At 74.3% G+C, this 113,155-nt stretch carries 100 protein-coding genes and 3 pseudogenes (2 of these 103 only partly in view); 47 read left to right on the top strand and 56 right to left on the bottom strand.

The annotated features are described in order from the left end of the window. Positions 1-385 carry the 5' portion of a nucleotidyltransferase family protein gene (locus tag ACPC54_RS02290; RefSeq protein ID WP_498960248.1) on the bottom strand. Its footprint begins 218 nt before the window's first position, so only the first 385 of its 603 coding nucleotides appear in the window; the start codon lies at positions 383-385; the stop codon falls past the left edge of the window. Positions 386-532: 147 nt separating this feature from the next. On the opposite strand from ACPC54_RS02290, the gene moaA reads away from it, so the two are divergent. From moaA to ACPC54_RS02305, 3 genes are all read left to right on the top strand, one after another. Continuing rightward, on the top strand, positions 533-1,528 hold the full coding sequence (moaA, locus tag ACPC54_RS02295; protein WP_498960250.1) for a GTP 3',8-cyclase MoaA: 996 nt from the start codon (positions 533-535) through the stop codon (positions 1,526-1,528). A 191-nt stretch (positions 1,529-1,719) separates the two neighbouring features. Continuing rightward, the gene (locus ACPC54_RS02300) at positions 1,720-2,427 is read left to right on the top strand and encodes an HNH endonuclease family protein (RefSeq protein ID WP_498960562.1); all 708 of its coding nucleotides are present in this window, start codon (positions 1,720-1,722) and stop codon (positions 2,425-2,427) included. A gap of 83 nt (positions 2,428-2,510) precedes the next feature. Beyond that, entirely contained in the window at positions 2,511-4,073 is a 1,563-nt protein-coding gene (locus tag ACPC54_RS02305) for an alpha/beta hydrolase (RefSeq protein WP_498960252.1), read from the top strand. 91 nt (positions 4,074-4,164) lie between these two features. Here the strand turns inward: ACPC54_RS02305 and ACPC54_RS02310 are convergent, their stop codons facing one another. Continuing rightward, a complete protein-coding gene (locus ACPC54_RS02310) occupies positions 4,165-6,579 on the bottom strand; it encodes a glycosyltransferase family 39 protein (protein ID WP_498960254.1) in 2,415 nt (804 codons plus the stop codon). A gap of 71 nt (positions 6,580-6,650) precedes the next feature. Then, positions 6,651-7,772 carry an alpha/beta hydrolase gene (locus ACPC54_RS02315; RefSeq protein WP_498960256.1) on the bottom strand — a complete coding sequence of 374 codons (1,122 nt, stop codon included), beginning with the start codon at positions 7,770-7,772 and terminating at the stop codon, positions 6,651-6,653. Positions 7,773-8,170: 398 nt separating this feature from the next. Here ACPC54_RS02315 and ACPC54_RS02320 point away from each other — a divergent pair. From ACPC54_RS02320 to ACPC54_RS02350, 7 genes and pseudogenes are all read left to right on the top strand, one after another. After that, positions 8,171-8,767, top strand: a pseudogene (locus tag ACPC54_RS02320) (S1 family peptidase); the annotation flags it as partial. A 132-nt stretch (positions 8,768-8,899) separates the two neighbouring features. Continuing rightward, positions 8,900-9,700, top strand: a pseudogene (locus ACPC54_RS02325) (Ig domain-containing protein); the annotation flags it as partial. A gap of 242 nt (positions 9,701-9,942) precedes the next feature. Further along, the gene (locus tag ACPC54_RS02330; RefSeq protein WP_498960258.1) at positions 9,943-10,410 is read left to right on the top strand and encodes a hypothetical protein; all 468 of its coding nucleotides are present in this window, start codon (positions 9,943-9,945) and stop codon (positions 10,408-10,410) included. A gap of 10 nt (positions 10,411-10,420) precedes the next feature. Beyond that, a complete protein-coding gene (locus ACPC54_RS02335; RefSeq protein ID WP_498960260.1) occupies positions 10,421-12,670 on the top strand; it encodes a hypothetical protein in 2,250 nt (749 codons plus the stop codon). Positions 12,671-12,704: 34 nt separating this feature from the next. Continuing rightward, positions 12,705-13,316 (top strand): hypothetical protein, encoded by a 612-nt coding sequence (locus ACPC54_RS02340; protein ID WP_498960262.1) that lies wholly within the window; start codon positions 12,705-12,707, stop codon positions 13,314-13,316. Between the two features lie 30 nt (positions 13,317-13,346). Beyond that, positions 13,347-14,003, top strand: a complete 657-nt coding sequence (locus ACPC54_RS02345) for an HAD family hydrolase (RefSeq protein WP_498960264.1) — start codon at positions 13,347-13,349, stop codon at positions 14,001-14,003. A 120-nt stretch (positions 14,004-14,123) separates the two neighbouring features. After that, on the top strand, positions 14,124-14,597 hold the full coding sequence (locus ACPC54_RS02350) for a flavodoxin family protein (RefSeq protein WP_498960266.1): 474 nt from the start codon (positions 14,124-14,126) through the stop codon (positions 14,595-14,597). A 39-nt stretch (positions 14,598-14,636) separates the two neighbouring features. Here ACPC54_RS02350 and ACPC54_RS02355 read toward each other — a convergent pair whose 3' ends face one another. Beyond that, a complete protein-coding gene (locus ACPC54_RS02355) occupies positions 14,637-15,476 on the bottom strand; it encodes a hypothetical protein (RefSeq protein ID WP_498960268.1) in 840 nt (279 codons plus the stop codon). A gap of 71 nt (positions 15,477-15,547) precedes the next feature. Between ACPC54_RS02355 and ACPC54_RS02360 the strand changes: the two genes are divergently transcribed. The 3 genes from ACPC54_RS02360 to ACPC54_RS02370 all read left to right on the top strand — a co-directional run bounded on the left by ACPC54_RS02360 (position 15,548) and on the right by ACPC54_RS02370 (position 17,179). Further along, positions 15,548-15,916, top strand: coding sequence for a cupin domain-containing protein (locus ACPC54_RS02360; RefSeq protein WP_498960270.1), 369 nt, complete (start codon positions 15,548-15,550; stop codon positions 15,914-15,916). Positions 15,917-15,918: 2 nt separating this feature from the next. Continuing rightward, complete coding sequence (gene atpF, locus ACPC54_RS02365; RefSeq protein WP_498960272.1) at positions 15,919-16,428, top strand: F0F1 ATP synthase subunit B; 510 nt, start codon at positions 15,919-15,921, stop codon at positions 16,426-16,428. A 178-nt stretch (positions 16,429-16,606) separates the two neighbouring features. After that, on the top strand, positions 16,607-17,179 hold the full coding sequence (locus tag ACPC54_RS02370) for an SMI1/KNR4 family protein (RefSeq protein ID WP_498960274.1): 573 nt from the start codon (positions 16,607-16,609) through the stop codon (positions 17,177-17,179). 11 nt (positions 17,180-17,190) lie between these two features. Here ACPC54_RS02370 and ACPC54_RS02375 read toward each other — a convergent pair whose 3' ends face one another. The 3 genes from ACPC54_RS02375 to ACPC54_RS02385 all read right to left on the bottom strand — a co-directional run bounded on the left by ACPC54_RS02375 (position 17,191) and on the right by ACPC54_RS02385 (position 21,341). Beyond that, the gene (locus ACPC54_RS02375) at positions 17,191-18,657 is read right to left on the bottom strand and encodes an MFS transporter (RefSeq protein WP_498960276.1); all 1,467 of its coding nucleotides are present in this window, start codon (positions 18,655-18,657) and stop codon (positions 17,191-17,193) included. Between the two features lie 86 nt (positions 18,658-18,743). Beyond that, positions 18,744-19,319 (bottom strand): TetR/AcrR family transcriptional regulator, encoded by a 576-nt coding sequence (locus ACPC54_RS02380; RefSeq protein ID WP_498960278.1) that lies wholly within the window; start codon positions 19,317-19,319, stop codon positions 18,744-18,746. A gap of 171 nt (positions 19,320-19,490) precedes the next feature. Continuing rightward, positions 19,491-21,341, bottom strand: a complete 1,851-nt coding sequence (locus tag ACPC54_RS02385) for a CocE/NonD family hydrolase (RefSeq protein WP_498960280.1) — start codon at positions 21,339-21,341, stop codon at positions 19,491-19,493. A 281-nt stretch (positions 21,342-21,622) separates the two neighbouring features. Between ACPC54_RS02385 and nicT the strand changes: the two genes are divergently transcribed. Continuing rightward, positions 21,623-22,726, top strand: coding sequence for a Nickel transporter NicT (nicT, locus tag ACPC54_RS02390; protein ID WP_498960282.1), 1,104 nt, complete (start codon positions 21,623-21,625; stop codon positions 22,724-22,726). A gap of 101 nt (positions 22,727-22,827) precedes the next feature. On the opposite strand, the gene ACPC54_RS02395 is transcribed toward nicT, so the two are convergent. Beyond that, a complete protein-coding gene (locus ACPC54_RS02395; protein ID WP_498960284.1) occupies positions 22,828-23,763 on the bottom strand; it encodes an SGNH/GDSL hydrolase family protein in 936 nt (311 codons plus the stop codon). Positions 23,764-24,089: 326 nt separating this feature from the next. On the opposite strand from ACPC54_RS02395, the gene ACPC54_RS02400 reads away from it, so the two are divergent. Further along, positions 24,090-25,745 carry an FAD-binding dehydrogenase gene (locus ACPC54_RS02400; protein WP_498960285.1) on the top strand — a complete coding sequence of 552 codons (1,656 nt, stop codon included), beginning with the start codon at positions 24,090-24,092 and terminating at the stop codon, positions 25,743-25,745. Positions 25,746-25,793: 48 nt separating this feature from the next. On the opposite strand, the gene ACPC54_RS02405 is transcribed toward ACPC54_RS02400, so the two are convergent. Then, the gene (locus ACPC54_RS02405) at positions 25,794-26,801 is read right to left on the bottom strand and encodes an AraC family transcriptional regulator (RefSeq protein ID WP_498960287.1); all 1,008 of its coding nucleotides are present in this window, start codon (positions 26,799-26,801) and stop codon (positions 25,794-25,796) included. Between the two features lie 242 nt (positions 26,802-27,043). Between ACPC54_RS02405 and ACPC54_RS02410 the strand changes: the two genes are divergently transcribed. From ACPC54_RS02410 to ACPC54_RS02420, 3 genes are all read left to right on the top strand, one after another. Then, complete coding sequence (locus ACPC54_RS02410; protein ID WP_498960289.1) at positions 27,044-27,454, top strand: (2Fe-2S) ferredoxin domain-containing protein; 411 nt, start codon at positions 27,044-27,046, stop codon at positions 27,452-27,454. Between the two features lie 115 nt (positions 27,455-27,569). Then, a complete protein-coding gene (locus tag ACPC54_RS02415; RefSeq protein ID WP_498960291.1) occupies positions 27,570-27,824 on the top strand; it encodes a hypothetical protein in 255 nt (84 codons plus the stop codon). 193 nt (positions 27,825-28,017) lie between these two features. Then, positions 28,018-29,685 (top strand): purple acid phosphatase family protein, encoded by a 1,668-nt coding sequence (locus ACPC54_RS02420; protein WP_498960292.1) that lies wholly within the window; start codon positions 28,018-28,020, stop codon positions 29,683-29,685. 64 nt (positions 29,686-29,749) lie between these two features. Here the strand turns inward: ACPC54_RS02420 and ACPC54_RS02425 are convergent, their stop codons facing one another. After that, entirely contained in the window at positions 29,750-30,082 is a 333-nt protein-coding gene (locus ACPC54_RS02425; protein WP_498960295.1) for a YnfA family protein, read from the bottom strand. Positions 30,083-30,101: 19 nt separating this feature from the next. Beyond that, complete coding sequence (locus ACPC54_RS02430; protein WP_498960297.1) at positions 30,102-31,316, bottom strand: pyridoxal phosphate-dependent aminotransferase; 1,215 nt, start codon at positions 31,314-31,316, stop codon at positions 30,102-30,104. A gap of 97 nt (positions 31,317-31,413) precedes the next feature. Between ACPC54_RS02430 and ACPC54_RS02435 the strand changes: the two are divergent. From ACPC54_RS02435 to ACPC54_RS02445, 3 genes and pseudogenes are all read left to right on the top strand, one after another. Next, positions 31,414-31,767 (top strand): annotated as a pseudogene (locus ACPC54_RS02435) (winged helix-turn-helix transcriptional regulator); the annotation flags it as partial. Between the two features lie 293 nt (positions 31,768-32,060). After that, complete coding sequence (locus ACPC54_RS02440) at positions 32,061-32,870, top strand: SGNH/GDSL hydrolase family protein (protein WP_498960299.1); 810 nt, start codon at positions 32,061-32,063, stop codon at positions 32,868-32,870. A 172-nt stretch (positions 32,871-33,042) separates the two neighbouring features. Continuing rightward, on the top strand, positions 33,043-34,275 hold the full coding sequence (locus ACPC54_RS02445; RefSeq protein ID WP_498960301.1) for an FG-GAP repeat domain-containing protein: 1,233 nt from the start codon (positions 33,043-33,045) through the stop codon (positions 34,273-34,275). Between the two features lie 115 nt (positions 34,276-34,390). On the opposite strand, the gene ACPC54_RS02450 is transcribed toward ACPC54_RS02445, so the two are convergent. Further along, a complete protein-coding gene (locus tag ACPC54_RS02450; protein WP_498960303.1) occupies positions 34,391-35,044 on the bottom strand; it encodes a GNAT family N-acetyltransferase in 654 nt (217 codons plus the stop codon). 130 nt (positions 35,045-35,174) lie between these two features. On the opposite strand from ACPC54_RS02450, the gene ACPC54_RS02455 reads away from it, so the two are divergent. Next, positions 35,175-36,071 (top strand): pentapeptide repeat-containing protein, encoded by an 897-nt coding sequence (locus ACPC54_RS02455; RefSeq protein ID WP_498960305.1) that lies wholly within the window; start codon positions 35,175-35,177, stop codon positions 36,069-36,071. A 92-nt stretch (positions 36,072-36,163) separates the two neighbouring features. Next, on the top strand, positions 36,164-36,964 hold the full coding sequence (locus ACPC54_RS02460; RefSeq protein WP_498960307.1) for a hypothetical protein: 801 nt from the start codon (positions 36,164-36,166) through the stop codon (positions 36,962-36,964). A gap of 15 nt (positions 36,965-36,979) precedes the next feature. Here the strand turns inward: ACPC54_RS02460 and ACPC54_RS02465 are convergent, their stop codons facing one another. Further along, positions 36,980-37,615: a hypothetical protein gene (locus ACPC54_RS02465; RefSeq protein ID WP_498960309.1), complete on the bottom strand. Its 636-nt coding sequence runs from the start codon at positions 37,613-37,615 to the stop codon at positions 36,980-36,982. Between the two features lie 69 nt (positions 37,616-37,684). Then, positions 37,685-38,422, bottom strand: coding sequence for a tyrosine-protein phosphatase (locus ACPC54_RS02470; protein ID WP_498960311.1), 738 nt, complete (start codon positions 38,420-38,422; stop codon positions 37,685-37,687). A gap of 115 nt (positions 38,423-38,537) precedes the next feature. On the opposite strand from ACPC54_RS02470, the gene ACPC54_RS02475 reads away from it, so the two are divergent. Further along, entirely contained in the window at positions 38,538-39,134 is a 597-nt protein-coding gene (locus ACPC54_RS02475; protein WP_498960313.1) for a hypothetical protein, read from the top strand. Here the strand turns inward: ACPC54_RS02475 and ACPC54_RS02480 are convergent. Both ACPC54_RS02480 and ACPC54_RS02485 read right to left on the bottom strand, forming a co-directional pair. Then, on the bottom strand, positions 39,095-39,751 hold the full coding sequence (locus ACPC54_RS02480; RefSeq protein WP_498960315.1) for a TetR family transcriptional regulator: 657 nt from the start codon (positions 39,749-39,751) through the stop codon (positions 39,095-39,097). The genes ACPC54_RS02475 and ACPC54_RS02480 overlap by 40 nt on opposite strands. Positions 39,752-39,987: 236 nt before the next feature. Beyond that, positions 39,988-40,887, bottom strand: coding sequence for an aminoglycoside phosphotransferase family protein (locus ACPC54_RS02485; protein ID WP_498960317.1), 900 nt, complete (start codon positions 40,885-40,887; stop codon positions 39,988-39,990). A gap of 436 nt (positions 40,888-41,323) precedes the next feature. Between ACPC54_RS02485 and ACPC54_RS02490 the strand changes: the two genes are divergently transcribed. Next, complete coding sequence (locus tag ACPC54_RS02490; protein ID WP_498960319.1) at positions 41,324-43,810, top strand: Tex family protein; 2,487 nt, start codon at positions 41,324-41,326, stop codon at positions 43,808-43,810. Positions 43,811-43,889: 79 nt separating this feature from the next. Here ACPC54_RS02490 and ACPC54_RS02495 read toward each other — a convergent pair whose 3' ends face one another. The 6 genes from ACPC54_RS02495 to ACPC54_RS02520 form a co-directional block, all read right to left on the bottom strand. Next, complete coding sequence (locus ACPC54_RS02495; RefSeq protein ID WP_498960321.1) at positions 43,890-44,309, bottom strand: SHOCT domain-containing protein; 420 nt, start codon at positions 44,307-44,309, stop codon at positions 43,890-43,892. A gap of 87 nt (positions 44,310-44,396) precedes the next feature. Next, positions 44,397-45,014 carry an NUDIX domain-containing protein gene (locus ACPC54_RS02500; protein WP_498960323.1) on the bottom strand — a complete coding sequence of 206 codons (618 nt, stop codon included), beginning with the start codon at positions 45,012-45,014 and terminating at the stop codon, positions 44,397-44,399. After that, positions 45,011-46,168, bottom strand: a complete 1,158-nt coding sequence (locus tag ACPC54_RS02505) for a type III polyketide synthase (RefSeq protein WP_498960325.1) — start codon at positions 46,166-46,168, stop codon at positions 45,011-45,013. Before ACPC54_RS02505 ends, ACPC54_RS02500 begins: the two co-directional genes overlap by 4 nt. A 103-nt stretch (positions 46,169-46,271) precedes the next feature. Further along, positions 46,272-47,480 carry a cytochrome P450 gene (locus tag ACPC54_RS02510; RefSeq protein WP_498960327.1) on the bottom strand — a complete coding sequence of 403 codons (1,209 nt, stop codon included), beginning with the start codon at positions 47,478-47,480 and terminating at the stop codon, positions 46,272-46,274. Between the two features lie 170 nt (positions 47,481-47,650). After that, positions 47,651-48,376 carry a response regulator transcription factor gene (locus ACPC54_RS02515; protein ID WP_498960329.1) on the bottom strand — a complete coding sequence of 242 codons (726 nt, stop codon included), beginning with the start codon at positions 48,374-48,376 and terminating at the stop codon, positions 47,651-47,653. Between the two features lie 17 nt (positions 48,377-48,393). Beyond that, the gene (locus ACPC54_RS02520; protein ID WP_498960331.1) at positions 48,394-49,263 is read right to left on the bottom strand and encodes a sensor histidine kinase; all 870 of its coding nucleotides are present in this window, start codon (positions 49,261-49,263) and stop codon (positions 48,394-48,396) included. 118 nt (positions 49,264-49,381) lie between these two features. On the opposite strand from ACPC54_RS02520, the gene ACPC54_RS02525 reads away from it, so the two are divergent. The 5 genes from ACPC54_RS02525 to ACPC54_RS02545 all read left to right on the top strand — a co-directional run bounded on the left by ACPC54_RS02525 (position 49,382) and on the right by ACPC54_RS02545 (position 56,119). Beyond that, positions 49,382-50,107 (top strand): ABC transporter ATP-binding protein, encoded by a 726-nt coding sequence (locus tag ACPC54_RS02525; protein ID WP_498960333.1) that lies wholly within the window; start codon positions 49,382-49,384, stop codon positions 50,105-50,107. Beyond that, on the top strand, positions 50,104-52,413 hold the full coding sequence (locus ACPC54_RS02530; protein ID WP_498960335.1) for an ABC transporter permease: 2,310 nt from the start codon (positions 50,104-50,106) through the stop codon (positions 52,411-52,413). Before ACPC54_RS02525 ends, ACPC54_RS02530 begins: the two co-directional genes overlap by 4 nt. Before the next feature lie 129 nt (positions 52,414-52,542). After that, a complete protein-coding gene (gene hemC, locus ACPC54_RS02535) occupies positions 52,543-53,478 on the top strand; it encodes a hydroxymethylbilane synthase (RefSeq protein ID WP_498960337.1) in 936 nt (311 codons plus the stop codon). Between the two features lie 168 nt (positions 53,479-53,646). Next, entirely contained in the window at positions 53,647-55,479 is a 1,833-nt protein-coding gene (locus tag ACPC54_RS02540; protein WP_498960339.1) for a serine/threonine-protein kinase, read from the top strand. Between the two features lie 94 nt (positions 55,480-55,573). Further along, positions 55,574-56,119, top strand: coding sequence for a hypothetical protein (locus tag ACPC54_RS02545; RefSeq protein WP_498960341.1), 546 nt, complete (start codon positions 55,574-55,576; stop codon positions 56,117-56,119). Between the two features lie 42 nt (positions 56,120-56,161). Here the strand turns inward: ACPC54_RS02545 and ACPC54_RS02550 are convergent, their stop codons facing one another. Next, entirely contained in the window at positions 56,162-56,743 is a 582-nt protein-coding gene (locus ACPC54_RS02550; RefSeq protein WP_498960343.1) for an ArsR family transcriptional regulator, read from the bottom strand. Between the two features lie 72 nt (positions 56,744-56,815). Between ACPC54_RS02550 and def the strand changes: the two genes are divergently transcribed. Together def and ACPC54_RS02560 are read left to right on the top strand one after the other, a co-directional pair. Continuing rightward, complete coding sequence (gene def / locus ACPC54_RS02555; RefSeq protein WP_498960345.1) at positions 56,816-57,457, top strand: peptide deformylase; 642 nt, start codon at positions 56,816-56,818, stop codon at positions 57,455-57,457. A gap of 121 nt (positions 57,458-57,578) precedes the next feature. Next, positions 57,579-58,121, top strand: coding sequence for a hypothetical protein (locus tag ACPC54_RS02560; RefSeq protein WP_498960347.1), 543 nt, complete (start codon positions 57,579-57,581; stop codon positions 58,119-58,121). A gap of 70 nt (positions 58,122-58,191) precedes the next feature. On the opposite strand, the gene ACPC54_RS02565 is transcribed toward ACPC54_RS02560, so the two are convergent. Beyond that, a complete protein-coding gene (locus ACPC54_RS02565; RefSeq protein WP_498960349.1) occupies positions 58,192-58,833 on the bottom strand; it encodes a TetR/AcrR family transcriptional regulator in 642 nt (213 codons plus the stop codon). 112 nt (positions 58,834-58,945) lie between these two features. Between ACPC54_RS02565 and ACPC54_RS02570 the strand changes: the two genes are divergently transcribed. After that, positions 58,946-59,689, top strand: coding sequence for an SDR family oxidoreductase (locus tag ACPC54_RS02570; RefSeq protein WP_498960351.1), 744 nt, complete (start codon positions 58,946-58,948; stop codon positions 59,687-59,689). A gap of 104 nt (positions 59,690-59,793) precedes the next feature. On the opposite strand, the gene ACPC54_RS02575 is transcribed toward ACPC54_RS02570, so the two are convergent. The 3 genes from ACPC54_RS02575 to ACPC54_RS02585 form a co-directional block, all read right to left on the bottom strand. Further along, entirely contained in the window at positions 59,794-61,209 is a 1,416-nt protein-coding gene (locus tag ACPC54_RS02575) for an SDR family NAD(P)-dependent oxidoreductase (protein ID WP_498960353.1), read from the bottom strand. A gap of 145 nt (positions 61,210-61,354) precedes the next feature. After that, positions 61,355-61,522: a hypothetical protein gene (locus tag ACPC54_RS02580; RefSeq protein ID WP_498960355.1), complete on the bottom strand. Its 168-nt coding sequence runs from the start codon at positions 61,520-61,522 to the stop codon at positions 61,355-61,357. 152 nt (positions 61,523-61,674) lie between these two features. Continuing rightward, positions 61,675-62,271, bottom strand: a complete 597-nt coding sequence (locus tag ACPC54_RS02585) for a choice-of-anchor C family protein (protein WP_498960357.1) — start codon at positions 62,269-62,271, stop codon at positions 61,675-61,677. Positions 62,272-62,722: 451 nt separating this feature from the next. Between ACPC54_RS02585 and ACPC54_RS02590 the strand changes: the two genes are divergently transcribed. Continuing rightward, entirely contained in the window at positions 62,723-63,676 is a 954-nt protein-coding gene (locus ACPC54_RS02590) for an aldo/keto reductase (RefSeq protein WP_498960359.1), read from the top strand. Between the two features lie 9 nt (positions 63,677-63,685). On the opposite strand, the gene ACPC54_RS02595 is transcribed toward ACPC54_RS02590, so the two are convergent. The 4 genes from ACPC54_RS02595 to ACPC54_RS02610 form a co-directional block, all read right to left on the bottom strand. Further along, a complete protein-coding gene (locus ACPC54_RS02595; protein ID WP_498960361.1) occupies positions 63,686-64,291 on the bottom strand; it encodes a GNAT family N-acetyltransferase in 606 nt (201 codons plus the stop codon). 94 nt (positions 64,292-64,385) lie between these two features. Further along, a complete protein-coding gene (locus ACPC54_RS02600) occupies positions 64,386-65,072 on the bottom strand; it encodes a nitroreductase family protein (protein WP_498960363.1) in 687 nt (228 codons plus the stop codon). A gap of 84 nt (positions 65,073-65,156) precedes the next feature. After that, positions 65,157-66,794 carry an ABC-F family ATP-binding cassette domain-containing protein gene (locus ACPC54_RS02605; RefSeq protein ID WP_498960365.1) on the bottom strand — a complete coding sequence of 546 codons (1,638 nt, stop codon included), beginning with the start codon at positions 66,792-66,794 and terminating at the stop codon, positions 65,157-65,159. Between the two features lie 114 nt (positions 66,795-66,908). Next, positions 66,909-68,093 carry a trypsin-like serine peptidase gene (locus ACPC54_RS02610; RefSeq protein WP_498960367.1) on the bottom strand — a complete coding sequence of 395 codons (1,185 nt, stop codon included), beginning with the start codon at positions 68,091-68,093 and terminating at the stop codon, positions 66,909-66,911. Between the two features lie 452 nt (positions 68,094-68,545). Here ACPC54_RS02610 and ACPC54_RS02615 point away from each other — a divergent pair, with 452 nt between their 5' ends. After that, complete coding sequence (locus tag ACPC54_RS02615) at positions 68,546-70,153, top strand: ABC-F family ATP-binding cassette domain-containing protein (RefSeq protein ID WP_498960369.1); 1,608 nt, start codon at positions 68,546-68,548, stop codon at positions 70,151-70,153. Positions 70,154-70,326: 173 nt separating this feature from the next. Here the strand turns inward: ACPC54_RS02615 and ACPC54_RS02620 are convergent, their stop codons facing one another. The 8 genes from ACPC54_RS02620 to ACPC54_RS02655 all read right to left on the bottom strand — a co-directional run bounded on the left by ACPC54_RS02620 (position 70,327) and on the right by ACPC54_RS02655 (position 78,539). After that, positions 70,327-70,974: a Pr6Pr family membrane protein gene (locus tag ACPC54_RS02620; RefSeq protein WP_498960371.1), complete on the bottom strand. Its 648-nt coding sequence runs from the start codon at positions 70,972-70,974 to the stop codon at positions 70,327-70,329. Between the two features lie 157 nt (positions 70,975-71,131). Continuing rightward, positions 71,132-71,845, bottom strand: coding sequence for a response regulator (locus ACPC54_RS02625; protein WP_498960564.1), 714 nt, complete (start codon positions 71,843-71,845; stop codon positions 71,132-71,134). Positions 71,846-71,877: 32 nt separating this feature from the next. Continuing rightward, positions 71,878-73,137, bottom strand: coding sequence for a sensor histidine kinase (locus ACPC54_RS02630; RefSeq protein WP_498960373.1), 1,260 nt, complete (start codon positions 73,135-73,137; stop codon positions 71,878-71,880). Further along, positions 73,134-74,147 (bottom strand): hypothetical protein, encoded by a 1,014-nt coding sequence (locus tag ACPC54_RS02635; RefSeq protein ID WP_498960375.1) that lies wholly within the window; start codon positions 74,145-74,147, stop codon positions 73,134-73,136. Before ACPC54_RS02635 ends, ACPC54_RS02630 begins: the two co-directional genes overlap by 4 nt. An 88-nt stretch (positions 74,148-74,235) precedes the next feature. Further along, on the bottom strand, positions 74,236-74,775 hold the full coding sequence (locus tag ACPC54_RS02640; protein WP_498960377.1) for a GNAT family N-acetyltransferase: 540 nt from the start codon (positions 74,773-74,775) through the stop codon (positions 74,236-74,238). Between the two features lie 77 nt (positions 74,776-74,852). Next, on the bottom strand, positions 74,853-75,914 hold the full coding sequence (locus ACPC54_RS02645; RefSeq protein WP_498960379.1) for a hypothetical protein: 1,062 nt from the start codon (positions 75,912-75,914) through the stop codon (positions 74,853-74,855). Between the two features lie 5 nt (positions 75,915-75,919). After that, entirely contained in the window at positions 75,920-78,040 is a 2,121-nt protein-coding gene (locus tag ACPC54_RS02650) for a hypothetical protein (RefSeq protein WP_498960381.1), read from the bottom strand. Between the two features lie 16 nt (positions 78,041-78,056). Next, positions 78,057-78,539, bottom strand: coding sequence for a hypothetical protein (locus ACPC54_RS02655; protein WP_498960383.1), 483 nt, complete (start codon positions 78,537-78,539; stop codon positions 78,057-78,059). 263 nt (positions 78,540-78,802) lie between these two features. On the opposite strand from ACPC54_RS02655, the gene ACPC54_RS02660 reads away from it, so the two are divergent. From ACPC54_RS02660 to ACPC54_RS02675, 4 genes are all read left to right on the top strand, one after another. Further along, entirely contained in the window at positions 78,803-79,993 is a 1,191-nt protein-coding gene (locus tag ACPC54_RS02660) for a CaiB/BaiF CoA transferase family protein (RefSeq protein ID WP_498960385.1), read from the top strand. A gap of 2 nt (positions 79,994-79,995) precedes the next feature. Continuing rightward, the gene (locus tag ACPC54_RS02665; RefSeq protein ID WP_498960387.1) at positions 79,996-81,138 is read left to right on the top strand and encodes an acyl-CoA dehydrogenase family protein; all 1,143 of its coding nucleotides are present in this window, start codon (positions 79,996-79,998) and stop codon (positions 81,136-81,138) included. A 140-nt stretch (positions 81,139-81,278) separates the two neighbouring features. Further along, on the top strand, positions 81,279-82,493 hold the full coding sequence (locus ACPC54_RS02670; RefSeq protein WP_498960389.1) for an acetyl-CoA C-acetyltransferase: 1,215 nt from the start codon (positions 81,279-81,281) through the stop codon (positions 82,491-82,493). A gap of 29 nt (positions 82,494-82,522) precedes the next feature. Beyond that, positions 82,523-84,703: a 3-hydroxyacyl-CoA dehydrogenase NAD-binding domain-containing protein gene (locus ACPC54_RS02675; RefSeq protein ID WP_498960391.1), complete on the top strand. Its 2,181-nt coding sequence runs from the start codon at positions 82,523-82,525 to the stop codon at positions 84,701-84,703. Positions 84,704-84,776: 73 nt separating this feature from the next. Here ACPC54_RS02675 and ACPC54_RS02680 read toward each other — a convergent pair whose 3' ends face one another. From ACPC54_RS02680 to ACPC54_RS02695, 4 genes are all read right to left on the bottom strand, one after another. Then, positions 84,777-85,580, bottom strand: coding sequence for a MerR family transcriptional regulator (locus tag ACPC54_RS02680; RefSeq protein ID WP_498960393.1), 804 nt, complete (start codon positions 85,578-85,580; stop codon positions 84,777-84,779). A 211-nt stretch (positions 85,581-85,791) separates the two neighbouring features. Next, positions 85,792-86,931, bottom strand: coding sequence for an isopenicillin N synthase family dioxygenase (locus tag ACPC54_RS02685; protein WP_498960395.1), 1,140 nt, complete (start codon positions 86,929-86,931; stop codon positions 85,792-85,794). Positions 86,932-87,287: 356 nt separating this feature from the next. Then, positions 87,288-87,935 carry a LuxR C-terminal-related transcriptional regulator gene (locus ACPC54_RS02690; protein ID WP_045705293.1) on the bottom strand — a complete coding sequence of 216 codons (648 nt, stop codon included), beginning with the start codon at positions 87,933-87,935 and terminating at the stop codon, positions 87,288-87,290. Beyond that, complete coding sequence (locus ACPC54_RS02695; RefSeq protein ID WP_498960397.1) at positions 87,887-89,350, bottom strand: sensor histidine kinase; 1,464 nt, start codon at positions 89,348-89,350, stop codon at positions 87,887-87,889. Before ACPC54_RS02695 ends, ACPC54_RS02690 begins: the two co-directional genes overlap by 49 nt. Positions 89,351-89,641: 291 nt before the next feature. Between ACPC54_RS02695 and ACPC54_RS02700 the strand changes: the two genes are divergently transcribed. Together ACPC54_RS02700 and ACPC54_RS02705 are read left to right on the top strand one after the other, a co-directional pair. Continuing rightward, positions 89,642-90,367, top strand: a complete 726-nt coding sequence (locus ACPC54_RS02700) for an ABC transporter ATP-binding protein (protein ID WP_498960399.1) — start codon at positions 89,642-89,644, stop codon at positions 90,365-90,367. Next, positions 90,364-92,754 (top strand): FtsX-like permease family protein, encoded by a 2,391-nt coding sequence (locus ACPC54_RS02705; RefSeq protein WP_498960401.1) that lies wholly within the window; start codon positions 90,364-90,366, stop codon positions 92,752-92,754. Before ACPC54_RS02700 ends, ACPC54_RS02705 begins: the two co-directional genes overlap by 4 nt. Before the next feature lie 166 nt (positions 92,755-92,920). Here the strand turns inward: ACPC54_RS02705 and ACPC54_RS02710 are convergent, their stop codons facing one another. Continuing rightward, positions 92,921-93,745 (bottom strand): MerR family transcriptional regulator, encoded by an 825-nt coding sequence (locus tag ACPC54_RS02710; RefSeq protein ID WP_498960403.1) that lies wholly within the window; start codon positions 93,743-93,745, stop codon positions 92,921-92,923. Positions 93,746-93,891: 146 nt separating this feature from the next. Further along, positions 93,892-94,920 (bottom strand): DUF2332 domain-containing protein, encoded by a 1,029-nt coding sequence (locus ACPC54_RS02715; protein ID WP_498960405.1) that lies wholly within the window; start codon positions 94,918-94,920, stop codon positions 93,892-93,894. Positions 94,921-95,203: 283 nt separating this feature from the next. Here ACPC54_RS02715 and ACPC54_RS02720 point away from each other — a divergent pair, with 283 nt between their 5' ends. Further along, complete coding sequence (locus tag ACPC54_RS02720; RefSeq protein WP_498960408.1) at positions 95,204-95,716, top strand: SgcJ/EcaC family oxidoreductase; 513 nt, start codon at positions 95,204-95,206, stop codon at positions 95,714-95,716. Here ACPC54_RS02720 and ACPC54_RS02725 read toward each other — a convergent pair. The 8 genes from ACPC54_RS02725 to ACPC54_RS02760 all read right to left on the bottom strand — a co-directional run bounded on the left by ACPC54_RS02725 (position 95,679) and on the right by ACPC54_RS02760 (position 102,421). Further along, entirely contained in the window at positions 95,679-97,280 is a 1,602-nt protein-coding gene (locus ACPC54_RS02725; protein WP_498960410.1) for a sensor histidine kinase, read from the bottom strand. The two genes, ACPC54_RS02720 and ACPC54_RS02725, sit on opposite strands and share 38 nt — an antisense overlap. Then, positions 97,277-97,972, bottom strand: coding sequence for a response regulator transcription factor (locus ACPC54_RS02730; RefSeq protein WP_498960412.1), 696 nt, complete (start codon positions 97,970-97,972; stop codon positions 97,277-97,279). Before ACPC54_RS02730 ends, ACPC54_RS02725 begins: the two co-directional genes overlap by 4 nt. 87 nt (positions 97,973-98,059) lie before the next feature. Then, positions 98,060-98,437 carry a hypothetical protein gene (locus ACPC54_RS02735; protein ID WP_498960414.1) on the bottom strand — a complete coding sequence of 126 codons (378 nt, stop codon included), beginning with the start codon at positions 98,435-98,437 and terminating at the stop codon, positions 98,060-98,062. 136 nt (positions 98,438-98,573) lie between these two features. After that, complete coding sequence (locus ACPC54_RS02740) at positions 98,574-99,725, bottom strand: SUKH-4 family immunity protein (protein WP_498960416.1); 1,152 nt, start codon at positions 99,723-99,725, stop codon at positions 98,574-98,576. An 86-nt stretch (positions 99,726-99,811) separates the two neighbouring features. Then, the gene (locus ACPC54_RS02745) at positions 99,812-100,645 is read right to left on the bottom strand and encodes a hypothetical protein (protein WP_498960418.1); all 834 of its coding nucleotides are present in this window, start codon (positions 100,643-100,645) and stop codon (positions 99,812-99,814) included. Between the two features lie 123 nt (positions 100,646-100,768). Continuing rightward, complete coding sequence (locus ACPC54_RS02750) at positions 100,769-101,275, bottom strand: hypothetical protein (RefSeq protein WP_498960420.1); 507 nt, start codon at positions 101,273-101,275, stop codon at positions 100,769-100,771. Further along, positions 101,272-101,877: a DinB family protein gene (locus tag ACPC54_RS02755; protein ID WP_498960422.1), complete on the bottom strand. Its 606-nt coding sequence runs from the start codon at positions 101,875-101,877 to the stop codon at positions 101,272-101,274. Before ACPC54_RS02755 ends, ACPC54_RS02750 begins: the two co-directional genes overlap by 4 nt. Positions 101,878-101,947: 70 nt before the next feature. Continuing rightward, entirely contained in the window at positions 101,948-102,421 is a 474-nt protein-coding gene (locus ACPC54_RS02760; RefSeq protein WP_498960423.1) for a MarR family winged helix-turn-helix transcriptional regulator, read from the bottom strand. 53 nt (positions 102,422-102,474) lie between these two features. Between ACPC54_RS02760 and ACPC54_RS02765 the strand changes: the two genes are divergently transcribed. From ACPC54_RS02765 to ACPC54_RS02780, 4 genes are all read left to right on the top strand, one after another. Further along, positions 102,475-103,347 carry an alpha/beta fold hydrolase gene (locus ACPC54_RS02765; RefSeq protein WP_498960425.1) on the top strand — a complete coding sequence of 291 codons (873 nt, stop codon included), beginning with the start codon at positions 102,475-102,477 and terminating at the stop codon, positions 103,345-103,347. Between the two features lie 228 nt (positions 103,348-103,575). Beyond that, positions 103,576-104,322, top strand: a complete 747-nt coding sequence (gene imuA', locus ACPC54_RS02770) for a DnaE2-dependent mutagenesis accessory factor ImuA' (RefSeq protein ID WP_498960427.1) — start codon at positions 103,576-103,578, stop codon at positions 104,320-104,322. Position 104,323: 1 nt separating this feature from the next. After that, positions 104,324-105,997 (top strand): DNA polymerase Y family protein, encoded by a 1,674-nt coding sequence (locus ACPC54_RS02775; RefSeq protein ID WP_498960429.1) that lies wholly within the window; start codon positions 104,324-104,326, stop codon positions 105,995-105,997. Positions 105,998-106,059: 62 nt separating this feature from the next. Beyond that, positions 106,060-109,299 carry an error-prone DNA polymerase gene (locus ACPC54_RS02780; protein WP_498960431.1) on the top strand — a complete coding sequence of 1,080 codons (3,240 nt, stop codon included), beginning with the start codon at positions 106,060-106,062 and terminating at the stop codon, positions 109,297-109,299. A 121-nt stretch (positions 109,300-109,420) separates the two neighbouring features. Here the strand turns inward: ACPC54_RS02780 and ACPC54_RS02785 are convergent, their stop codons facing one another. Continuing rightward, positions 109,421-110,236, bottom strand: coding sequence for a TIGR03084 family metal-binding protein (locus tag ACPC54_RS02785; protein WP_498960433.1), 816 nt, complete (start codon positions 110,234-110,236; stop codon positions 109,421-109,423). A gap of 147 nt (positions 110,237-110,383) precedes the next feature. Between ACPC54_RS02785 and ACPC54_RS02790 the strand changes: the two genes are divergently transcribed. Beyond that, positions 110,384-111,256: a helix-turn-helix transcriptional regulator gene (locus ACPC54_RS02790; protein WP_498960435.1), complete on the top strand. Its 873-nt coding sequence runs from the start codon at positions 110,384-110,386 to the stop codon at positions 111,254-111,256. 94 nt (positions 111,257-111,350) lie between these two features. Here the strand turns inward: ACPC54_RS02790 and ACPC54_RS02795 are convergent, their stop codons facing one another. Continuing rightward, on the bottom strand, positions 111,351-112,886 hold the full coding sequence (locus ACPC54_RS02795; protein WP_498960437.1) for an AMP-binding protein: 1,536 nt from the start codon (positions 112,884-112,886) through the stop codon (positions 111,351-111,353). Positions 112,887-112,981: 95 nt separating this feature from the next. Next, positions 112,982-113,155 carry the final stretch of a MerR family transcriptional regulator gene (locus ACPC54_RS02800; protein WP_498960439.1) on the bottom strand. Its footprint extends 192 nt past the window's final position, so 174 of the gene's 366 nt are visible here — the last part of the coding sequence; its start codon lies off the right edge, out of view; its stop codon occupies positions 112,982-112,984.

Here is a 113,155-nt window from a genome sequence, read left to right on the forward strand (position 1 = left end):
GGGCGCCCGCCCGGTGCGCGGCGAGCAGCCGGGCCACCGCCGCCGGGGTGACGCCCGGGGTGTCCACCAGCATCACCAGCACCGCGGGCGCCCGCGGCGCCAGCGCGGCCAGCCCGGCCCGCAGGGAGGAGCCCATGCCGCCCGCCCAGTCCGGGTTGGCCACCAGCCGGCACCCTGGCAGGTGGGCGGTGGCCCGGACCCGGTCGCCCTCGGCACCCAGCACCACCGTCACGTCCGGGCAGCCCCCGGCGCGGACCACCGCCACGGCGTGCTCGACCAGCGGGCGGCCCCGGTAGCGGATCAGCGCCTTGGGGCGCCCGCCCAGGCGGCGCCCGCCGCCGGCGGCGAGCACCAGGGCGGGGACGGCGGGTTCGGTGCGGCTCATGGGCCCAGCCTGCCCGCCCGGGTGGCCGTCGCGCAGCACCCGGGGGCCGGAGTTGGACGAACCCACAAGCCCGGGCCGCCGCCCGCGCCCGCTGCCCGGCGGTTCGGCCGCTGGCCCCGCCGGCCGTCCGGCCCCTGTACTGGGTCGATGAACACCGCACCGCGCCCGCCGGTCGACCGCTTCGGCCGGGTCCACACCGATCTGCGGGTCTCGCTGACCGACCGCTGCAACCTGCGCTGCACGTACTGCATGCCCGCGGAGGGTCTGGACTGGCTGCCGCGCGCGGGGCTGCTGACCGACGACGAGGTGCTGCGGCTGGTCCGGATCGGCGTCGAGCGGCTGGGGGTGCGGTCGGTGCGGCTGACGGGCGGGGAGCCGCTGCTGCGCCGCGGCCTGGTCGGGCTGGTCGGCCGACTGGCGGCGCTGGGCGTGGAGTTGTCGCTGACGACGAACGGCATCGGCCTGGCCCGGACGGCGGCCGAGCTGCGGGCGGCGGGGCTGCGGCGGGTGAACGTCAGCCTGGACACGCTGCGCCCGGAGCGGTTCGCGGCGCTGACCCGGCGCGACCGGCTGCCGGACGTGCTGGCCGGCCTGGCGGCCGCGCGGGCGGCGGGCCTGGGGCCGGTGAAGGTGAACGCGGTGCCGGTGCGCGGTGTGAACGCGGACGAGATCGCCGAGTTGGCGGCCTTCGCCGTCGGGCACGGGTACGTGCCGCGGTTCATCGAGTCGATGCCGCTGGACGCGCAGGGCGCCTGGGACCGCGCGTCGATGGTGACGGCGGCGGAGATCCTGGCCGCGCTGGGGGAGCGGTTCGAGCTGCTGCCGGTCGGCCGGCCCGGCAGCGCGCCGGCCGAGGAGTGGCGGATCGCGGGCACGGACGCCGTCGTCGGCGTGATCGCCTCGGTGACCCGCCCGTTCTGCGGCGGCTGCGACCGGGTGCGGCTGACGGCGGACGGGCAGTTGCGCAACTGCCTGTTCGCCACCGAGGAGTCGGACCTGCGGGCGCTGCTGCGCGCCGGCGCGGACGACGCGGCGGTCGCGGCGGCCTGGCGGGCCTCGGTGGCCGGCAAGGGGCCGGGGCACGCGGTCGGCTCGGCCGGCTTCGTCCGCCCGGACCGCCCGATGTCCGCGATCGGCGGGTAGCGGGGGCGTCGGGACGTGCGGGAACGGCCGGCCGGTGTGAGCTTCGACATGCTCCTTGGCCTGCGCGTGGCGCCGCCTTGACCTGCTCTTGGGGCGGCTGATCTGCTGGTTCACCGTCAACCCACCCCTGATTCCGGGAGTTCGCCGTGCCCGCCCGCCGTACCTGGCTCTCCGCCGCCACCGTGTTCCTCATATGCGCGCTCGCGCTGGTCGGTTGGCTGGTCGGCGGCCGCGACCACCCGAAGGGCGGCGCCCCCGCCGGGGGCCTGGGCACCAGCCCGCTGCAGAACCCGGACGGCACCAAGCCCGGGCTCGCCCCGCTCACCACCGCCGAGGAACGCAAGGCGGGCCGCGAACTCGTCGCCAAGGTCGCCACCGCCGCCGCCGGCCCCCGGGACGGCTACGACCGGGGCGAGTTCGGCCCCGCCTGGACGGACAGCGTCGAGGGCGTGCCGTTCGGCGGCAACAAGTGCGACACCCGCAACGACCTGCTCGCCCGGGACGGCACCGCCGTCGAGCGCAAGGACGGCTCGGACTGCGTGGTCACCGCGATGACCATCCGCGACCCGTACACCGGCCAGACCGTCCAGTGGACCAAGCAGCAGGCCGGCAGGATCCAGATCGACCACGTGATGCCGCTGTCCTACGACTGGCAGATGGGCGCCGCCGCCTGGGACAGGGCCAAGCGCGTCCAGATCGCCAACGACCCGCTCAACCTGATCCCCGCGGACGGCTCGCAGAACGCCTCCAAGGGCGATTCCGGGCCGGCCGCCTGGCTGCCCGCCGACCCGGCGGTCCACTGCTCGTACGCGGTGCGCTTCGCCCAGGTGTCGCTGAAGTACCGGCTGCCGGTCACTGAGGCCGACAAGAAGGCCATGCTGCAGCTCTGCACGGGCTGAGGCGCGCGCCGAAACCTTTCCGCACACCCCCGGCCCGGGGCCCCGGCGTGACCCGGGCCGGGGCCGGATGGTATCCGTGAGCAGTGGACTCGAAGATCCAGTGGCTCCCTCGTCGCCGCGCGCTGCCCGCCCTGGCCGCCGTGCTCGCCGTCGCACTGCCCGCCGGCTGCACCGGCGCGCCCGCGCCCGGCGGCCCGGCCACCCGCCCGCCGCTCTCCGAACGGGCCCCCGCCGGCACCGACCCGGCCCTGCGCGCGCTCTACGACCAGCGGATCGACTGGCAGCCCTGCGACGAGCAGAGCGGCGGTCAGCCCGTCCAGTGCGCCACCCTCAAGGTCCCGCTCGACTACGCCGCCCCCGGCGGCGCGACCGTCGACGTCGCCCTCGCCCGGGTGCCCGCCGCCGACCCCGACAAGCGCCTCGGCTCCCTGGTGCTCAACCCCGGCGGGCCCGGCAACTCCGGCACCGCGATGGTCCAGTGGGGCTGGAAGAACTACCAGGGCCCGCTGCACGACCACTACGACCTGGTCGGCTTCGACCCGCGCGGCGCCGGCCGCACCGCCGCCGTCCACTGCCTCGACGACCGCACCCGCGACGAGTACACCTCCACCGACGACCCCGGCTACGACCACGGCCGCGTGCTCGCCGACGCCTGCCGGGCCAAGTACGCCACCCTGCTCCCGCACCTCGGCACCCGCGACAGCGCCCGGGACATGGACGTGCTGCGCGGCGCCCTCGGCGAGACCAGGCTCGACTTCCTCGGCCTGTCCTACGGCACCTACCTCGGCGCCCTCTACGCCGAGGAGTTCCCCGGGCGCACCGGCCGGCTCGTCCTCGACGGCGCCGTCGAGCGCAGCACCGACCTGATGCACCTCAACGGCGAACAGGCCGTCGCCACCGAGGCCGAGTTCACCGCCTTCGCCGCCGACTGCGCCGCCACCGACGACACCTGCCCGCTCGGCACCGACCCGGCCGCCGCCCCGCGCCGGCTCGCCGACTTCCTCGACGGCCTGCGGGAGCACCCGCTGCACGGCGAGGACGGCCGCGCCCTCACCGCCGCCCTCGGCTGGGCCGGCGTCCTCAACGCCCTCTACGACGGCCGCCGTTCCTTCGACCGGCTGCGCGAGGCCGTCGAACCGGCCATCGCCCGCGGCGACGCGGACGGGCTGCTCCACCTCGCCGACGCCGGCAACGGCCGCGACCAGGACGGCCACTACGACACCCCCGCGGACGCCTACGCGGCCATCCACTGCGCCGACGCCCCGCTCGCGCCCACCGACGCCGACCTGCGCGCCGCGCTCGCCGACCTCGCCGCCCGGGCCCCGCTGACCAGCCGGCACGACACCCGGATCACCCTGCTCGACCCGGACTGCCGCGCCTGGCCGTTCCGTTCGCCCGAGAAGCCGCACACCGTGAAGGCGCCCGGCAGCGCCCCGATCCTGGTCGTCGGCTCCACCGGCGACCCGGTCACCCCCTACCTGTGGGCGCAGCGGATGGCCGCCGGGTTCGCGCACGGCGTGCTGCTCACCCGGGAGGGCGACGGGCACACCGCGTACGACAAGAGCGGGTGCGTGCGGGACGCCGTCGCCGCGTTCCTGGTGGACGGGAAGATGCCGGAGGCCGGGACGTACTGTCCGACCGACTGAGCGCCCGCCGGCCGGACGTCGGGGAAAGCACGGAGGGGGCGCGCCGCGGGATCGCGGTGCGCCCCCTCCGTTTTCGGGGGACGGAACGTGGTCAGGAAGTGGGGGCGGTCAGGTCGTAGAAGGTGGCGGTGCCGACCGTACGCTTGGTGAAGTGGCTGGTCACCCACGCCTCGATCTGGCCGCTCTCGTTCGACTGCGCCTCGTCGGTGCCCTCGCCCGCCCCGCCGAAGCCGCGGTGCGAGCCGCCGGCGACGAACCAGTGCACCTTGTTCTGCTGGACGTACTGCTGGAAGTCGGCCAGGCTCAGCGACGGGTCGGTGCCGTTGAAGCCGCCGAGGGCCATCACCGGCTTCCCGGTGGCGAGCTGGTAGCTGGCGGCGTTCTGCGAGCCGACCGTCGCGGCGGCCCAGGTGTAGTGGTCGGCGTCCTGCGCCAGCAGGTCGGCCGCCTCGGCGCTCACCTTGGTGCCGCCGAGCAGGCCGCCCATGCCGCCGGGACCGCCGGCGCCGCCCGGGCCGCCCGGGAAGCCGCCCTCGCCGGACGGCACGGGGTCGGTGCCCCGGGTGCCGGGGAGACCGGAGGCGCCGTTGCCGCCGTTGCCGCCGTTGCCGCCGTGCTCGTGGCGGCCGTTCGCCTTGCCGGAGCCGTTGGTGTTGCCGTTCCCGTTGCCGAAGCCGCTTCCGTTGCCGGCGTTGGAGCCGCCCGGGAACCCGCCCGGGAAGCCGCCGGGGAAGCCGCCGCCGTTCTGCCCGCGCGAGCCGGGCCCGCCCGGGAGGGCCCAGCCGCCCTTGGCGCCCTTGCGCCCGCCGCCCGGCCCGAACGCGCCCTTGACGGACGGTCCGGCGGTCACGATCGAGCCGTTGTGCGGCGTGTTCACGGTGTCCACCGCGTACGCGGCCGGCCCGCCGAACGCCGCCGCCAGGCCCAGCAGGCCCGCCACCGAGGCGATCCGGGCACCCGTCCGGCCGGAGGTCCGACCGGCCGCCTGCCCGCCGACCAGCGCCGCGGCCGACGCCAGCCCGCCGACCAGCACCGCCCAGCGCAGCCACGGCAGGAAGTCGGAGCTGCGCCCGAGCAGCACGAACGCCCAGACCGCCGTCACCGCGAGCACGCCCGCCAGCAGCAGCGCGTACGGCAGCCGGTGCCGCGCCCGCCACAGCCCGTCCACGCCCATGCCGACCAGCGCGGCCACGGCCGGGGCCAGCGCCACGGTGTAGTACTGGTGGAAGATCCCCGACATGAAGCTGAAGATCAGCGCGGTGGAGAGCAGCCAGCCGCCCCAGACCAGGAAGGCCGCGCGGGCGGTGTCCGGCCGGGCGTGCCGGCGGGTCGCCCAGAGGCCGACCACCAGCAGGATCAGCGCGGCCGGGAGCAGCCAGGCGATCTGACCGCCGATGTCGCTGCCGAACAGCCGGGTGAGGCCGGTCTGCCCCCAGCCGCGGCCGCCGCGCGCCAGGCCGGCCGGCAGGTCGAGCCCGGCGGGCAGGTGCGCCGCGCCGCCGCCGACGCTGCCGCGCTCGTTGCCGTCCACCCGGCCGAGGCCGTTGTAGCCGAAGGTGAGCGAGAGGAAGCTGTCGTCCTGCGAACCGCCGACGTACGGGCGGGCCGAGGCGGGCAGCAGCTCGACGACCGCCACCCACCAGCCGCCCGAGACGAGCAGGGCCGCGCCCGCGAGCAGCGTCTGGCGCACCCGCCGCCAGAAGCCGGTCGGGGCCACCACCAGGTAGACGGCGGCGAAGGCGGGCAGGATCAGGAAGGCCGCGAGGGTCTTGGTCAGGAAGGCGAAGCCGAACATCGCGCCGGTGAACAGCAGCCAGCGGGTGCTCGCCGTCTCGATCGCCCGCACCATCCCGTACGCGGACAGGGTGAGCAGCAGCACCAGCAGCGCGTCCGGGTTGTTGAAGCGGAACATCAGCGCCGCGACCGGGGTCAGCGCGAACGCGGCCCCGGCCAGCAGGCCGCCGAGCGGGGAGAAGCGGCGGCGCACCGTCGCGTACAGCACGCCCACGGTGGCGGCGCCCATCAGCGCCTGCGGGGCGAGGATCGACCACGAGGAGAGGCCGAACATCCGCACCGACAGGGCCATCGGCCACAGCGAGGCCGGCGGCTTGTCGACGGTGATGAAGTTCGCGGCGTCGGAGGAGCCGAAGAAGAAGGCCTTCCAGCTCTGGCTGCCGGCCTGCACGGCCGCCGAGTAGAAGGCGTTGGCCCAGCCGGAGGCGCTCAGGCCCCACAGGTAGAGCACGGCGGTGGCGGCCGTCAGCGCCAGCAGGGCCGGGCGCACCCAGCGCGGGTCGTCCGCGCGCCCGCGCCAGGCGCGGCCCGGCAGGGTGCGCAGCCGCTCGGACCAGGAGGCGATCCCCTTCGGCCCGGCGGGCGGCAGGGGCTGCTCGGGGAAGAGCGGGACCGGGCGGTCACCGTCCGGCTGCGGCACCTGCGGCGGCGGGTAGTTCGCGGCCTCGGGCCACGGTTCGCCGGCCGGAGGGGAGTAGCTGCTCGTGGTCATGCGCCATACGGTGCGTGGCGCGGCTGAGAGAAACGTGAGACGGGGCTGTGAGACGGCTGTGATCTAAGAGTTCATGCGGCGGCGGGCATGGTGAGGTGCTTGCCCAGCCACTCCAGGGCCGGGGGGATCTCCCGGGTCCAGGTGTGGAAGTTGTGGCCGGCGGTGTCCAGGGTGATGGTGGACATCTTGGTGGGGGCCTTGAAGGCGCCGACCATGGCCTGGGTCTCGTCGTAGTTGTTCTCGTCGTTCGCGGTGGTCAGCAGCAGCGAGACGGGTGCGGGCGGCTGGTTCTTCAGTCGCCACAGCAGGTCGTTCTCCTGCTTCAGCTTGGTGTCGCCGCCGAACAGGTCGCCGGTGGTCGGGTCGTGGGCGGCGCTGTAGTAGCCGGAGAGCGCGACCGCGGCCCGGTAGGAGTCGGGCTTGCGCAGCGCGAACTTGAGCGCGCAGTAGCCGCCGGTGGAGTTGCCGATCACGGCCCGGTTGGCGGGGTCGGTGCCGATCCGGTAGGTGGTGGCGAGGGCCTTGGGCAGGTCGCTGGTGAAGAAGGTCTCGACCTGCGGGCCGTTCGGCACGTCGACGCACTCGGTGTCGCGGTTGTCGACGAGGGTGGGGCGGGTCATCACCAGGATGGTCGGCGGCAGCTTCTTCTGCTCGATCGCGGCGAGCGTGGAGGCCGGGTACTGCATCAGCGAGATCAGCTTCTCGGGGGTGCCCGGGTAGCCGGTGAGCACCAGGGCCATCGGGAAGCGCTGCTTGGCGAAGCCCGGCTGGAAGTACTGCGGCGGGAGGTAGACGTACGCCTCGCTGGTCAGGCCGCTGCCGGCTCCTTTGACGTCGACCTTCTGGATCAGCCCGGAGCGCTCGGGCTCCGAGCCCTGCGCCGAGTAGAACTTCTGCTCGCCGGTGACGGCCACGCCGGAGGCGTTGGGCTGGTGGTCGACGACCGTGCCGAGCCCGCCGCTGGTGCCGAGCAGGTCGGTCCAGGAGCTGTAGAAGCCGAAGTAGCTGTTGGCGATCAGGCCCATCGCGACCAGTACCGACAGCTGGGTGGCGAGGAACGCGCCGATCCGGCCCAGCCAGGACTTCCACCCCTTGCCGCCGAAGCGCGGCCACAGCCACATGGTGGCGGCGAAGACGGCCACCGCGATGACCGAGGTGATGATCTGGAGGGGGAGGCCGGTGAGACTGAGCACGTGCCGATGGTAGTTGACCTCCTGGGAAGAACCTGGACGGCCCCTGGGCGGTGAGCGCTGGGTGATCGCCCGGTCACGCGATCCGGCTCCGGTGGCGCTGCCGCCCGCGCGGGGGTATGGGGGTGCGGGGTATGGGGGTGCGGGAGGCGTTGGGGGGCGGGGCCGTCCGATGGGCACGGGGGGCGACCGTGGGTGCCACCGGGCTCGCCCTTAACGGGCATACCGGGACGGGGGATTGTGGGATCGGGTCACAACAGCGCATCCATGGCGGCTGGTTCGGTCACAACTGTTGATTCCTTGTAGTGGGCATGGCACTTTCGTGCGGCGCGGGACTCGGCGACCAGCCGGGCGACCCGCGATCCCCCACAAGGAGAGCCATGCTGAAGAGACTTGTCGCGATGGCCGGTGCGGGCGTCGTCGTCGCGGGCGGCCTGACCTTCGCCGCCGCACCCGCGAACGCCGTCCAGGCGGCCGACCTGACCTCCACCATCGCCCTGGACAACTGCTCGGCCTCGCTGGTCCGTTACCCCACGTCGGTGGCCGGCGACCGGGCGCTCATGCTCACCAACGGGCACTGCCTGCCGTCCATGCCCTCGGCCGGGCAGGTCATCCAGAACGCGCCCGCCAGCCGCAGCGGCACCCTGCTCGACGGCGCCGGCAACAGCCTCGGCACCGTGCAGGCCGACAAGGTGCTCTACGCGACGATGACCGGCACCGACGTCACGCTGTACGAGCTCACCGACACCTACGGGTCGATCAGCTCCAAGTACGGCGCCACCGCGCTGACCCTCAGCGACACCCACCCGGTCGACGGCTCGTCGATGTACATCCCGTCCTCGTACTGGAAGCAGACCTGGAACTGCTCGGTCAACGGCTTCGTGCCCACGCTGCGCGAGGACCAGTGGACCTGGCATGACTCGCTCCGCTACAGCGCCGGCTGCAACACCACGCACGGCACCTCCGGCTCGCCGATCGTCGACTCCGCCAGCGGGCGGATCGTCGGCATCAACAACACCGGCAACGACAACGGCGAGATGTGCACCCTCGACAACCCGTGCGAGGTCGCGGCGGACGGCACCACCACCGCCACCAAGGGCCAGAGCTACGGTGAGGAGACGTACTGGTTCACCACCTGCCTGGGCGCGGGCAACGCCATCGACCTCAACGTCGCCGGCTGCCTGCTCACCAAGCCGGCCGGCAGCGGCGCCGTCTCGGTGACCAACCCCGGCAGCCAGTCGACCGCGGTCGGCGGCGCGGCCAGCCTGCAGATCAACGCGTCCGGCGGCACCGCGCCGCTGTCCTACTCGGCCTCCGGCCTGCCGGCCGGCCTGGCGATCAACGCCTCGACCGGCCTGATCTCCGGCACCGCCTCCACCGCGGGCAACTACAGCGTGACGGTCACGGTGAAGGACGCGGCCGGCAAGACCGGTACGGCTGCCTTCGCCTGGACGGTGACCGGTGGCGGCGGTGGCACCTGCACCCCGGCGCAGCTGCTGGGCAACGCGGGCTTCGAGACGGGCACGGCGGCGCCGTGGACCACGAGCTCCGGCGTGGTCGACAACAGCTCCTCGCAGGCGGCGCACAGCGGTTCGTGGAAGGCCTGGCTGAACGGCTACGGCAGCGCGCACACCGACACGCTGTCCCAGGCGGTGTCCATCCCGGCCGGCTGCAAGGCGACGCTGAGCTTCTGGCTGCACATCGACACCGCGGAGACCGGCACGACCGCGTACGACAAGCTGACCGTGTCGGTGAACGGCACCACGCTGAAGACCTACTCCAACGTGGACGCGGCCGCCGGCTACCAGCAGCGCACCTTCGACCTCTCGTCCTACGCGGGCCAGACGGTCACCCTGAAGTTCACCGGCGTCGAGGACTCCTCGCTGCAGACGAGCTTCGTGATCGACGACACCTCCATCCAGACCAGCTGACCCCGATCACTGACCGAGCAGGGCCCGGCGGCACCGCCCGCCGGGCCCTGCCGGCATTCCTGGCGCCCGCGGCTCCATGCTCAGGTTTCGCTCAACTCCCGTACGCCACACGGGTCGATGGTTAGGCTCCCAATTGACGTGGACCGGGCGGGGAATCCGTCCACGTCCTTCTGCCGTGCGCCGGTGCCGCTTTGATCCGGCCCACGGTCACGCGGAGCCAAACGATGTGGGGGCGGGGACGAGTGACTGACCTGGATTTCGAGCGGAAGGTGAATCCGTGGCTCTTCGACAGCTCCGGGAACCTGACGGAAGCGGCGAAGAAGCAGTTTCCTGACCTCGCCGCCGCCGCAACCGGCGCCCAGCCTCAGGGGTGGTCGCCGGAACCGGTGACCGGGGCGAGCGGGGGCGGCCCGACGATGAAGGTCAGCCCGGAGGCGCTGCGGCGGGCGGGGGCCAATGCGGACACCCTGCACACCAAGTTCGACAAGGCCTGTGGAGACGCGTGGAAGGACATCGTCGCAGACACGCAGGACATGGACAGGTCCGCTTGGAAGATCGTCCAGGCCGTCTGGGACGCCTCCGACATCTGGAGCGGCCAGTGCAAGGCCACCAGCGGGATGATCGCGGACGTGGCCGGGGCGTTGTCCCGCAACGCCGAACAGTACGCACGCGCCGAACAGGTGAACGCCCAGAACCTGACGAAGAACTGAGGCCTTCGACATGGTGACATTCAACGACCTGGCGCGAGAGAACTTCGGCGGCATCAGGAGCCTGGCCGAAGGCTTCGAGTCGCTGGTCCGCAATTGGGGGCTCTCCTCGGAGATCACCGGGGACGTCATCACGCCGCTGCAGGCGTCGGGCTGGCGGGGCGACGCGGCCGAACGGGCCTCCGTCACGATCGTCAAGGTCCGTAACGAGATCGACGCGGCCTTCGAGGAGGCGAGCGGGATCGCGAAGGCCCTGCGCAGTGCCCACACCGAACTCTCCGCCGCCCGGGCGGACCTGGACGCGGCGGTGAAGAAGGCCGCCGACCTGTCCATGACGGTGGACCACTCGACCGGCAGCATCAGTTGGCCGGCGCCGAAGACCTCCGTGGACAAGAGCGATCCGCAGCAGTACCACGCGACCTTCAAGAAATTGGCGCAGGAGGTGGCCGGCGACATCGCGAAGGCCCTGACGAGGGCGGCGACGGCCGACGCCGCGGCGGTGACGGCGCTCTCCGCCGTCACCGGGAAGGACAAGACCGCCTTCAAGCCCGCGCCGAACAACCCCGAGGAGCAGGCCAAGCAGGCGGCCGACATCCTGAAGCTGGCCGGGAACGTCACCGACGCCCAACTGGACCAGCTCAACAAGGCCCTGAAGGAGCACGCCAACGACCCGCGGTTCACCACGGCGTTCTACCAGAACCTCGGGCCGGACGGCTTCCTCAAGTACTACGGCCAGTTGGCCCTCGCCTCGGCCGACAAGGGCGGCAGGCGGCCGCAGGCCATCGAGGACCTCCAGAAGAACCTCGGCACGGCGCTGGCCACCGCCACCAACACCCGCAACTACCCCCGGCTGTCCGACGAGTGGGAGGCAGGTCTGCGTCGGGCCGGGTCCGCCAGGGCAGACATCTTTCCGCCCGGCAAGCGGGGCAGCATCAGCGCCCAGCCGTTCGGCTACCAGATCCTGACCAACATCCTGCGAACCGGGACGTACGACGCGCACTTCCTCAACCCGATCGCCGAACACGTCACCCAGCTCAGCCAGTTGAAGGGCTTCTGGACCTCGGCGCCGTGGATCGACGGGGACTTCGACCAGCTGAGGTTCCTGGGCCACCCGGGCGCTTCCCGAGCGGGCGGATTCAATCCGATGGCGGGGGTGCTGGAAGCGCTCGCGCACAATCCGCAGGCCGCGCTCCAGTACTTCCACGACCCTGCGACGGCCTACGACTTCGACGGGTCGGTCAAGGCCTTCAACCAGAAGAACGGCTATTTCGACGTGCTGGCCAAGGGGGGCGACGACTCGCCGCTCCAGGACGTCTGGAAGGGGCACTACTTCCCCGGTGGCCACGCGGAGTCGTCCGGGGCACTCGCCTTCGGCCACGCACTGGAGGCGGCTGCCACCGGAAGGGCCTTCGACGCGCCCCAGGACACCCCTCTGCCGCAGCACACGCCTGAGATGTCGAAGCTGATGAAGGAGGTGGTCGAGCGCTTCGGGAACACGGACGGTCCCGCGCTGCTTCGCAAGGACGGCGCCTTCGCGGACCTCGCACCCAGCCTCGGCCACCTGACCGCCGACTACATGGGTGATGTTCAGAAGGCGGTGACTCCGTACGACAAGCTGCTGACGACCTACGGAAGCCCGGCGGACCTCGACCGGGATCACACGGCGAAGCTGTTGGGGGCGTTGGGGCGCAACCCCGAGGCTTTCGGCGCCATCGCCCAGGCCCAACAGGCCTACACGACGGCGCACATCCAGGACATCATGCTGAACCGGGACGCCCACGGTGCCCAGTTCACCCAGGCCGTGAACAACGCCGCACATTCCGGTGGCGCGGTGGCCGGGATCATCACGGCGGCCCGGACCGACACCTTGGTGGGAGATTTGAAGGGGCAGGAGAAGGCCTACAACGACGCCATCGACCGGAACGCCATGTGGGGGAAGTCGGTCTGGAGCATGACCGGCGGCAAGCTGCTGGGGATGGTTCCCGGTGTCGGCCCGGGCCTGTCGCTGCCGGTGAACTACTTCATCGACCACGAGGCGTCGAGCTACCACATCAGCCTGAACGCCGCGGATCCGGCCATGAAGGCGGAGGACGCAGGCCTCGCCGGGGCAACCGAGGCCGTCAAGAAGGCGGTGGAGAATGCCGCACAGGGGACCGGAATCCCCCCGCTGCAGGTCGAGGACCTGTCCACGGGAGCCGCGAACCAGTCGTGGGACGGCATGACCGGCGGTGCGGGGCTCTTCACCAGGGCCATCAGTGTCTGAGGGCGGCCGGCGCTGGCGCCGGTGGCTCGCCGTCGTGGTCGCAGCAGTGGTCCTCGCCGGGGCCGGGTGGTGGTGGCGGTCGGCCCACGCACCGGCCGAACTCCCGGCCGGCGCCTGCTGGTCGGTGCTCACCCGGGCGGACCTCAAGCCCCTGGCGAAGGACGAGCACGGGACCTTCGCCGCGTCCTACTGGCTGGACGACGACGGGAAGCGGCTCCGCCCGAACCCGACCCAGTATGAGCAGGTCTGCGAGGTCCGGCGGACTCCGGCGGACTCCCTCGTGCGGATCGCGGTGCGGTCCCTGGACGAGCCCGCCGTGAAGCAGCTCTACGGCCCGGGCTGGGAGGCGACCTACAACCGGCTCGACTTCGGCGCGGACGTGCAAGGGTGGGTCGGGGGGAACAAGGTGAGCCTCGGGTTCCGGTGCGACAACCCGGAAGCCACACGCATGGACGCGCCGTACGTGGGGGTCGAGGTCAGCACGCGCTTCGCCGTTCCGATGCCGGAGCGGAGCCACCGGGCGATCCTCGACATCCTGCTGAAGGTCACCAAGGCCGTCGTGGCGGACTACCCGTGCTCGAACCAGGTGCGGTTGCCGGACAGCGTCCCCGGGACGGCGGCGAACTTCCCGACGCCGGGCCCCTGACCTCCCGAGGCCTCGTCCTATGCTCATCGGATGATCAAGCCGATAGAGCTGGTGATATTCGACTGCGACGGTGTCCTGGTGGACAGCGAGGTGATCGCCGTTCGGGTGGTGGGGCGGCTGGTGGCGGAGCTGGGCTGGCCGTTGACCGAGGCCGAGGTGATCGAGAAGTTCGTCGGGCGGTCGGAGGCGGCCAACCACGCGATGCTGGCCGAGCGGCTGGGGGAGGAGGCCGCGACGGTGTTCGACAAGCGGTTCCGCGAGCTGCACGCCGAGGCCGTGGACGCCGAGTTGACGCCGGTGGACGGGCTGCCGCAGGCGCTGGACGCGATCACGCTGCCGACCTGCGTGGCGTCCAGCGGCACGCACGAGAAGATGCGGCACACCCTGGGCCGCACCGGGCTCTACGGGCGGTTCGAGGGCCGGATCTTCAGCGCGACCGAGGTCGGGCGCGGCAAGCCCGCGCCCGACCTGTTCCTGCACGCCGCGCGGAGCATGGGCGTCGACCCGGCCGCCTGCGTCGTGGTCGAGGACAGCGGCCCCGGGGTCACGGCCGCCCGCGCCGCGGGGATGCGCGCGCTCGGCTACGCGGGCGGGGTCACGGCGGCGGAGCGGCTGGCCGGGCCGGGCACGGTGGTCTTCGACGACATGCGCGACCTGCCCGGGCTGATCGCCGCCTACCAGGGGTAGCGGCCGCCCTCCTCCGCGCCTCGACGCTCCCTGCGGCGTGACGGCCGTCACCTTCGAGTGGTGTCACAGCGGGCGCCGCTGCGCCGTCCCCTTGCGGACTTGAGAGAAGGGATCGTGAGGATGAAGGTCGTCATCGTGTGCACCTCCGTGTCGCACGGCAACACGCGCCGGGTCGCGGACGGCATGGCCCAGGTGCTGGACGCGCAGGTCGTTCCCCCCGAGCAGGCCGACCCGGCGGAGCTCGCCGCCGCGGACCTCGTGGGATTCGGCTCGGGCGTCTTCTACGGCAGGCTCCACCCTCGCCTGACCGGATTCGTCAAAGCGCTCCCCGGGAGGTCGGAGCGGGGGCGGGCCTTCGTGTTCGCCACCAGCGGGTTCCGGGAGATGTCGCCGGTGTCCTACACCCGCTCCCTGGTCCGGCTCCTCGAAGGCAAGGGCTACGGGGTGGAGGGGAGTTTCCTGTGCCGGGCGTTCGACACCTGGATGCCTTTCAGGCTGGTCGGCGGCATCGGCAAGCATCGGCCGAACGCCGGGGACCTGGCCGCCGCGCGGGCCTTCGCCGAGCGACTGCGGGACGGGCGAGGGCCGGCGTAGGCGGTGTCTCGGCGGCAGCCGCCGTGCCCTTGTCGGCCGTCACGGTTCACCGGCGGCCCCCTCCTCCTCTGCCGGCAGGCGCCACTCCCATACCCGCAGGTCCTCGGCCCAGGCGGGGAGGCCGCCGGGGCGGGCGGCCTGCGGGGTGCGCAACAGGCAGCGGTGGCGCAGCAGTTCGCGGCGCTCGGCGGGAGTCAGCAGGCGTTCCTCGGGGCCGAGGTTCGCCGGGTCGTCCGGGTGCAGGTCGGGCCGGCCGTCGATGGGGCCGTTCTCGGCGACGTTGAGCAGGTCGCCGTGCGGGGTGCGGTAGTCGAGCCGGAGGTCCGTTCGCCACTGGGAGTTGTTGCCCCAGCCCTGGGAGAGGTCGCGGGTGGGGCGGTGCGGTCGGCGGTGCGTCCAGTAGAGCACCGAGCGGTCGGCGACGCCGCGTTCGGCGTGTGCGGCCCCGGCCCGGACGCGGACGCCGGCACGGGTGAACAACAGCTCGCCGAGCATGAGGCCGGGCGAGCGGACGTCCAGCGGTTCGATCGGGGTGTCCGGGTCCTCGGCCTGCTCGACTTCGGTGATCTCGTGGCGGAAGGGGTCGAAGGCGGCGCCGGCGTCCGTGAAGGGCGTCATGCCGAGGGCGGTGAACAGGGCGAGATAGGGCGGGAGCCGGGGTTCCAGGAGGAGGAAGTCGGCGATCCGGCCGAGCGCGTACAGCTCCTCCAGCAGGCCCTGGCCGTTCTCGGTGCCCCACCAGCGGGTGCGGTGGACGCCGGCGGTCTGCAGGCGGGCACGGTAGTCGGCGGTGGCGGACGGGCGGAGCCAGGCGTCGACGACGTCCTGGTAGGGGCCGTCGGTGTCCAGCAGGGTCTCGTACAGGGTGCGGGCGTTCACCGGGCCGATCCTGGCAGGTTTTACCCTCCGGTCGACCAACGTCCGGCCCGGCGCGGGTAGCGTCGCGGGCCATGAGCCTGGTGAACGCGAACGCGAACGCGACGGTGGATGTGAACGAGCGCGCGGCCGGACTGCCCGGGGCCTGGCGGTCCGTGGTGCTGGGGGCGGTCGGGACGGCGGTGGTCAAGGTGCTGCGGATGGACGGGCGGGAGCTGCCGGAGGAGGTGCACGGGACGGCCGAGGTGCTGTACGTGACCGAGGGTGCCCTCGAACTGCGCCTGGGCGGGGTGGACTTGACGGTGTCTGTCGGCGAGCTGTGCCAGGTCCCCGCCGGGGTGCCGCACGCGGTGCGGGCGGGCAGCCGGGGGGCGTTGCTGATCGTGGAGGTGCCGGAGCAGGAACCCGCCTTGGGCGGTGACAGTGATTCAAATATCATCTGACCATGGGACCATTGCAGCCGGATGCCGCTGAACTCGTCGTCGGACTCGTCGTCTTCTTCCTGATCTTCGGATTCCTCGGGAAGCTCGTGCTTCCCCGGATCGAGAAGACCCTGGCCGAGCGCCATGACGCCACCGAGGGTGGCATCGAGCGGGCGGAGGCCGCGCGCGCCGAGGCGCGGCGCGTCTACGAGGAGTTCCAGTCGGAGCTCGCCGCCGCCCGCCACGAGGCGGCCGCCATCCGTCAGGCCGCCACCGAGGAGGGCGCGGCGCTGCTCGCGCAGCTGCGGGCCGAGGGCCTGGAGGTGCGAGACCGCCTGGTGGCGGAGGCCGCCGTCCAGCTGGAGGCGGACCGGGTCGTCGCCGAGGCCGAACTGCGCGAGGACGTGATCCGCGTCGCCGGTGAGCTGGCGGGCCGGATCATCGGCGAGCCGGTCGACGCCCTCCCGCGCACCCGTGGGATCGCCGACGAGTTCTTCGCCGAGCTCGACACGAAGGCCGCCGCGCGCGCCTGACCCCGCGGACTTCCCCACGACCCGGGCCCCGGGTGGGCGGTACCTCACCGCTCGCCCGGGGCCCGCGCAGTTCCGCGGCGCCGGTCCTGCGGCACCCTCCTGCGACGCCGGTCCGCAGGGCCGTCCTGCGGCGCCCTTTCGCGGCGCCGCTCGACACCGCCGTGCGAGGATGGCCGCCATGTGGGACGTGGAGCGGATCCGGGCCCGGCTGCGGGCGTTGGCGCAGGCCGATCCGGAGGTGCGGGACATCAGTGCCCGGCGCCACCGCTACCGGCTGGACCCGCCACTGCCGGAGCCCGAGGTGGCCGGGTTCGAGCGCCGTCACGGCCTCGAACTCCCGCCCTCCTACCGCTCGTTCCTCACCACCGTGGGCAGCGGCGGCGCCGGCCCGCTGTACGGCCTGTACCGCTTCGGCGGCGCGAACTGGGCCCGGCACCAGGCCGACCTGGGCCCGCACTGGCAGGCCGAGCTGGCCGTGCCGTTCCCGCACACCGAGCGCTTCCGTCCGGCGCCCGACGCCGAGGTGTGCGACCGGCACCTGCCGTTGGACGAGCCCGTGGACGTCTGCTGGTTCACCGGTTCCCTGGTGATCGCCGAGATCGGCTGCGGCTCGTTCGCCCGTCTGGTGGTGACGGGCGAGGCGGCCGGTCAGGTGTGGTCGGACCACCTGTGGACCGGCTCGGACCTCGTCCCGGGGCCGGACTTCCGCGACTGGTACCTGAGCTGGCTGGACGGCGCGGCCACGGTCTAGCCGAGGCCCGGTCAGTGCTCGCCGGCCGGAACCGGCGTCCGGGGCGCCGGAGCAGCGGTCGCCGGGGCAACGGTCGCCGGGGCAACAGTCGCCGAGGCGGCGGCCGCGGCCGCGGCGGTGACCCGGCCGAGCCGGACGGTCAGGCCGATCATGGCGAGGGCGGCGCCGAGCGCCAGCGAGGTGGCCGCGGCCGCCGCCGTGGCGTACCCGTGGCCGTCGAGGACGGCGAAGTAGGTGCCGCCGAGGGCGGCGACGCCGGTGACGGCGGCGAACTGCTGGGTGGTGGAGAGGGTGCCGGAGGCGGTCCCGGCGCGTTCGGGGGCGATGCCGGCCATCGGGGCGCCGATCAGGGAGGGCAGGACGAGGCCGTTGCCGACGCCCATCAGGGCGAGGGCGGTGAGCAGCCACGGGAGGGCGTGGTCGGCGCCGGTGGTCCGCAGGCCGAGGGCGGTGACGAGCAGGCTGAGCGCGGTGACCGCCCCGCCGGCGACCGGCACGCGCAGCCCGTACCGGGGGAGCAGCCGCTTGCCGGCCAGTGAGCCGGCCATGGCCAGGACGGCCATCGGGGTGAAGACCAGGCCGGAGCGGAGCGGGCTGTAGCCGAAGCCGGTCTGCAGGGTGAGGGCGAGGACGAAGACGAAGCCGGCGAAGTAGGCCATGAAGGCGGCGTTGACGGCGAGTCCGGTGCGGAAGACGGGCCCGCGCAGCAGCTCCGGGTCGAGCAGCGGCTGGCCGCCGCGGGCGGCGAGCCGGCGCTCCCAGCGCAGGGCGGCGAGGAAGGCGGGGACGGCGGCGGCGAGCATGGCCCAGGCCCAGAGCGGCCAGCCGGCTTCCCGGCCGAGGACGAGCGGGGCGAGGGCCAGGGCGAGCGAGCCGGAGACGGCGAGGGCGCCGATGCCGTCCAGGGCGGGGCGGCGGCCGGTGCGGGTGCGGGGCAGGACGGCGGCGGCGACGGCGAGGACGACGAGGCCGACCGGCAGGTTGACCAGGAAGACGGCGCGCCAGCCGAGGCCGAACAGGTCTCCGTCGAGCAGGACGCCGCCGAGCAGTTGGCCGCAGACGCCGCTGAGGCCGCCGGTGACGCCGAACCAGGCGAGGGCGCGCGGCCGGTCGGCCGCGGGGAGGGCGGTGGTGATGAGGGCGAGCACCTGGGGGACCATGGCGGCGGCGCTGAGGCCCTGGACGAGGCGGGCGAGCACCAGTTGGGTGGGGGACTGGGCGAGTCCGCACAGGACGGAGGCGCCGGTGAAGGCGGCCATGCCGGTCAGGAACATCCGCCGGTGGCCGAGGATGTCGCCGAGGCGGCCGCCGATGACGAGGCCGGTGGCGTAGCTGAACACGTAGCCGGCGACGACGAGTTCGAGTGCGGCCTGGCCGGCACCGAGGTCGCCGCGGATGGCGGGCAGGGCGACGTTGACGACGTTGCCGTCGAAGCCGTACATGAAGAAGGCCGCCAGGATGACGGGGAGCAGGGGCATGGGGTCTGGCCTCCATCGGACGTAGTTATTGGTCGAGCTGCCAAAAACGTGGGCAGCGAAGGCCCCCGCGGCGGGGGCGGGGGTGTTCAGGCGCGCAGGTCGTCGACGACGGCGTCGATGGTCGCGTGCAGGGACTCGGCCTCGAAGCCGGCCTTGGCCTGCAGCAGGAGGCCGTGGAAGGCGGCCATCGTCTGGCGGGCCAGTAGCCGGGGCGCGCGGTCCGCGCGGATCTCGCCGCGGAGCCGGCCGTCCTCGACGGCGGCCGTCAACGCGGCCTCCAGGGCGGTGAGCGCCTCCCGGGCGAGCTGCGCCAACTCCGGCTCGGCGCCGGCCAGTTCGGTGACGGTGTTGACCGCGAGGCAGCCGCGCAGGTCGGCCGCCGTACGGTCCACGCCGGCGCGCATCAGCTCGCGGATCCGCTCCAGCGGCGGCCGGTCGTCCCGCAGGGGGTTGCCGCCGGCCGCGCCCTGCTCCCGGTAGCGGCGCAGCGCCAGCTCGAACAGCTGCCGCTTGCCGCCGAAGGCGTTGTACAGGCTGCCGCGCAGCATGCCGGTGCTCGCGGCGAGGTCGTCGGTGGAGGTCGCCGTGTACCCCTTGGACCAGAAGGTGTTCATGGCCGCGTCGATCGCGGCGTCGGTGTCGAACTTCCTCGGGCGTGCCATGTGAGGAGCGTGCCAGTTCTTGTCTGATCTGTCAAAAACCAGCGCCGGAGGAAGGGCCGAGGGTGACCCGCCCCCGGCCGTCGTGGCCCTCCAGGCGGGTGGTGACGGCGGTGCCGAGCCCGGCCATCCTGAACCCGCCGGCCCCGGGAGGGGCCGGGGCCCCGGCCCCGCTCACCCCTCCCGGGGCACCCGGTGCTGCCACTCCCGGGTGAACACCACCGAGCCGGCCTCCAGCGCCCGCAGCTGCACGATGCTGAGGAAGTGCCCGGCGTCGCAGCGCAGTTGGGTGCGGGTCTGGACGGTCACGTCCCAGCCGATGTCGGGGCGCTCCAGCCGTACGGTGCGGTCGGTGCGGGCCTGGGCGCTGAGCGGGGCGCCGGTGAGGACGCGGTACGCGGTGACGGTGTGCTCGTCGCGGACCAGCCCGTCCGGGTGGGTGAGGGTGGCGTCGGTGGCCGGCGACAGCTCGGTGCGCCACTCGTGGCGGCCGATGTCGTGCACGGTGACGTGCTCGGGCCGCGCGGTGAGCGGTTCGGTGACCCGGACGTCGAGCGGATCGGGCAGGGCCGGCGCCTCGAAGCCGATCGGCGCGGCGCCCTCGTCGGCGGCCAGGTGGCGCACCGGCAGGCTCAGCGCCGAACGGGACGGGTCGAGCGCGTACCCGGAGTCGTCGGCGGGCGGCCACACCCACGGCCAGTAGACCGAGGAGAGGGCCAGCCGCAGCCGGTGCCCGGCCGGGACGGCGGCCGCGCAGGCGGCGAGTTCGACCTCGGCCTCCGGGCCGTCCGTGACCAGGACGCCCCGGGTGAGCAGCCGCGAGGTGCCGTCCGGGGCGACCGCGCAGAGCCGGGCGGTGATCTGGGCGGGCCCGCCGCCGTCCCGCAGCCGCAGCCGCAGGGCCGGCGCGCCGAGCAGGTCGACCGGCTCGGGCAGCGGCCGGGAGTCGAAGCAGACCGAGCGGCCGTCCTCCTCGCGCTGGTCCGGCGGCTGGTCGGCGGGGCGGCCGTGCGGGACGTAGGCGCCGGCGTTGAGGCCGGTGTGCTGCGGGGAGCGGACGGGCACCCAGCGGTCCTCGGCGGCCGTGCCGGCGGTGCGCAGCGGCCCGTCCAGGCCGTAGTGGACCTCCCGGACGTCGGGGGAGGGCCAGGTCTCCTCGCCGCGCCAGTGTTCGCCGAGCCGGCTGCGCAGGGCGGGTTCACGCAGGACGCCGGTGTCGGTGCCGCGCAGCCAGTGGTCCCACCAGCGCAGGGTCTCGGGCAGGGCGGCCTCGGGCAGTCCGTGCGGCCACGGGCCGAGCAGGGCGCGGGCGCTGGGGGAGCCGGCGAGCAGGCGCAGCACGAAGGAGCAGGACGGGTCGCCCCAGCCGGCGACGGCGAGGACGGGTGCGGACACCGGGACGGTGGTGTCGCCCTCGGCGAGCCAGGTGTCGACCGGCGGTTCGAGGGACTCCAGGCGGGCCAGCCACTGGGTGCGCCAGGCGTCGCCGACGTGCCGGGGGTCGGGCGGGAGCGCGGCGTCGGCGATCAGGGCGGTGAGCCGGGTGTGCAGGTCGGCGGCCAGCACGGCGCCGCCGAGCCGGTGGCCGCCCTCGGGGCAGGCGGTGACGACCGCGGCCACGGTGTCGGGGGTGAGGGCGGCCAGCCGCAGCGCGGTGGCGCCGGCGGCGCCGACGCCGAGCAGGCCGAGGCGGCCGCCGCACCACGGGCGGCGGGCGAGCCAGTCCACGGCGGCGGCGCCGTCCGCGAGTTCCTGTTCGCCGCCGGGCTCGCCCGGGCGGCCGCCGGAGTTGCCGTGGCCGCGGGTGTCGATCCGGACGGCGGCGTAGCCGTGGCCGGCGTACCAGGGGTGGCGGCGGGAGTCCTCGGCCGCGGTGCGGTCGGTGAGGCGTGCCCCGGAGTACTCCAGGACGGCGGGGACGGGCTCGTCGGTGACCGGGCGCCACACCCGGGCGGCGAGGACGGTGCCGTCGGGCAGCGGGACGCGGACGTCCTCGCGGGTGGTGTGGAAGGGGTAGGACGGCATGTGGCCGCTCCCATCGGGTCCCGGGCCGGTGAGTGCCGGGCGGCCCACGGCGCGCACGGGTGGCGTGCCGGGGGGCGCGTCGGCATCTCGACCCTAGGGGAGGAATCGTCCGATTTCCTGACGAGTCACCCCGGGTGGGGTGATGGCTTGACCCGGTCAGGGATCTGACCGGGTCAGCGGGGCGCCGCGGGAGACCGATCCGTACTTGCATACGACTTGCAACTGCGCTGCTCAAGGCGGAAAGATGGCCGGGCTCCGACCACCCTGCCGAGAGGAACCCGATGACGACCGCCCCCCGTTGGCGCGACCGGCTCACCCGGGAGGAGTGGATGCGCCTGGCCGGGATGGGCGGCTTCATCCTCGCGCTGCACGTCGTCGGCTGGTTCACCCTGCTCGCGCTGGTCGAGCCCGAGCACTACGACGTCGGCGGCCAGGTCTTCGGCGCGGGGATGGGCATGACCGCCTACACCCTCGGCATGCGGCACGCCTTCGACGCCGACCACATCGCCGCGATCGACAACACCACCCGCAAGCTGATGGGCCAGGGCAAGCGGCCGCTGTCGGTCGGCTTCTGGTTCTCGCTCGGGCACTCCTCGATCGTCTTCGGCCTCTGCGCGCTGCTCGCCTTCGGCATCCGCTCGCTCGCCGACGAGGTCGAGGCGGACGACTCGACCCTGCACACCTGGACCGGCCTGATCGGCACCACCGTCTCCGGCACCTTCCTGCTGCTGCTCGGCCTGATCAACCTGGGTGCCTTCAACGGCATCCTCAAGGTGTTCCGCCGGATGCGCCACGGCGAGTTCGACGAGGCCGAGCTGGAGCGGCAGTTGGAGAAGCGCGGGCTGATGAACCGGATCCTGGGCCGGGTCACCCGGGCGGTCACCAAGCCCTGGCACATGTACCCGGTCGGCCTGCTGTTCGGCCTCGGCTTCGACACCGCCACCGAGGTGTCCCTGCTGGTGCTGGCCGGCGGCGCGGCGGCCTTCTCGCTGCCCTGGTACGCGCTGCTGACGCTGCCGGTCCTGTTCGCGGCCGGGATGAGCCTGCTGGACACCATCGACGGCTCGTTCATGAACTTCGCCTACGAGTGGGCGTTCTCCCGGCCGGTCCGCAAGATCTACTACAACCTGACCGTCACCGGCCTGTCGGTGCTGGTGGCGCTCGTCATCGGGCTGATCGAGCTGATCGGCCTGCTCGGCGAGAAGCTGGACATCACCAGCGGCCCGATCGCCTGGATCGGCGCCCTGGACCTCAACTTCGTCGGCTACGCGATCGTCGCCCTGTTCGTGCTCACCTGGGCCGGCGCGATCGCGTTCTGGAAGTTCGGCCGGGTCGAGGAGAAGTGGTCGGCGGGCCTGGCCGTCGAGCCGGTGCGCTCCGAGTAGCGCCGCCCGGCGTCGTGCGCGCGCGGGCCGAGGGGTCGGTGGCCGGGGTCCGGTCACCGGCCCCTCGGGGCTTCCCGCGCCGGGCGGTCAGCACAGGGCGGTCAGCGCAGGGCGGCGAGCACCGCGTCGGCCATCACCTTCTCGCCGGTGGCGTTCGGGTGGAACGGCACGGCGGGGGAGCCGGGCAGCGCGCCCTCGACCCAGCGGTCGTCCGAGCAGGCGTCGTGCCCGGCGGTCGGGGTCTGGGTGTCCACGTAGACGGCGCCGTTGGCCGCCGCCGTGTCGGCGAGCATCGAGTTGAGCGCCTCCAGCGTGCGGTGCAGGTACGGGACGTCGCGGGGGGCGAGCGGCTGGCGCAGCACGCACGAGGAACCGTCCGCCGGGAGCACCGAGGGGTAGCCCACCAGCAGCACCTTGGCCTTCGGCGCCTTGGCGTGGATGCGCCGCAGCGCGTCGGCGACCTGCGGGCGGGCGGCCTCGATCCGGTCGGCGAGCTTGTCCTCGCCGTACTGCCAGGACCAACTGCTCCAGTCCCAGTGGCCGTTGCTGTAGACGTCCTGGCAGGGCGTGCCGAGCGGATTGACGACGGCGCCGGCGACGCAGGTGGCGATCACGTCGCCGACGCCGAGGTCGCTGGTGCCCAGGTTGTTGCCGCCGATGCCGAGGGTGACCAGGTCGGTGTCGGCGGTGACGGCGTTCAGCTGCGGGTCGTTGACCTTGAGGAAGGCGTCGTACTGCGGCTGCGTCATCGCGCTGACCTTGGCGGCGGCGCAGGTGACGTCGGTGTACGCGTTCGCGCCGAGCGCCGCGGCGACCAGGTGGCCGTAGTTGTGGTCGGAGCGCAGGCACAGGCCGGCCGACTGGCCGGGCACGCCGGCGCCGGCGGCGTAGGAGTCGCCGAGCGCCACGTAGTGCTTGGGGGCGGGCGTGGCGGCCTGCGCGCTGGTGGAGGTGAGCGCGAGGGCGGCGCCGAGGGCGATCGCGGCGAGCACGGTGGAATTGCGGAGTCGCCGGAGTTTCTGGGCAGGGCGGAGCACGGTTCCTCCTGGGGGAGAGAAACGACGGGTGGGGGTCGTGCAGTGCCGGGCCTCAGCTACTCGCAGGTAAGTTACTGCCAGGTTTCGTGGACGTCCATGCTTTCGCCGGGAATTCCGGAAATTCCATCAGATGACACCCGGTAACATTTCGAATTCCGCTCCACCGCGTATCGGAGGTATTTCCGAAACACCGTGGAGCGGAATTCGCGCGACTGCTTGTTACCGGTCGGTTGACCGGACGTCACCGCAGGCCCCAGTATCGGGCGCACAGCGACGGCGCCCGGCCCCCGGCGCGCCGCCCCGCCAGTTGCGACGGAGGACTGCGCATGGCCCTGGACGCCGACGTCATCGTCATCGGAGCGGGACTCGCCGGCCTCGCCGCCACCGCCGAACTCGCCGACGCCGGACGGAAGGTGATCCTGCTCGACCAGGAGCCCGCGGCCTCCTTCGGCGGCCAGGCGCACTGGTCCTTCGGCGGTCTCTTCCTGGTCGACTCGCCCGAGCAGCGCCGGATGCGCGTGCGCGACTCGCACGCCCTCGCCTGGCAGGACTGGCTCGGCACCGCCGGCTTCGACCGGCCCGAGGACGCCTGGCCGCGCCGCTGGGCCGAGGCCTACGTCGACTTCGCGGCCGGCGAGAAGCGCGCCTGGCTGCACGCCCAGGGCGTGCGGTTCTTCCCCGTCGTCGGCTGGGCCGAGCGCGGCGGACTCCTCGCGGACGGGCCCGGCAACTCCGTGCCGCGCTTCCACATCACCTGGGGCACCGGGCCCGGGCTGCTCGAACCCTTCGTCCGCCGGGTCCGCGCCGCCGCCGCGCGCGGGCTCGTCGACCTGCGCTTCCGGCACCGGGTCACCGGCCTCGCCGCCACCGCGGGCGCCGTCGACACCGTCACCGGCGAGGTGCTGGTGCCGAGCCCCGCCGCCCGCGGCGAGGCCAGCTCGCGCGAGACCGCCGGCGCCTTCGAACTGCGCGCCCAGGCCGTGATCGTCACCTCCGGCGGCATCGGCGGCAACCACGACCTGGTCCGCAAGGCCTGGCCCGCCCGGCTCGGCACCCCGCCCGCCAAGCTGCTCTCCGGCGTGCCCGCGCACGTCGACGGCCTGATGCTGGAGGTCGCCGGGCGGGCGGGCGCCAGTCTGATCAACGGCGACCGGATGTGGCACTACACCGAGGGCATCGAGAACTGGGACCCGATCTGGGCCCGGCACGGCATCCGCATCCTGCCCGGGCCGTCCTCGCTCTGGCTGGACGCCCGCGGCAAGCGGCTGCCCGTCCCGCTCTTCCCCGGTTTCGACACCCTCGGCACCCTCGAACACATCATGGCCACCGGGCACGAACACACCTGGTTCGTGCTCAACCAGCGCATCATCGAGAAGGAGTTCACCCTCTCCGGCTCCGAGCAGAACCCCGACCTGACCGGGAAGTCCCTGCGCGGCGTGCTCGGCCGCGCGCTGCCCGGCGCCCCCGGCCCCGTCGAGGGCCACCTGCGGCACGGGCCCGACTTCGTCGTCGCGGGCAACCTCGCCGACCTCGCCCGCGGCATGAACGCCAAGACCCGCGAGCGGCTGATCGACCCGGACGAACTGCGCCGCACCGTCGAGGACCGCGACCGGCAGGTCGCCAACCCCTTCGCCAAGGACCTCCAGATCACCGCCATCCACGGCGCCCGCCGCTACCTCGGCGACAAGCTGATCCGCACCGCCGCCCCGCACCGCGTCCTCGACCCGGACGCCGCCCCGCTGATCGCCGTCCGGCTCAACATCCTCACCCGCAAGTCGCTCGGCGGCCTGGAGACCGACCTCTCCTCCCGGGTGCTGCGCCCGGACGGCGAGCCGCTGCCCGGCGTCTACGCGGCCGGCGAGGCGGCCGGGTTCGGCGGCGGGGGCGTGCACGGCTACCGCTCGCTCGAGGGGACGTTCCTCGGCGGCTGCCTGTTCTCCGGCCGCACGGCGGGCCGGGCGGCGGCCCGCGCGGTCGGGTAGCGGCGGGCGCGGGCCGGGGCGCGGGCGCGGGTCGCGGGCCGGCGCGGGTCAGCCCCGGGGGCGCAGCGTCTCGGACGGCGGGTGCCCGTACGCCCGCCGGTACTCGGCGCTGAACCGGCCCAGGTGGGCGAAGCCCCAGCGCAGGGCGACGTCGGTGACCGTCCCGGTGGCCCGGCCGTCCGCGATGGCCAGCAGGTCGTGGTGGGCGCGGTCCAGCCGGACGCGCCGCAGGTGGGCCAGCGGCGTGGTGCCGAGGTGGTGCCGGAACCCCTCCCGCAGGCCGCGCAGGCCGACCCGGGCGGCCCGCGCGATGTCGGCGACCGAGACGGCCTCGCCCGCGTGCTCCTCGCAGTAGTCCGTCGCCCGCCGCAGGGCGCTCGGCAGCACGGCGCGGCCGTGCTCCGCCACCGGGCGGCTCCACGAGTGCGGCTGCGCGTCGAGCAGCCCGTCGATCAGCAGCTGCTCGAAGTGCCGCACCGCCAGCTCGGACCGGCGGGCCAGCGGCGAGACGGTGAACTCCCGGAACTGGCGCACCAGTCCGAGCCAGGAACGGACGACCGGATCGTCGTCGTCGAGCGGGTGGCGGAAGCGCACCGGCTCCCGGAGGGTGTCGTCCAGCCGCGCCGCGACGGCCTGGTCGACGTGCCGGCGGGAGATGGCGAGCGAGCCGTTGTACGTCCCGTGGTCCCACTCCATCAGGACGCGGTCGCCCGGCCCGGCGATGGACAGCGGGGACGGCAGCGCGGTGCCGTTCGCGACCACCCGGCCGTTCCCGGCGTACGGGAAGATGGCCTTGTAGAAGTCCGGCAGCTCCTCGGTGCGCATCCGCACGGGCACGCCGAAGGTGTGGTCGTAGAAGGCGACCCGGCCCTGGTGGAAGACCCGGAACCGGCTGGTGGAGCGCTGCTCGCCGACGACCGTCAGCCGGTGCGGAGTGAGGTGGCGGCCCATCACCTCGCGCAGTTCCTCGATGTCGTCGCCCTCGTACAGGCAGACCGGGCCGTCCTCGCCCGGGAGCGGTTCGCTGACCGGGCACCTGGCCTCAGCGGTGGCCACGGGCGCCCGCTCCCCCCGGCCCGGGCGCGGCGCCGAGCACCCCCGCCACCGCCACGCGCGTGGCCCGCGCTCGTCGTCGCGGCACGTCCGCCCCCGTCCCCTCGCCCCCGATGATCATGCGCAGCCTAGTGCGGCGGCCCCCGTCGCGGGAGGTGGGCGGCGGTCCCGGCGGTGGGCGGTCGGGCGGCGGCGGGTACAGTGCCGGGTGCCGGACGCACACTGACGAGGGGACCCGGGAACCGATGAGCCGCCGAGACCGCCGGACGGGTGCCGGTTCCGCCGCCGCGTCCCCGGTGACCGTCACCGTCTGCCGGGGCTGCTGCTGCGGCACCGAGGCGAAGCACCCCGGCGTGGACCACGCGGGCCAGTACGAGCGGCTGCGCACGGCGGTCGGGTCGGCCGGCCGGGTCCGCGCGGTGAAGTGCCTGGACGTCTGCACCCAGTCCAACGTGGTGGTGGTCGGCCCGTCCGGCGAGGGCCGGGCGGCGGGCGGGCGCCCGGTCTGGCTCGGCTTCGTGCTGATGGACGAGATGATCGACGACATCGCCGCCTGGGTGCACGCGGGCGGCCCCGGCCTCGCCGATCCGCCCGGCCTGCTCGACCTCCAGCTGATCTCGGTCTCCCGCCGGGTCCGCGAGTCCCTGGCGGACTGACCGGGGCGCCGCGCGACGTGACGACCGGTCAGATTGGCGTCGCCGGGCGGGCATGGGAGCGGCGCCACTACCATGGCCGGTGGCGGCGAAGGGTTCCGGGGCAGGGAGGACGAGGATGACGCTGGTCTGCCGCATCTGCGCGGGCACCGGCCGGACCGCCGGCCTCAGCTGCCGGACCTGTCAGGGCACCGGCACCACCGAGATGGGCGGCGGGGGCGGCAACTGCTTCCTCTGCGACGGCACCGGCGTGTACGTGCGCTACCGGGTGGACGCGGCCGGCGCCAAGCACGCCTACCGGGACGAGGTCTGCCGCACCTGCGACGGCACCGGGAACCGCTCCGCCGCGCACTGGGACGAACCCACGGGCTGAGCCCTCCGGTGCCGAGCCCCCGACGCCGCGTCAGGGGGCGGATCGTGCGCAGGCCATGATCCGTCGTCGCGCCGGTACGAACATGCTCTTTGCCGATTCATGGTCGAACGTTGGTGTTCGAGTGGGGGACACGCTGACACCCGTTCACCGAAAGGCCGTGTGTGGTCAACGCGCCGCTGACAGAGTCCCGCGCATGGATATCCCCAACATGGGCGTGCCGGCGCGGCTCGCCGACCGCATGAGCATGGCCGAGCAGCACGAGTACCTGCGGGCCCGCTTCTCCCGCCGCCGGATGCTGCGCGCCGGCGCCGTGACCGTGGGCGCCATCGCCGTCGGCGGTGCACTGGGCAGCGCCCCGGCGTTCGCCGCCCCGGCGAGCCCGCAGCTGCTGACCGGCGGCACGGCGGACGGCATCGACGGCTCGCTGGTCGCGCCGATCGGCCGCCACCTCCAGTTCGGCCCCGAGCCGGACACCCAGTTCCGCGTCTCCTGGCAGGTCCCGGCGCCGGTCAAGAAGCCGTTCCTGCGCTTCGGCAAGCACCCGTGGGACCTGAGCCACAAGGTCGAGGCCGAGGTCCGCGCGCTGCACACCCCGGCGCTGACCCCGACCGGCCAGCCGGTGGACCAGTACTACCTGCACGTGGCGCTGGAGGACCTGCACCCCGACACCACGTACTACTACGGCGTCGGCCACCAGGGCTTCGACCCGGCCTCGCAGCAGCAGATCTCCACCCTGCACACCTTCCGCACCGCGCCCGCCCGCGACCACCGCTGGGGCAAGGTGTACGAGCCGTTCACCTTCACCGCCTTCGGCGACCAGGGCGTCAGCGCCCACGCGGCCGGCAACGACCACATCATCAAGGCCCAGAAGCCGGCCTTCCACCTGCACGCCGGCGACATCTGCTACGCCGACCCGGCCGGCTCCGGCACCGACCCGGACAAGTCCGTCTTCAACGCGAAGACCTGGGACGACTTCCTGGTCCAGACCGAGACGGTCGCCGCCGAGATCCCGTGGATGGTCGCCTACGGCAACCACGACATCGAGGCCTGGTACTCGCCCAACGGCTACGGCGGCGAGAACACCCGCTTCTTCCTGCCGGACAACGGCCCGGACCCGCGCACCGTCCCCGGCGTCTACAGCTTCCGCTACAAGAACGTCGGCGTCATCTCGCTCGACGCCAACGACGTCTCCTACGAGATCCCGGCCAACCTGGGTCTCTCGGCGGGCAGGCAGACCGCGTGGCTGGACCGCACCCTCAAGGACCTGCGCGGCGACGAGACCATCGACTTCATCGTGGTCTTCTTCCACCACTGCGCCTTCTCGACCACGGTGGCGCACGCCTCCGAGGGCGGTGTCCGCGAGGCGTGGGTGCCGCTGTTCGAGAAGTACCGCGTGGACCTGGTCATCAACGGCCACAACCACATCTACGAGCGCACCGACGCCATCCTCGGCAACAAGGTCTCGAAGCAGGTGCCCAGCGGCGCCACCATCGAGCCCGAGAAGGACGGCGTGGTCTACGTGACCGCGGGCGCGGCCGGCCGCAGCCTTTACAAGTTCGACGTGCCCGACACCTACGAGGGCCACGAGAACCACCAGGACGAGGTCAAGACCTACTACTGGAGCAAGGGCCGGGTGAAGACCCCCGAGACCATCCAGTGGTCGCGGGTGCGCTACACCGGCTACTCGTTCATCAAGGTCGACGTGACCCCGGCGCGGCTGGGCCAGAAGTCCGTCATGAAGGTCACCGCGCTGACCGAGGACGGCAAGCAGATCGACAACTACTCGATCCAGCGCAAGGTCGGCGAGGGCTGGGACTCCGGCCGCGACGACGACGGCGAGGGCGGCGGCTGGGGCTGGTAGTCCCCGCCGGGCCTGACGTGCCCCGGCGTCGAGGAACTCTCCTCGGCGCCGGGGCCGTTCCGTTCTAGCGCCTGGGCCCGTACATGATCACGGCGACCCCGGCCAGGCAGACCAGCGCCCCCAGCACGTCGTACCGGGTCGGCCGGAAGCCGTCCACCGCCATGCCCCACAGCAGCGAGCCGGCCACGAACACCCCGCCGTACGCGGCCAGCACCCGGCCGAACTCCGCGTTCGGCTGCAGCGCCGCGACGAAGCCGTACGCGCCGAGCGCCACCACGCCCAACCCGGCCAGCCACCAGGGCCGTTGCTCGCGCACGCTCTGCCAGACCAGCCAGCAGCCGCCGATCTCGGCGAGTGCGGCGAGCGCGAACAGGGCGATGGAGCGCAGAACGGTCATGGTGGCCGAGCGTACGGGCTCAGACCTGCCGGTACGTGGCCAGGAAGCGCCCGATCCGGTTGATCGCCGTCTCCAGGTCGTCGGCCCGGGGGAGGGTGACGAAGCGGAAGTGGTCCGGGCGGGGCCAGTTGAAGCCGGTGCCCTGGACGACGTGGATCTTCTCGCGCAGCAGCAGGTCCAGCACGAAGCGCTCGTCGTCGACGATCCGGTGCACCGCCGGGTCGAGCCGGGCGAAGGCGTACAGCGCGCCCTTCGGCTTGACGCAGCTGACGCCGGGGATCTCGTTCAGCGCCTTGACCGCGATGTCGCGCTGCTCGGTCAGCCGGCCGCCGGGCAGCACCAGGTCGTTGATGGACTGGTGGCCGCCGAGCGCGGCCTGGACGGCGTACTGGGCGGGCACGTTGGGGCACAGCCGCATGCCGGAGAGCATGGTCAGGCCCTCCAGGTAGTCGGCGGCGTGCTGCTTGGGGCCGGAGACGACCAGCCAGCCGCTGCGGAAGCCGGCCACCCGGTAGGCCTTGGAGAGGCCGTTGAAGGTGAGGGTGAGCACGTCGTCGGCGAGTGCGCCCAGGCAGTGGTGCACGGTGTCGTCGTAGAGGATCTTGTCGTAGATCTCGTCGGCCAGCACCATCAGCCGGTGGCGGCGGGCCAGGTCGAGGATGCCCTCCAGCAGTTCCTTCGGGTAGACCGCGCCGGTGGGGTTGTTGGGGTTGATGACGACGATGGCCTTGGTGCGGGCGGTGATCTTGGCGGCGATGTCGTCGAGGTCCGGGTACCAGTCGGCCTCCTCGTCGCACAGGTAGTGCACGGCCGTGCCGCCGGCCAGCCGGACGGACGCCGTCCACAGCGGGTAGTCCGGGGCCGGGACGAGCACCTCGTCGCCGTCGTCGACCAGCGCGGTGACGGCCATCTGGATCAGCTCGGAGACGCCGTTGCCGAGGTAGACGTCGTTGACGGTGACGCCCCGGACGCCGCGCTGCTGGTAGTACTGCACCACCGCGCGGCGGGCCGGCAGGATGCCGCGCGAGTCGCTGTAGCCGTGCGCCGCGGGCAGGTTGCGGATGATGTCCTGGATGATCTCCTCCGGCGCGTCGAAGCCGAACGGCGCCGGGTTGCCGGTGTTCAGCCGCAGCACGCTGTGCCCGGCCTCCTCCAGGGCGTTGGCCTGGTCGACCACCGGGCCGCGGATTTCGTAGCACACGCCGTTCAGCTTGCTGGACTGCCGAAACTCCATCTGCGGCCTCCCGACCGTCACCACCGCTCCGCTGCTTCTGCTTTGTTCTACCAAGTCGGCACTTGGAAAGTCCAACTTCTTGGCTATGCTGATCCACATGTCACGCCGAAGCTACGACCAGTACTGCGCCGTCGCCCGCGCCCTGGACGCGGTGGGGGAACGCTGGAGCCTCCTGATCGTCCGTGAACTCCTCGGCGGCCCGCGCCGCTACACCGACCTGCACGCCGACCTGCCCGGCGTCTCCACCGACATCCTCGCCGCCCGGCTCAAGCAGCTGGAGGGGGAAGGGCTCGCCGTCCGGCGCAAGCTGGAGCGGCCGGCCAGCGCCACGGTGTACGAGCTGACCGCGCGCGGGGCCGAACTGCGGCCGGTGATCGAGGCGTTGGGCGCGTGGGGGCTGGACGCCCTGGGCGAGCAGCGGCCCACCGACGCGGTGCGCGAGCACTGGTACACGGCCCGGAGCGCGGCGGACGAGACCGTCGGCAAGGTGGCCGACGAGGTGGTCGGCGGGGCCGTCGTCGTGGGGTGACGGCGCCGCCCGGCGGGCCTGGCCGGGGCGGCGGCAAGGCCCCCGTCGCCGGCCGCCGCCCCGTGTCCTCAGGATGGCGCGGGCCGATAAACGAACAGTCGACGCGCAATGAGCGGAACGAGCGGAGCGCACGGCCGGGCCCCCGGCGGTTCCGCCCGCAGGCGCGCACGTACGATCGTCGGACCGCAGAACCGTCCCAGGAGAGCGGAGGCCCCGTGCCCACCACCCAGCGCCGCTACGCGAGCTACGTCGCCGTCGGCGACTCGTTCACCGAAGGCATGTGCGACGACCTGCTGCCGGACGGCAGCTACCGCGGCTGGGCCGACCGGGTCGCCGCCGCGCTGTCCGAGGAGCGCGAAGGGGAGGGCGAGGGCGAGGGCGAGAGCCACGGCCTCCGGTACGCCAACCTCGCCGTCCGGGGCAAGCTCATCGGCCAGATCCACGACGAGCAGCTGCCCGTCGCGACCGCCATGGGCGCCGACCTCGTCACCCTCGCCGGCGGCCTCAACGACGTGCTCCGCCCCGGCTGCGACATCGACCGCGTCGAGCGGCTGCTCGGCCGCTGCGCCGCCGAACTGCGCGCCACCGGCGCCACCGTCGTCCTGTTCACCAGCACCGACCCCACCCGGCGGATGGCCGGCAGCGCCCGGATCCTGCCCGCCATCCTGCGGATGAAGGCCTTCGTGCAGGAACTCGGGCAGCAGGACGGCTTCGCCGTCGTCGACCTCTTCTCCGCGCCCTGCTTCGACGACCGCCGGCTCTGGGCCGAGGACCGCCTGCACCTGTCGCCCGAAGGCCACCGCCGGGTCGCCGCCGGCGTCCTGGAAGCCCTCGGCCGCCCCGCCGACTTCGACTGGCGCGCCCCGCTGCCCCCCGCCGCACCGGCCGGCCGCGCCGAACGGCTGCGCTCCGACGCCCGCTGGCTGCGCAGCCACCTCGGCCCCTGGATCGGCCGCCGCCTCACCGGGCGCTCCTCCGGCGACGGGCGGCCGCCGAAGCGGGCCGAGCTGCTGCCGTACCGCTGAACCGCCCGCGCCCGAGCTGCCTGAACCGCCCGCGCCCGAGCGCCCCGCGTTCGCGCGCCCGCCGCCCGAACCGGCGACCCCGGGGTGTCGCTGCGGCCACCTCCCCGCCCGCCGGGCGAGCATCGGCCCCGAGAGGGGCGCCGGGTGGTGCCCGGACGGGAGTGATGGGGCCATGCGCGCACTGAGGTCGGCTCAAGCCGCCCTGACGGCCTGCCTGTTGACGCTCGGCGCGGCGACGGCCCTGCCGGCCGGCGCGTCGGCGGCCGGGTCGATCGGGGCGGGCACGCCGACGACCGGGGCGGGCACGCCGACGACCGGGGCGTTCGCCCCGAAGGCGGACTACCCGGTGGGGCACAACCCGCGCGCGATCGCGACGGGCGACTTCACCGGCAGCGGCCGCACCGACCTCGCGGTGGCCGACGCCGCGGACGGCACCGTGTCGATCCTGCTGAACAACGGCGACGGCACCTTCGCCCCGCGGCGCTGCTACCCCGCCGGGCCCGGCCCCAGCGCCATCGCCGTGGGCGACCTCCGGGGAACCGGCGTGCCGGACCTGGTGGTCGCCGACCAGGACGGCGACGGCGTCGCGGTGCTGCTCGGCAACGGCGACGGCACCTTCCAGCCGCCCCACCACCTCGCCACCGGCCCGCACCCGGACGCCGTCGCCCTCGGCGACTTCCGCGGCACCGGGACGCTCGACCTGGCCGTCGCCAACCTGGGCGAGTCCGGCGACGGCAGCGTCTCGCTGCTGCTCGGCAACGGCGACGGCACCTTCCAGCCGGCGGACAACCACCCGACCGGCGCCGATTCCAACCCCGCCTCGATCGCCCTCGCCGACCTCCGCGGCAGCGGCCACCTCGACCTGGCCGTCGCCCTCGACGGCGTCGGCGAGGTCGCGGTCTTCCCGGGAGGCGGCGACGGCACCCTCGGCGCCCCGACCGCCCACCGGGTCGGCGGCGTCCCGGTCTCGCTGGCCGTCGCCGACCTGCGCCGGGACGGCCGACTCGACCTCGTGCTCGCCGACTCGGAGAACTCCGCCGAGGTCCTGCTCGGCGACGGCGACGGCACCTTCCAGCCGGTGCGCGCCTACCCGGCGGGCAGCGGGCCGGTCTCGGTCGTGGTGGGCGACTTCACCGGCAGCGGTACGGCCGACCTGGCGCTGGCCACCGGCGGGAACGCGGTGGCGCTGCTGCGCGGCAACGGCGACGGTACCTTCCGGGCGCCGGAGTCCTATCCCACCGGGTCCGGCCACTGGTCGACCCCGGACGGCGTCACGGCCGGCCGGTTCACCGCCGGCGGGGCGCTCGACCTGGCGGTCACCAACGCCCAGGACGACACCGTCTCGGTGCTCCTGAACGCCGCCGACTGCCCGTGGCCGTGGCCGCTCCCGAGGCCCCTGCCGTAGCGGGCCGGAGGACCTCGATCCGGTCCGGGGTCACCCGGTGGGACTGGTCGCCGACCTCCCCGAGCGCGGTCGTCCCGCCCGGGCCGTCGGGCGCTGTCACCGCGGAGCCGCCCGGCTACTCGGTCGGCGGGTCGAGCACCAGGCTCGCCATCGGGGCGTGGGTGGTCCAGCCGAGCGCCCGGTAGAGCGCCCGGCCGTCCGGGGTGGCGACCAGGACGCCGGTGCGGGCCCCCGCCTGGTACGCGGCGGACTGCAGCGTCCGCATCACCACGGCGCCCAGGCCCCGGCGGCGGTGCTCGGGGGCGGTGACGATCTGGTCGGGGACGGCCACCGGGCCGGCCAGACCCGCCTGGCCGTGCGCGGCCAGGTGCCCGTCCCCGGTGCGCACCAGGGCGCGCAGCACGCCGCCTCGGCTCCACGTGGTGAGGGTGTGGCCGGGCGGGAGTTCCACGGGCCCGGCCGGCGCCAGTGGGGCGGACATCAGGAAGCCCGGCACGTCCATCCGCCACTGCGGGCCCAGCCAGGGGCGGACGGTGTCGTCCTCGGCGAACAGCTTCAGCCAGGTGGTCGGGGCGGTGATGCTCCCGGCGAGTCCGCGCACCTGGTCCTCGGTCGGCGCGGGCAGCACGTGCCGGGCCAGCTCCCCGCGCGGGTTGGCGACGTCGATGCTCCAGCCCCAGGGCCGCTCCACCGGGTCGGCGGCGACCCGGGAGACGGTCCAGCCGCCGATCCACATCCGGACCAGCCCGGCGACGTCCGGCTGCTGCATCGTGGTGCCTCCGTGGTAATAGTCGATCGCGCGTTGGGGACATTACATGCCGGAGGGCGGGTGTGCCCAGTAGGATTTCCGGGTCCCATGGCGCCGCACCGGTGCCCAACCGGTGGAAGGACCCTGGAACGTGCGCGACACCGATCGGCCGCTGACCGTGCTGCAGTCCGACTGCGGCAGCTGCTTCGGGCTGTGCTGCGTCGCCCTGCCGTTCGCCGCCGGCACCGACTTCGCGATGAACAAGTCCGCCGGCACCCCCTGCCGCAACCTGCGGACCGACTTCACCTGCGGCATCCACGCGCGGCTGCGCGGCGAGGGCTTCCAGGGCTGCACCGTCTACGACTGCTTCGGCGCCGGGCAGCGGGTCTCCCAGGTCACCTTCGGCAGGACCAGCTGGCGGGACGAACCGGCCACCGCGGCACCGATGTTCGACGTGTTCCCGATCGTGCGCCAGCTCCACGAGCTGCTCTGGTACCTCACCGAGGCGCTCACCTTCGAACCCGCCGGCGCGCTCCACGCCGAACTGCGGGCCGCCCTGGACGAGACCGACCGGCTCGCCGGCGGCACGCCCGAACAGGTCCTCGCCGTCGACGTACCCGCGCACCGCCAGCGGGTCGCCGAGCTGCTGCTGCGCGCGAGCGAGCTCGTCCGCGCCGCCGTCCCCCGCCGCCGGGAGCACCGCGGCGCCGACCTCTTCGGCGCCCGCCTGCGCGGCGCGGACCTGCGCGGCGCCAACCTGCGCGGCGCCCTGCTCGTCGCCGCCGACCTCTCCGGCGCCGACCTGCGCCTCGCCGACCTCATCGGCGCCGACCTGCGCGACGCCGACCTCGCCGGTGCCGACCTCACCACGGCGCTCTTCCTCACCCAGGCCCAGCTCAACGCCGCCCGCGGGGACGCCACCACCCGCCTCCCCGCCTCCCTCACCCGCCCCGCCCACTGGCCCGCCACGGCCGCGGCCGCGTCCCTGCGCGCCGGGGCCAAGCCCCAGGGCAACGGCCGCCGCCCCGGCAGGCCCCGCCGCCGGTAGGGCGGGCCGAACGATCCCGCGCGGGAAGTCGGACCGGTCGACGTCCCGCGCGGCGGCGTCCGCTGTCGGCGGCGCGTGGAACACTGCGGCGCATGTCCCTCGCCGAACTGACCCTCGCCCGCTGGCGGTCCGTCGACCTGCCCGCCGCCCGCCGGTTCGCCCGACAGGCGGCCGAATCGGCCGGCGGCCGGGTGGTCGCGGTGGAGACCGTCGAGCACCTCGGCGCCCCGCTGCACCGTGCCCGCATCGAGCGCGACGGGCAGGAGTTCGCCCTGGTGCCCGGTGGCACGGTCACGCTCGGGTTCGACCCCGACCGGTGGCGGCCGGCGCCCGGGCAGGAGGCCGACTACCGGGAGAGCCTGGAGCAGGGCTTCGGCCACGGCCCCGACCTGCGCTCCCACCTCGCGGGCCTGCTCGGCCCGCGCCGGACCGTCACCCTGGGGGCGGTGCTGATGGCGGTCGAGGACGAGCCGCTGACCGAGCCGCCCGCCGGCACGCCCGCCCTGCTCGCCGCGCGCGGCCTGCGGATGCCGAGCCCCGACGAGTGGGAGCACGCCTGCGGGGCCGGCGCGGACACCCTGTTCCGCTGGGGCGACGAGTGCCCGCTCGACCGCGTCCCCTACGACCACCCCGCCGGTCCGCAGAGCGCGGCGAACGCGCTGGGCCTGCGCATCGCCTACGACACCTACCGCAGCGAGCTGAGCAGCGACCCGACCGCCGTCCACGGCGGCGACGGCGGTGAGTCCACCTGCGGCGGCTACGGCGCGCTGCTGGGCTGGCTGCCGCTGGCCACCGCGCACCGCGGCCACCCCGAGTACGCCGAGTTCGTGTACGGGGAGGAGGGCGAGGACGTGTACGAGGAGTTCTCCGTCCGGCCCGTCCTGGCGCTCTGACGCGGCGCGGGCGGTCTACTCCTCGAACCAGACGACCAGCCGGACGTTCCGCTCGCCGTGGACTCCGGCGAGGGTGCGCATGACGGTCCACACCGGCTCCCACGGGCCGTCCGCGGGGACGGCGTCGCGGCGCCGGGCGCGTTCGGCGCGGAAGACGGTGGTGCCGGCGTCCCACTCGGTGCCCTCGGCCCACAGGTCACCGATGCGGCCGGGGTCGACGCTCCTGGTGTCGATGCCGCTGGCCCGTGCGAAACCCCGGCTCCAGTCCTCCCGGTGCCTCGGCTCCAGGGTGCCGTCCGGCAGCCGGCGGTAGCGGGTGATGTGGGTGGCGCGGGGGATCGCCGGCTCGTCCCAGTCGATGGCGAGGAACTCGGTCCAGTCCAGCCAGCTGGCGCCGAACGCCGCCTCGCCCCAGGCGGCGTGGTCGGCCCGGACGCTCTCCGAGGCGTCCGGGGGCAGGCCGCGGTCGGCGGCGACGGGCTGCCAGCGGCCACCGTGGTCACGGACACCGAAGAGGCAGGGGAAGCCGCTGTAGTCCCTGGACACGCCGAGCATGGGCAGCTCGATGGCCGGGTACCAGGCGGTCTCCCCGATGCCGAGGCCGGGGCCCCAGGTGCGGCACTCCACGAATCCCTGGATGTTCGTTCCCATGGCCCGATTCTGGCGTAGCGCTCGGCGCGGGAAGTCGGGCCGGCCGACTTCCCGCGCCGAGCGGGCGCCTCAGTCCGTCAGGAGGCGGGTGCGGAGGGCGGTGATCTGGGGGCGGGTGATGCCGAGGGGGCCGGTGAGGTAGGCCTCGACGGAGCCATGGCGGGCGGCGAGGTCGGCGAGGGTGAGGCGGATGACCGTCTCGGGGGCGCGGCCGTAGCCGGGCCAGGTGAGGGTGAGCCCCGGGTGGGCGGCGTGCCAGTCGGCGACGAAGCGCTCGGTGGCGCGCTCGGTCAGGGCGAAGTCGGCGGCGATGTCGTCCTCGGAGACGCCGAGCAGGGTGAGCAGCAGGGCGGCGATCAGGCCGGTGCGGTCCTTGCCGGCCGCGCAGTGGAAGGCCACCGGTCCCTCGGCGAAGGTGATCACGTCGAGGGCCTGGCGGATCTCCTTGACGCCGTCCTCGGCGACCTCGGCGAAGCGGTCGGCGAGGAAGCGCCAGGGGTCGACGTCCGGGGAGATCTCGGCCTGGTCGTAGGGGCGGTGCTCGATGGAGAGGTTGTGGTAGTCGAGGCCGTCGAAGTCCGGTATCCGGCCCTTGGCGGCGATCTCCCAGGGGTAGCGGAGGTCGATCACGGTGCGGACGCCGAGCGCGTGTAGCCGGTCGAGGTCGGCGGGGGAGCCGGCGAGCTTGCCGAGCGAGTCGGTGCGGTAGAGCAGGCCCCAGCGGACGGACCGGCCCTCGGCGGCCGAATACCCGCCCAGGTCGCGGAAGTTGTGCAGCTTCTCGAAGGTGTGGTGACGAGTGGTCATGGGCGAACTGTAACGAGCGCCGGGGCGGTTTCCTGATCCGGGCAGATTCTTGACCGGTGAAAACTCTTGACCCGGTTCAGGGGGAATGTCCGTGCGGGAGGTTAGAGTCCGACCCATGGACGTGAAGGACGTGGACACCGCCCGCTGGGACCGCATCGCCGACCTCCTGCCGGAGCCCGCCGCGCGGGAGGTCAAGGACGCCTGGCAGATCGGCGAGCAGGAGGGCGGGCTCGCCGTGCTGGTCGAAGGCCTGCTCGCCCGCCAGGTGCCGATCAGTGCGGCGGACCGCGCGCAGATCTCGGTGCTCCTGGACGGCTGGGGCGTGCGCGACGCCCTCACGCCCGGCCTCGTGCGCTGCCTGGGCGACGGCGGCCCCGAACCGGTGCAGCTGCTCGACGGCGACGGGGACGGCGAGGAGGCCGAGGTGCTCACGGGCTGGAGCGAGCCCGAGCTCGCCGAGCTGGTGCTGGTGCCGTGGATCGGCTGCACCCGCTGCGGCCGGGTGCTGCTGCGCGCCCACCGCTGGGAGGACTGGGACGACCTCTCGTACCTCGCCGAGTACTACGTGATCGCCCCGGCGGGGGAGCGGAAGGCGCTGCGGATCTTCCCGTACGACGCGGACCAGGCGGCCTTCGACGAGCTGCTGCGGGACTGCCCGGCGGCCCAGGGGGTTCAGGAGGCCCAGGGCGCCGCGGAGGCGTCGGCGGCGTAGCCGCGGGCGAGCAGCTCGAAGGCGCGGGTGGCGTTGGTGACCGCCTCGAAGTGGAGCTCGTCGGCGGTCTGACCGTCGTCCCGGATGCGGCGCCAGTTGTGCTCGGCGAGGACCCGCTGGGTGGCGGTGAGCTGGGCGGCGAGCAGTGGCCCGGTGAGGGCGCGCGGCGGGGCGAGGTCGGGGGCTTCGAGCAGCGCCTCGGCGAGCGAGCGTTCGGCGCGGGCGAGGTACTCGGCGCCGCGGGCGGTCAGGCTCGGGGTGCTGCGGGCCAGGTCGCCGAAGGCGAGGACGGCGGGGTGGTCGTTGAGCCCGGTGATCGGGTCGTGCCGGGCGAGCCCGTCGAGGAAGTCCCGGTGCAGGGCGTCGAGCACGGACTCGCCGGCGGGGCGGTGCCGGACCACGTCCGCCGCCTGCTCCTGGTGGTCGGCGAAGCGGTGGACGACCAGGTCCTCCTTGGTCGGGAAGTAGCTGAACAGGGTCGGCTTCGACACCTCGGCCGCAGCCGCGACGTCGGCCACCGACACCTGGTCGAAGCCGTGCTCCAGGAAGAGCGCGATCGCGGCCTCGGAGATCGCCCGCCGCGTCCGCTCCTTCTTCCGTTCCCGCAGTCCACTCATGCGCCCACCTCGCTGCGCTCGGCGGTCGCTTCGCGAAACACGCACCTGTCGATGACTCGCTCGCTCCGCTCGCTCATGGGCCCACCTCGCTGCGCTCGGCCGTCGCTTCGCGAAACGCGCACCTGCTGATGACTCGCTCGCTCATGTGCCCAGGCTAGCAGCGGCCCTTGACCAGGGCAGGTTTCTGACCTGGTCACACGGGGTCGGCGGCCCCGGCCCCAGGGGCCGGTGACCGGCTACACGCTGCGGTCGGCGAGGACTTCGCGCAGCACCCGGCGGGCGGCGGAGGTGCGGGCCTGGTCGGTGTGCCGGTAGTAGGGGACGCTCACCGCCGCGATGGAGAAGGCCCAGGCGCGCCCGCGCGCCCAGGCGGCGTCGTCGGCGGCGAGCGCGGCGCGGAAGGCCGGCCGGGCGGCGGCGGGCAGCAGGTTCCAGGCGACGATCAGGTCGGCGGTCGGGTCGCCGACGCCCATCTGCGCGAAGTCGAGCACGGCGGCCAGCCGGCCGGTGGAGGACACCAGCAGGTTGCCCGGGGTGAGGTCGCCGTGCATCCAGACCGGCGGGCCGGCGTGCTCGGGGAGCCGAAGTGCCTTGTCCCACAGGGCCGTCGCGGCCGCCGTGTCGATGGCGCCGGCCAGTTGGGCGATGGCCGCGCGGGTGGCGCCGTCGCGGGAGGCGAGCGGGACGCTGCGCTGCCCGGTCGGGGCGCCGGCGGGGTCGACGGCGCGCAGCGCGTTGACGAAGCCGGCCAGGTCGCGAGCCAGCGCCTCGGGCGCGGCGGGGGCGGCGGCGGCCGGGGTGATCCCGTCGATCCAGTGCAGCACCGACCACTCCCACGGGTAGCCGGCGGCGGGCCGGCCGAGGGCGAGCGGGACGGGTACGGGCAGCGGCAGGTGCGGAGCCAGCCGGGGCAGCCACTGGTGCTCCCGGCGGACGTCCCCGGCGGCCCACTCCACCCGGGGCAGCCGGACGGCGAGTTCGGGCCCGAGCCGGAACATCGCGTTGTCCGCGTCCATGGAGCCCACCGGGGTGACCGGGAGGCCGACCCACTGCGGGAACTGGGCGGAGATCAACCGCCGCACCAGGGCCGCGTCGATGACCGGTTCGTCGGGGTGCATCCGGGCGGCAGCGCACATGCCCGGCAGCGTACAGCGCCGGTCGCCGGCGTTCAGCCGGAATGCGGAACTGCCCAGCCACATAAGGTGAAGAGATGGTGATAGGTCGACAGGCGGCGGGGGCACGCCGGACCGGATCAGACTGCTCTACGGCGACCGGACGAAGGTGATCGACCTCACCGCGGACGGCCGCCCCGGCGCGTCGCTCACGATCCCGTGACCCCGGGGCGTGCCCTGCGGAGCCCTGCCCTGCCCTGCGCGGCCCCGCCCTGCCCGATCCGACCGGAACCGGCACCACGGGCCCGGGCCCCCAACTGTGCTCCGCCCGGCCCTGATTGGCGCCGGAAGCGGCGTGCGCCACGCCCGGCCGCTCCGGGCGCGGCCGGGAGCCGTCACCGGCACCTGCCAGAATGCAGGGCGTACGGCGAAAGCACTTCAGGAGAAGGTGACCGGCTTCGTGACCACGCCAGTCGAACAGGCGGCCCGGCAGGCCCAGCAGGCGATCGAGCGGAAGATCGCGGAGGAACTGGCCGTCCGCGAGGGGCAGGTGAAGGCGGCCGTCGACCTGCTCGACGGCGGCGCGACCGTTCCCTTCGTGGCCCGCTACCGCAAGGAGGCGACCGGCTCGCTGGACGACGCCCAGCTGCGCACCCTGGAAGAGCGGCTGCGCTACCTGCGCGAGCTGGAGGACCGCCGGGCGGCGGTGCTGGAGTCCATCGAGGCCCAGGGCAAGCTGGACGACGCGGTGCGCGCGCAGGTGCTCGCCGCCGACTCCAAGGCCCGGCTGGAGGACATCTACCTGCCGTTCAAGCCCAAGCGGCGGACCAAGGCGCAGATCGCCCGCGAGGCCGGGCTGGAGCCGCTGGCCGACAGCCTGCTCGCCGACCCGACGCAGGACCCGGCCGCGCTCGCCGCCGCCCTCGTCGCGAACGGCAGCCTCGACGAGTCGGTGGCGGACGGCCCCGCCGCTCTGGAGGGCGCCCGGGCGATCCTGGTCGAGCGCTTCGGCGAGGACGCCGACCTGGTCGGTTCGCTGCGCGAGCGGATGTGGACCCGCGGTCGGATCGTCGCGAAGGTCCGCGACGGCAAGGAGGGCGACGGCGCCAAGTTCGCCGACTACTTCGACTTCGCCGAGCCCTACACCAAGCTCCCCTCGCACCGCATCCTGGCGATGCTGCGCGGCGAGAAGGAGGAGGTGCTGGACCTCGAACTCTCCCCCTACGACGGCGAGTCCGAGGGCGACCTGCCCGGCGGCAGCGACTACGAGCAGCGCATCGCGGCCCGGTTCGGCATCGCCGACCGCGGCCGCCCGGCCGACAAGTGGCTCGGCGACACGGTGCGTTGGGCCTGGCGCACCCGCATCCTGGTCCGGCTCGGCATCGACCTGCGCTCCCGGCTGCGCGCCGAGGCCGAGGACGAGGCGGTGCGGGTGTTCGCCGCCAACCTGCGCGACCTGCTGCTCGCCGCCCCGGCCGGCACCCGCGCCACCATGGGCCTGGACCCGGGCTTCCGCACCGGCGTGAAGGTCGCCGTGGTGGACGCCACCGGCAAGGTCGTCGCGTACGACACGATCTACCCGCACCAGCCGGCCAACAAGTGGGACGCCGCCCTGGCCAGCCTGGCCGCGCTGGCGAAGAAGCACGACGTCGACCTGGTCGCGATCGGCAACGGCACCGCCTCCCGGGAGACCGACAAGCTCGCCGAGGACCTGATCAAGCGCCACCCCGAGCTGAAACTCACCAAGGCGATGGTCAGCGAGGCCGGCGCCTCGGTGTACTCGGCCTCCGCGTTCGCCTCGCAGGAGCTGCCCGAGCTGGACGTGTCGATCCGCGGCGCGGTCTCGATCGCCCGCCGGCTGCAGGACCCGCTGGCCGAACTGGTCAAGATCGACCCCAAGTCGATCGGTGTCGGCCAGTACCAGCACGACCTCAGCGAGGTGAAGCTCTCCCGCTCGCTGGACGCCGTGGTCGAGGACTGCGTCAACGCGGTCGGCGTGGACGTCAACACCGCCTCGTCGCCGCTGCTCACCCGGGTCTCCGGCATCACCGGCACGCTCGCCGACAACATCGTCGCCCACCGCGACGCCAACGGCCCGTTCCGCACCCGCCGCCAGCTCAAGGACGTCGCGCGGCTCGGCCCCAAGGCCTTCGAGCAGTGCGCCGGCTTCCTGCGTATCCCCGGCGGCGACGACCCGCTGGACGCCTCCAGCGTGCACCCCGAGGCCTACCCGGTGGTGCGCCGCATCCTCGCCTCCACCGGCGGGGAGCTGCGCGAGCTGATCGGCAACAGCGAGCGGCTGCGCGCGCTGCGCCCGGCCGACTTCGCCGACGACACCTTCGGCGTCCCGACCGTCACGGACATCCTCGGCGAGCTGGACAAGCCGGGCCGCGACCCGCGCCCGGCCTTCCGCACCGCGACCTTCAAGGAGGGCGTCGACAAGATCGGCGACCTGGAGGTCGGCATGGTGCTGGAGGGCGTGGTCACCAACGTCGCGGCGTTCGGCGCCTTCGTCGACGTGGGCGTCCACCAGGACGGGCTGGTGCACGTCTCGGCGCTGTCGCGGACCTTCGTCAAGGACCCGCGCGAGGTGGTCAAGCCCGGCGACATCGTCAAGGTCCGGGTGCTGTCGGTGGACGTGCCGCGCAAGCGGATCGGGCTCACCCTGCGGCTGGACGACGAGGTCGGCCGCGAGCGCGGCGGCGACCGGGGCGAGCGCGGCGGCGACCGGCAGGCCCGCCCGCCGCGCCAGGGCGGCCGCGGCGGCCAGGGCGGGGGCCAGGACCGGCGCGACCGGGGCGAGCGCGGTGACCGGGGTGACCGGGGTGACCGGGGCGGTTCCGCCGGCGGCGGCTCGCTCGCCAACAGCGCCATGGCGGACGCGCTGCGCCGGGCCGGCCTGGCCGGCGGTGGCGGCGCGAACGACCGCCGCTCCGGGCGGCGCTGAGCCGCGACGCCGGAAGCGGCCGGGGCCGGTGGGTGCGACACGCTCCCGCCGGCCCCGGCCGCTCCCTCGCCCGCGACGGTCAGGCGAGCAGCTTGTCCTTGGCCCGCCGGTACTCCTCGTCGGAGATGAGGTCCTTGCTCTTGAGGTCCGCCAGCGCCGCGAGGTCGTCGACGTGACTGCGGGGGCCGGTGCCGTCCGGCGTCGCCGCCTCCCTGATGTAGGCCTTGACGGCCGCCTCGGTCTGCTGGGCCTGGGAGAGGTCCCGCTCGTGCATCGAGTCACCACGGGCGATCAGGTACGCCAGCACCCCGATCAGGGGCAGGAAGATCACCAGGACCAGCCAGCCGGCCTTGCCCCAGCCGCTCAGGTCGTGGCTGCGGAAGACATCCGTGATGATCTTGAACAGCAGGAAGATCCAGAGGATCCAGAGGAACAGCTCCAGCATCGTCCAGAAGACGTTCAGCAGCGGGTAGTCCGCGGCGAGGTGATAGGTGCCCATGGCTGAGAGATATCACCCCGAAACGGGCACCGCCCCGCGGTGATCGGCCGTCCGGATGGCTCCGGGGCCCGGCCGGGACACCGGCTGCTACCCGCGGCGGCCGGACCGCCGCCGCAGCTCCACGGCCAGCCCGATCAGCTCGGCCCACCACTCCTCGTGCCCGGTCAGCAGCAGCCGCTGTGCCTCCGCCGCCGGCACCGCGCGGACCTCCACCACCTGCTCGCCGTCCGCCGGGTTGGTCGGCGCCGAGTCCACCGCGACCTCCGCCCAGCCCCACAGCCAGGCCTTCTCCGGGTGCGGCTGCCACGGCCGGTACGGCACCGGGTCGTCCGTGCGGCAGCGGTGCGCGCCCAGCCAGCCCGGCTCGCCGAGCAGCCGGGCGCCGGCCTCCTCGCGCAGCTCGCGGGTCAGACAGGAGGCGATGCTCTCGTCCCGCTCCCGGGTACCGCCGGGCAGGAACCAGTGGTCGCGGTCGTCCCGGCAGAGCACCACGGCGTCGCCCTGGAAGCCGACCAGGTGGATGTTGGTCACCAGCTCGTCCGGCGGCAGCGCGGTCGAGAACTGGGCGTCGTAGCGCCCCCAGGCCCAGTACTGCGGCGCGTGCAACGCGGGGAACAGCACGGCGAGTTCGGCCGCTCTGGCGGAGCTGTCGGATGCGGTGTCGGCGTCGGTGTCGGAGTCCGTCCGGTGTGTGGTGTCGGTCATTCGGTGATCGTAGTGCCGGCCGGGAAACGGCGGGGGGCGGCCGGATGGACGAGAGTCACCTCTGAGGCGGAGATGGCACGCGGCCGGCGGCGGGCCGGATCGCTCGGCGCCGTGGTCCAACTGCCCAGCGAGATCTCGGCGGTGATGCCCGGTCCGAAGCCGGCGATCAGTCCGGGGGCGCCGTCCGGCAGGTCGTCCTCCGCGAACAGCCGGGCGAGCGCGTCGAAGACGACGGCGCTGGCGATGTTGCCGCGCTCGGTGAGGGTGGCCCGGCTGTGCCGGAAGGCGACTGGCTCCAGGGCGAGGAAGCGGCACAGGTCGTCCAGGATCCGCGGGCCGCCGGCGTGCACGATGTAGAAGCCCAGCCCGGAGACGTCCCAGCCGTGTTCGTCGGCCAGGCCGCGCAGCGCGGGGGCGAGCATCGCCATCGTGCCGGGGACCCGTTTGTCGAGCTGGAAGTGGAAGCCGGTGTCCCGCACGCCGTACGAGATCCAGCCCTCGGTGTCCGGCACCAGGTGCGAGCCGTTGCGCTCGACGTGCACGCCGTGCCCGCCGTGGCCGCGCATCACCGCGGCGGCGATGGCGTCCCCGAACAGGCCGTTGGAGAGCAGCGAGCCGACCTCCAGGTCGGTCGGCTGGTAGCAGAGCGAGCAGAACTCGCAGGCGACGATGAGGACGTTGGCGCCCGGGTAGGCGCGGCAGAAGTCGTGCGCCCGGTTGACGGCGGCGCCGCCGGCCGCGCAGCCCAGCTGGGCGATCGGCACCTGGCGGGTGTCGGAGCGGAAGCCCATGGTGTTGATCAGCCAGGCGGTCATCGAGGGCATCATGAAGCCGGTGCACGACACGTAGACGATCAGGTCGATCTCCCGGGCGGTCAACTCGGCGTTCCCGAGGGCGCGTTCGACCACCTCGGGGACGCGTAGCTTGGCCTCCCGCTCGTACACCTCGTTGCGGGCGGTGAAGCCCGGGTGGGTGAGGGTCCGCTCGATCGGCTGGACGAGGTGCCGGGTGCGGACCCCGGTGTTCTCGATCAGGCGCAGCGCGAGCGGGAGTTGGGGGTGGCCGGCGTGCAGGGTGCGGGCCAGGTCGAGGGTCTGGTCGAGGGTGATGACGTGCTCGGGCACGGCGATGGCGGGTCGGCACAGTGTGGCCATGGATGCGGATCTCCCCAGGGGGCCCGCCCGGCCGGGCCGGCCGGTGGCCGGCGGTGTGCCCGGGCGGGCGGGGTCTACGGATGGACGGCGTGGGGGAGGCGGGTCACCAGGCGACCGGCAGCGTGCGCGGGAAGCGCCAGATCGAGCCGGAGTCCCAGTCGAGCTCGGCCGGGTCGACGGCGAGGCGCAGCCCGGGGAAGCGCCGCAGCAGGGTGCCGATGGCGACCTGCAGCTCCATCAGGGCCAGGTGCGAGCCGAGGCAGCGGTGCTGGCCGTGACCGAAGGCCATGTTGACGGGCCCGCAGTCGCGGTCGAGGTCCAGCTCGTCGGGGCGCTCGTACACCGCCGGGTCCCGGTTGGCGGTCAGGTACGAGACGTGCACGGCCTCGCCGGCCCGGATCAGCACCCCGCCCAGCTCGACGTCCTCGGTGGCGACCCGGGCGATGCCGGGGCCCTGGCGGAACGGGATGAAGCGCAGCAGCTCCTCCAGCGCGCGCGGCAGCGTCTCGGGCCGGGCGCGGAGCTTCGCGAGCTGCTCGGGGTGGGTGAGCAGGGTGTAGGTGATGTTGCTCAGCTGGTAGGTGCTGGTGTCGTGGCCGGTGACCAGCAGGACCATCGCCATGACGGCCAGCTCGTCCGCGTCCAGCAGGTCCTCGCCGTCGCGGGCGGTGGCGAGCGCGCTGACCAGGTCCTCGCCGGGGTGTGCCCGGCGTTCGGCGGTGAGCCTGCCGAAGTAGGCGCGCAGGCCGGCCTTGGCCTCCTCCTGGCCCTCCCGGCTGCCCGGGCCCATCCGCATCATGGCGACGGCCCAGGTGCGCAGCCGGGCGCGGTCCTCGATGGGGATCTCCAGCAGCTCGCAGATGGTGGTGAGCGGGAGCCGGGCGGAGAGGAAGTGGGCGAGGTCGGCGGGGGAGCCGTGCTCGGCCATCTCGTCGAGGTAGCCGTCGACGATCTCCTGCGTCGTCGGCCGCAGCCGGTCGACCTGCCGGTTGGTGAAGCCCTGGGCGACCAGCCGGCGCAGCCGGTTGTGCTCGGGCGGGTCCATCAGGTTGATCGCCTCGGCCTGGGCGATCGTGGCGGGCGTCATCCGGGGCAGGTCGCGCCCGATGCCGGCGGCCCGGCTGAACCGGCGGTCGGTGGTGACCAGTTTGACGTCCTCGTAGCGGGTGGCCAGCCAGGCCTCGCCCTCGCCGTGCGGCAGCCGGACGCGGGCGATCGGGGCCTCGGTGAGCAGCCGCTTGAGGAGGGGGTCGAACTCCAGGCCGTCGGTGTGGTGGAAGGGGCAGTCCCACACGGGGGCGGTGGTGGTCACGGGCCGGTCCAATGGTCATCTCGTCGTGCCGGGGATGCCGCCGGGAAGGTTTCTCCGGTTCGGGCACGGACATGCCGATGGTGCCGTATCGCTCGGCGGAAAAGGGAATTCCGCCGGGAGTTACCCAGAAGGAGTGATCCGGCCGATGGTCATGCGAACTTACCGTGCTATCAATGTGATTGACGCGACGGCGATCCGCCGGGACCGCGCGGCGCGACCAGCCCGGTCTCGTACGCGAGGACGACGGCCTGCGCCCGGTCGCGCAGGTCGAGCTTGGCGAAGATCCGGGCCACGTGGGTCTTCACCGTCGACTCGCTGAGGGTGAGTTCGGCCGCCAGCTCCGCGTTGGACAGGCCGCGCCCGAGCAGCGCCAGCACCTCGGCCTCGCGCGGGGTGAGCGGGGCGAGGTCCCGGTGCAGCGGCGGACTCCCGGCGCCCGCCGCCGGATCGGCGGCGCCCGCGGCGAAGCGCTCGACCAGCCGCCGGGTGATCGAGGGCGCGAGCAGCGCGTCGCCGGTGTCGACCAGGCGGACGGCGGCGGCCAGGTGCGCCGAGGTGACGTCCTTCAGCAGGAAGCCGCTGGCCCCGGCGGCGAGCGCGGCGTAGACGTACTGGTCGAGGTCGAAGGTGGTCAGCATGATCACCCGGCACTCGGGGGCGCGGGCCAGGATGCGGCGGGCCGCCTCCAGGCCGTCCATGACGGGCATCCGGATGTCCAGCAGGGCGACGTCCGGCCGGTGCGCGAGCACCGCGGACACCGCCTCGGCGCCGTCCGCCGCCTCGGCGACCACGTCGATGCCGCGCGCGGTGAGGATCATCCGGAAACCGGTGCGGACCAGCTCCTGGTCGTCGGCGATCACCACCCGCGGGCGGCGTTCCTGCTCGGTCTGTTCCATGCTGCCTTCCCTTGCTGTCACGGCCGGTCCAACGGGATGCGGGCGCGGACCCGGTAGCCGCCGCCGAGCCGGCGCCGGGCGTCCAGGTCCCCGCCGTACACGGCGACGCGTTCGCGCAGGCCGAGCAGGCCCCGCCCGGCGCCGTCCGGCTTCGGCCGCTCGACACCGGGGCGGGCCGGCCCGCCGGAGAGCACGCTCGGGCCGCTGTTCAGCACCTCGACCCGCAGGTAGTGGTCGGCGTAGCGCACCGTCACCTCGGCCGTGACGCCGTCGCCGTGCTTGAGCGCGTTGGTCAGCGCCTCCTGCACGATCCGGTAGGCCGTCACGTCGATGCCGCCCGGCAGCGGCCGCGGCTCGCCGGAGATCCGCACCTCCACCGGCAGCCCGGCGAAGGCGAAGCGGTCGATCAGCGGGCTCAGCCGGCTCAGCGAGGGCTGCGGCGCGAAGCCGTCCCCGTCCGACTCCTCGGAGCCGTCCGCGGCCGGGGCGAGCAGGCCCAGCAGGTGCCGCAGCTCCGTCATCGCGTCCCGCCCGGCCGCCTCGACCGCGGCCATCGCCGCCGCCGCCTCCTGCGGCATCGTCGCCAGCACCTCGCGCGCGGCCCCCGCCTGGACCACCATCAGGCTCACGTTGTGGCTGACGATGTCGTGCAACTCGGCCGCGATGCGCGCCCGTTCGGCGTCCACCGCGGCACTGGCCGCGCTCTCCCGCTCGCGTTCCAGCAGCCAGCCGCGCTCGCCGACCGCCGCCCGGTGGCGCCGCCGGGTGCGCACCAGCGTCACCGCCAGCCAGAGCGCGACCGCGCTCGCCGCCCCCGCCACCACCGCCGCCGTCAAGGCGGCCCAGTCCACGTCCGTTCCCCACACGGCGACAGCTTCGCAGGTCACGGCATGATCCACATCATCCGTGGGTGCCGCCCGGATACATCCCGGGTACTACGGCCGCCCGGGGTTACACCCGGGGTGGGACGCCCCGCCGGGGCCACCGCGCCTACCGTCGTCGACCATGAGCAACGACCACGACGGGACCACCCGGCCGGACGGCGCGCAGGCCGTCGTCGAGCTGACCGGTGTGCACAAGGAGTTCGGCGACGCCAAGGCACTCGACGGCGTCGACCTGCGGATCCACGCGGGCGAGGCGGTCGCCGTGATGGGCCCCTCCGGCTGCGGCAAGTCCACCCTGCTGAACATGGTGGCCGGGCTGGACCGCCCCACCAGCGGCGGCGTCCGCGTCCAGGGGCAGGACCTCGGCGGCCTGAACGAGACCGGGCTGGCCCTGTTCCGGCGCCGCAACGTCGGCATGATCTTCCAGTTCTTCAACCTGATCGACGACCTGCCGGCCCTCGACAACGTCGCCCTCGCCGCGCAGCTCACCGGCACCAGCGCCCGCCAGGCCCGCCGCCGCGCGCTCGAACTGCTCGACGAACTCGGCGTCGCCCACCGCAAGGACGTCTACCCGGCCGCGCTCAGCGGCGGCGAACGCCAACGCGTCGCGGTGGCACGGGCGTTGATGAACCGGCCGGCCCTGCTGCTCGCCGACGAACCCACCGGCGCGCTGGACAGCCGCTCCGGCGAGCAGGTGATGGACCTGCTCATCGACCTCAACCAGATCGGGCAGACCCTGCTGATCGTCACCCACGACCCCAACCTGGCCACCCGGTGCGCCAGCCGGCTGGTCGAGATGGCGGACGGCAAGGTCGCGCGCGAGCGGGTGCTGGAGCCGCAGTCATGAACAGTGCGGTGTGGCGGGCCTCCCGGGCCGCGGTGAAGCGGCGCCGGCTGCAGACCTTCGTGATCGGGCTGGTGGTGTTCTGCTCCACCACCACCGTGCTGCTCGCCCTGGCGGTGATCAGCGCCGCCCGGGCGCCCTTCGACGCGGCCTTCGACGCCCAGCGCGGAGCCCACGTGGTCGCCGCCTTCGACCCGGCCAAGGCCTCGGCGGAGCAACTGGCCGCCACCGCCCACCGGCCGGGCGTCGAGGCGGCGGACGGGCCGTTCCCGCAGACCGTCGTCCGGATGCCGGTCGACTGGCTGGGCCGCCCGCCCGGCCCGCTCACCCTGGTCGGCCGCCCCGACCCGGCCGGCGCCCCGGTGGACCGGCCCGAACTGCTCGCCGGACGCTGGGCCACCGCGCCCGGCGAGGTGGTCGTCAACCAGCCGTTCAACGGCTACCCGGACAACGCCCTCGGCAAGCCGCTCCCCGGCCTGCCCGGGCTCACCGTCGTCGGCTTCGCCAGCACCATGAGCGAGTCCGCCGGCGGCTGGGTCACCCCCGACGAGGCCCAGGCCCTGCACCCCAGCGGCCTGCAGATGCTCTACCGCTTCACCGACGCCGACAGCGAGCAGCGGCTCACCGCCGCCCTCGACGCCGCCACCGAGGGCCTGCCCAAGGACGCGCTCACCAGCGGTCAGTCCTACCTGAAGCTCAAGCAGGCCTTCTCCTCCGGCGCCGACGCCTTCCTGCCGATCATGACCGTGTTCGGCGTGCTCGGCCTGATCGTCGCCGTGCTGATCGTCGGCAACGTGGTCAGCGGCGCGGTGGTCTCCGGCTACCGGCACATCGGCGTGCTCAAGTCGATCGGCTTCACGCCGCGCCAGGTCGTCGTGGTCTACCTGACGATGATCTCGGTGCCCGCCGTGATCGGCACCGTCCTCGGTACGGCGGGCGGTTGGGCGCTCGCCGGCCCGATCCTGAAGATGGCCTTCACCGGCATCCTGACCGGCACCGCCGTGATCGAGCCGGCCGGCTGGCTGCCCGCCGCCACCCTGCTCGCCGTGCCGCTGCTGGTCGCCTTCGCCGCGTTCGTCCCGGCCTCCCGCGCCCACCGGCTCTCCGCCACCGAGGCGATCTCCGCCGGGAGCGCGCCGCGCACCGGGCGCGGGCTGAAGGTCCAGCGCTGGCTCAGCGGCACCCGGCTGCCGCGCGCGGTCAGCCTCGGCCTCGGCCAGCCGTTCGCCCGCCCGGCCCGCAGCGCGCTCACCATGTCGGCGATCGTCCTCGGCGTGGTCACCGTGACCGTCACCACCGGGCTGACCAGCACCCTCCTCCGGGCCGTCGGCCCGGTCGACCACGACGGCGGCGGCACCTACGTCCACGTCCAGACCGCCCACTTCGTGGACAAGGGGCTCGTGTCGAAGCTGACCCCGGAGCAGACCGAGGCCCTGCTGCGGACCACCCCCGGCGCGGAGCGGATCACCACCCGGGGGCTCTCCGAGGCTACCCTCATCGGCTCCAACCAGCCCATCTACGTGAACTTCCTCGGCGGCGACGAGGCGGCCAGGAAGCTCCGCGTCGTGGACGGCCGCGCCGCCACCGGCCCCGGCGAGGTCCAGGTCGGGCCGGCCTTCCTCGACCAGCGCGGACTCAAGCTCGGCGACCGGATCACCGTCGACCTGGACGGCCGGCAGCAGACCGTCACCATCGTCGGCGAGGAACTCCAGGGCAACATCCGGGCGATCACCACCAGCGACGCCACCAGGGCCCTGTTCACCCAGGACCGGCACGTCGTCGAGTACTACGTCCGGCTCGCGGCGGGCGCCGACGCGGCCGCCTACACCAAGGCCGTCAACGACGCCGACCCGAGCCTCGCCCTCGACGTGGCCACGGTGACCATGACCGCGCCGGTCACCGCGGTCATCACCTTCAGCACCGTCTTCACCGTCCTGCTGTCGGTGGTCGCCGCACTCGGCGTCTTCAACACCGTGCTGCTCAACATCCGCGAACGCCGCCGCGACCTCGGCATGCTGAAGTCGATCGGGATGACGCCCCGACAGGTCGTCGCGATGACCGTCACCTCGGTCGCCTGGCTGGGCGCGCTCAGCGGGATCATCGGCATCCCGCTCGGGATCCTGGCGCACCGGGTCATGTGCAGGAACGTCCGGATCATGGACTTCCCGGAGTCGATGCTCGACGTCTGGGGTGCGCCGCTGCTCGCCGGGCTCGCCTGCGCGGGCGTCGCGATCGCCGTGCTCGGCGCGCTCGTCCCGGCCCGCTCGGCGTCCCGGCTGACGATCGCCGAGGTGCTGCACAACGAGTGAGCGCGGGCCGGTCGTCGGGGCCTCGCGCGGGGACGGACGGCCGGGTGGGAGACCACCCGGCCGTCCGGCGCGTTCAACTGGGTATGAGCCTGCGTCAGTCCGGCGCGTTCCGCGGCCTATCATCTCGCCATGACCACCGCTGAGCTGATTCGCATCGTCTCCCGCTCCTCGCCCATGGCGCTCGCCCAGGTCGACCGGGTCCGAGCCGAACTCGCCGCGCTGCACCCGGCCCTGCGCACCGAGGTGGTCCCGGTGACCACCTCGGGCGACCGGTGGACGGGGGACCTCGCCAAGCTCGGCGGCAAGGGCGCGTTCACCAAGGAGGTCGACGCGGCGCTGCTCGCCGGCGAGGCCGACGTCGCCGTGCACTGCCTCAAGGACGTGCCCGCCGACCGCCCGCTCCCGGCCGGCACCGTCTTCGCCGGCTACCTGCGCCGCGACGACATCCGCGACGCCCTCGTCCACCCCGGCGGGCTGACGCTGGACGAGCTGCCGGCCGGCACCCGGATCGGCACCTCGTCCGTCCGCCGGATCGCCCAACTCGCCGCCACCCACCCGCAGCTGGAGTGCGTGCCGATCCGCGGCAACGCCAACAGCCGGCTCGCCAAGCTGGCGGCGGGCGACGTGGACGCCCTGCTGCTCGCCGTCTCCGGCCTGGAGCGGATCGGCGAGCAGGGCCGGATCACCCAGGTCCTCGACGTCGAGGCGATGTGCCCGCCGATCGGCGCCGGCATCCTCGTCCTGCAGTGCCGCGAGGGCGACACCGCCACCATCGAGGCCGTCACCGGCCTCGGCCACCACGACACCTGGCGCGAGGCCGCGGCCGAGCGGATGTTCCTGCACGTGCTGCAGGGCCACTGCAACAGCCCGATCGCCGGCTACGCCAAGGCCGAGGCGGACGGCCGGCTCTCGCTGCGCGGCCGGGTGTTCACCCCGGACGGCAAGCGGGTGCTGGACGCCCACGAGTGGGCCGGGGTGCTCAGCCCGGAGGACCTCGGCACCTCGGTGGCCCTGGCGCTCAAGCGGCAGGGCGCGCAGGAGCTGATCTCCGGCATCCCGCACTGAGGCCCGGCGCCCCGGCCCGGCGGGCCCACGGCCCGGGGCGCTCTTTTCGGCTTCCCGGCCCGTTCCGTCGCTCCCGCTGCTGTAATGATTCGGCTTGCCCGCCACGTCGACTGACGTGGCATCGGAATCGACGACGGAACGGGCGCACCGGGGGGTGGAGTGGATCCGTTGAGGCCCACCGATCCGACGACGATCGGCGGCCGCTACCGGCTGCTGGCCCGGCTCGGCAGCGGCGGGATGGGCGTGGTGTTCCTCGGGCGCTCGCCCGGCGGGCGGCTGGTGGCGGTCAAGTGCGTGCACTGGGACCTCGCCACCGACCCGCTGTTCCGCCGGCGCTTCACCCGGGAGCTGGAGGCCGTCCGGCGGGTCGGCGGCTTCCACACCGCCCAGGTGGTCGACGCCGATCCGGACGGCGACCCGCCCTGGCTGGTCACCGCGTACATCCCGGGCCCGTCCCTGGAGCGGGCGGTGGCCACCCACGGCCCGCTGCCCGAGCCGGTGCTGCGGGTGCTCGGCGCCGGGCTCGCCGAGGCGCTGGAGGCGATCCACGCGGCGGGGCTGGTCCACCGCGACCTCAAGCCGTCCAACGTCCTGCTCGGCGACGACGGGCCGCGGGTCATCGACTTCGGCATCGCCCACGCCCTCGACGGCGTCTCGATCACCCGCACCCAGACCGTCATCGGCACCCCCGGCTACATGGCCCCCGAACAGATCGCCGGCGAGCCGGTCGGGCCCGCCTGCGACCTGTTCAGCCTCGGGCGGGTGCTCTGCCACGCCGCCGGGGCCGACCCGTACGGCGGCGGTGGCGACGGCGGCAACCCGCAGGTGCTGCTCTACCGGATCCTGCACACCGAACCGAACCTCGCCGGGGTGCCCGAGGCGCTGCGGCCGGTGGTCGCCGCCTGCCTGGCCCGCCGCCCGCAGGACCGGCCCACCCCCGCGCAGGTGGTCGCCCGGCTCGGGGTGCCCGCGTACGAGGGGCCGACCGGCTCGTGGCTGCCGGAGGCGCTGCGGACCGGGCCGCCGGTGCCGGAGGAGCCGCTGTCGGCGGCCCCGGCGGCGGAGCCCCCGCCGCTGTTGCCGGCGCCGGTGCCGTCGACGCCCGTTCCGACCACGCCCACGGTGGCGCGCCCGCTCGTCGAGGACGGGGCCCGGCGGTGGTCGCGTCACCTGTGGGTGCTGCTGCCGAGCCTGCTCGCGCTGGTCGCGGCGGTGGTGCTGGTGCCGGCGTACCTGCTGAACGACCGGGACTCGTCCGGGCTGGACAGCGGCTTCGTCGTCGGCAAGGACGACGGCCACCCGCCGGACTGCGTCACCGGCGGGGCGTCCGGCGGCAGCGGCGACGTGAGCACCACCCAGGCCCCGCCCCCGTCCGTCTCCTCCGACACCCCGCACCCGCCCGCGCTCGCCACCCCGGCCGACAGGTTCAACGTGACGGTGGGCAGCCCGCTGGTGCTCAGCTGGACCAGGACCGGCACGGTGACCAAGGTCTTCACCACCAAGCTCGGCGACACCCACTGGAAGGCCTCCGGCTGGCTGACCTCCGCCGACTGCACCTTCCGGCCCGTCGACACGGGCGTGTACGAGTGGGCGGTGGTCAGCGCGAACACCGCCACCGGCGGCGCGGTCTCCAGCGGCTGGAGCGCCGTCCGCTACCTGAACGTGGCGGCGCCGGGCGTCTCCGAGTACACCAACCCGGTCAGGGGCGCGCCGGACGCCCCGCTCCCGGTGGCGCCGGACGACCGCAAGGAGGTGCGGGCCGGGCAGCCGGTGGAGCTGAGCTGGGCCACCGCCGGGGCGTCGTCCAGCGTGAGCATCCTGGCGCCGGGCGGCCGGGACTGGGAGCGGCTGGCGTGGCAGCACGAGCGCTCGTACACCTTCACGCCGCCCGGCCCGGGCGTGTACCTCTGGGTCGTGTACGCGCAGGGGACGGGGGCGGACTGCTCGAAGGGCGGCTGCGTGAGCGCGTCGAGCGAGCAGCGGTACCTGGTCGTGCGGTAGCGCGGCGCCCGGCGGGGCAGGTGCTGGTCGGTGCTCGTCGGTGCCGGTGGCGCGCGGGGAGAACCGACCGGGTGTTCGGGGCGTCCGTTGAGGCGTGATCAGTGGAGTACTCGGCGGGATGCCGATGTTCTGGCCCGGGCTGTTGCTCTCGCTGGTGCCGGCGGCTCTGCTGAACCGGCCGGTGGGGCGGCTGCTGCGGGCGCACTGGGCGGTCGGCTTCCTGCTGCTGCTCGGGCTCGGCGGCGTGCTCACCGCCACCCTGCTGCCGGACGCGTTCCGGTGGTCGGAGAGCGCGGTGCGGCACTGCGCGGTGGCGGGTGCGCGGCCGCGCCGTCCGCACGAGCTGCTGACCGTGCCGCACCTCGGGTTCAAGCTGGCGGCCTACGCGTCGCTGGGCGTGGCCGCCGTGCTGGCGGGCAGCCGGCGGCGGGCCGCGGTGACGCTGCTGGGCGCGGCCGCGCTGCCGTTCGCCGTCGCGGCGGTGCGGTACGCGGTGCCCGCGATCGGGCGGCCGTGCGACGTGCAGGACGCGTGGGACGGCGTGCAGGGGGTCGTGCTGGGTGCCGTCCTCGGGCTGGTGGCCGGGCCGGTCCTGCGGGCGGTGGCGGCGCGGGCGCGGGTGCGGTCGCGCTCGGTGTGAGCGGGGCGGCGCCCGGCGGCCGTCCGGTCGACGCGCGGTGCCTCAGCGGGCGTCCGGGAGCAGCGGGAAGAGGCGGGTGACGGCGGCGACCGGGCGGGCGTCGGCGGGGCGGGCGGCCGGGTCGGCCTCGCGGTCGCGGTAGCGGGCGAGCAGCTGGCGGACGGCGTCGCCCACGGCGGCCAGTTCGGCGGGTGTCAGGTGGACGACGGCGCTGAACGCCTCGTCGTGCCGCCAGTCGGCGGGGGCTTCGGCGCGGTGGGCGAGCCAGCGCTGGTAGCTCTCGTCCTCCAGGCCGCGCGCCAGCTCGTCGAACGCGCCGGCGGGCTCGCGGGGTTCGGCCGGGCGCTGGGGGAGGCGCCAGGGGCGGGCCCGGCCGTCGACCGGCGGGGCCTCCTCGATCCGTCCGTGCCGGGCGAGTTGGCGCAGGTGGAAGGAGCAGAGGCCGGAGCTGTGGCCGAGGGCGGCGGCGGCCTCGGTGGAGGTGACGGTGCCGCGTTCGGCGAGCAGGGCCAGGAGTGCGGTGCGGACGGCGTGTTCGGGGAGCGCGCCGGAGGCTGCGGAGGCCGTGGAGGCCGCGGCGGGTTCGGCCGCTTCGGCGGCCTCGGAGATGAGGTCTTCGGTCACTTTGCAAAGTCTGCTACTTTGCAAAGTCGATGACAAGTCGTCATGCTGTGAACCCTCGCGAGGAGAGCGTCGATGACCGACCGCCCGTCCGTGCTCCGCGTCACCGAGATCGGTGAGCCGATCCTGCACGGCCCCTGCCGCCCGGCCGACGAAGGGGACTTCGGCAGCCCGGAGTTGGCCCGGCTGATCGACGGGATGTTCGCCACCATGTACGTCGCGGACGGCGCCGGGCTCGCCGCCAACCAGGTGGACGTCGACCTTCGGCTGTTCGTCTACGACTGCCCCGACGACGACGGCGTGCGCCACGCCGGCCACCTACTCAACCCGGTGATCGAGCCGCAGGCCCCCGGGCGGCGGCTGATCGAGGAGGTCGAGGGCTGCCTCTCCGTGCCCGGCGCGAACGCCGAACTCGCCCGCCCGGCGCGGGTGGTGGTGCGCGGCTTCGACCAGCACGGCACCCCGGTCACGGTCGAGGGCACCGGCTACTTCGCCCGCTGCCTCCAGCACGAGACCGACCACCTGGACGGACGGCTGTACGTGGACCGGCTCGGCCGGCGCGACCGCAAGGACGTCCTGCGGCAGGTCGAGGACCGGCGGGAGAAGGTGTTCGCCCGGCGCGCCGAGGCGGCCGAGAAGCTGAACTGGCCCGGCCCGGTGGCCGGTTGCGACCTCACCTGTCGCTGTCGCCGCCTGGACGCGCCGGCCCGCGCCTGACCGTCACCCCGGCGGGGGATGCGGTGGTCCGTCGGCCGGGCGCCGGGGTGGCCCGGGCGGGGGAGCGGGCCCCCTCGCGCGGGTGAGGCGGTGGGCCGGGTGGCTCGGCGAGGGTGGACCCATGCTGAAGAACATCCCGGTGGGTGACACCGAACGGCCCGTTCCCGTCTGGGCGTTGCGCCTGGCGAAGGCGCTCCCCTTCATCGTGCTGCCGCACTGCCTGTGGCGGCTGCCGTTCGCGTTCGACTTCCAGATGGGCCTGATCGACGACCGGGGCGGGCAGGCCTGGGTCTGGTGGGCGCCCTTCTACGTGTTCGGCCTGAGCCTGGTCACCGAGTCGGTGACGCTGCTGACCCTCGGGCTGGTCAGCGGCTGGGGCGAGGTGTTCCCGCGCTGGGTGCCGTTCCTGCGGGGCCGGCGCGTGCCGCCGCTGGTGGCGACCGTCCCGGCGGTGCTGGGCGGGCTGGTGATCGTCACCCTGTTCGACCTGATGTGGTTCATCCAGGGGGTGAACATGTTCGACGTCGAGCGGTACGGCAGCGTGTGGTGGATGGTCCTGGCCCGGATCTGCATCACCCCGGCCCTGCTCTGGGGGCCGATCACCCTCGCCCTCGCCGTCGCCTACCACCGCCGCCGTACCCGCCCGCTCGCCCTCGCCGCGTGAGCGCGTCCCCGCCCGGCGGCGCGCGGGGCTCGGCGCGGCCGGTCGCACCCGCCGGCCGGCCGACCGGCCGTCAGGCGTTGCCGGCCAGCAGGGTGGCGGCGAGGCGGTCGGCGGTGGCGGCCTCCAGGGGGGCGTGGCCGAGCAGGAAGCGGTACCAGAAGACGCCGTAGACCTGGTCCGCGATCAGGTCGAGGTCGGTGTCGGGGCCGAGTTCGCCGCGTTCGCGGCCGCGGGCGAGGAGTGCGCGCAGGGCGTCGCGGCGGGCGGCGGTGAAGCTGCGCATGAGGTCGGCGAGGTGGGGGTCGCGGGCGGCCTCGCGGGCGACGGCGCGCAGGGCGGAGGCGGTGGTGTCCCGCTGGGCGGCGTCGAAGGTGGTGGCGACGAAGGTGCGCAGGTCGGCGCGGAGGTCGCCGGTGTCGGGGCCGGTCACGTCCTGGTCGGCGCGGTCGGTGAGGGCGTCGAGCAGGACGGCGCCCTTGGACGGCCACCAGCGGTAGACGGTCTGCTTGCCGACGCCGGCGGTGCGGGCGATGGCGTCGATGGTGACGGGGGTGCCGTCCGCGGCGGCGAGCAGGCTCAGGGCGGCGTCCAGGATCGCGCGGTGGGCGGCCTCGTTGCGGCGCCGCCCGGTGTGCGGGCGCGCGGGCGGCTGGGGCTCGGGGTCGTCGCCCGCGGTCCCGGTGCTGTCGGCGCTCTCGGCGGTCTCGCTCATCGGGGTCCCTTTCGTTCCGTCCTCACTTGACAAGACTAGCAGTCTCGACAAACATCATTGCCGGAACGAACGGTCTCGACAAGTTCTCGCCCCGCCGGAAGGACCCACCGTCATGAGCACTGCGTCACCCCTCTTCGCCGGACAGCGCGTCGTCGTCATGGGCGGCAGCTCCGGCATCGGCGAGGCCGCCGCCGCCGCCTTCGCGGCGGACGGCGCCGAGGTCGTGGTCACCGGCCGCGACCGCGACCGGCTGGACGCCGCCGTCGCCCGGATCGGCGGCAAGACCACCGGGCAGCAGCTGGACGCCGCCGACCCGGCCGCGCTCGCCGCCTTCTTCGCCCAGGCCGGGACCGTCGACCACCTGGTCGTCTCGGTCAGCGGCTCGGCCGGCGGCGGCCCGTTCGCCGGACTCGACCTCGCCGAGCTGGCCCGCGGCTTCGACGCCAAGTTCTGGCCCCAGGTGCGCGTCCTGCAGGCGGCGCTTCCGCACCTGCGCGAGGACGGCTCGGTCACCCTGATCACCGCCGGCTCCGCCCGCGCCGCCTTCCCCGGCACGGCCGGACTGGCCGCCATCAACGGCGCGCTGGACGCGATGGTCCCGCCGCTGGCCGTCGAGCTCGCGCCGCTGCGGATCAACGCCGTCTCGCCGGGCGTCATCGACACGCCGTGGTGGGACCGCGTCCCGGCCGAGCAGCGCACCGCGCTGTTCGACGGGCTCGCCGCCACCACCCCGGCCGGCCGGGTCGGCCGGCCGGAGGACGTCGCCCGGGCGATCCACATGCTCGCCGCCAACACCTTCGTCACCGGCGTCGTGCTCGATGTCAACGGCGGGACGAACCTCGCCACCGGCCGCTGAACACGCCGTGCCGGCCCGGCCCGGGACGGCTCCCGGGCCGGACCGTACATCGTCAGGTCCTCATATCGTCAGGTCGTCACGTTGTCACGTCGTCAGCGCCCTGGTCACCACTCGGCGACCAGGTAGTCCTTCAGGAACACCCCCGACACCGGGTGCCCGGCCTCGCCGCGCACGATCGGGTCGTAGAGCCGGGCCGCGCCGTCGACGATGTCGAGCGGGGTGCGGAAGCCCTGGTCGGCGATCCGGGCCTTCTTGGGCGCCGGGTTCTCGTCGGTGATCCACCCGGTGTCGACGGCGCACATGTGTACGCCGTGGGCGGCGAGGTCCTCGGCGCTGGTGCGGGTGAGCATGTTGAGCGCGGCCTTGGCCATGTTGGTGTGCGGGTGGCGCGCGGTCTTGTTGCGGACGGCGAACCGCCCCTCGACGGCGGTGACGTTGACGATGTAGCGGGCCGGGTGCGGGGAGGCGAGCAGCAGCGGCAGCAGCCGGTCGCAGAGCAGCGCCGGGGCGAGGGCGTTGACCAGCTGGACCTCCAGCACCTCGGCCGGGTCGAGCGAACCGAGCGTGGCGGACCACGAGTTGGCGGGGGCCAGGTCGGGCAGCAGGCCCGCCTCGTCGGCGAGGTCGAGCAGGGATCCGGCGCCCCGGGCGAGTTGGGCCGGGCCGGCCGACGGCCGGAACCCGGGCGCGTGGGTGATCGCCCGGCGGTCGGCGGCGGGCAGCGCCCCCTGCTCGCCGGCGGTCAGCAGCGCGTACGACTCCGGCGGGCGGCGCAGCGTCTGCGCGGCGTTGTTGACCAGGATGTCGAGCGGCCGGCCCTCGGCGCGCAACCGCTCGGTGAGGCCGAGGACCTGGCGCGGGTCGCGCAGGTCGATGCCGACCACGGTGAGCCGCTCCCACCACTGCGCGCTGCCCTCGGCGGCCCGGAAGCGGCGGACGGTGTCGTGCGGGAAGCGGCTGGTGACGGTCAGCTCGGCGCCGTCGCGCAGCAGCATCAGGGCGAGCTGGAAGCCGATCTTCACCCGGCCGCCGGTGAGCAGCGCCCGGCGTCCGCGCAGGTCGGTGCCGAGGTGGCGGCGGGCGGTGTTGTCGGCCGCGCAGTCCGGGCAGAGCATGTGGTAGAAGCCGTCGACCTGCCGGTACTTGTGCTTGCAGACGTAGCACCGGCGCGGTGCCAGCAGGTCGCCGACCGCGCCGGCGGCGACGGGGGCGAGCGGGGCGTCCTCGCGGCGCTGCCGGGCCCCGGTCGCGGTGGCGGCGAGCAGTTCGGCGTCGCTCCGCCGGACGGCGTCCTTGGCCTCCTGCCGGCGGTGCTTGCGGCTGGCGCGGACGAAGGCGCTGAGCTGCTGCTCGGCGTGCCGGCGGGTGCGGTCGTGGAACGGCAGGGCGCGCAGCCGGCCGAGGGTGTGGCTGAACGCGGCGAGCTCCTCGGGGGTGAGGCCCGCCGCGCAGGCGGCGTCGCTGGTCGGAATGGTCGCCTCGATCGTGTCGAGCTGATGGTGGTCGTCCCGGACCGTCATGTCCGCCCCCTCGGTGTGGTTCAGGTGGGACGGACTGTAGTCAACGGTCCGGGACGATGAGATGCCAATTATGCGGAGCCCGGGGGCGCCGCATGGGTGCTCAGCCCGCGTACCGGCCGAAGATCCTGGCGAACTCGTACGGCTGCTACGGGATGTTGGTGCACGTGGCCGGCGAACCGCCGGTGCAGACGTTGGCGTCGCGGGTGGCGTCCCGGAAGGCCGGCAGGCCGACGTGGTTCTGCTGGGCGAAGGTCACCGACTGCTGGGCGGCGGCCTGGTTGTAGACCTGGTGGTCGTCGTTCTCGCCGAGCATCCGATCCTCGTGGCTGCCTGCACGTCTGATCGACTACCGGGAAACCGGACCGCCTTGGCGGCGGTCCGGCTGCCCTTGCCCTTTCCTCCCGCCATCGACCGGAGGTGGCCGTCGTCGCGGAAGAGGTTTGACAGGGCGGCGCTGATGTCGGGTCAGCCGCAGCAGGGCTTGCACTCCTTCACCTGGACGTCGTCGAGCACCGGGCCGAACGCGCCCGGGTTGGTGCTGGCGAAGCTCAGCGTGGTGGTGGAGTTGCGCGCGACGAAGCTGAACTGCCGCCCCACGTAGCCCATGTCGGCCGTGGTCTTGCCGGTGACGTCGAAGGAGAAGTCCTGGAAGTCCTGGCCGTCGATCTCCGCCCGGCCGGTCTTCAGGGCGGGTGCGCCCCCGGGGTTGCCGGCCAGCGCGTACGTCACCGAGTAGGTGGCGCCGGGGGTGGTGGTGAAGGTCTGCGCGACGGTGCCGGCGGCGTTGCCGTTGAGGTCGAGCGACTGGTCGCCCTCGGCGGCCTGCCAGAGGCCGGCGCCGATCAGGTCGACGCTGCCGCCGGTGACCTGCCACGGGCCGATGGTCTGGCCGGCGGTGAGCTCGGTGAAGCCGTTCGCCGGGGCCTTGGGCGACTCGAAGCTGCCGTCGTCGAAGCGGCTGGCCGCGCGGTGCCCGCCGGCGGCCTGGGCCGGGGCGGCGAGCACGGTGGCGCTGGCCACCAGCAGGGTGACGGCGGTGATGCGCAGGCGAGAGACGGACATGGGTTCCTCCCCAACTCGGACACGAGGGGCCTGGTCGGCCGCACACAGAGCGTCGACCGGCCCGGACGGCCCTGCCAAGATCGGGCGGGCGGCGCCCGGTGGTGCAGGTGGCGGAGGCATATGCCCCCGCGTGCCGGTTTGCCGGGCGCCCGCCCGTGGGGGAGCGGCGGATCCGGGCGGGCCGTCCGGGGGCGAACTCCCGCGCCGGACGTCCGGAGCGCCGCAGCCGGTGGTGAAGCTCCGGGCGCACGCCCCCGCCCGCACCCCTGTGGCGGGGCGATGACCGCACGAACGCCGGGAGATCGAGGACCGGGGCGCGCGCGGTTCGGAGGGCACACGGATCGGGGCGCGCTCGAGCTGGAGCGCACTTGACCTGGAGTGCACTCCAACCGGCAAGCTGGCCGCGTCGATCCACCGCACCACCCGTCACCACCAGATCGGAGCACCCGTCATGCGCAAGGCCGCGTTCGGCAGCAACGGACCCGAGGTCGGCGTCCTCGGCCTCGGCTGCATGGGGATGACCTGGGCCTACGACGTCCGCAGCCGCGACGACGAGAAGTCCGTCGCGGTGATCCGGCAGGCGCTGGACCTCGGCGTCACCCTGTTCGACACCGCCGACATGTACGGCCCGTACACCAACGAGGAGGTGGTCGGCGCCGCGCTGGCCGGCCCGTACCGGGAGCGCGCGTTCCTGGCCACCAAGGTGGGCATCGTCCCCGGCGGCGCGGGCCAGCTGGAGCGCGACGGCCGCCCCGAGCACGTGCGGCGCTCGATCGACGAGAGTCTGCGCCGGCTCGGCACCGACCACGTCGACCTCTACCAGCTGCACCGGGTCGACCCGGCCGTCCCGATCGAGGAGACCTGGGGCGCGCTCGCCGAGGCCGTCCGGGCGGGCAAGGCGCTGCGGATCGGGCTCTCCGAGGTGGGCGTCGAGGAGATCAAGCGGGCGCAGGCGGTGCACCCCGTCGCCTCCGTGCAGTCCGAACTGTCGCTGTGGACCCGGGACGCACTGGCCGAGGTGCTGCCGTACACCGAGGAGCAGGGCATCGCCTTCCTGCCGTTCTCGCCGCTCGGCCGGGGCTTCCTGACCGGCAGCATCTCCTCCTTCGACGAGCTGCCCGCCGACGACTTCCGCCGCCGGCTGCCGCGCTTCCAGCAGGACGCGCTGAAGGCGAACCTGGCGCTGGTCGGCCGGGTCCGGGAGATCGCCGAGCGGATCGGCAGCACCCCCGCGCGGGTCGCGCTGGCCTGGGTGCTGGCGCAGGGCCGGTACGTCTTCCCGATCCCGGGCACCAAGACGCCGCGCTACCTGGCGGACAACGTGGGCGCGGCCGGGATCGAGCTGTCCGCGGCCGACCTCGCCGAGCTGGACGCGCTGCCGGTGCCGACCGGCGACCGGTACTGAGGGCGCGGACTACCGCTCCATGACCCAGACCAGCTGCCGTCCGGTCTCCGCCGGGGCCCGGACGTCGGCCTCGGCGACCCGGTCCAGCCGGTAGCCGAGCTTGCGCGGGACGGCCGCGCTGGCCGCGTTCGCCTGGTCGCAGCGGATCTCCACCCGCGCGATCCCGGGCAGCGCCAGCGCGGCCTCGGTCAGCGCCCCGGCCGCGGTGGTCGCGATGCCGCGGCCGACGTGCCGCTCGGCCACCCAGTAGCCGATCTCCAGCGCCCCCGGGCCGACCCGCCCGTGCAGGCCGAACGCGCCGACCACGCCGCCCGGTTCGGCGTCCAGCCCGGCCAGGTACAGGAAGTCGGTGCCGGCCTCCCAGGCGGCCGCCCCGGCCCGGGTCAGCTCGACCGTACGGGCCCGGCTCGGCGCCTCGGCCGCCCACTCCAGCCACGGCCGCAGGTGCTCCAGGTTGGCCCGCAGCGCCTGGTTCAGCGCCGCCGCGTGGCAGCTGCGGCGCCGGCGCAGCCGGAGCCCGCCGGGCAGCCGCAGCAGCTCGGGCGGCCGCCCGGTGGTCGCCTCGCGCGCCCGGGCCGGGGCGGGGGTACAGGAGCGTGGCTGTACGTGGCTCATGGCGGGGATTATCGTCCCGGCCCGAACCCGCCGCCACGCGCGGCCCCCCGGACGCAGGGCGCGGCCCAGGGGCCGCGGGGCGCGCGCCGATCGGTCAGAGCCGGACCAGCACCTCTTCGAGTTCCTTGCGCCGCAGGTCCGGCACCCGCGCGCCCTCGGCCGGGTAGCCGACCGGGATCACGTACGCGGCGCGCTCCTCCGCCGGGCGGTCGCACACCTCGTTCAGGAACCGCATCGGGCTCGGGGTGTGGGTCAGCGTGGCCAGCCCGGCCTGGTGCAGCGAGGCCAGCAGCAGCCCGACCGCGATCCCCACCGACTCCTTGGTGTAGTACGGGCGCGGCGACTGCGGGCCCTTGTGCACCTCGAACACCACGATCACCGCGGGCGCGTCCTCCAGGAACGGCTTCTGCCAGTCGGTGCCGATCGGCGCCAGCGCGGTCAGCCACTCCTCCGAGGCCCGGTGGGCGTAGAACTCGCGCTCCTCGGCCTCGGCGGCCTCGCGCAGCCGCCGCTTGCGGTCCGGGTCGGTGATCACCACGAACCGCCAGGGCTGGACGTGCGCGCCGCTGGGCGCGGTGCTCGCGGTGCGGACCGCCCACTCGACCACCCCCTCCGGGATCGGGCGGGTGGAGTAGTCGCGGACGGTCCGGCGCTGCGCCATCACGTCGTGGAACGCCTTGCCGCGGGCCTCGGCCTCGTGGGCGGGCACCGTCATCGGGGTGAGCGGGACGGTCGGGTACGACGTCGCTGTGCTCTCAACGCTCTCAACGTTCTCAACCATGGGCGACAGCAGAGCACATGGCGACGCGCCCGGGAAGAGGTCGAGACCAATTCCCGGGCGCGCGGGCACCCCCGGCCGGGGGCGTCAGAGCTCGTGCACCCGCCCGTCCCGGACCTCGATCCGCCGGTTCACCGACACGGCGTCCAGCATCCGCCGGTCGTGGGTGACCAGCAGCAGGGTGCCGGTGTAGGTGGCCAGCGCGGACTCCAGCTGCTCGATCGCGGGCAGGTCCAGGTGGTTGGTGGGCTCGTCGAGCACCAGCAGGTTCACCCCGCGGGCCTGCAGCAGCGCCAGCGCGGCCCGGGTGCGCTCGCCGGGGGAGAGGGTGTCGGCCGGGCGCAGCACGTGCACCGCCTTCAGGCCGAACTTGGCCAGCAGGGTGCGCACGTCCTCCGGGCTGGACTCCGGGACGGCGGCGGCGAAGGCGTCGATCAGCTTCTCCTCGCCGAGGAACAGCCCGCGCGCCTGGTCGACCTCGCCGACCACCACTCCCGAGCCCAACGCGGCGCTGCCGCCGTCGAGTTCGAGCCGGCCGAGGAGGGCGGCCAGCAGCGTCGACTTGCCCGCGCCGTTGGCGCCGGTGATGGCGACCCGGTCCGCCCAGTCGAGCTGCAGGTCCACCGGCCCGAGGGTGAAGCCGCCGCGCCGGGCGAGGGCCCCGCGCAGGGTGGCGACCACCGCGCCGGAGCGCGGCGCCGCCGCGATCTCCATCCGCAGCTCCCACTCCTTGCGCGGCTCCTCGACCACGTCCAGCCGCTCGATCATCCGCTGGGTCTGCCGGGCCTTGGAGGCCTGCTTCTCGGTGGACTCGGTGCGCTTCGCCTTGGCGTTCTTGTCGTTGTCGCCGCCCTTGCGGCGGGCGTTGCGGACGCCGTGCTCCATCCAGTTGCGCTGCATCTGCGCCCGGGCCTCCAGCGAGGACCTGGTGTCCGCGTAGTCCTCGTACGCCTCGCGGGCGTGCCGGCGGGCCACCGCGCGCTCCTCCAGGTACGACTCGTAGCCGCCGCCGTAGAGGTTGACCTGCTGCTGGTGCAGGTCGAGCTCCAGCACCTTGGTGACGGTGCGGGCCAGGAACTCGCGGTCGTGGCTGATCACCACGGTGCCGGCACGCAGGCCCTTGACGAAGGCCTCCAGCCGGTCCAGGCCGTCCAGGTCGAGGTCGTTGGTGGGCTCGTCCAGCAGGAAGACGTCGTAGCGGGAGAGCAGCAGCGAGGCGAGGCCGGCGCGGGCGGCCTGGCCGCCGGACAGCGCCGTCATCGGCAGGTCCAGGGAGACCTTCAGGCCGAGCGAGTCGGCGACCTCCTCGGCGCGCTCGTCCAGGTCGGCGCCGCCGAGGTCGAGCCAGCGGTCCAGGCTCGCCGCGTAGGCGTCGTCGGCGCCCGGGCGGCCCTCGACCAGGCCCTCGGTGGCCTCGTCCAGCGCGGCCTGGGCGGCCGCCACGCCGGTGCGGCGGGCCAGGAACGCGCGCACCGACTCGCCCTCGCGCCGCTCCGGCTCCTGCGGCAGGTGGCCGACGTTGGCGCTCGCCGGGCTGAGCCGCAGCGAGCCGCCCTCGGGGGTGTCCAGGCCGGCCAGCAGCCGCAGCAGGGTCGACTTGCCGGCGCCGTTCACCCCGACCAGGCCGATCACGTCACCGGGGGCGACCACCAGGTCCAGGCCGGAGAAGAGGGTGCGTTCGCCGTGGCCGGCGCTGAGGTCCTTGACTACGAGTGTGGCGCTCATGATGAGCCCGATTGTAGGAGGACGGGGGCGGGCGGCGGAAAAGCGCGGGGGCCGCGGCGGTGCTCGCCGCGGCCCCCGGGCCGGTCACTCAGCGGGCTCGGTCGGCCCGGCGGGTCACTTCGACTTCTTGGTGAAGTAGTCGAACATGTGCGCCGCCACGTCCTCCAGGTACGGGCCCGCCTCGTAGGTGTTGGCGTTGTTGCCGATGGAGGTGTCGCTGACCAGGGCCGGCTTGCCGTCCTTGGTGGCGTACCAGCCGCCGCCGCTGCTGCCGCCGGTCATGTTGCAGCCGATCGCCAGCATCGCCGGGCGGCTCGGCTCGCCGGGCTTCGCGGCCGGCTTGCCGCCGTCGCAGTGCTCCAGCTCGACGCCGTCGAAGGGCTTGCCGGCCGGGTAGCCGTAGCTGGTCACGGACAGCTGCTCACGCGGGGCGTTGAACCACAGCGGCACCGAGCCGCCGACGGTCTCCTCCAGCGACTTGCCGCCGTTGGGGTTGGCCACCTTGATGATGCCGAAGTCGTACTGGCTCCACGGGCCGCCCTTCTCCGGGTCGGCCTCGGCCGTCCACTGCGGCGAGACCATGCCGGCGGTGGCGCCCCACTCGCCGTACGGCTCGGCGGCGGCCTCGTCGCCCTGCTTGCCGCCGCTCAGCAGACCGTTGCTGTTGTAGGCGGGGGCGAAGGTGATGTTGGTGTAGTACTTGCCGCCCTTGCCGCCGTGCAGGCAGTGGCTGGCGGTCCACACCAGGTTGCTCTTGCCGGGGTTCGCCGGGTCGGAGACGACGGTGCCGGAGCAGACGTAGTCCTCGTTGCCGTCCTTGAAGAAGATCTTGCCGTTGACGTGCAGGTTCTTCGCGAACGGGTGCGCCACCGGCTTCGCCGGGACGACGTTCGGCATCTGGCCGGGGACGGCCGGCGGCTGGGTGGCGCCCGGCTGGGCCGGCGCGGCGCTGGTGGGCTGCGCGGGCGGCTGGGTCGGGTCCGCCGGCGGCTGCGGCATCGGCTTCGGCTTGGCGTTCAGCAGCTTCTGCAGGTTCCAGTAGCCCTTGACGGCCGGAGTGACGACGTTCGCCTGGGCCCACTTGTCCCAGTCCTCGAACTTCCAGGTCTTCAGCTCTTCGACGGTCGGCAGCTTGAACGGCGCCGGCTTCCCGGTGGCGCTGCCCGCGACGGTCGGCGCCGCGGTCTGGGCGCCGACCGGGTCGCTGTTGTCGGGGCCGCAGGCGGTGGCGGCCAGGACGGTCAGCGCGGCGACGGAGGCGCCCAGGACGGCACGGCTCGACCGGGTTATCGGTGACATGGTTTCAAATCCCCCTGTTGACTACCGCCATGCGTCCCCATCCGCGGGTACGGCCCCGTGGGGCCGCAGGCATGGCAGGTCAGGAGTCTGCCATGCGGACGGGCGGCCACCGGCGGCCGACCCCGTCCGGTGCCGGGCTGTCACCGGATCGGCACCGGATCGGCACGGTGCCTCCGCCGGGTAATTCGGTTGCACACGCCCGCCGGGCCGCCTAGCGTTGCCGATGTCATCCGCCAGACAAGGAGAAGGCCGTTGCTCTACTGAGGTCCTGAGACACCGCCCCGCCGCGCAGGCCCCTGCCGCCGCGCGGTGCGCGAAGTGTGCGACCTCAGTCACGGCCCGTGGCGCCCCTGATCCGCGCCACCCCTTTCCTCCGGCCGTCCCGGTCTCCGCACCCGCGGTGTCTTCCCGTGTTGCTCACCACCCCATCGGCAACCACCCGGGAGGCCCCCATGGCACAACCCACCACCGCCGTCCTCTGCACCGACCTCGCCTTCGAATGGCCGGACGGCAAGCCCGTCCTCGACGGCTTCAACCTCGCGGTCGGCCCCGGCCGCACCGGCCTGATCGGGCTCAACGGCGCCGGCAAGTCCACCCTGCTGCGGCTCATCGCCGGAGACCTCACGCCCACCCGCGGCGCCGTCCGGGTCGCCGGTGAACTCGGCTACCTGCCGCAGGGCCTGACGCTCGACACCGGCCTGCGGGTCGACGAGGCGCTCGGCATCCGGGCCGCCCGCGAGGCCCTGCTCGCCATCGAGTCCGGCGACACCGACCAGCGCCACTTCGACGCGGTCGGGGACGACTGGGACGTCGAGGAGCGTGCCCGCGCGACCCTCGACCGGCTCGGCCTGCGTCGCCTCGGCCTGGACCGCACCACCGGCGAACTCTCCGGCGGCGAGGCCGTGCTGCTGCGCCTGGCCGCCCTGCTGCTGCGCCGCCCCGACGTCCTGCTGCTGGACGAGCCGACCAACAACCTCGACCGCGCCGCCCGCGAGCGGCTGTACGAGACGGTGGCCGGCTGGCACGGCGTCCTGCTGATCGTCAGCCACGACCGCGAGCTGCTCGCGCACGTGGACCAGATCGCCGACCTCCGGGACGGCGAAGTCACCTGGTACGGCGGCAACTTCGAGGACTACGAGCGCACCCTCACGGCCCAGCAGGAGACGGCCGAGCGCCTGCTGCGCAACGCCGAGGCCGACGTCCAGCGCCAGAAACGGGACTTGGTCGAGGCCCGCACCCGGCTGGACCGCAGCGCGGCGTACGGCAAGAAGCGCTCGGTCACCCGCAACGACCCGCACATCTTCGCCGGCATGCTCAAGCGCAAGGGTCAGGAGACCGCCGGGCGGCTCCAGGGCATGCACACCGAACGGCTGGAGGAGGCCAAGCAGCGCCTCGCCGTCGCCGAGGAGGCGGTGCGCGACGACGCCGAGATCCGGATCGATCTGCCGCGCACCGCCGTGCCGGCCGGGCGCACCGTGCTCACCCTCCAGAAGGTCCGGCTGCCGAACGGCGCCACCGCCGAGCTCGACCTGCGCGGGCCCGAGCGGATCGCCCTGGTCGGCGGCAACGGCGCGGGGAAGACCACCCTGCTGCGCACCATCGCGGGCGAACTCCCCCCGCGGGCGGGCGAGGTGACCACCCCGGTGCCGCTGCGCCACCTGCCGCAGCGGCTCGACCTGCTGGACGACGGGCTCACCGTCGTGCAGAACGTCAAGCTGTTCGCCCCGGCCGCCGGGGACAACGCGATCCGTGCCCGGCTCGCCCGCTTCCTGTTCCGCGGCGCCCGGGCCGAGCAGGAGGCCGGCACGCTGTCCGGCGGCGAGCGGTTCCGGGCCACCCTGGCCGCCCTGTTGCTGGCCGACCCGCCGCCGCAGCTGCTGCTGCTCGACGAGCCGACCAACAACCTCGACCTGGCCAGCGTCCGCCAGCTCACCCAGGCGCTCGCCGCCTACCAGGGGGCGCTGATCGTGGCCAGCCACGACCTGCCGTTCCTGCGCGGGCTGGGCATCACCCGGTGGCTGGAGCTGGACGGCGAGCTGCGGGGGGTGGATCCGATGTGACGGCTACCGCTGCCGGTCCGACCGCCGCCGGCCCTGGTCGCCCTGGGCGCCTTGGCCGCCCTGGGCGTCCTCGGTGAGCACCCGGCGGGCCGTGTCCAGGGCGGTGTCCCTGAACGGCTCGTCGGCCCGACCGAGGACTTCGGCCCGACCGAGGACTTCGGCCGCGGCCGACGCTACGGCCGGGCCGGCCTCAGCCGGCCGGCGGCCAGCGTGCCGAGCCGGTCCAGCCCGACGACGGCCGCGGCGAGCACGACGAACTCGACCGTCAGCAGGGCGATCTGGCCCCACACGTAGCCGTAGCCCTTGGTGGTCGGGTCGAAGAAGAAGTACGGGTAGGGCGTCGGGTAGTCGTCGAACAGCGCGTTGCGGGTGAGCACGATCGCCGCGTAGCCGAGCGGGAAGGCCAGCCAGAGCGGGATGTCCTTCCAGGCGGCCGCGTTGCGCGGCTTCAGCACCAGCCAGTCGGCGATCACCAGCACCGGCGTGACGTAGTGCAGGAAGAAGGAGGACCAGTGCGCGAGCCGGTCCGGTCCGCTGACCAGCCCGGGCAGCGGGTTGGCGCCGTGCTGCAGCAGGACGTGCGAGACCAGTCCGGTGATCAGGATGTACAGCGTGGCGGCGCCGCGCAGCCGGGGCGCGGGCGCGTCCACGGTGTCGCGCCGGAGCATCCAGTACACCGCGCCGATGAAGTAGCCGAGCACGATCACGTTGCTCTGCACGGTGAAGTACACCAGCGGTGCGGTGCCGAGCGTCAGGCCGAGGCCCGCCGAGAGCACGATGGCCGCGCGCCACCACAGCGCGGGGCGGGTCCGGACGCTCATGCGGCCACCAGTTCGGTCCAGGCGATACGGGAGGTATCGGGCGGTTCACGGGGGAACGTCGCACTCTACTCGCTGGTACCGTCCGGCGGAACCTCCGGGTGGCCGACCCGGCGTCACTCCGCGTTCACCGTGGGGACGCTCGCGGCATCCCCGGGGGTCACCCCGGCAGGACGAACCCCGACTCGTACGCCGCGATGACCGCCTGGGTGCGGTCCCGCGCGCCGAGCTTGGCCAGCACGCTGCCGACGTGCGTCTTCACCGTCTCCTGGCTGACCAGCAGCTCCCTGGCGATCTCGCCGTTGTTGAGCCCGGAGGCCATCAGCCGCAGCACCTGCCCCTCCCGTTCGGTCAGCCGCCCGATCGGCCCCCGGTCCGCGGCCGCGGGCGCCTCCCGGCCGCCGTCCGCCGCGCCGTGCCGCAGCGCGAGCTCGCGCACGGCGGCCGGGAACAGCAGGGAGTCCCCGCGTGCGACCAGCCGCACCGCCTGGACCATCTCCTCGGCCCGCGCCCGCTTCAGCAGGAACCCGGCCGCGCCCGCGCGCAGCGCGTCGTACACGTGGTCGTCGTGCTCGAAGGTGGTGACCACCAGGATGCGCGGCGGCGCGGCCATCCCGCCGATCAGCTGCTCGGTGGCCCGGATGCCGTCGATCCCGGGCATCCGGACGTCCATCAGCACCACGTCGGGCCGCAGTTCGCGCACCAGGGGCACCACTTCGGCGCCGTCCGCGGCCTCGCCGACCACGGTGAGGTCGGGCTCGGCGTCGATCACCACGCGCAGGCCCATCCGGACCAGCCGCTCGTCGTCCGCGATCACCACGCGGATCCGGTCGGCCTCCTGCGTCCGGTCGGCCTCGTGGGTCCGGTCGTCCATGCGGTTCTGTGCGGGCATGCGGTTCTGTTCGGTCATGCGGTTCCTCCCACCGGCAGCCAGACGGCCAGCCGCCACGTCGTACCGTCGTCGTCCGGCCCGGCGGCGCTGCCGCCGCGCAGGGCCGTCGCGCGTTCCTCGATCCCGCGCAGCCCCCGCCCGCCGCCGGGGCGGCTGGGGCGGGCGGGGCCCAGCGGGTTGGTCAGTTCGATCTCCAGCCGGCTCCCGGCCAGCGCGACCCGCAGCCCGGCCGGCGCCGGGCCGGCGTGCCGCAGCACGTTGGTCAGGCCCTCCTGCACGATCCGGTAGGCCTCCCGGGAGACCTCGGCGGGCAGGCCCTTGAGGCCGGGGGAGAGATCGGCGTCCACCGTCACCCCGGTGCGGGCGAGTTGGCGCAGCAGGTCGTCCAGCCCGGCGAGGGTGGGCCCGGCCGGTTCGGCGGCCTCCGGGCTCTCCTCGCGCAACAGGCCCAGGACGGTGTCCAGTTCGGCGACGGCACCCCGGGCGGTCTCCTCGATCGCCCGCAGCGCCTCGGCGGCGAAGTCCGGGTCGCTGCGCAGCACCCGGGCGGCGGCCGAGGCCTGGATGCCGACCGCGCTGAGCGCGTGCCCGACCGAGTCGTGCAGTTCGCGGGCCAGCCGGTTGCGCTGGGCGAGCACGGTGGCCCGGCGTTCGGCGGCGGCCAGCCGCTCCTCCGGGGTCGGGCCGAGCAGGACGGGGGCGCAGCGGGCCAGCAGGGCGCCGGAGCCCGCGCTGGTGAGGATGATCAGCAGGATGAGGCCGAGCCCGAGCGCCGGGCCGGCGAGCAGCCAGCCGGCGGAGCGGCTCGCCCAGGGCGTGGCGTCGTCCGCCTCGGAGATGATCAGCGCGGTCGCGCCGCTCCCGCCGCCGAGCGTCAGCCCGGCGACCACCCCGCCGAGGAACACGTGCAGCATGTACCAGAGCGCGGTGCGCCGGCGCGCGGCCCAGGACTGCGACGGCCCGCCGGCCAGTTCGTCCGGCCGCTCGACCGCGCACAGCGCCCGGGCCGCCGCGCCCTCCAGGCCCCGGACGATCGGCACCAGCGCGGTGACGCCGGCCATCGGCAGCGAGGTGACCAGCGCGCCCAGCAGGACCAGCATTTGGTGCAGCACCCCGACGTTCTGGCCGAAGCCGCCGAGGATCACCACGGAGAGCATCCAGTACGGCATCAGCAGGGCGCCGCCCAGCACCAGGTGCACCCAGCGCAGCAGTGCCTTGTGCCCGACCAGTGCCGCTGCGGCGCGCCGCAGTCCGCCGCCCTCCCCCTTGATCACTCGGGTGACTCTACGTCAACGGCGGGCGCCGACGCGGTCCTTCCGGAGGCCAGGGCTCCGCGTTCGGTCAGGGCCAGCGCGCCCGCCACGAGGATCAGCAGTCCGGTCACCACCTGGGCGCACTGCACCAGCGGCAGCAGCCCGGGCACCGCGTGGTGCAGGTCCCGGACCGTGGTCCCGGTCGTGCCGTACATGATCATCAGCCAGGCGCCCCAGCCGACCAGCGAGCCGGAGGCGGTCCAGGCCACCAGCGCCGGCCAGACCAGCCGCCGCTGCGGGCGGAACCGGAAGACCAGCATCAGCAGGGCCGCCGGTGCGGCGACCGCCATCATCGCGGTCACGGCGTCCAGCACGGCCGGGCCGCGGTAGCCGTTGTCGCGCAGGGAGCCGGGCAGTCCGGCGTCGCCGCCCGCCGCCCAGTAGCAGCGGGCCGCCGCGACGCCCACGGCGAGCAGGGCGGCGGCGCAGGCCAGGCAGCGCTGCACGACGACGGTCGGCGAGTCGGGCAGGTCGCCGATCCGCTCCCGCACCAGCGCGCCCCAGCGCCGCCTGGCGTACAGCAGGAAGGCGGTGATCAGCGCGAGGCCCTGGACGGTGAAGCCCCCGTATACCAGGGGCGTGACCCAGCTGGCGAGCCCGGAGAAAGCCGGGTCCGGCGCCTGCGAGGTGGTGTGCTCCGGGCCGAGCGCCACGTCGATGGCCACGGAGACCGGGAACCCGAGCAGGATGGTCCCGAGCAGGCCGGTCGCCGCCCACATCGGGAACGCCAGCAGTCCGGCCGGGACCCGCCACCCCCACGGTCGGATGAAGACGAGAGCCAGAACGAAGGCGATCGCGTCCATCCCGAAGCTCAGCAGGTTCGGCACCCAGAGCTTGTCCAGCGCCTCGGCGTTGTCCGCCCCCACCGAGAACCCGACCAGCCAGAGCAGCTTGAGGGTCAGGTACGGAAGGGTCGCGGCCATCGCCGTCCAGGCGGCGCCGGTCCGGACCGCGCGTTCGTCGAATCTCATACCGTCATCGTCCCGCCCGGGAGGAGCCGAATCCTCGCCCCAGTGGCGCGATCGCCCTCCCCCCGGCGGGGGATCCGGCCGCCCGGGTCTAGGCCGTGCGGTGGATCAGTCGCCCTTCCTGCGGATCGGTCCGCCCGTCCGGATCGGGCACCAGGCCGAGCCGCTCGGCGAGCCGGCGGGAGGGCAGGTTGTCGGCCCGGATCAGGGCCGTCACCGGCACCTCCGGGAAGCGGGGCAGCGCCTCGGCCATCGCCGCCCGGGCCGCCTCCGCCGCGTACCCGAGGCCCCAGGCGGACGGTCGGTACCGGTAGTAGAGGTTGAACACCCGCTCGCCGTCAAGGGTGTGCAGGAACAGGCCGGTGAACCCGATGATCTCCGCCGGCTCCGCCCGGGTGGCGACGGCGCAGTACCCGACGCCGTCCCGCTCCCAGTCGGCGACGAACCCGGCCAGCATCTCCCGGCTCTGCTCCCGGTTCCGGTGCGGGCCGTTCGGGTTGTACCGGTTGGTCTCCGGATCCCCGTGGATAGCGAACATCGCCTCCAGGTCCCCCTCCTGCGGGCGGCTGAGCACCAGCCGCTCGGAGACGGTGACGACGCTGCGGCGGCCCTGCTGCTGGGCGGTGGTCATGGGTGTTCCCCCCGTGTCGAACGTAATGGCCTCGGCGCACCATAGGCCATTACCCCGCTCCTCGCCCGCCCATTTCCTCAGAGGATCGGCTCACACCCGATCGCCTTGCCCCCGGCGGTGAGGAACTGCCGCACCAGGGCGTCGCTGTCGGGGAACAGCGAGAGCGGCCCGGAGTCACCGTCGAGGCTGAAGAAGACGTCCTTGCCCTGGCAGGTGACGACGAGCGTCCCGCCGGCGACCCACTTGGCCCGCCCGGGCCCGGCCGGATCCTTGCCGTCCTTCCGCGTCAGGGCGGTGGTCCGCGGCTCCGTCGTGATCGCGAAACGCTCCGACCCGTGGCCCGGTTTCGGGCCGCTGCCGACGGTGCAGGACCAGATCGGGGCCGACCCGGTGGTGACCTGCTGCCGGTTGTCCGACAGCGCCTCGGGGTTCCTGGTCGGGGCGAATCCGGGCAGGCCGCAGAGATTGGCCCAGTCCGGTGGCGTCCCGGTCCCCTCCGCCGACAGGTCCTTCGGAGCCGGCGGTGCCCCGTCCCCGCACGAGCGCGCCTTCGCCACCCCGTTGGCGAACGCCACGGCCAGCCGCGCCCTGGCTTCGTCGTGCCCCGTCCTGCTGGTGCGCACTTCGGCGCGCACGCCCTTCTCGCACCCCTCGGGCAGCACGGCCCACGCGGAATCGGGGGTCACCGAACCGGCCGCTTCCCCGGAGAACAGCCGGGCGTCCGAGGCGGCCAACGGGCCCGGGCCGTCCGTGGAGTCGAGGAGGACGGTGAACCGCGCGGTCTCCTCGGAGGTCCCGATCAAGCCGGAACTGACCGTGACGGAGCAGCTGTTGCCCGTCCGGTCCTCGGTCGGCGAGTAGTACGTGCCCTTGTGTTCACTGATCCGTCCGGACCCCAGGAGGTCGTGGACCTGATCGGCTGTCACGACCCCGTCGCACACGCTGTCCGGCCCGCCGAGGTTCGTCAGCCGGTACAGCGCGAACCCCGCCGCCCCGATCGGGACGAGGGAGAACGCCGCCACCACCGCTGCCAGGCGCAGCCGTAGCCCCCGCGTGGTGAAACCGCGCCGGTCGAGTGCGGCGTCGGCCTTGCGGGCCACGCCCGTGGTGTCGCCGGGGTGCTCACTGCTGGTTCCCACGGCGTTCACGCCCTGCCGAAGACGGTGCGGTAGGTCTTGTCGATGCCGATCTGGTAGCCGTCTCCCGCTGTCTCCTTGAGCTGCCGCGGGACGCTGCCGGTGAGGTCGAGGGACTCGGCCGAGTATCCCGACATGGCCATCTTGTAGTTGATCATCGCGTCCAACTGCTGCTGCCCCGCCGAGAAGTGGGAGCTCAGATTGTCCTTGAGCTTGGTGTCGATCTCGGCCTTGGCGGCATCGGCGTACGTGGCGGTCCCGATGTCGACGTAGCGCTGTGCGATGTCGCCCACTCCCGGGATCAGGTTCGCGGGTGTGCCGAGCAGGTGGTAGTTCATCTTCGCCCGCCAGTCCTCGGCCGACTTGTCGCTGTCCGCGTGGTCGACGGCGGCGTCGGCGTACACCGCGTCGAGCGCGCCGAGCGCCGAGGCGGAGTCGTGGACGAGGGAGTTCAGATTGGGGTTCGGGCGGCCGGTCACATCCGGCTTGGTGGCGTCGTGGTCGAGCCCGTCGAGACGGCGGGCGATCTCCTGCGTCTCCGCGTGCTGGATGAGGGCGAAGGACGCCGGGTCCTCGGCGGCGCCCCGGATGACGCGCAACAGCTGGTCCTGGGTGACGGTGAGCCCGTCCGGCTCGGACGGCCCGTACAGCTTCTTCCCGAGGATCTCGTGCATGTCCGCGGCGTAGTCGGCGATCATGTCGGCCATCGGCCGCCGGAGTCCGGCCGGGAGGGACGTCTTGTCGCCCTGGCCGCTGCCGGCGAACGACTTCACCGTCTCGTCCATGATCTGGGACATGACCTTGTCGTGCGGGCGGACGACCGGCTGGTCGCTGTGCGGGTCCCGACCGGTCGTGGCCGCCTCCAGCGCGTAGCCGAGCGCGGTGCGGGAGGGCGTGAAGCCGTCGACGGCGTTCTGCTCGCTGCCCTGGGCGGGCCACTTCCGCTCGTGCAGCAGGTAGTCGAGGTTCTTGCCCTTCCCGGGGTCGAAGAAGTCCTTGGACGCCTCGGGGTTGTGGCTGAACGCGTTCATCAGTCCGCCCATCGGGTCGGACTGGTTGACCCCGCCCTCCCACTTCGGGCCCCAGAGGTCCTCGCCCTTGGTCTTGCTGGTGCGTTCGAAGTCGACCAGGTCGTTCCCGACCTTGAGCAGGAACGGCTTGTCGAACTTTCCGCCCGCGCCCATCAGCGAGGTGAGCGCCGGGTAGTTGTCGTTCCAGCCCGCGGCCGAGCCTCCCGGACGGCGGGCGGCCTTCAGGAGGCCGTCCTCCCAGTCCTTGCCCATGCCGCCGTCGCGGGTCGCCGTGGCGAGGACCGTCGACAGGCTGCCGTAGACGTCCTGGTAGCCCTTGGCGTTGTGGTTGCCGTGGGCGAGGTCGCCGTAGGCCTTGGAGTACTCCAGCAGGGCGTCCGGGCCGGTCTTCCCGCCGTAGTCGAGGCCGTTGAGGAGGGTGGTCGCGAAGTCCTTGTTGTCCGCGTTGGCGGCCATGAGGTCCTGCAGCTGCTTCAGCTCCGGATCGCTGAGGCTGCCGCCCTTGGACATCAGGTCCTTGGCCCGGTTGGCGTCGGCGACCGGGCCGCCGCCGTACGGAGCGGGATTGAAGGAGGTGGTGCTGGTGCCGATGTCGCTCTGGAGTGCGGTGGTGGCCCGCTGGTCGGCGGCGGCGGCCTTCTCGACGGCCTTCGTCAGGCGGGTCGAGTAGCCCGCGGCCTTGGTCCGCAGCCCCTGGGCCAGGGTGGCGCTGTCCGGGTCGTTCCGCGCCTCCTTCGGCAGGCTCCAGTTGACCGTGCCGTCCGCACTGACGGTCATGCTGTCGGCCTGCGCGTCCTGGATCGCCTTGTCGAGCTCGCGGCGGGCCGCGACGAAGTCCTCGGCGGCGGCCTTCATGATCGAGGCCAGCGCGGTGGCGACGGTCGAGGCCTGCTTGAAGTCGCTGTCGATGCCCTGCAGGGCCTTGGTGGCGTTGTCGGCGGCCGTGCCCTTCCAGCCGGCCCGCTGCGCGGTGCTGGTGAGGTCCTTGGTGACCCGGCCGTCGAGGGAGGTGAGGGCCTTGGCGACGCCGGACCACGCCTCGGCGGCGTCGTTGATGGCGGCGAAGTCGGCCTCGTGAAGGTCCTTGAAGGACACCATCCGTCTGTTCCCCCTGTTACTGGCGCGCGCGGAGATCGGCGGCGGTCCGGGCTTCGTTGTTCTGGTAGTTCTGCTGGGTCGTGTCGAGGTTGCCGGCGGCGCCGTCGAGCCGGTCGTGCAGCGCCTGGCACTGCTGCATCCAGCGCTCGGTGCTGCCGGTGAGCGCGCCGCCGAAGGAGAAACCGCGGATCTTGGTGGACGCGGTGCTCGCGTACTCGGTGAGGCTGTGGGCGCCGGGGCCGGCCTTGCCGTTGGCGCTGTTGAGGTCGGTGCCGATCTGGCGGGCTATCCCGGCCGAAGCGGCCAGTTCGTGGGGGGTGTCGAGCTGGGTGGTGCCGGCGGAGGCGGGCCCGGGCGGGCTGCCGGCGCTCGCCAGGACGAGCCTGGCGGGCGGCTCCGTCGCGGCGGTGCTCGATGCCGGGGGCGGTACCGGGGCCGACGCGGGGGCGGGCAGCGGGGCCGGGGCGACCGGTCCCGTGGTGAACTGGGCACTAACCATGCGTGTGCAGTCCTCCTCATTCATGAAGAGGGGTCGATCCCCCCGTGGCACGTCGACCGTACAGGCCGCCTCTGTCGGTGTACTGACGCACCCTCCGCGTGACCGGTTGCGCGATGGTCGGCGGTCTTCGTCAAGGGTTCGTCAAGAGGGATCCGGCGCCTCGAACGGGCGCGGCGCGAGGGCTTGTTACCGGCCGGTCGCTTCCCTATCATCACGAGTGTTACAGCTTTACTGTCAAACCCACCGGAAGGGTTCAGCAGCCAGTGCGTGACACGAGCGGTGCGCCGGAGCCGGGCGGGCGGCCGGGAGCGGCGGGCCCGGGCCCGCTGGCCGGGGTGCGGGTGGTGGAGCTCGCCGGGATCGGGCCCGGCCCGTTCGCGGCGATGCTGCTGGGCGACCTCGGCGCCGACGTGGTGCGGGTCGACCGGCCGGAGCCGCCGGCGGTCGGGCCGGACCCGGCCCACGACCTCACCAACCGCAACAAGCGCTCGGTGCTGATCGACCTGAAGGCGCCGGACGGCCCCGGGCTGGTGCTCGGCCTGGTCGAGCGCGCCGACCTGCTGATCGAGGGCTACCGGCCCGGCGTCGCCGAGCGGCTGGGCGTCGGCCCGCAGGCCTGCCTGGCCCGCAACCCGGCCCTGGTCTACGGGCGGATGACCGGCTGGGGCCAGAGCGGCCCGCGGGCCGCCACCGCCGGGCACGACCTCGGGTACACGGCGGTCGCCGGGGTGCTCGGGCTGGTCGCCGGCGCCGGCGGCGCGGACGAGCCGCCCGGGATCCCCGCCAACCTGCTCGGCGACTACGCCGGCGGCTCGCTCTACCTGGTGGTCGGCCTGCTCGCCGCCCTGCACCACTCCCGGGCCACCGGCGAGGGCCAGGTGGTCGACGCCGCGATCGTGGACGGCGCCGCGCACCTCGGCAGCATCCTGTGGGGCCTGCTCGCGGCCGGCCACTGGCAGGACCGCCGGGGCGCCAACCTGCTGGACGGCGGCGCGCCGTTCTACGCGATCTACCGGACGGCGGACGGCGGGCACCTGGCCGTGGGCGCGCTGGAGCCGCGCTTCTACGCCGAGTTCGCCCGCCTGCTGGAGCTCGGCCCGGACGCGCCCGGCCAGTACGAACTCGCCCGCTGGCCCGAACTGCGCGCCCTGATCGCCGCCCGCTTCGCCACCCGGACCAGGGCCGAGTGGGAGGCCGTCTTCGCGGGCTCCGACGCCTGCGTGGAGCCGGTGCTGACGATGCGTCAGGCCGCCGCGGACGGGCACCTGTCGGCGCGCGGCACCTACGTCGAGGCGGACGGCATCACCCAGCCCGCCCCCGCCCCGCGCTTCTCCGCCACCCCCGGCGCCCTGCGCCGCCCGCCGGCCCGGCCCGGTGCGGACACCGCCGAGGTGGCCCGGGACTGGGGCGTCCCGGACCTTCACCCCAACTCCGCGCCGGAACGAGGAGAGTAGCGTTGCAGCGGGACATCATGACCGAGCAGCACGAGGACTTCCGGGCCACCGTCCGGGCCTTCCTGGCCAAGGAGGTGCTGCCGCACTACGACCGCTGGGAGCGGGAGGGCGTCGTCGACCGCGAGGTCTGGCTCGCGGCCGGCCGCCAGGGCCTGCTGGGCCTCGCCGTCCCCGAGGAGTACGGCGGCGGCGGGACCGCGGACTTCCGCTACGCCGCCGTGCTGGCCGAGGAGTTCGCCCGGGCCGGCGCCGCCGGGCTGGCGATCGGCCTGCACAACGACATCATCGGCCCCTACCTGATCTCGCTCTCCACCGAGGAGCAGAAGCGCCGCTGGCTGCCCGGCTTCTGCTCCGGCGAGCTGATCGCCGCGATCGCGATGACCGAGCCCGGCACCGGCTCCGACCTGCAGGGCATCCGCACCCAGGCGGTCGACCAGGGTGACCACTTCCTGCTCAACGGTGCCAAGACCTTCATCTCCAACGGCATCCTCGCCGACCTCGTCGTCGTGGCCGCCCGCACCACCCCCGAGGGCGGCTCGCACGGGCTCAGCCTGCTGGTCGTGGAGCGCGGCATGCCCGGCTTCGAGCGCGGCCGCAACCTCGACAAGATCGGCCAGAAGGCCCAGGACACCGCCGAGTTGTTCTTCCAGGACGTCCGGGTGCCGAAGGAGAACCTGCTCGGCGAGCTGAACGGCGGCTTCATCCACCTGATGCAGAACCTCGCCCAGGAGCGGCTCGCCATCGCGGTCGCCGCGATCGCCGGGGCCGAGTACCTGGTCGAGATCACCACCGACTACGTCAAGCAGCGCCAGGCCTTCGGCCGTCCGCTGTCCAAGCTCCAGCACGTCCGCTTCGAGATCGCCGAACTGGCCACCGAGTGCGCCGTCACCCGGGCCTTCGTCGACCGCTGCATCACCGAGCACAACCGCTACGCGCTCACCCCGGCCGACGCCTCGATGGCCAAGTGGTGGGCCACCGAGCTGCAGAAGCGCACCGCTGACCGCTGCCTCCAACTGCACGGCGGCTACGGCTACATGAGCGAGTTCCCGGTCGCCCGGGCGTTCGTCGACGGGCGCATCCAGACGATCTACGGCGGCACCACCGAGATCATGAAGGAGATCGTCGGCCGCTCGATCCTCGGCTGAACCCGCGGTCCCGCGGTCCCGCGGTCCCGCGGTCCCCGGAACCCCCGTCCGAACCCCGTCCGAACCCCGTCCGAACCCCCGCCCCGCAGTCCCCGCCCCGAAATCCCTGCCCCGAAATCCCGCTGAAAGGCGTCTCCACCGTGACCACCGAAGCGTACGTCTACGACGCGATCCGCACCCCGCGCGGCCGGGGCAAGGCCAACGGCTCGCTGCACGGCACCAAGCCGATCGACCTGGTCGTCGGCCTGATCCACGAACTCCGCCACCGCCACCCCGAGCTGGACCCGGCCGCGATCGACGACATCGTGCTCGGCGTGGTCAGCCCGATCGGCGATCAGGGCTCCGACATCGCCCGGATCGCCGCCATCGCGGCCGGCCTGCCCGACACCGTCGCCGGCGTCCAGGAGAACCGCTTCTGCGCCTCCGGTCTGGAGGCCGTCAACCTGGCCGCCGCCAAGGTCCGTTCGGGCTGGGAGGACCTGATCCTGGCCGGCGGCGTGGAGTCCATGTCCCGGGTCAAGATGGCCTCGGACGGCGGCGCCTGGTTCGCCGACCCGATGACGGCGTACGAGACCAACTTCGCGCCGCAGGGCATCGGCGCCGACCTCATCGCCACCATCGAGGGCTTCTCCCGCACCGATGTGGACAGCTTCGCCGCCGAGTCCCAGGCCCGCGCCGCCAAGGCCCAGGCGGACGGCCTGTTCGACCGCTCGGTCGTCCCGGTCCGCGACCGCAACGGCCTGGTCGTGCTGGAGCGCGACGAGTTCATCCGCCCCGGCACCACCGTCGAGACCCTGGCCGGCCTCAAGCCCTCCTTCGCCGCGATCGGCGAGGCCGGCGGCTTCGACGCCGTCGCCCTGCAGAAGTACCACTGGGTCGAGGCCATCGACCACGTCCACCACGCCGGCAACTCCTCCGGCATCGTGGACGGCGCCGCCCTGGTCGCCATCGGCAACCGCGAGGTCGGCGAGCGGTACGGGCTCCGCCCGCGCGCCCGGATCGTCTCCGCCGCGGTCTCCGGCTCCGAGCCGACCATCATGCTCACCGGCCCCGCCCCGGCCACCCGCAAGGCGCTCGCCAAGGCCGGCCTCACCGCCGCCGACATCGACCTGGTCGAGATCAACGAGGCCTTCGCGGCGGTCGCGCTCCGCTTCATCCGCGAGATGGGCTTCCGCCACGACCAGGTGAACGTCAACGGCGGCGCGATCGCCCTCGGCCACCCGCTCGGCGCCACCGGCGCGATGCTGCTCGGCACCGTCGTCGACGAGCTGGAGCGGCGCGACCTGCGCTACGGCCTGATCACCCTCTGCGTGGGCGGCGGCATGGGCATCGCCACCGTCGTCGAGCGCGTCTGACCTCCTCCCCGGTAGATCTGGAGAACCTGATGAGCGACACCACCACCATCCGCTGGGAGCAGGACCAGGACGGCGTGGTCACCCTCGTCCTCGACGACCCCACCCAGTCCGTCAACACCATGAACGAGGCGTTTACCGCCGACTTCGAGGCCGTCGTCGGCCGGCTGGCCGCGCTCGCCGCCGCCGACGAGCTGCGCGGCGTGGTGATCACCTCCGCCAAGAAGACCTTCTTCGCCGGGGGAGACCTGCGGATGCTCTCCGCCGCCCGCCCCGGCGACGCCGCGCAGGTCTTCGAGAAGTCCATGCGGATCAAGCGCGCGCTGCGCACCCTGGAGACCCTCGGCAAGCCGGTCGTCGCCGCCCTCAACGGCAGCGCGCTCGGCGGCGGCCTGGAGCTGGCCCTCGCCTGCCACCACCGGATCGCCGTGGACACCCCGGCCAGCCGGATCGGCTTCCCCGAGGTCACCCTCGGCCTGCTGCCGGGCGGCGGCGGAGTGGTCCGCACGGTGCGGCTGTTCGGCATCACCGACGCCCTGCTGAAGTTCCTGCTGCAGGGGCAGCAGTACCGCCCGGCGCAGGCGCTGGAGCACGGGCTGGTGCACGAACTCGTCGACACCGTCGAGGAGTCGACCGCCCGCGCGAAGGCCTGGATCGAGGCCAACCCGACCGCCGTCCAGCCGTACGACGTCAAGGGCCACCGGATCCCCGGCGGCACCCCGGCCACCCCCGCCTTCGCCGCCAACCTGCCGGCCTTCCCGGCCAACCTGCGCAAGCAGCTGAACGGCGCGCCCTACCCGGCCCCGCGCAACATCCTCGCCGCGGCGGTGGAGGGCTCCCAGGTCGACGTCGACACCGCGATGGTGATCGAGGCCCGCTACTTCACCGAGCTGGCCTGCGGGCAGACCAGCACGAACATGATCCAGGCGCTGTTCTTCGACATGCAGGCCGTCAACTCCGGTGCCGGACGCCCCAAGGACGTCGAGAAGCGGCTCGTCCGCAAGGTCGCCGTGCTCGGCGCCGGGATGATGGGCGCGGGCATCGCCTACGCCTGCGCCCGGGCCGGCATCGACGTCGTCCTCAAGGACGTCACCGTCGAGGCCGCCGAGCGCGGAAAGGCCTACAGCGCGGGGCTGCTGGACAAGGCCGTCGCCCGCGGCCGCTCCACCGAGGCCAAGCGCGACGCCCTGCTCGCCCGGATCACCCCCACCGCCGAGGCCGCCGACCTGGCCGACTGCGACGCCGTGATCGAGGCCGTCTTCGAGAACACCGAGCTCAAGCACAAGGTGTTCGAGGAGATCGAGGGCGTCGTCGCCCCCGACGCGCTGCTCTGCTCCAACACCTCCACCCTGCCGATCGGCCTGCTCGCCGAAGGCGTCCGGCGCACCGCCGACTTCATCGGACTGCACTTCTTCTCGCCGGTCGACAAGATGCGCCTGGTCGAGATCATCCGCGGCCCGCAGACCGGCGACGAGGCGCTGGCCCGCGCCTTCGACCTGGTCCGGCAGATCGACAAGACCCCGATCGTGGTCAACGACTCGCGCGGCTTCTTCACCTCCCGGGTCATCGGCCAGTTCATCAACGAGGGCGTCGCCATGGTCGGCGAGGGCATCCACCCGGCCTCCGTCGAGCAGGCCGCCGGCCAGGCCGGCTACCCCGCCAAGGTGCTCTCGCTGATGGACGAACTCACCCTCACCCTGCCGCGCAAGATCCGCGACGAGTACCGGCGCTCGGCCGAGGCCGCCGGCGGCACCTGGACGCCGCACCCGGCGGACGCCGTCGTCGACCGGATGGTCGACGAGTTCGGCCGGCCCGGACGCAGCGGCGGCGCGGGCTTCTACGAGTACGGCGCGGACGGCAAGCGCGGCCGGCTCTGGCCGGGGCTGGTCGAGCACTTCTCCCGCCCGGACGCGGCCGAGGTGCCCTTCGAGGACCTGAAGGAGCGGATGCTGTTCAGCGAGGCGCTGGACTCGGTGCGCTGCCTGGAGGAGGGCGTGCTGACCTCGGTCGCCGACGCCAACGTCGGCTCGATCCTCGGCATCGGCTTCCCGGCCTGGACCGGCGGCGTGTTCCAGTACATCAACGGGTACGAGGGCGGCCCGGCCGGCTTCGCGGCCCGGGCCCGCGAGCTCGCCGCCGCGTACGGCGAGCGGTTCGCGCCGCCCGCGCTGCTGGAGCGGATCGCGGCCGAGGGGCGTACCTTCACCGACTGACCGGCCGGGCCCGTGGTGGCCGGGGGTGGGGCCGTGCCCGGCACGGCCCCACCCGGTTCGCCGACCGGGCGGGTCAGCCGGCCTCGCCGGCCGGTGCCTCGCCCGGTTCTTCGCTCAGTTCCTCGGCCGGTTCTTCGCTCAGTTCCTCGGCCAGTTCCTCGCCCAGCTCCTCCCGGAGCGACCGCTGGAACGCGGTGACCAGCGCCTGCGCCACCATGGGTTGGATGTGGTCGGTCAGCGCCTTCATCCGGGCCAGCTCCTCCGGCGCGGGCTCGCTCTCCCGGTACGGCTTCCACACCGTCTCCCGGAACAGCCGCTGCAACTCCCGTGCCGTCGCCCGACTGTGCTCCACCACCACCGCGCGGGCGGCCAGCAGGGTCTCCAGCGGGATCGGTACGTCCAGGACGCGCACGCCCAGCGGCAGCAGCCCGGGGTCCACCCGGAACAGCTCCGGGTCGTCCGTCCGCTCCAGCGCCCCCATCGCCGCCAGGCGGTCGACCTGCTCCTCCGACAGCCCGCGCCCGGCCCGCCGTTCCAGCTGCGCGCGGCTCGCCTCCTCGGCCGCCCCGGGGGTCCAGGACGCCACCAGCGCCCGGTGGATCGCGAGGTCCAGCGGCGAACTGTCCTCCGGCAGCCTGGCCAGGTAGCGCTCGATCGCGGCCAGCGTCAGGCCCTGGCGCTGCAACTCCTCGATCAGCTCCAGCCGGTCCAGGTGGGCAGCCCCGTACAGGCCCACCCGGCGCGGCCCCAGATCGGGCGGCGGCAGCAGACCCTTCGTCCCGTAGAACCGCACCGTCCGCACCGTCATCCCGGCCCGCGCCGCCAACTCGTCCACCGTCAGCCGCACCTCGCCCGTTCCGGCGCCGTGCTCCCCCATCTGCTGCCTCCCGCGCTGGCACATTCCCGCTGTGACAGCAGCAGTGTGACAGTGCCCACCGTCGCGGTCCACCGGGATCGGGGCACGCTGTGCCGGGCCGGGCCGGGCAGGGCTCCGGACGGCCGACGCCCCCGTCCCGCGGCCGGGTTCGGCGGGCGGGACGGGGGCGTCGGCCGTGGGGCGCAGGGCCGCCGGGTCAGCGGGCGGCGGGTCAGCGGGCGGCGGGGCCGATGAGGTCGGCGTGGTGGCGGCGGGTGACCTCGGGGTGGGCGCGGGTGTAGCCCTTCCACTCGTTCAGGCCGAAGTCGGCGAAGAGCGGGTTGTCCGGGTCCGCGGTGGCGCCGGGGGCGTGGTGGGCGAGCGGGAAGTCCAGCGGTTCGATGTGGGCGTCGAGCCGGGGGTTGTAGAAGAACGGCACGGAGAAGCGCTCACGGGCACCGGGCGGGCTGACCACGCGGTGGCTGGTGGCCTTGAGGTAGCCGTCCGTGGCGACCTCCAGCAGCTCGCCGAGGTTGACGACGAAGGCGCCCTCCAGCGGCGGGACCTCCAGGAAGCTGCCGTCCGGCCGCTCCACCTGGAGCCCGCCGACGGTGTCCTGCAGCAGCAGCGTGATGAAGCCGTAGTCCTTGTGGGCGCCGACGCCCTGCCCGGCGCCGTCCGGGGCGGTCCCGGGGTAGCGGACCAGCTTCAGGCGCAGGTGGGGGTGGCCCGCGAAGGCCGCGTCGTAGAAGTCGGGGCGGGCGCCGATCGCGGCGAGCAGCTCGTGCAGCAGGCGGCCGGCGACCGCGCCCAGGCGGTCGATCCAGCCGAGCGCGGCGGTGCGCAGTTCGGGCAGCGCCGCGGGCCACTGGTTGGGGCCCTCCAGCCACCAGTACGGCGGCTCACCGGCGCCCGGGACGTGCGGGGGCAGTTCGGCCCCGATGTCCAGCTGGTCGCGCCAGTCCTGGCTGCCGCCGGTGCGCTCGTCCCCGGTGCGGGTGTAGCCGCGGTAGTGCGGGGAGTTGAGGTTGCTCACGGACAGCCGCTCGGCCTCGGGCAGGTCGAAGAAGGCCCGCATGGCGCCGGTGAGCGCGGCCGTCTCGGCCGCGGTGACGCCGTGGCCGACGAGCTGGAAGAACCCGACCCCGGTGGCCGCGGTGCGGAGCGCGTCGTGGAGGCGGAGCCGGTCCTCCGGGCTGCCGTCGGCGAGCGAGAGGTCGATCACCGGAAGGGCCTCGGGGTGCTCCCCGGTGGTGGGAGCGGGGGAGGACTCGGTGGTGGGCGCGGGGCTGGGGGCGGGCGCGGGGGTGGGGGCGGGAGCCGGGGCCGGGTCGGTGCCGGTCGAGGGTATGGGCGTGTGCTGCTGCGTCATTTGTGACATCCGCTGGGTCTCGTCCCGGCTGGTCCCGGTGGTCGACCGGGGGGCGGCCGGGGCAGCGCCTGATGCGGCGGGTGCCCCGGGAGCCGGGTGGTGGTGGCGGCCGGCTGGGGCCGCCGTTGAGGGTGTGGCGCGAGGTTCAGCTGGAGCGTCGACAGGACATGCTCGTCACGCGGAGCAGGTCCACGTGGCGGCGACGAACAAGGATGAGCACGTCACCAGCCTAAATGACCCGTTTCCAGACGGGCGAGCCCCCTGCAGCGGAGGGGCGCCCACCAGTTTTGTCAGGAGTTCGTCAAGAGTTTCGGATTCCGGGTGTCGCGGTCAGGGGGCGTGGGCTCGGGGGCCGGTCAGGAGTTGTTGAGGTAGGCCAGGACGGCCAGGACCCGGCGGTTGTCGTCGTCGGAGGGCTGGAGGTCGAGTCGGACGAAGATCGAGGCGGTGTGCTTGGCCACCGCCCGCTCGGTGATCACCAACTGCTGGGCGATCGCCGCGTTGGACCGGCCCTCCGCCATCAACCCCAGGACCTGCCGTTCGCGCGGGGAGAGAGTGGAGACCGGACCGGCCGAGGAGGTGTGGGTGAGCAGCCGGGTGATCACCTCCGGGTCCATCGCGGTGCCGCCCTGGGCGACGCGCTGGATGGCGTCGATGAAGGTGGCACCGTCCAGGACCCGGTCCTTCAGCAGGTAGCCGATCCCGCCCGTGCTGCCGGCCAGCAGCTCCCGGGCGTACAGCTGCTCCACGAACTGCGAGAGCACCAGGACGGGCAGACCCGGGTGCGCCTGCCGGGCCGCCAGGGCCGCGCGCAGGCCCTCGTCGGTGAAGGTCGGCGGCAGCCTGACGTCCACCACGGCGATGTCCGGCAGGTCGGCGGCCACCGCGGCGAGCAGCTGGTCGCCGGTCTCGACCGCCGCGGTGACCTTCATGCCGTTGGCCTCCAGTAGCCGGGTCAGGCCGTCCCGGAGGAGGAAGAGGTCTTCGGCGATGACAACGCGCACGGGATCTCCAGGTTCACGATGGTCGGGCCACCGGGTGGACTGCTGATCGCGAGCACTCCGTCGAAGGCGGCCAGTCGGCGTTCGGTTCCGCTGAGGCCGGTGCCCCGCGACGGGTCGGCGCCGCCGCGCCCGTCGTCGGTGATCGATATCCTCAGCAGCCCGTCACTGTGCCCTATGTCGATCCACACGCGCGAGGCGCCCGCGTGCTTCACCACGTTGGCCAGCAGCTCGCTCACCGCGAAGTAGGCGGCCGACTCCACCGGGGCCGGAGCCCGGCCGGGCAGACCGCCGTCGAAGGTGACCGGCAGGGGGAGGTCCAGCGCGGTGGCCTCCACCGCGTCGGCCAGGCCCCGGTCGGCCAGCACCGGGGGATGGATGCCCCGGACCAGGTCCCGCAGCTCGCTCAGGGCCTTGACGGAGGACAGCCTGGCCTCGGTCAGCAGCGGCCCGATCGCCTCCGGATCCCCCTTCAACTGCTCGGCCACGGACAGCAGCATGCCCAGCGCCACCAGCCGGGCCTGCGCCCCGTCGTGCAGGTCCCGTTCGATCCGGCGCAGCTCGGCCGCCCCGGCGTCGATGGTGTCCGCCCTGGTCCGGGCCAGGTGGCTGACCTGGCGGGCGAGTTCGTCCTGTCGGGACGGCCCGAGCAGCGCCCGCGCGGACCGCTCGTGCAGCCGCAGCACAGACGGGGCGGCCCACAGTGCGGCGAACGGGGCGACGCACATCCCCATCCCGTAGACGACGCCGAGCGCGACGAGGGGCCCGTTCCGCCCGAGGACCTCCAGGGCGATCGGGGTGAGGACCACGACGGCGGCCGTGAGCAGCGCGGCGCAGCCGGTCAGCAGCACCCAGGCGAGGTCCCGCCAGGTCGCCCGGTCGGTCAGCCAGCCGCCGGTCCGCAGTCGCTGCCACGGGCCGGCGCCTGGCGCCCGGTGGTACGGCAGCGGGATCGGCTGCCCGCTCCACCGCCCCACGACCCGCCTGCCCTCGGCCGCGGCCCAGCGGATGCCGAGCAATGCGAACACCACCATCGCCGGCGCCAGCCAGAACGACCCGGACCGCCCGCCGGGCGGGGCGCCGCCGTAGATGTGGGTGGCCGCCACCGCGAGCGCGCCCGGGGCGAACAGGGCGGCCCCGATCGCCCGGCCGCCGCCGCCGGTGGCCCAGCACAGCGCCCAGAGCGCGACCGGCCCGGTCGGGACCAGCAGGATCAGCGGCCCGCCGGGCCCGAACGGCCGCGACTCGTCCGGTCCGAACAGCGCCGAGACCAGGAGGACCGGCCCGGCCAGCAGCGCCACCAGCCCCGACACCGCCAGCGTCACCGCGTACCAGGCCCGCATGCCGTCCAGGCAGGCGCGCCCCACTTTCCGGGCGGCCTTGCCCACGACCCCCGAACCCGCCATGACCGTGCTCACGAGCCCCGCACCCGCGAGGCTCGCGCCCACGATTCCACCCACCATGCCGACACCCATGTCGCACCCCCTCCTCAGTCCGGAGCCCGGCCCCGGATCCCGATCCTTCGGTCTCGCCGGTGGCCAAGTCTGCACGGCCGGGAAGGCCCGGCGCTCTAGGTCTGAACACCCAGTTCGGGGTGTATCTGGATACACCTGTGAGAGGCCGTCCAGACGGCTGTCGACGACCCGTCACGGATCCGTAGCGTCATGTTCCGTCAGCCGGACGGGACTTACCGGGCCGGTGTTCGGAACATGGAGGAGCCCGTGAACGCGCCGATCATCCGGATCCGCGGCGTCAGCAAGACGTACGACCGATCCGACGCCGCCCGCCCCGCGCTGGCGGGGCTGGACCTGGAGGTGCGGGCCGGCGAGGCGCTGGCCGTGCTCGGCCGTTCGGGCAGCGGGAAGTCGACCCTGCTCAACCTGATCGCGGGCCTCGACCGCCCGAGCGAGGGTGGGGTGGAGGTGGACGGCGTGGCCGTCCACGAGCTGGGCGAGGCCGCGCTCGCCGAGTACCGGCGCACCCGGATCGGCATGGTGTTCCAGTTCTTCAACCTGCTGGACGACCTGAACGCGCTGGACAACGTGCTGCTCCCGGCGCAGCTGGCGGGGATGCGCCGGGAGCAGGCCCGGGCCCGGGCCGAGGAACTGCTGGAGCGGCTGGGGGTGGCCCGGCACGCCAAGGCCTTCCCGGGGCGGCTCTCCGGCGGTGAGCGCCAACGCATCGCGGTGGCGCGGGCGTTGATGAACCGGCCGCCGCTGCTGCTGGCCGACGAGCCGACCGGGGCGCTGGACACCGCCTCCGCCGCGGACGTCCGCGACCTGCTGCGCGGGCTCAACGAGGAGGGCCAGACGATCCTCCTGGTCACCCACGACACGGCGCTCGCCGAGGCCTGCGCCCGCCGGACGATCGAGCTGCTCGACGGCCGGCTGGTGCGGGACACGGCGGCCGCGCCGAGCCCCGGGGCGGTCCGATGAGCGCGCTGAGCAAGGTGGTGCGGGCCGGCGTCGGCCGCAAGCGGGTGCAGACCCTGGTCATGGTGCTCACCACGATGATGTCCGTGACGGCGTGCATCCTCGCGACCGGGCTGCTGGTCTCCGCCCAGGGGCCGTACCAGCGCGCCTTCACCGCCCAGCACGGCGCCCACCTCAACGTGCTGTACGACCAGGGCAGGGTGAGCCCGGCCCAGCTCGCCGCGGCCGCCGGCGTGCCGGGCGTGACGGCCTCGTCCGGCCCCTACCCGGCGGTCGCCGTGCGGCCGCGCTCCGGCGCCGATTCGAAGATGCCGCCGCCGGGCAGCCCGCTCCCGCCGATGACCCTGGTCGGCCGGGCCCAGGACGGCCCGTTGGACAGCCTGCGGATCACCATGGGCCGGTGGGTCGCCGGCCCGGGCGAGGTGGTGTTCCTGGACGGGCACTCCCCGGTGGCGGTCGGCGACAGCGTGCAGTTCCCGGACCTGCCCGGGCAGCCCGTGCTCAAGGTGGTCGGCCTGGCCTCCTCCGTCTCCTGGAGCGCGGACGGCTGGATCGCCCCCGAGCAGGTCGCCGGGCTCACCGCGCCCGGGACGGCGCCCGCGGTCCAGTACCTGTACCGCTTCGCCCACGCCGGCAGCGACGCCGAGGTGACCGCCGACCACGCCGCGCTCGCCGCCGCGGTCCCGGGCGGTGCCCTCACCCGGGCCACCTCCTACCGCCCGGCCCAGGAGGAGGCCAACCGGACGGCCTCGACCTTCGTCCCGTTCGTCACGGCCTACGGGGTGCTCGGCCTGGCCATGTCGGTCCTGATCATCGGGGTGGTGGTCAGCGGCGCGGTCGGCGCCGCCACCCGGCGCATCGGCATCCTCAAGTCCCTGGGCTTCACCCCGGTCCAGGTGGCCCGCGCCTACGTGGGGCAGGCACTGATCCCCGCCGGGGTCGGCACGGCGCTCGGCGTGCTCGGCGGCAACCTGCTCTCGGTGCCCGTCCTCGGGCTGGCCCACAAGGCGCTGCACGGCGGCCTGCTCGGCATCCCGCTGTGGGTGGACGTGGTCGTGTCGGGCGTGGCCCTGGCGGCCGTGGCGGGCACCGCGTTGGTGCCCGCCCTGCGGGCCGGGCGGCTGCGCACGGTGGAGGCGCTCGCGGTCGGCCGGGCGGGGGTCGGCACCGGGGGCGCGGCCGGCCGGGGCCGGACGGGCCGGAGCGGGGGCGGCGGCCGGGCCGCCCGGGGCCGGGAGCTGATCGGCCGGCTTCCCGTGTCGCGCGCGTTCAGCCTCGGGCTGGCGACCCCGCTCAACCGGCCGGCCCGCTCGGTGACCACGGCCGTCGCGGTGGTCCTCGGCACGATCGGGGTGACGCTCTCGGTCGGCCTGGCCCTCTCGCTCGGCGTCTTCCAGGAAGGGCTGACCGCCGGCCGGTCCGACCAGGTCCTGGTCGAGGTCCCGGTCGACAGCTCCACACCGGTCGACCACGTGGACGAGGCGGCCGTGGCCAAGGCGATCGAGGCCCGCCCCGGGGTCCGTGCCTGGTACAGCAGCACGCCGAGCACGGTCGTGCCGGCCGGCAGCACCACCCGGTCCCATGTGATGGCGCTCTCCGGGGACACGTCACGCAGCGGCTACCAGGTGGTCTCCGGCCGCTGGTTCCGGGGCCCCGGCGAGATCGTGGTCGGCACCGACTACCTCCGCGCCAACCAGGCGAGGATCGGTGACACCGTCGCCCTCACCGACCACGGCCGAAGCGTCCCGGCGAAGATCACCGGCGAGATCCTCGCGACGGAGGACACGGTGTTCGTCGACCGGGCCACGCTGGCCCCGCTCGGCAACGCCGTCCAGACCGAGGCGACCTCCTTCCACATCGACCTGACCCCGGGCACCGATGTCCAGGCGTACGTGGACGCACTCGACGCCGCCGTCAGCCCGATGGGCCTCAGTGCCGAGCCCGGTGGCCAGCACATCAACCTCGTCATACTGGCGATGAACACCCTGGCCGGGACGCTCACCGTGCTGCTCTCCGTGGTCGCGGGGCTCGGGGTGCTCAACACGGTGCTGCTGGACACCCGGGAGCGGGTGCACGACCTCGGGGTGCTCAAGGCGCTCGGCATGTCGCCCCGGCAGACGATCGGCATGGTCCTCACCTCGGTCTGCGGCAGCGGGCTGGTGGCCGGGCTGATCGGGGTGCCGCTCGGGATCCTGGTGCATCACCAGGTCATGCCCGCGATGGCGCGCGCCGCCGGAGTCGGGGTGCCCGAGGCGGACCTCACGGTGTTCGACCTGTCGGTGGTGGGGCCGTTGATACTCGGCGGCCTGGTGCTGGCGCTGCTCGGCGCCGCCCTCCCCGCCACCTGGGCGGCCCGGACCAGGACGGTCACGGCGCTGCGGACGGAGTGACGGCAGGGTCCGCCCGATCCCCGGTCCCCCATCCCCGATCCCCGGTCCCCGGGCGGGGAGGGGGGTGCGGGCCGGTCAGCGCGAGCACCGGGCCGCCCCCGTCCAACAGCCGCCGCCCGTCCACCGCCCGCCCGTGCACCGCCCGCCCGGTCCCCGGGCCCCGGGCTCAGGCCGACAGCGCCGCCGCGTAGGCCTCCATGGCCGCCCGCTGGTACGCGGCCAGGCCGGGGGCGATCGCCTCGTAGGCGGCGCGCCACTGCTCGTTCTCCGTGCAGGAGCGGGCGATCGCGCGGTACTCGGCCGCCGGGACGGCCGCCGGGGCCGGGTCCGCCTCCGTCCCGGAGCCCGTGGCCGGGCCCGGTCCGGCGTCCGACCGGAGGGTGCCGAGCAGCCGGTACTCCTCTTCGATCATGTCCTGGACGGGCCCGGCGTCGGCGGGGTGGCCGGCGGCCATCAGCTCCGCCAGCCGGACCATCCGCGCGGTCCGCTCACGCTGGCCGGCCTCGATCTCGGCCGGGCTCATCGCGGCGGTCGCGCGCCGGGCCGCCTCGGCGTGCTCGGGGAAGTCGCGCAGGCTCTCCTCGACGTCGGCGGGCCGGATGCCCTCGAACAGGTTCTCCGGGCGGTTGATGGCGGTCATGGTGGCGTCGTCCTCTCGGGCGCGTTCCAGGTCGGCGATCGTGCGGGAGACGGTGGCGGCGAGGGCGTCCAGCCGGTCGCGCTCGGCGACCAGCCGCCGGTGGTGGCCGCGCAGGGCCGCCAGCTCGTCGACCTGTTCGCCGAGGATCCGGGCGATCTCGCCGAGCCCCACGCCCAGTGCCCGCAGCACGAGGATCTGCTGCAGCCGCAGCAACTGCCGCTCCCCGTAGTAGCGGTGGCCGTTGGAGCCGATTCCGGCCGGGGGCAGCAGCCCGATCTCGTCGTAGTGCCGCAGGGTCCGAGCGGTCACTCCGGACATCCGGGCGACCTCGGCGATCGGCCAGGCGGTCATGCCGTCTCCTCTCCCGTCCCACGTTCGCGTGGACCAGGGCCGGAGGCTCCGGCCCTGGTCACGACGGTAGAAGCTGCCGTTGCGGCAACTTCAAGCCCGCACGGCGAACCGCTTCGCGCCTGGGGCCCACGGCCCCGGCTTCCGGCTCACGCGCCGCCGAACCAGTCCAGCGACTGCCCGTGCGGACCGGTGAAGGCCACCGGCCGCTCGTCCAGGGCGAGGGCGAACAGCCCGGACCCCTCGGGAGCCGGGCGGGGCAGGCGGGCGGCGACGGTCGGCAGCACGGAGACCGCCTCGTTGGAGATCCAGTGCCCGGGCAGTTCGCGCATGGTCGCCGCGAATTCCTCCCGGGCCTCCGGCGGCAGGTACGCGAGCACCGCGCTGTGGAACACCACCGGCGTCGCCCCCGCCGGCACCCGCGCCACCAACTCCCGTACGGTCGCGTTGAGATCGCCGCGCACCAGCAGTGGCGGTTCGGCCCGGGCGACCCGGACGGCGCCGCGCAGCCGCTCCAGCCGGTGGGTCTGCTCCGGCCAGACCAGCGATTCCAGCCAGCGCATGTCCTCCTCGGCCCGGACGTCCAGCGGGTTGAGGTCGATCCCGGCCCGCCACGCCACCTCGGGCAGCCGCTCCCGCAACGACCCGTCGAGCGGCACCGGCCCGCTGACCGCGCAGTCCAGCGTCACCGGGCTGCCCTCGGCACCGAACTCGCCGAACTCGCCGAGCCCGCCGAGCCCGCCGAACTCGCCGAGCCCGCCCGCCGTCAGGTACCGGTACCGGTACCGGTCCGGGTACAGGCACAGACCCGCCGAGGCTCCCACCTCGATCAGCGCGAGCGGCTGCGGCAGCGTCGCCAGCAGCGGCAGCAGGGTGGCGCAGCGACCCGCCTCGTTGGTCTGGGTCCGGCGCTCCAGCATGGTCGCCGACACCTCGGCCCAGTGCGCCGCGGCCCAGTCACGGAAGGCGGGCCAGCCCTCCGTGACCGGCCCGCCCAGGTGGCGGACGGCGCCGAACAGCAGGTTCGGCTGCCGCTTGGCCTCCGGCAGGCGCTCCAACAGTCCGAGCAGCGGCCCGTCCTGCGCCACGCGTTCGGCCAACTCCTGGTAGACCGGCGAGTTTCCGCGTGCCTCCCGCTCGGCGAACCTCAGGTAGAGGCCTTTCGCATCACTGTCCACGTTCCGTATTCCCTTTCCCCCGAACGAATTTGGCGCAGCTTTGGCCGTGCCTTTGCCGTCCGCTGGACGGCCGCTAACCCGGCCCCCGCGAGAGTGGGTGCACCGGAGAACGGGCCCGCCCGGAACGGGGCGGGACCCGCCGGAACAGACCTTAACGATCATCGCGATCGCCGCAGCGACGGCGGTCACACCGGTCATGAGTTCGTCGGTGGCGAGCTCGCCGGTCGTGCAATCGCCGGTCGCACGGTGCCCGACCGCGACCCCCCCACCCCCAGGAGGCCCGATGAAGTCCAAGTTCCGTACCCGCGCCGTGCTCGGCACCGCCGCCGTGGTGGCCGCGGTCGGTACCTTCACCGCCGGGGTCGGGGCGGCCCAGGCGGGGGAGGAGCCGAACCGGCGCGGCAAGCCGTCCGAGCGTGAGATCTCCTCGCTCTTCGACCAGTGGAACGCCGCGCTGCGGACCGGCGACGCGGAGAAGGTCGCCGACCGCTACGCCCCGGACGCCGTCCTGCTGCCCACCGCCTCGCCGGTGATCCGCACCGACCGCGCCGGGATCGTCGACTACTTCGAGCACTTCCTGCAGAAGAAACCGCGCGGCGAGAAGGTCCGGTCGGTGATCAACGTCCTGGACGCCAACTCGGCCGTCGACGCGGGCCTCTACCGCTTCTACCTGACCGATCCGGCCACCGGCGCCACCAAGCAGGTCGAGGCCCGCTACAGCTACGAGTACGAGAAGCGCGGCGGCAAGTGGCTGATCATCAACCACCACTCCTCGGTGCTCCCCGCCGAGAGCTGACCGCCGCGCCCCGGGCTGCCGCGCCCCGAACCGCCGCGCCCCGAACCGCCGCGCCCCGGACCGCCGCGCCTCGGGCCGCGTTGCGCAGCGTGATCCGCACGCAGAGCCCGCCGCCGGGCGCGTCCGCGAGGACCACGGTGCCGCCGTCGTCGGTGACCAGCTGCTTGACGATGGCGAGCCCGAGGCCCGAGCCGGACCGCCCGGTGAGGCCCTGCCCACGCCAGAACCGGTCGAAGGCCCGGGACTTCTCGGCGTCGGACATCCCGGGCCCCTGGTCCAGCACCTCCAGCACCGTGGTTCCGTCGCCCGCGCCGCCGGGGCCCTCGTGGGAGTTCCCGGCGGCGCCGGCGGTGATCCGTACGGTGATGGTGCCGCTGTCCGGCGAGACCTCCAGGGCGTTGGAGAGCACGTTGTCCAGCACCTGTTCCAGCCCGCCCGGCCCGGCCAGCACCGCCGGTACGGCCAGCGCAGACGGCCGCTCGTCCGGCCCGGTCGTTCCGACCGTCCCGACCGTCCCGACCGTCCCGGTCGATCCGACCACCCCGGTCGCTCCGCCCGGAACGACCAGGGCCACGCAGACGCCGCGCTCCGCCGCCGCCGGCCGCCAGACGTCCAGCCGCTCCTCGACCAGGTCGCGCAGCGCCACGGGCTCCGGGGCGGACACCTTGGCCTCGGCCCGGGCCAGCACCAGCAGCCCGCTGACCAGCCGGCTCATCCGGACCACCTCGGCGGTGGCCTGTTCCACGTCCTCCCGGACGAGCTCGTCGTCCACGCCGTCCGCGATGTTGTCCAGGGACAGCCGCAGCGCGGTCAGCGGGGTGCGCAGCTGGTGCGAGGCGTCCGCGACGAAGATCCGCTGCGAGGCGACCAGGGTGTCGAGCCGTTCGGCGCCCTGGTTGAGGGTCCGGGCCAGGGTGCGGGTCTCCTGCGGGCCGGTGACGGGGGAGCGGGCGGTCAGGTCGCCGTCGCCGAACCGGCTGGCCATGTCGTTGAGCAGGCGCAGCGGCTTGGTCAGCAGCCGGGCGACGATGGCGCCCAGCCCGGCGGCGACCGCCAGCACTCCGACGGCGAGGACGGCCCGGAAGCCCCAGATCCGCCACAGCCGGTCGCTGAGGTCGGCGGTGGCGTAGCGGATCCGCACCGCGCCGACGATCCGCTGGTGGTCGCCCCGGGCGTACGCGGGCACGGTGACGACCAGCTGCGGCCCCCAGACGAACCGCGAACCCCAGTCGGCGGTGCTGCGCCCCTCCCGCAGTGCCCTGGTGATCGCCGTGTCCCCGGGAGGGGCGGGCGGCAGCGGTGGCACGGCGGTGCCGTCCGCCGCCACCGCCTCGACCGTCCCGGGCGTCTCGTCGGCGTACGCGCCGGCCACCCGGGCCAGCGCCTGCCGGGCGGGGGCGTCGCCGTCGCCGAGCAGCAGCGCCATGGCGGTCGCCTCGCGCCGCACCGACTCCTCGGTGTCCCCGCGCAGTTGGGCGGTCAGCGTGAACGCCACCGGCACGGTGAACGCGGCCAGCGCCACGCCGACCAGCAGCACGTAGCTGACGATCAGCCGCCGGATCAAGGGGAGTCGTCCGGGGCCGCGACGGGCGCCACCACGAGCCGGAACCCCACCCCGCGCACCGCCTCGATCGCCACCGCCCCCGCGAGCTTGCGCCGCAGCGCGGCCACGTGCACGTCCAGCGTCTTGGTGGGCCCGAACCAGTTGGCGTCCCAGACCGCCTCCATGATCTGCTCGCGCGACATCAGCGCGCCCGGCTCCTCGGTGAGGAAGGCCAGCAGGTCGTACTCCTTGGGCGTGAGCGGCAGCTCGGCGCCGTCCAGCCGGACCCGGGCGGCCCGGCGGTCCACGGTGAGCCGCGGTCCGTACCGGTCCGGGCCGGCGGCAGCCTGCTGCCCCGCAGGGCGCGCCCGCCGCAGCACGGCGCGGATCCGGGCGACGACCTCGCGCACGCCGAACGGCTTGGACACGTAGTCGTCGGCGCCGATCTCCAGCCCGACCACCCGGTCGGTCTCGTCGCTGCGCGCGCTGATCACGATGATCGGCACGTCGCCGCGCCGGCGCAGGGCCCGGCAGACGTCCAGCCCGTCGGTGTCGGGCAGTCCGAGGTCCAGCAGCACCAGGTCGTACGGGTCGGCCTCGGCGAGCGCTGCCGCACCGGTGGTCACCCAGGCGACCTCGAACCCGTACCGCACCAGCCCTCGCCGCAGCGACTCGGCGACCGGCTCATCGTCTTCCACCAGCAATACGCGCACGGGTGCACCCTATTGACCTGCACCGTCCGCTCGAACACCGGCAGCCCCGGCACGGCGGGGGCACCGGGCGGCGTCACCGGCGAGGCGTCACCAGCCCTGGCCGTGCCCCGGCTGCCACTCCAGGCCCGGGTACGGGCGGGGCCGCAGCACGCGCACCAGGGCCGTCCCCGACCAGACGACCACGGTCAGCAGCGCGTAGAACAGCAGCAGCGCCCAGAACGGCGTGGCGGACACGCTCTGCTCCTCGAAGCGGCACCACGCGTCCGGCGGCAGCCAGGACGCGCCCGTCTCCAGCAGCTGCCCGCCGCCCGTCACCAGGCCCCGCTCGCAGCGCTCGTCGAAGTCCGACGACCGTACGTACAGCAGGCCGTACACCGCGCCCGCCGACGCGAGGGAGAGCAGCGCGACGACGCCGAGCGCCATCGCCCGTCTTCGCCCGCCGCCCGCCGTACGGTTGTTCGTCACCGGGGCAGCGTACCGGCGGGACGGGCCCGGCGCGGCCAGGACGGCGGACGCCCGGCCCCGTGCCGTCCCCGCCCGCCCGCCCCGCGCCGCTGTTGCCCCGCCCGCCCCGTGCCCCCGCTGCCCCGCCCGCCCGCCGTCAGCCGAGCAGCCCGCCCAGGTGCCCGTCCTCGGCGAGCAGCCGCCAGGAGCAGCCGGGCGAGGCGAACGCCGCTGGGTCGACGGCCTCGACCAGCCGGTCCACCACCGTGCTCAGCAGCGACTGCGGGTCGAACACCGCCCAGGTGTCCCGGCCCCGGCCGCCCTCCCAGCGCTCCCACTCGGCACGCAGCCGCTCGTACGTCCACAGGGCGTAGAGCAGCGCGGTGAGGTCCTGGTTGAGGTACGCCTCCGGCTGGCCGTCGTCGTACCAGTCGGGCAGTTCCAGCCGGCCGGTCGCGCCGTCGAGGGCGATGGTGAGGTCGGTCGGCCAGTCGCCGAGGGCCAGGAAGTCCCGCTGGTACGGGCGCAGCTCCTCGCCGTCGAAGTACTCCGGGTACGCCTCGGCCATGGTGACCAGCGGCGCCGCGCACGCGCCGAACATCGCCCCGCCGGTCGGCAGGCCGATCTCGGTGAGCAGGTGCCGGGTGGGCCGGTGCACCAGGGCGGCGGGCAGGTCCTCGGGGCGGAAGCGGTGCACCTGGCCGGGGCCGTCGTCCTCGTCGGTGAGCGCCGCGAGCTCCGTCACCAGCTCGGAGCCGACCGTGTACGCCGGCCCGTCCGGGCCGCCCGGCAGCGCGCCCCAGCCCAGGGCCCGGACCAGCAGTGCGGTGCCCCAGTGCGCGGGGGGTGTCGGGGCGTGGTCGTACAGGTCCGGGTCGAGGGCGCGCATCCGCAGTTCCGCGCCGGCCATCACCTCGGCCACCACCGCCGGGCCGCGCCGCCCGTCCAGGGCGTCCGTCCGGCCGGCCGTCTCGGCGACCGCCTCGACCTCCCGCACCAGCCCGGCCAGCGCCGGCAGGCCGGAGGCCAGCAGGTCGCGCCGGGGCCCGCCGTCGCCGAGGAACACCTGGCCGGTGGTGCCGTCGAGCAGCACCAGGCTGCCGGCGGCGGCGTACGGCGCGCAGTACTCCGTCTCGCCGAGGACGAACAGCCGCTCGGCCCCGGCCGGGAACGGCCTCAGCGGGCCGGCGCCGAGCGCCCCGAAGTCCAGGAACGCCCCGCTCTGCGGCAGGCCCTCCCGCAGCAGGAACTCCCGGCTCGCCGCGTGCACCACCCCGCCCGGCAGCCCCGCCGCCCGCGCGCACCCCATGTGCCCACCTCTCGCCGTCCGTTCCCCTGACCACCAGACCCTAGCGGCCCGGCCCGACACCGCGACGGTCGGCGCCGACCTGCGGACTACGCCGTCGCCGGCACGTCGACGTTCCAGTGCGCGGGCAGGTCGGCGTCGCAGAACACGCACACGTGGTGCCCGTCGCGGACGATGCCGCACCGCGCGCACGCCGGGCAGCGGCGGAACACCAGTTCCTCCGTGAAGCCGCCGGGGTGCGGCAGCCCGATCCGGTCGAGGGCGGCGGCGACGGCGGGCCAGGAGGCGACGTCCGGGAAGTAGCCGGTGGACTGGTTGCTGACCGTCCGGACCTCCCAGCCGTCGGTCGACTTCCGGAACGCGATCTCCCCGGCGCTCAGCACCGACTCCCCGCCCGCGCACGCCACGTGCTCGCTGCGGCGCGGGGCGAGCCGCAGCGCGCCGGCCAGATCGACCACGAAGGTCGACGGCTCGGCGTGCTCCTCGGCCTGCGCCCAGGCGGCGAACTCGGCGGCGGTCCGCACCGGCCGGCCGCCGGGGGTGCCCGGGTCGACGGCGGCACGCAACTCCGGCGGGCCCACGTACCGGTACGCCCGGCCGAACCCGTTCGCGACCTCCGCCGCGATGCCCCGTTCGCCCAGCCGCACCCGCCACCAGGCCATCTCCACGGTCGTCCCGCTCAACCCGAAGTCCCGCAGCTCGTCGAGGAGTTCACCTGCGCGAGACAGTGACTCCCCGGCGCCCTCCCGGATCACCCGCAGCGCTCCCAGCCGGTCGGCGAGCGGCGCGGTGAGCCGCAGCCGAGCCGGGCCGTGCACGGCCAGCAGCGCCTCCCTGACGTCCTGCGGCGTCGGCTGCGACCCGGTGTACTCGCACAGGGTGGCGTCGCAGTCGGAGCAGGTCTGCTCGGAGTCCCACCACACCTCCCTTTCTTCGTAGAGGAATTGCCCGACGCTCCGCACGGAATCGCCCCCGCACGCGAAGCAGGCGACGGCCGTCCGCACGGCCTGCCCCACGACTGTCCTGTCCGACACTCCGGCCGCCCCTCAGCCTCGACGGGCGTCGGGGCAGTCCGACGCGACCCACCCGGCCGTGAGATCGGCACTGGTGACCGTCAACCTCCCCGGCCGGAACGCCAGTTCATGGGTGCAACCCTGGTCGTGCGGGAGGATCTCGTCCAGGATGACCGGCCCGAGGTCCTCCCAGGACGAGGGCTCCCCGAGGCCGTCGAACTCGATGCCGGTCACCGCCCGGTAGCGGATGACCAGGTCCTCCTCGTGCTTCCAGCAGTTGTGCCGGAACCGCAGTTCCAGGGTGCCGACGCCCGTGCCGGTAGCGGTGTCGGTGCCGTCGCGGCCGGGGTGGAACCCGCTGAGCGTGAGGTCCTTCACGCAGCGCTGCCCGGCGAAGTCGTAGTGCCCGGGGTCGGTGGCGAACGCGGCCGCGCCCGGCGGCAGGTCGGCGGCCAGCCGGGGCAGTTCCGCGAGGTAGCGGCGCGGGGAGATGACTCCGGTCGATTCGCCGATCCGGGCGTCCAGTTCGACGTACTTCACGCGCGCGGCCCTTCGGCGGTCGCGCCGGCCTCGCGGGCGGCCTGCTCGACGCGGGCGTGGTGGTCCTGCCACCAGGAGGCGTCGCCGGGCGCGGTGTTGAGGCCGTCCGGGCGCTGGCCGGTGGCGCCGTCGACGAGTTCGCGGACGAGGTCGGCGTGGCCCGCGTGGCGGTGGGTCTCGGCGATCAGGTGGACGAGCACCCGGTGCAGGGTCTGCCGGGGGCGGGTGCCGAACGGCAACTCGCCGACCGCGTCCAGCGGCAGGGCGTCGATGGTGGCGTCGGAGTGCGCCCAGACCCGCCGGTAGCGGCCGACGATCTCCTCGGTGCTCTCGTCGGCCCGCGCCCACAGGTCGGCGTTCGGCTCGGTCTCGCCGAGGTACCAGAGCGGCGTCGGCTCGGGGAAGGGACGGCCGAAGGTGTCGCCGAGGTAGAGCCGTTCGGCGCCGGTGACGTGCTTGACCAGCCCCAGCAGGTTGGTGCCGGTGGGGGTGAGCGGGCGCCGGAGGTCGTACTCGGAGAGCCCGTCGAGTTTCCACAGCAGGACGTCGCGGGCGTCCTGGAGGTAGATCCGGAGGTCGGTCTTGCCGTCCGTGATGGTCATGTATTCAGTCTGCTGATCACATGATCGGCGTCCACTGCATTTCGTTCCGTGGCTGCCGCGGTGGCGGCGTTCACGGTGACTCGGCCTGGTCGACGTGCGCCTCGTACAGCCGGTGGAGCAGCCGGTTGAGGTGCTCGCGGTCCGGGGCGTCCAGGGCGGACAGGAATCGGTCCTGTTCGGCACCGGCCGCGGCGGCGACGGCGGCGACCAGCGCACGCCCCTCCTCGGTGAGGGTGACGACCCGGCGGCGGCGGTCGGTGTCGTGCGGGCGGCGTTCGACGAGCTGCCGGGCCGCGAGCTGGTCGAGGACGGGGACCAGGTTGCGGGCGTCGACGGCGACGAGCTCCGCCAGTCGTCGCTGGCCCGCCGGCCCGTGCTGGTGGAGCGCGACCAGGGCGGCGTACTGGCTCTGGGTCAGCCGGTGCTCGCCGAGGAAGGCCGTCCAGGAGCGGGTGGTGAGCGAGCCGAGGCGGGCCAGCAGGAAGCCGGTGCCGCGCTCGAAGGCGGGCCGCTCGGGCCGGTCTCCGGGGATGTCGTCGCTCATGTGATCAGCCTACTCCAATAGACATGCCACATGTCGTTTGGTAGACATGATTCATGTCTATTGACCTTCGTCACTCGCACGTCCCGCTCGACGGCCGCACGCTCCACGTCGTGGAGTCCGGTGACCCCGAGGGCCGGCCGTACCTCCTCCTGCACGGCTGGCCGGAGTCCTGGCGGACCTGGCTGGGCGTGATGGCGGCCGCGCCGGACGACGCCCGGACGATCGCCGTCGACCTGCCCGGCATCGGCGGATCGGTCGGCGCGGTCGACGGCGGCTCGAAGCGCGGACTGGCGGCGGTGGTGCGCGCCCTGGTGCGCGAACTCGGCCTTGCCGACGCCACGTTGATCGGCCACGACGCCGGCGGGATGGCGGCCTACGCCTACCTCCGCCGCTACCGGGAGGCCGGGGACCGGGAGCGCGTCGGCCGGGTCGTCATCATGAACACCGTCATTCCCGGCGTCCCGCCGTGGGAGGACGTGCTGCGCAACCCGTACATCTGGCACTTCGGCCTGCACGCCGTCCCCGGCCTGCCGGAGACCCTGGTCCAGGGGCGCCAGGCCGCGTACTTCGACTACTTCTACGACGTGCTGTCCGCCGACCCCCGGCGGATCACCGCCGAATCGCGCGCCGCCCACGCCGCCGCCTACGGCGGCCCGGCGGCGCTCACCGCCGGGTTCGACCTCTACCGCGCCTTCGCGCAGGACGCCCGGGACAATGCCGCGTCCGCCGCGGCCGGGCCCGTCGACACCCCGCTGCTGTACCTGCGGGGCGACCGCGAGGGCGGCGACCTGCGGGCGTACGCGCGGGGCTTCCGCGAGGCGGGGGTGCGGCGGCTGACCACGGCGGTGGTGGCCGACGCCGGGCACTTCGCCCAGGAGGAGCAGCCTGCCGAAGTCTGGCGGCTGATCGGCGAGTTCGCCGACTGAGCCCCACCCGTCCGCCGCCCGCCGTCTACCCGCGCACCTCGTGCACCTCGTGCACCCCGTGCGGGCCGGCCGTACGGGGCACGCTCGGTGACGGCGATCGGGCCCCCGTGCCGAGCGCGCCGACATCGCCCCTGGTGGTGTCCATCGCGGCCGGGTGCACGGAGAGTGACGGAATGGGACGACGGCTCGGACTTGAATCTTTACGAACGGATGTTCGATCCTGGGGTTGTGTCCGCTTTCGAATCTATTTTCGAATCCACCGTCGAGCGCCCCCGGCTCCGACCGGTGGCGTCCCCGGCTGCCCCGCCGGGGGCCGGGGCGTCCGGCGCCGCGCCCGGCGGCCTGCTGCCGGTGGTGCCGGCGCTGCGCGGGGTGCTGCCGGACGGCGGGCTGCGGCGCGGGTCGGCGGTGTCGGTGGCGGGCGGGGACACCGGGCTGCTGCTGGCCCTGGCCGCCGGGGTCCGGGAGACCGAGGGCGGCTGGGCGGCGGCGGTCGGGCTGCCGGACCTCGGGCTGGCCGCCGCCGAGGGGTACGGGCTGGACCTGCGGCGCCTGCTGCTGGCGGACGACCCGGGCCCGCACTGGCCCGAGGTGGTGTCGGTGCTGGCCGGCGCGGTGGAGCTGGTCATGCTGCGCCCGGACGGGCCGGTGCCGCCGAAGCTGGCCGCCCGGCTGGCGGCGGTGCTGCGGCGCAACGGCTGCGTGCTGCTGGTGGCCGGGCCGTGGCCGGGGGCGGCGCTGCGGCTGGGAGTGCGGTCCGGGCGCTGGTTCGGGCTGGGGGACGGCCACGGGCAGCTCGCCGGGCGGCAGGTGGAGGTGGTGGCCGAGGGGCGCGGCTCGGCGGTGCGCGGCCGGACGGCCCGGCTCTGGCTGCCGGACGAGCACGGTGCGGTGCGGCCGGTGCGGGAGTCCGCGGGATCGCAGGAGTCCCCGTCGTCCCCGGAGCTCCCGCAGCCCGTCGCGGCGGTGGTGTGAGATGGCGGACGACCGTACTCCCCGGGTGCTGGCGGTCTGGTGCCCGGACTGGCCGGTGGTGGCCGTCGCCGGCGACGACCCCGACACCCCGGTGGCGGTGACCGAGGGCGGGCGGGTCCTGGCCTGTTCGGCGGCTGCCCGGGCGGCCGGGGTGCGGCAGGGGCAGCGGCTCAAACTGGCCCAGCGGCTCTGCCCGGCGCTGGAGCTGCGCGATCGCGATCCGGAGGCGGAGACCCGCCGCTTCGAGCCGGTGGTCGCGGCGGTGGAGGCGTTCACGCCCCGGGTGGAGGTGGTCCGTCCGGGCCTGTGCGCGATCCCGGTGAAGGGCCCGGGCCGCTACTTCGGCGGCGAGGAGCCGCTGGCGGCCCTGGTCGGCGCGGCGGTGGCGGACGCCCTCGGGCGGCCGCCCGTCCCGGACGCCGTTCCGGGCGCGCCGGCCGGATCCGAACCCGCGTCCGAACCCGCGCCCGAATCCGCTGCCGAACCCGCGTCCAGCCCCGGGCCGACCCCCGGGCCGACCCCCGCGCACGAAGCCCAAGCCCCGTGCGCCCGGATCGGCATCGCGGACGGCCTGTTCGCCGCCGTGCTCGCCGCCCGCGCCGGGGTGCTGGTGCCGCCCGGCCGGACGGCGGAGTTCCTGGCCCCGTACCCGGTGGCCGTGCTGGGCGACGAGGCGCCGGCCGAACTGCTCGGGCGGCTCGGCCTGCCCACCGTCGGATCCTTCGCGGCGCTGCCGCCCGAGGCGGTCGCCGACCGCTTCGGCCCGTCCGGGACTGCCGCGCACCGGCTGGCCCGGGGCCTGCAGCCGCGCCCGCTGGCGCCGCGCGACCAGGGGCCGGACCTCGCCGTCGAGCAGCACTTCGACCCGCCGGAGCCACTGGCCGAGCCGCTGGTGTTCGTCGCCCGCACGCTGGCCGAGCGGCTGCACCGGCAGCTGGCCGGGGCCGGGCTGGTCTGCCGCCGGGTGGCCGTCGAGGTGGCCTGCGCGGACGGGCGGACGGCCTCCCGGCTGTGGCGGCACGAGGGCCGGCTGTCGGCGACGGCGCTCGCCGAGCGGGTCCGCTGGCAGTTGCAGGCCTGGCAGGGCGCGGGCACCTTCGCCGATTCCGGGGAGGGCTTCACCCTGCTCCGGCTGGCCCCGGACGGCCTCTCCCCGGACGGCGGCCGCCAGCTCGCCCTGTGGGGCCAGGCCGTCGCGGACGACCGGGTGGAGCGCGCGGTGGCCCGGGTGCAGGCGGTGCTCGGGCACGCCGGGCTGCGCCGGATCGAGCCGGCCGGCGGCCGCGGCCCGGGCGAGCGGCAGGTCAGGGTGCCGTGGGGCGAGCCGTACGAGGCGGCGGCGTCGGTGGGCGCGCCCTGGCCGGGCCGGCTGCCGGACCCGTGGCCGACCATGGTGCTGCGCGAGCCCGCACCGGTGCGGGTGCTGGACGCGGCCGGCCGGCCGGTGACGGTGGACGGCCGGGCGGGGGTGTCGGCCCGGCCGGCCCTGGTCGTGGTCCGGGGCCGGGAGGAGCGGGTGGAGGGCTGGACGGGCCCCTGGCCGGCGGTCGAGTCCTGGTGGGACCAGTCGCTCGCCCGCCGCCGGGCGCGGTTCCAGGTGGTGGTGGGCGGCGGCCGGGCGCTACTGCTCACCGTGGAGGGGGGTGAGTGGCACCTGGAGGCCGGCTACGACTGACGGCCTTCCGCAGGACCAGGGGGGGAGCAGCACCGGCACGAGAACGACGAAGGCAACCCCCGATGGGCTTCACCAGCCACCCCACTCTCCCGTGGAGCGAACTGCACCGCCGGCTGACCGGCGCCGCGCCGGACCGCACGGTCGTTCCGGACCGCACGGTCGTCCCGCTGCGCCGCCCCGCCGGGGCGCCCCCCGCCGTCGCGCCCGAGGACGCCGACGGCGCCGAACCCTGGGCCGAACTGCACGTCCACTCCGCCTTCAGCTTCCTGGACGGCGCCAGCGACCCGGAGGACCTGGTCGCCGAGGCGGCCCGGCTGGGCGTGGAGGCCCTGGCGATCACCGACCACGACGGCCTGTACGGCGCCGTCCGGCTCGCCGAGGCGGCCCGGGGCACGGGCGTGGCCACCGCCTTCGGCGCCGAGCTGACGATCCGTCACGACGGCGGCGCCGAACACCTCTTGGTCCTCGCCCGCGACCCGGCCGGCTACCGCCGCCTCTCCGCCGCGATCGCCGCCGCCCAACTGGCCGGCGGTGCCAAGGGCCGCCCGGCGTACGACCTCGCCGCGCTGGCCGGGGCGCACGACGGCCACTGGGCGGTGCTCACCGGCTGCCGCCTCGGCCGGGTCCCCGCCGCGCTGCCCGACCGGGCCGAGGCGGAGCGCCGGCTCCACACCCTCACCGAGGCGTTCGGCCGCGAGAACGTCCACGTCGAGCTGATCGACCAGTGGCTGCCCGGTGACGACCGGCGCAACGACGCCCTCGCCGCGCTCGCCGGAGAGCTGCGGCTGCCCGTCGTCGCCTCCACCAACGCCCACCACGCCGGGCCCGCCCAGGGCCGCCTCGCGCAGAGCCTCGCCGCCCTGCACGAGCGCCGCACCCTGCAGGAGGCGGCCGGCTGGACCAGGGCGTCCGGCACCGCGCACCTGCGCTCCGGCCGCGAGATGGCCGCCCGGCTGGCCCGCTTCCCGGGCGTGCGGCAGGCCACCGCCGAACTCGGCCGGGCCTGCGCCTTCGACTTCGCCGGGCTGGACCCGGAGCTGCCCGGCTACCCCGTGCCCGAGGGCGAGACCGAGATCAGCCACCTGCGCGCCCTGGCCGCGGCCGGCGGCCCGGCCCGCTTCGGCCCCGGCAACGCCGCCGCCCGCCGTCAGCTCGCCAGGGAACTGGACGTCATCGAGGACCTCCGCCTGGCCGGCTACTTCCTGATCGTGCACGACATCGTGGACTTCTGCCGCCGCGAGGGCATCTGGTGCCAGGGCCGCGGCTCGGCCGCCAACTCGGCGCTCTGCTACGCCCTCGGGATCACCGCCGTCGACCCGGTCCACTACAAGCTGCTGTTCGAGCGCTTCCTCTCCACCGCCCGGGACGGGCCGCCGGACATCGACCTGGACATCGAGAACCGCCGCCGCGAGGAGGTCATCCAGTACGTCTACCGCCGCTACGGCCGGGCGCACGCCGCCCAGGTCGCCAACGTGATCACCTACCGGCCCCGGCTGGCGATCCGCGACGCCGCCCGGGTGCTCGGCTACCCGCAGGGGCAGGTCGACGCGTTCAGCCGGCAGACCGACTTCCGCTCCGCCCCCGGCGCGGACGCCGTCATCCCCGCCGACGTGCTCTCGCTCGCCACCCAACTCCACGGTCTGCCACGCCACTTGGGCATCCACTCGGGCGGCATGGTGCTCACCAGGGAGCCGATCGGCGAGATCTGCCCGACCGAGTGGGCCCGGATGCCCGGGCGCTCCGTCCTGCAGTGGGACAAGGAGTCCACCGCCGCCGCCGGGCTGGTGAAGATCGACCTGCTCGGCCTCGGCATGCTCGCCGCACTGCACGACGCCTGCGACCTGATCGCCGAACACCACGGACTGCGCTACGACCTGGCGACCATCCCGGACGACGACCCGGGCGTGTACGCGATGCTGCGCCGGGCCGACACCGTGGGCGTCTTCCAGGTCGAGTCCCGGGCACAGATGGCCACCCTGCCCCGGCTCAAGCCGGATCACTTCTACGACCTGGTGGTCGAGGTCGCGCTGATCCGCCCCGGCCCGATCCAGGGCGGATCCGTCCACCCGTACCTGCGCCGCCGTGCCGGGGTGGAGCCGCCCGGCTGCCCGCACCCGCTGATGGAGAACGCCCTCGGCAAGACCCTCGGGGTGCCGCTGTTCCAGGAGCAGATGATGCAACTCGCCATCGACTGCGCCGGGTTCACGCCCGCCGAGGCCGACCGGCTGCGCCAGGCGATGGGCGCCAAGCGTTCGCACGAGCGGGTCGCCCGCCTCCGCGAGCGGCTGCTCACCGGCATGGCCGAGCGCGGCATCCCGCCCGAGGTGGCCGAGGACGTCTACGGCAAGATCGAGGCCTTCTCCAACTACGGCTTCCCGGAGAGCCACGCGATCAGCTTCGCCTACCTGGTGTACGCCAGCGCCTGGCTCAAGCACCACTTCCCGGCGGCCTTCACCTGCGCCCTGCTGGCCAACCAGCCGATGGGCTTCTACTCGCCGCTCAGCCTGGTCGCGGACGTGCGGCGGCACGGCGTCCGGGTGCGCGGGGTGGACGTCAACGCCAGCCGTCCGCGCCCCACCCTGGAGCCGTACCGGGGGCCGACCCCGAAGCCGCCGCTGACCGCCGGCCGCCCGCAGCCCGCCATCCGGCTCGGCCTGGAGACGGTGCGCGGCATCGGCGGCCCGCAGGCCGAGGCGATCGCCGCCGGGCAGCCGTACGCCGACCTGGAGGACTTCGCCCGACGCACCGGCCTGCCCGCGCCCGCCCTGGAGGCACTGGCCGCGGCCGGCGCCTTCGACTGCTTCGGGCTGACGCGTCGTCAGGCGCTCTGGTCGGCAGGGGCGTTCGCCGGAGTCTCGGCGGAGCTCATCCCCGGCACCACCCCCGGCGTCGACGCCCCCGACCTGCCCGGCATGAGCCCGGTCGAGGAGACCATCGCCGACCTGTGGGCCACCGGCACCTCCGCGACCAGCCACCCGCTCCAGCACCTGCGCGCCCACCTGGAGCGCGGCGGCGCACTCCCCGCCGACCGGCTCCCGGACGTGCCGCCGGGGACGGCGGTGGTGGTCGGCGGCCTGGTCACCCACCGGCAGCGGCCGCCCACAGCCGGCGGGGTGCTCTTCCTCAGCCTGGAGGACGAGACCGGGCTGATCAACGTGATCTGCAACCGCCCGGTCTGGGAGTCGCAACGCCGCACCGCCCTCGACCGGGCCGGCCTGCTGGTGCACGGCCTGATCGAGCGCGACCGCGGCGCCACCAACCTGATCGCCACCCGGCTCACCCCGCTCCGGATCGGCCTCTGAACGCCCGCCGCCGAACGGGCGCCGGACGCTGAACGGCCGCCGACCGACGTCCGTCGACGGCCGTCCGTCGACGACCGCCGCCCGACGACGGCCGCCGCACGGGATGAACCCGCCGGGCGGATCACCCCAGCGGTTGCCGCCCCTTGCCCGGCCCCCCGGCGAAGGCCTGGGCGATCGGCAGCCAGGCGGTCGCGACCGGCCCGGTCGCGGTGAGGGCGAGGTCGTCCCGGTGCCGGCGCTGGGTCACCAGCAGGCAGAAGTCCAGCGCCGGGCCGGTCACCACGTCCGCCGCGTCCGCCGGTCCGATGCTCCACAACCCGCCGTCCGGGGCGGTCAGTTCGAGCCGGACGGGCTGCTCCGGCGCGGGCAGCCGGTGCAGCGCGAAGGCGAAGCCCAGGGTGCGCAGCCCCAGGTGGGCGATGTGCCGCAGCCGCTCGGTGGGCTCCACGGTGGCGCCGAGCGCGTCCGCGACGTCCTGCCCGTGCGCCCAGGTCTCCATCAGCCGCGCGGTCGCCATCGAGGCGGGCTTCATCGGCGGGCCGAACCACGGCAGTTTGGCGCCCGCCGGCGTCCGGGCCAGGGCCGCCCGCAGCTGTTCCCGCCCGGCCCGCCAGCGGGCCAGCAGGATCGCCGGCTCGGCGGCCGCGCCCTCCCGGGCGCCCGCCTCGACCGGGTCCCCGGCGGCCAGCAGTTCGCCGAACAGGTCGCCGAGCGCCGTCCCGAAGCCCTCCGGGTCGCGGGCCGCCAGCGTCGCGTAGTCGTCCGTCCAGGCGAGGTGGGCGATCTGGTGCGCGATCGTCCAGCCCTCGGCCGGCGTCGCCCGCCCCCAGTCCCCGGCCGGCAGTCCGGCGACCAGCTCGTCCAGCACCGCGCTCTCGGCCGCCAGGTCCGCCAGCAGTCCGGCCAACACGTCCACCGCGCTCCTCGGGTGTGCCATCGCCTCCCCTTCGTCTCAGCCGCCCCGGCTACCCGCAGGTAGCCCCGGCCGCACCCTACGCCCGTGCCGCACCCCGTTTCCGGCACTCCGCGAAACACCCACGTCAGGACTCTCGCCACGGCCCGCACCGCGTGGGACGATCGCGCGATGACGCGCGCGGACATCCTTCCCCAGCCTTCGGCCGGGGGGACCTCCACGGCCGTGCCGCCCGAGGCCCCCGGCGCGCCCCACCCGGACCCCGACCCCCACCCCGACCCCGGTCCCGCCCTCGCCGCCGCCCCCGCCGCCGACCTCGACGCGCGGGCCGCCGAGCTGGTGCGGGCCGCGGTGCTCGGCGACCTCGCTCGCCGGGTGGTGGCCGAGTGCGGGGCGGACGTCGGACTGGTCGGCGTGCCGGAGCCGCTGCCCGGCCGCGGCGGCCCGGGCAGCGGCCGGGACGGCCGGGGCATGGTGCTGCGCCACTGGGCGGGCACCCGGGCCGGCCTGCTGCACGACCTGGCCGTCCCGGCCGGCACCGGGCTCGGCGGCCGGGCGCTGGTCGAGCGGGTGCCCAGCTGGGTGCCCGACTACCGCGCGGCGACCACCATTTCGCACCACCACGACGCCGCCGTCAGCGCCGAGGACCTGTACGCGATGCTCTCCGTCCCGCTGGTGGATCCGGACGGCGGCGCGGTGCGCGGGGTGGTGTACGCCGCGCTGCGCGCGGTCGTCCCGCTCGGGGACGTCCGGATCTCCGCGGTCGGCACCCTGGCCGCGACCGCCGGCCGGGCGCTGGCCGGGGCCGCCGCCTGGTGCCGGGAGAAGCCCCGGGCGGCGGCCCCCGCACCGCCGTTGACCCCGCGCGAGCACGAGGTGCTGCGCTGGGCGGCGACCGGCCGGACCAACCCGGAGATCGCCGCCCGGCTGGGCCTGACCTGCAACACCGTGACCGGCTACCTCAAGTCCGCGATGCGCAAGCTGGGCGTCCGCAACCGCACCGAACTGGCCGTCGCCGCCCGGGATTCCGGCCTCCTGGGCTGAGCGGGCCCGGTCGATCCGCCGGCGGGCCCGGTCGATCCACCGGCCGGCCCGGTCGATTCGCGGGCCGATCCGGTCGATTCGCCGGCGGGCCCGCTCAGTTCACCTGCCGCTCCCGCCCGGTCCAGTACGGCTCGCGCAGCCGGAACTTCTGCAGCTTCCCGGTGGCGGTGCGCGGCAGGGCGTCCCGGATCTCCACCGAGGTCGGCGACTTGTAGCCGGCCAGCCGCTGCTTGCAGTGCGCGATCAACTCGGCCTCGGTGACGCCCTCCCGGCCCTCCCGGAGCACCACCAGCGCCTTGACCGTCTCGCCCCACTTCTCGTCCGGCACCCCGATCACCGCGGCCTCGGCCACCGCCGGGTGGGCGTACAGGCAGTCCTCCACCTCGATCGAGGAGACGTTCTCCCCGCCGCTGATGATGACGTCCTTCTTCCGGTCGGAGATGGACAGTTGGCCGTCCGTCAGGGTGCCGCCGTCGCCGGTGTGGAACCAGCCGTCGCGCAGCGCCTCGGCGGTCGCCTCCGGCTGCCGCCAGTAGCCGTCCAGCACGGTGTTGGAGCGCACCAGCACCTCGCCGGAGCCGTCCACCTTGAGCTGCGTGCCGAGTGCGGGCGCGCCGGCCTGCACCAGCTTCTCGGCCCGTTCGGCGGCCGGCAGCGTGTCCCACTCGGCGCGCGAGCGGTTGACGGTGACGGCGGGCGAGGTCTCGGTCAGCCCGTACAGCTGCATGAACTCCCAGCCGAGCACCTCCTCGACCTGCTGCACCACGGAGGTGGGCGGGGGAGCGCCGGCCACGATCATCCGCACCTTGTCCCGGCCGGGCACGGGGCCGTCCCAGTCGGCGGCCGCGTCCAGCACCATCTGCACCACGGCGGGCGCGCCGGACAGGAAGGTCACCCCGTGCCGCTCGATCCGGCGCAGGATCTCCGCGCCGTCCACCTTGCGCAGCACGATGTGCCGGGCGCCGAGCCCGGTGAGGGAGAACGGCAGGCCCCAGCCGTTGGCGTGGAACATCGGCAGGGTGTGCAGGTAGACGTCCCGGTCGTTGGCGCCGTAGTGCAGGCCCATCAGGGTGGCGTTCAGCCAGACGTTGCGGTGGGTGAGCTGAACGCCCTTGGGGCGGGCGGTGGTTCCGCTGGTGTAGTTGATGGTGGCGGTGTCGTTCTCGGAAATCCCGTACGGCTTGGGGGCGTTGTCGAAGTCGTAGAGCAGCGCGTCGCTGTCCGCGCCGAGGACGAACTTGTGCTTGGCCACCACCCCGCCCAGCGCGTCCGCGAGTTCGGGGTCGACCAGCAGCACGGAGGCGCCGCTCTGCTCGACGATGTACGACACCTCCTCGGCCCTGAGCCGGAAGTTCACCGGCACCAGCACCCGGCCGTACCCGCTCACCCCGAAGAAGGAGGTGAGCAGCCGGGCCGAGTTGTGCGACACGATCGCGACCCGCTCGCCAGGCCCGACGCCGAGCCGGTCCAGCCCGGCCGCCTGGGCCCGGGCCAGTTCGGCGATTCGCCGGTAGCTCAGCTCGCCCCAGGATTCGGCGGGTTGCTCGGGCTCGTCGACGATGCCGACCCGGTCGCCGTAGACCAGCTCGGCCCGGTCGAGGAAGTCCATCACGGAGAGTGGAATCTGCATGCGCCCACTGTCCTCTCCCGGCGGCTCCTTGCACACCCCCGATCGGGGGTGTCACCCGCCTGTCGAGACCGTTCCCGCCGCACCGCGGCCTCCCGTCACACCGGTCCCGCCCCGCCGCCGGCCGCCGCCAGTGCCGCGACCAGCCGGTCCCGGGCCTCCGTCTGGGCGGCGATCCGGCGTTCCAGCACGGCCAGCCGCTCCCGGACGATCCCCAGCACCCGCGCGGACGGCGGGCGGGACAGCACGTCCCCGTCCAGGCAGCTCAGCAG

The organism is Kitasatospora sp. NPDC094028 (assembly GCF_049543595.1).
Taxonomy (GTDB): Bacteria; Actinomycetota; Actinomycetes; order Streptomycetales; family Streptomycetaceae; genus Kitasatospora.

Coding starts and splice junctions, on each gene's coding strand:
- moaA (WP_498960250.1), top strand. CDS start 533: ATGAACACCGCACCGCGCCCGCCGGTCGACCGCTTCGGCCGGGTCCAC.
- ACPC54_RS02310 (WP_498960254.1), bottom strand. CDS start 6,579: ATGACCACGAGCAGCTACTCCCCTCCGGCCGGCGAACCGTGGCCCGAG.
- ACPC54_RS02335 (WP_498960260.1), top strand. CDS start 10,421: ATGGTGACATTCAACGACCTGGCGCGAGAGAACTTCGGCGGCATCAGG.
- ACPC54_RS02345 (WP_498960264.1), top strand. CDS start 13,347: ATGATCAAGCCGATAGAGCTGGTGATATTCGACTGCGACGGTGTCCTG.
- ACPC54_RS02350 (WP_498960266.1), top strand. CDS start 14,124: ATGAAGGTCGTCATCGTGTGCACCTCCGTGTCGCACGGCAACACGCGC.
- ACPC54_RS02360 (WP_498960270.1), top strand. CDS start 15,548: ATGAGCCTGGTGAACGCGAACGCGAACGCGACGGTGGATGTGAACGAG.
- atpF (WP_498960272.1), top strand. CDS start 15,919: ATGGGACCATTGCAGCCGGATGCCGCTGAACTCGTCGTCGGACTCGTC.
- ACPC54_RS02370 (WP_498960274.1), top strand. CDS start 16,607: ATGTGGGACGTGGAGCGGATCCGGGCCCGGCTGCGGGCGTTGGCGCAG.
- ACPC54_RS02375 (WP_498960276.1), bottom strand. CDS start 18,657: ATGCCCCTGCTCCCCGTCATCCTGGCGGCCTTCTTCATGTACGGCTTC.
- ACPC54_RS02380 (WP_498960278.1), bottom strand. CDS start 19,319: ATGGCACGCCCGAGGAAGTTCGACACCGACGCCGCGATCGACGCGGCC.
- ACPC54_RS02385 (WP_498960280.1), bottom strand. CDS start 21,341: ATGCCGTCCTACCCCTTCCACACCACCCGCGAGGACGTCCGCGTCCCG.
- nicT (WP_498960282.1), top strand. CDS start 21,623: ATGACGACCGCCCCCCGTTGGCGCGACCGGCTCACCCGGGAGGAGTGG.
- ACPC54_RS02400 (WP_498960285.1), top strand. CDS start 24,090: ATGGCCCTGGACGCCGACGTCATCGTCATCGGAGCGGGACTCGCCGGC.
- ACPC54_RS02410 (WP_498960289.1), top strand. CDS start 27,044: ATGAGCCGCCGAGACCGCCGGACGGGTGCCGGTTCCGCCGCCGCGTCC.
- ACPC54_RS02415 (WP_498960291.1), top strand. CDS start 27,570: ATGACGCTGGTCTGCCGCATCTGCGCGGGCACCGGCCGGACCGCCGGC.
- ACPC54_RS02420 (WP_498960292.1), top strand. CDS start 28,018: ATGGATATCCCCAACATGGGCGTGCCGGCGCGGCTCGCCGACCGCATG.
- ACPC54_RS02425 (WP_498960295.1), bottom strand. CDS start 30,082: ATGACCGTTCTGCGCTCCATCGCCCTGTTCGCGCTCGCCGCACTCGCC.
- ACPC54_RS02430 (WP_498960297.1), bottom strand. CDS start 31,316: ATGGAGTTTCGGCAGTCCAGCAAGCTGAACGGCGTGTGCTACGAAATC.
- ACPC54_RS02445 (WP_498960301.1), top strand. CDS start 33,043: ATGCGCGCACTGAGGTCGGCTCAAGCCGCCCTGACGGCCTGCCTGTTG.
- ACPC54_RS02450 (WP_498960303.1), bottom strand. CDS start 35,044: ATGCAGCAGCCGGACGTCGCCGGGCTGGTCCGGATGTGGATCGGCGGC.
- ACPC54_RS02460 (WP_498960307.1), top strand. CDS start 36,164: ATGTCCCTCGCCGAACTGACCCTCGCCCGCTGGCGGTCCGTCGACCTG.
- ACPC54_RS02465 (WP_498960309.1), bottom strand. CDS start 37,615: ATGGGAACGAACATCCAGGGATTCGTGGAGTGCCGCACCTGGGGCCCC.
- ACPC54_RS02470 (WP_498960311.1), bottom strand. CDS start 38,422: ATGACCACTCGTCACCACACCTTCGAGAAGCTGCACAACTTCCGCGAC.
- ACPC54_RS02475 (WP_498960313.1), top strand. CDS start 38,538: ATGGACGTGAAGGACGTGGACACCGCCCGCTGGGACCGCATCGCCGAC.
- ACPC54_RS02480 (WP_498960315.1), bottom strand. CDS start 39,751: ATGAGTGGACTGCGGGAACGGAAGAAGGAGCGGACGCGGCGGGCGATC.
- ACPC54_RS02485 (WP_498960317.1), bottom strand. CDS start 40,887: ATGTGCGCTGCCGCCCGGATGCACCCCGACGAACCGGTCATCGACGCG.
- ACPC54_RS02495 (WP_498960321.1), bottom strand. CDS start 44,309: ATGGGCACCTATCACCTCGCCGCGGACTACCCGCTGCTGAACGTCTTC.
- ACPC54_RS02500 (WP_498960323.1), bottom strand. CDS start 45,014: ATGACCGACACCACACACCGGACGGACTCCGACACCGACGCCGACACC.
- ACPC54_RS02505 (WP_498960325.1), bottom strand. CDS start 46,168: ATGGCCACACTGTGCCGACCCGCCATCGCCGTGCCCGAGCACGTCATC.
- ACPC54_RS02515 (WP_498960329.1), bottom strand. CDS start 48,376: ATGGAACAGACCGAGCAGGAACGCCGCCCGCGGGTGGTGATCGCCGAC.
- ACPC54_RS02525 (WP_498960333.1), top strand. CDS start 49,382: ATGAGCAACGACCACGACGGGACCACCCGGCCGGACGGCGCGCAGGCC.
- ACPC54_RS02530 (WP_498960335.1), top strand. CDS start 50,104: ATGAACAGTGCGGTGTGGCGGGCCTCCCGGGCCGCGGTGAAGCGGCGC.
- hemC (WP_498960337.1), top strand. CDS start 52,543: ATGACCACCGCTGAGCTGATTCGCATCGTCTCCCGCTCCTCGCCCATG.
- def (WP_498960345.1), top strand. CDS start 56,816: ATGACCGACCGCCCGTCCGTGCTCCGCGTCACCGAGATCGGTGAGCCG.
- ACPC54_RS02560 (WP_498960347.1), top strand. CDS start 57,579: ATGCTGAAGAACATCCCGGTGGGTGACACCGAACGGCCCGTTCCCGTC.
- ACPC54_RS02565 (WP_498960349.1), bottom strand. CDS start 58,833: ATGAGCGAGACCGCCGAGAGCGCCGACAGCACCGGGACCGCGGGCGAC.
- ACPC54_RS02570 (WP_498960351.1), top strand. CDS start 58,946: ATGAGCACTGCGTCACCCCTCTTCGCCGGACAGCGCGTCGTCGTCATG.
- ACPC54_RS02575 (WP_498960353.1), bottom strand. CDS start 61,209: ATGACGGTCCGGGACGACCACCATCAGCTCGACACGATCGAGGCGACC.
- ACPC54_RS02580 (WP_498960355.1), bottom strand. CDS start 61,522: ATGCTCGGCGAGAACGACGACCACCAGGTCTACAACCAGGCCGCCGCC.
- ACPC54_RS02585 (WP_498960357.1), bottom strand. CDS start 62,271: ATGTCCGTCTCTCGCCTGCGCATCACCGCCGTCACCCTGCTGGTGGCC.
- ACPC54_RS02590 (WP_498960359.1), top strand. CDS start 62,723: ATGCGCAAGGCCGCGTTCGGCAGCAACGGACCCGAGGTCGGCGTCCTC.
- ACPC54_RS02595 (WP_498960361.1), bottom strand. CDS start 64,291: ATGAGCCACGTACAGCCACGCTCCTGTACCCCCGCCCCGGCCCGGGCG.
- ACPC54_RS02600 (WP_498960363.1), bottom strand. CDS start 65,072: ATGGTTGAGAACGTTGAGAGCGTTGAGAGCACAGCGACGTCGTACCCG.
- ACPC54_RS02605 (WP_498960365.1), bottom strand. CDS start 66,794: ATGAGCGCCACACTCGTAGTCAAGGACCTCAGCGCCGGCCACGGCGAA.
- ACPC54_RS02610 (WP_498960367.1), bottom strand. CDS start 68,093: ATGTCACCGATAACCCGGTCGAGCCGTGCCGTCCTGGGCGCCTCCGTC.
- ACPC54_RS02615 (WP_498960369.1), top strand. CDS start 68,546: ATGGCACAACCCACCACCGCCGTCCTCTGCACCGACCTCGCCTTCGAA.
- ACPC54_RS02620 (WP_498960371.1), bottom strand. CDS start 70,974: ATGAGCGTCCGGACCCGCCCCGCGCTGTGGTGGCGCGCGGCCATCGTG.
- ACPC54_RS02625 (WP_498960564.1), bottom strand. CDS start 71,845: ATGGACGACCGGACCCACGAGGCCGACCGGACGCAGGAGGCCGACCGG.
- ACPC54_RS02635 (WP_498960375.1), bottom strand. CDS start 74,147: ATGAGATTCGACGAACGCGCGGTCCGGACCGGCGCCGCCTGGACGGCG.
- ACPC54_RS02640 (WP_498960377.1), bottom strand. CDS start 74,775: ATGACCACCGCCCAGCAGCAGGGCCGCCGCAGCGTCGTCACCGTCTCC.
- ACPC54_RS02650 (WP_498960381.1), bottom strand. CDS start 78,040: ATGGTGTCCTTCAAGGACCTTCACGAGGCCGACTTCGCCGCCATCAAC.
- ACPC54_RS02655 (WP_498960383.1), bottom strand. CDS start 78,539: ATGGTTAGTGCCCAGTTCACCACGGGACCGGTCGCCCCGGCCCCGCTG.
- ACPC54_RS02675 (WP_498960391.1), top strand. CDS start 82,523: ATGAGCGACACCACCACCATCCGCTGGGAGCAGGACCAGGACGGCGTG.
- ACPC54_RS02680 (WP_498960393.1), bottom strand. CDS start 85,580: ATGGGGGAGCACGGCGCCGGAACGGGCGAGGTGCGGCTGACGGTGGAC.
- ACPC54_RS02685 (WP_498960395.1), bottom strand. CDS start 86,931: ATGACGCAGCAGCACACGCCCATACCCTCGACCGGCACCGACCCGGCC.
- ACPC54_RS02700 (WP_498960399.1), top strand. CDS start 89,642: ATGGAGGAGCCCGTGAACGCGCCGATCATCCGGATCCGCGGCGTCAGC.
- ACPC54_RS02705 (WP_498960401.1), top strand. CDS start 90,364: ATGAGCGCGCTGAGCAAGGTGGTGCGGGCCGGCGTCGGCCGCAAGCGG.
- ACPC54_RS02710 (WP_498960403.1), bottom strand. CDS start 93,745: ATGACCGCCTGGCCGATCGCCGAGGTCGCCCGGATGTCCGGAGTGACC.
- ACPC54_RS02720 (WP_498960408.1), top strand. CDS start 95,204: ATGAAGTCCAAGTTCCGTACCCGCGCCGTGCTCGGCACCGCCGCCGTG.
- ACPC54_RS02740 (WP_498960416.1), bottom strand. CDS start 99,725: ATGGGGTGCGCGCGGGCGGCGGGGCTGCCGGGCGGGGTGGTGCACGCG.
- ACPC54_RS02755 (WP_498960422.1), bottom strand. CDS start 101,877: ATGACCATCACGGACGGCAAGACCGACCTCCGGATCTACCTCCAGGAC.
- ACPC54_RS02760 (WP_498960423.1), bottom strand. CDS start 102,421: ATGAGCGACGACATCCCCGGAGACCGGCCCGAGCGGCCCGCCTTCGAG.
- ACPC54_RS02765 (WP_498960425.1), top strand. CDS start 102,475: ATGTCTATTGACCTTCGTCACTCGCACGTCCCGCTCGACGGCCGCACG.
- ACPC54_RS02775 (WP_498960429.1), top strand. CDS start 104,324: ATGGCGGACGACCGTACTCCCCGGGTGCTGGCGGTCTGGTGCCCGGAC.
- ACPC54_RS02780 (WP_498960431.1), top strand. CDS start 106,060: ATGGGCTTCACCAGCCACCCCACTCTCCCGTGGAGCGAACTGCACCGC.
- ACPC54_RS02785 (WP_498960433.1), bottom strand. CDS start 110,236: ATGGCACACCCGAGGAGCGCGGTGGACGTGTTGGCCGGACTGCTGGCG.
- ACPC54_RS02790 (WP_498960435.1), top strand. CDS start 110,384: ATGACGCGCGCGGACATCCTTCCCCAGCCTTCGGCCGGGGGGACCTCC.
- ACPC54_RS02795 (WP_498960437.1), bottom strand. CDS start 112,886: ATGCAGATTCCACTCTCCGTGATGGACTTCCTCGACCGGGCCGAGCTG.